Below are 115,343 nucleotides of genomic sequence, written 5' to 3' on the forward strand. Positions count from 1 at the left end.
CGATATTGCCCTCGTACATGGCAAGCCAAACGAATGGGAACAATATTACAGCGAAAAGCTCGGCGACGATGACCTGGTCTTGGTGTGCAGCCCTGCTCTATTGAAAAACCAGACCGGATTAAACGTCCAGCAACTCGTCAAACAAAACCCGACCATTGGCGTTTTTAACCTCAGGCGACAACACGACTGGCAAGTCTGGTGCGACAATTACCAAATCCCAATGCCCACATTCCATAGCAATCTAACGTTTGATGTCTCTATTCAAGCGGTTCAAGCTGCAATTCGTTCGTTAGGCGTATTGGTTACGCATCGCTTGTTTGTGAAAGATGACATCAGCCATGGGATGCTAGTGGAGTTGGGCGAACCCGTCGCGAATCCACACCAAGATTTCTATTTTGTTTGCCCAAAAAACAAATTAAAACAAGAAAGTGTGCTAAAACTGAGAACATGGTTGAGGCATGAATTCACACGCTCAGAGACAACACTGAGCGATGTTATTCAAGAGTAAGACCAAACTATCAATCCATACAGCGAGTAACAGCTCATCAAGCTTACAAGAGGCCATTATGATTATTACCACCACTCAATCTGTTGAAGGCAAACGCATTGTCGATTACAAAGGGGTTATCGCCGGAGAAGCCATTCTAGGGGTGAATGTTTTCAAAGATATGTTTTCAGGAATTCGTGACTTTGTGGGTGGACGTTCTGGCACCTACGAGAAAGAATTAGAAAAAGCACGCAACTACGCCTTCAAAGAGCTAGAACAAAAAGCCATTGAAGCAGGCGCGAACGCGGTTGTGGGCGTAGATATCGATTACGAGGTACTAGGAACGGGTAATGGCATGCTAATGGTATCGGCGAGCGGTACAGCGGTTGTCGTCGCTTAATCGCCTAGCCGCTCAATCGCTTAGTCACTTAGTCACTTAGTCACTTAAGATCTCAACACATGAGCACTTGAGCACTTAATCTATTAGGATACTGAGCAATCAGGCAGCCTAATGAAAACTCGTTCCAACCCTTTGATGATTAGCCGCCAGAGGGTTAGAACGGTTTTAAGCTGACACTTAGCTTGATGTTACTGGTGCAACCTTTTGCCCTGAGAGCATGTCATCAAACGAGGCAACTCTCGACAAGAAGGCACCTTTATTTTCAGGTAAGATAGAACTCGCTAAAGGTAAGTTCGCTTTCATCGAATCCACAGCTCTTCCTCGCACCAGTACTTCAAAATGCAAATGCGGCCCGGTTACGCGACCAGTCGTGCCTGACAACGCAATTTTCTGCCCACGCTTAACCTGTTGCCCCTTCTTAACCAAGAATCGGCTCAAATGCAGATAGCGAGTTTTGTAAACACTGTTATGTTCAATCACTATGTATTTCCCCGCATACGGGTGGTTACGAATAGCAATAACTCGACCGTCACCGGTTGAATAAACTGGCGAACCTACAGGTGTTGCGAAGTCAGTACCATTATGTGGAGATATACGTCCGGTCACTGGGTGCTTACGGTACGGGTTAAATGGCGAAGTAATTCTTCGGAATTGTTTGTCTATTGGGTAGCGATTGAACGCTTGCTCAAGGCTGTTACCCTCTCTGTCGTAGAAGCGTCCATCTGGAGCAAGAAACGCGGCCACTTCCTTACCTCGTAACGTAATCGATATGCCTTGGACCTCTGTTTTTCCTGTTAGATGGTCGCCTGTGTATTGCTCATTGACCAACACATTAAACTCATCGCCCGCTCTTAACTGCTTTGAGAAGTTAATCTTGTCTTTTAACGTTCGAGTAATATTGGCTATCTGGGCGGTTGTTAATCCCGCTTTGTATGCTGACGTTGAAAAACTGCCATGAACGGTGCCCTTATAGAGCTTTTCTTTCCATTTGCCAGGCATTTCATGGAATTGGTAATTAAAGCTTCCATCATCATTTTTAGTGAAGACAGCTTGCTCTACGAGACTTTCATGGAAAATCAGCTCTACGAGTTGTTTAGAGTCACTATCCAAAAGCAACTCTAGATGATCGCCAGGCTTTATTGTATCGAGCTTCAAAGACTCAAGATCCGCTTCCATCACTTTTTGAACTGTCTCATAAGGCAGTTTCCATGACGAAAATATGTTGCTGAGCGTATCTCCAACCTTCACGAAATAATGAACTTTTATCAACGTTCTTGAGCTTGCCTCTGAATCTGTATATGAGTTTGATGCCCCCTCTTGATGAGTTAATAAATCTTTATAAGGGGTGACTTGAATTGAGATTTCTTCTGGTGCTTCGGATTGAAAATGGAGCAAAACGGAAAGCGAGAATGCACTGATAGCGATCACGATCAGGCCAATAGGGAGGAACTTCATAAAATACTTAGCGGTTATAACAAGGAACTTGGTAAGTGTTATAACATAACAATTAATTCAAAAAAATAAACGAAATGTAAGAAACCGTTCCACAAAAGTTGCCAAAATATGGTGGGCGTGTGAAGCCCACCACCTTAAGTGACATTACTCTTCACAAAGCGCTTCAAAACGATCTAAGCCGCGCAGCATCTCAAAGTCTGGCTCTTCAGCTAGCAACTCTCTCATTGAACCACTCGCTTCAATAGAACGCTCTAAGTCATCGATAGCCTGACCTTCTGCTCCTAACCTTGCATACGAACAAGCACGTTGATACAAGGCGTGGGCATTTTGGTCATCCACTTCTAACACGCGGTTACATAGGCTCATTGCCCAGTGGTATTCCTGCATATCCATCGCAGCATCCGCTTTATAGGTCAACGCTTCTAAATCACCCGGACGAACCTTCAATATCTCATCGTAAATTTCAATCTTCTGCTCGGCGGTTTGAGCGTTTTGCGCTCTGAGCCATAAATTGTGAATCTCATTGATGATTTCGATTTCTCGGTTGTTCTCTGAGATAATTCTGGTCTTACGCTTAAGATCCCTTTCAAGAACATTGAATTTCTTCTCGTAGTCTTGGGCTATCGAATTAAGTCGCTGGTCAGCCATTTCTTTGGTGGTGTGTTTGAGGTCTTTCAGTGATTGCCAACCAACCAATGCAATAAGAGAAGCAACACCCGCAATAATGTAGAAGAAATACGTGACCGTGACATTGGCATAATTCAATGACTTATCGGCGACTGTAAGCTCACGATCGGTCATCTGAATGGTCAAGCGCCTTTCCAGATCTTGCTGTTCCATTCGCAACTGCTTCAACTCATCTAAGATGTAGCGTTCCATCAATGGTCGGTCTACATACTCTTTCTCTGAGTATTTAACCTCCTCGCTTGCAAAGCTCATGGTCGCGACCAGTGATAACACTGCAATCAATAGGGTTCGAAGCATTTATACATTCCTTATATATTTAATCTTTGTTAACTGTATCTCTTAATCGCAAGACAAGCTAGAAAGTTGGCAATTCTGCCTTCTCCTTATTGGAATTAACACTCTAAAACATCATTGATTATTATAAAACACCTGAAGCAACATCATTAATTTCTAAATTATAAAAATACCGCGTAATACTGTTCTATATAATTAATTCGCGATGCGAATATACCAAGAGTTGATTTATTGCATCGAGATGAATCTTATATTAATAACGATCAGAGCGAGGTTAATTTGAACAATCCACGATACGATTTAATGAGCCGGGTACTGCACTGGGTCATGGCATCTGTCATCATCTATGCAACAGTCGCAGGGTATGTGATGCACTATGTTACCAGCCATCCAGAGCTATTTTCTTTTCTGTCAGTGCTCAACATGTCATTGGCGACCATTGCGACGCCATTATTCGTGGTTCGTTATGTCTGGAGCCACTTCCGGTCATCACCAACCATGCCACTGTCTGTACCTGAAGGGCAAAAATGCGTTGCTAAACTTGCTCACTCCCTGATGTATCTAGTGATGTTTATGGTTTTCAGCACCGGTTATTTGATGCTGAAAGAACCTTATTCGTTATTCTGGTTAGTGATCGTGAATAACCCAATTACCGATCCTGCAATCAACGGCTTCTTTTTCTATTTACATCGTGCCAGTTGTATTGCACTAGCCTGTTTAGTTGTTCTTCATGTTTGTGCTGCACTTAAACACCACTTTGTCTCTAGGAACTATGTATTGAAGATGATGATTTAAATTTTGGAGGGATATTTAAGTAATATAAGTGATGTTCTCAGTATTCGAGGTAATCATCTGCTTTAAAAAATTCAGCATGGTTTACACAAACAAAAAAGCCATAGCATGTTTCGCTATGGCTTTCTTATTTCAATTTGATTACTTGGTTTGGGTATCAAGCATCACTTGCCAGTATTCACATTTGGCCAAGAACTCTTTTAAATATAGCTCTGGGTTCGCAAGCTTCTCACCGCCTTTAACATCAGCCCCAGTCACTAGCCAAAAGCCACGAGTTACCAAGTTTCGGTGGTAAATAAAATCGTTGAGTTCATTGGCTTTCAAAGGAAGTTGCTCACCAAACGTCTGTTCGTATAGGCTCAGCATAGAGGCTTGCTCACTTGGCTTTTCCCTTAAAAAGGTATCCAAATCCAAGCCTAGTGGCTGCTGTTGTTCCTTTGGCAGTGCTTTAGCTAATCTAGAGATAACACTGAACAGAGCCAACTCAACTTTTTGAGACGCTAATAACGATGCCCCTAAAAGCGCATGTTCATTGGAAATGTGTTGCTCTGTTGATGAAACGGTTGCTGTTGTCACTGTGTTAACCTCAAATAATCATAACGGGTGTTACTGAACTGGATAGAATCTTTTCACTAAGCTGAATCTTATTCTTGTCATTAAGAAGAATCTTACAGTTAAGCTGAGTCTTGTAGCTAAGCAAAGTCTTACAGCTAAGCAGAGTCTTTTAGCAGAACGCGGTCAGCATCAATAATGGTGAAGCCCGATGCATCTTCATTCTTTTCGACTTGCACTAAACCTTTAAAACCAACCTGCGACAACTTCTTCGCAAGGTGATCCGGTGCTGTTTCAAAAACAACATTCATAAAAGGTAAATACTCAGCATCAACAAAACCATGCTCGTTAAACAGTTCCATTGCTTGAGATAAATGGTCTGAGTCGGTTAATTCGATAATTTCTACAACTTCTTCCAACAACATTTTCGATTCCATATTCGCCAGAAAGTGACTGACACAAGCACTTACGTTTTGCTCGCATACATCCCGATGCACGAAGACACCCCTTTAGTAGTAGGGAGATCATAACATATTAATAATCGAAAAATATGTTTAATTTCCCTAACCTCTTGGGAGTATTAGAAAACAATAGAAACTGGTGAAGCATAGACAAAGCCAATTTATCTTATCGAAAGCAACAGCCTAAATTTGAGGCAATCAGGCTACCGTAACTTGGGAATCGCCCGTTTCGACAATCGATTCATTCAACAACCCTGCGTAAATTCCATTGTATGCCACCAGCTGTTGATGATTACCTTGCTCAACAATTTCACCCTTTTCCAATACCAGAATCGTATCCGAGTGACGAACGGTACTCAAACGGTGCGCAATCGCAATCACGGTTTTTTCCTTAAACAGACGCTGCATCGCTTTTTGGATGAGGTCTTCGGTGATTGAATCTACCGAACTGGTCGCCTCATCAAGCATCATCAATTGACCACCCTGTGCAACCGCTCGTGCGAACGAAATAAGCTGCGTTTGCCCCACAGACAAATTGGAGCCGTTCTTTTCCAAGTGGAAGTCATAACCTTGTGGCAATTGTTCAATAAACTTATCGGCATAAACATAGCGCGCTGCCTGCTCAACCTCAGTTCTAGATAAATGCGTTTTACCCAGCGCGATATTGAATTGGATTGTCTCTTCAAATAAGTGCACGTCTTGCATCATCATTGAGAACAAATGAGCAGAGTCTTCGCTTGAGATCTGCGATAGCTCTATTCCATTCAGTAGAATGCTGCCTTCATAGTCTTGGTAGGTTTTAGAGATTAGACGCAGAATTGTCGACTTGCCCGATCCCGTAGAACCCACAAGCGCGATTTGATGCCCTTTCTCCAATACAAACGAAACATTCTTTAGAACGTAGGGAGAGTCGTCTTTGTAACGGAAGCTCACGTTCTTAAACTCCAGGCTCACAAACTGTTCGAGCTGTTTTTCAACCTTGCTCGATGGCAGCAGGTTACGCCCTTCCTCTTCAGTCGACTCAACAAACAGCTCTTCAATATGGTCAAACGCTGCAAATGAACTCTGAATCGAAGCAATCTGCGACGTAAAGTCACGGATCGGAACAAACACTTTTTCTAAGGTGTTGATGAACGCAATTAGCACACCCAAGGTGAGTGCCCCTTCTATCACTTGCTCAGAGCCATACCAGATCATAATTGCGATCGTGATTGAGGTAATGCCCGAGATAAACGAGAACAAAATCGCATCGTATTTATTGATTTTCTTCTGTGCTCTCAGAAACTCATCAGTATAGCCTTGGTAGCGTTGTTCGACTTGCTCTTCAGCTCGATACATCTGAACCGTTTTCATACCAAATAAGACTTCTTGTAAAAAGCCAATACCACGAGCGAGCGAAGAACGAGTCACCTTATATAAAGCGCGAAGTCGGTTTCTCACATACACCGTCAAATACATCACTGGCGGCATAATGATCAATACAATCATCGTTAACTGCCAATCAATGAAGAACATCATCACCAACAGAGCAATGGTATTGATGCTGTCTTTAACTAGACCTACAACCGACTGAACAAATGTCTCGCCGATGGTTTCCAAGTCACTGGTTAATCGTGAAAGTGTTACGCCAATCGGTGTGTTATCAAAATAGCTGCGTGGCAATTTAAGCACGCGAGCAAACAACACTGAACGCATGTCGGTTATCGTATATTGACCTGTTTTACGCAGGTTGTATGAATAGATAGTATCCACCACATAACTCGCCACCAGAACTGCGACTAGATAGAAAACGTACTCGAGCAATCCATCCATATCCCCATGGCTCAGGTGTACATCAATCACTTGAATGATCAGCCAAGGAAACAATAAGCTTGTAATGACAGAGAGCGGAAGCATAGCGATGCCCAGAATCGCAGAACCTTTGTATTTCTTAGCAAACTTAAAAAAGTGCTTGAGGTACTTGAGATCAACGCCTTTTAACATGCTGCTGCCTCCGTTTCATTCTGCTGTAGTTGCCATGTATCGTAATAGTAATCACAGGTTTTCAATAACGTGGCGTGGTCGCCCTTCGCGATCACTTTACCTTCGTTCAACACGATGATTTCATCCATATATTCAAGGGCATTAACGCGGTGTGAAACCACAAGTACTGACTGATTTTCCAAGCGCTTAAACAGGCCTTCCAAGATCTTTCGTTCTGTTTCATAGTCGACGGCCGATAGAACGTTATCCATGATGATCAGATCGATGGGTTGTAATAAAGCGCGAGCAATACTTAAACGCTGCTTCTGACCGCCTGACAACATGATCCCTTTCTCACCGACTAAGGTTTGGTCACCATGCTCAAAACGAGTAACGTCACTCGCCAACTGGCTGAGCTCAAGCACTTCATCAACCTGACTCTTTGCCAAGTCAGTATCTAAGCTACCAAAGCGGATATTATCTTCGACGGTTGCTGAAAACAGGAAAGGGTCTTGAGTCACGGTTTTCACGTAACGGCGCAAGTCACTGCGTGAGAAGCTAGTGATATCCCTTTCGCCAAGGAAAACTGAACTTTCTGGTACATCCAAGTGATGGTTCAAGCAGTTCACTAATGTCGTTTTACCCGCTCCGATTCCACCAAGCACTCCGACTTTCTTACCAGCAGGAATATCAAAGCTGATGTCATCAAGAATCACACGCTCTTCACCCGAATAGCTGAAGCTGAGATTGCGAACGGAAAACGTTTTTCCCTTTAGCGATTCAACATCTAACTCCGTGAGCTTATCTTCATCAAGCTCGGGAACTTTGGCGTTAAGAATAGTCTGTGCACTCTGAATACCTACCATGCCACGCTGATAAATGGTCGCGATTCTGCCAAGCTGCATCAATGGCATAGCCAGTAAAACCGAGTAAGTTAGGAAAGCAGTAATCTCACCGAGGGTTAGCTCTTGTCTCATTAACATGTAGCCACCAAGCCCAAGAATGATGATTTTCATCAGGTCATTGGCGTAGTCGAGTACCGGCATAAAGAAGACTTGAATACGTGTGATTTTAAGGCGGCACTCAAGCAATAACTGGTTAAGCTTTTCAGTTTCGGTTTTCACCCAAGGTGACATCTGCTGGCTCTTAATCAAATCAATCCCAGACAGGTAACTCATTAGCTGAGCAGACAAGTTTTGTAGACGTTTCATGTGCTCTAAATGCAGTGTTTTCATACGCTTGAAGCCCACACGGAAAATCACAAAAGCGATTGAGATAGGAATGATCGAATACAGTGTGAGTTCTGGCGATATGCGCCACATGTAAAGAGGCGTCAACGACAACGCAAGCAACGCATTAAAGAACTGCAAGAAGCCGACACCAAACAGCAGTCGGATACCACTAAGGTCGTTGTTGATAATCGAGATGAGTCGACCCGAAGCAAAACGTTCATGAAAGCTGCTCGGTAAGCGATTCAGCTTTTGTAGAAGTGTACTTTTGAGCGCTGCTTCTGTAATTCGCCCCGGATTAAGCGCATAGATACGAGACAGAATTCTCACCACCACCATGGCGACAGACATGCCGACTACAATCCAAACATAGCTTTGCAGCTGCTGATGGCCAGTTGAAGAAGCGTCATCAATCAAATCTATCGCCAATTGGATATAACGAGGGATCTCTACTTGTAACCAGTTGACGAGAAAAATGAAAACTATTGCCAACAAATAAGAATTGCGATTCATACGCAAATAGTGGGCAATAAACTGTCTTTTATTCATGGAATTCTTTGTTTAGGGCAGGCTCACAGGGAGAACTAGCGATATGACCGGGCAGCTAGCTAGATAGGGTCATCACTGAGCTAAAGATACATTAAAGTTACTTAGTTGACAATATCAACCATATTCAATAATTAATTACCGCTATTACATTTTAGCATCGCTAGAAACAACTTTGCCGCCAAAAGTGGCGGCAAATAAATAACTTAACAGGCTTGTACTGATAAAGGCTAAAGCATCTCTTTGGCAATTAAATGCAGCAAAAAGGTTTCACGTTCAATGCTCATGCCCTTCTTAGAGCTCTCAGCCATGGTTTTTTCGTTGTGAGCGATCGCTTCATGGATATTCATCCACACCGGTTTCATCCCGTTTTTCACTTCATAATCTTCGTAAGCCGTTTCACCAAGCTCACGATCAATCTTGCATGAGTAGCAGTAAGAAATCATGTGCATCATATCTGCATCGTCTTTATACCAAGGACGGAACTCTTCAAAAATGCCAAACGGCTTAATGCTATGGATATTCTTCGCGCCTGTCTCTTCTTCGAGTTCACGCACCATACCAGCAATCACATCTTCACCTTCATCCAAACCACCACCAGGAATGGTGTAGTCGTGATAACGCTCTGTATAGAGCATCAGAATGTCTTCACCATCTAATACAATGGCGCGGGCAGCATTACGCTTGTATACCGTTTTATTGTCTAGATGATCGATATCAGGGTGGATGGTGGTTTTTAGGTGTCTCATGATTCTGACTGCTCTACTGAATTTGGCGGCATCATATCATAATCATCAATAGATTCGAGGTTCTCCGTCCCCCACAAGAACACATACCCTCTGCTTTTGATCGCTGTTCGCCCACGGCTATCGAGTCAAAACAACCATCAAGTAGCGCCTTATTGACGGAGGCTGTTCCTTTTATAACATCAGCTATGCCAGCCTGATCAAACACTCAAAAAGCACTTAAAAATAGCGAAATATCAACCTATTTCAATATCTTGACCAAATTAGGACAACCTTTTCTGAAATCTAAAATATACTAATTTCATAGAGCTTCTCATTTGGTTCTGTAGAACTTAACGCATTCGATTATAGAGTTATCACGTAGGAGATAGACATGAAGAAAATTGGTTTGATGGCTGTATGTGCCGTTGTATTAGGCGGTTGTGCAAACGACTATGCAGAATATAGCGAAGGCCAACGTGTTTCAGTCGCTAACCCAGCAGCGGTTTATTGTGTTCAACAGGACGGTGAATTAGACACGGTTACTGAAAACAATCAGCGTACAACTTACTGTGTATTCGATGACGGTGAACGTATCGAGCAATGGGAGTACTACCGCAATAACCATGAGCAAGAAACTGAAAAGTAATAACTTCTATTACAAGTTTCCAATATCAAAGCTTTAAAACCCTCCCCCTAAAAATTCAATTATGTTACGTAAACTGCCTGCCATAAGGCAGCGGTTTACCGTACACACACCAATTGAACACTGTTTTATTCCTGACATAACTCTGACATAGCGCTAACCGAGGCCGATAGAATGCCTGCCCGTTACAAATATTTACACATCGAATTACTATGAAAAGCCAATCTAAAACCAATGAACAAACTCCAATGTCGTTTGAACTGCCAGAGTTCACCCTTTCCCAATCGACATCTCAAGTGATTTACAAACGATGCCAAACAGCTCTCGTTGTTTTAGCGATAGGCATTGTCGCAAACCTTGCACTTCGAATTGATTTTGTATTGCTAAATGGCAATGTTGGTGAGGTCTCGGCGACCGAGATGCTGCAACAGTTACTGCTTATCGTGACATCTGGCTCTTTTGCTTATTTAGCAAGAGAGAGGCGCGAAGTTAAGCACGCAGCTCTTCTTATCAGCGCATTCTTCGCAGTGTTGTTCATTCGTGAAATGGATTTTTGGTTCGACAAGATCGTACATGGTGCATGGGTTGTCCCTGCCCTATTGGTTGCTGGCAGTGCAATTTTCTATGCGATTAAGAATGGTAAAAGAACCATTGATCAGCTTGCGCTTATTCTTGCCTCCCCACACATGAACTTACTCGTTACTGGCGTAATGCTACTGTTGGTGTTCTCTCGTCTATTTGGCATGGGCAGCTTTTGGCACAATGTTATGGGCGATGATTATGTGCGCGTGGTTAAAAACATCGCAGAAGAAGGCACTGAACTTTTGGCTTACTGCCTGATTGCGTTTGCGAGCTTAAAGACCGTTATTGGCATCACGAGAAAGAAATAAACATCTATCGCCACCAGCGATGTGTGTGATCCGATTCTGGGTCTAAATAACGATTCAATAAAGTCAGGTTAGTATCGAGTAATGCTAGGTACTCCCTGACTTTTTTTATGTCGGTACCCACTGAAGTCTGCTGGATACAGCGCTCCAATACTGGGAGTAAGCTGTCGACGATGTCAAAATGAGGCACCCCCTCTACTAACGCCTTTACCGCTATCAATGCCTCCAACGACAGTCTTTTAGGCTCCCTCCTAACTAACTCCAAATCTCGCTTGAATGTGCCCGCAGAAACACCTTCAAGATAAACTCGATAGGTTGTCAGCACATCCATCAACAGAAACAATTGCCCTTGAGTATTTTGATGAGGATATGGCACCGCAACATGAGCTTCTAGCTGAGGATCGACTTGTAGTTCCACCCCAAGTGCAGAGCACTTCTCAACCAAAACCTTAAGCAAGCCTTGTTCGTCCATGAGCGATTGGATCTCGAAAATACGTTGTAAATGGTAGTCATTCGAAACAAACGTCACCTTCACACTCTGCCCACGGGTAAACAGTCCACTTTCAATCATCTCTGAAGCTAAGTTCTGAATGTTCTCAACCGTATTTGTCGAGTTCTGCTCAAGCAAAATCGCCCCCAAGGAAAACGGATATTCTCGCTGGCTTTCCAGAATTCGAAAATACTGGTGCATTGCATCCGCTTCAGAGGTGGTTTGACCTTTTGTCACCCCGCCACAAAATGCAACACCCGTTTTCTGAATAGGCTCTTCTGCCAAAGGCCCCGCCAGATACTCCACCAAAGCATCAACTCGACTGATGCCTTCATCAGTCAATTTATTCCCATTAAGTCGCTTACCTAGCACAATAAGGAGGTGATTAATGCTCATTTTATGTTCAAGTCTCGTTTTAGTGATTAGATGGAGTGAATTATGTATACAATAGTTCTTAACAAAAGTATTTTTAAATTCCTAAATGTAGCTCGCAATAATGCTCACTATTGATAGCAACATCTTATGGTACACAAGAATCAACGTGCAGCTATATAAAGCAAAAATAGCACGGTCTTGTATTTCATCGAACTACACGCTTGTTAACATTAATCTCATTGAAAGAATACGCTCACTCAAAGAAGTGAGGTTAACAAAAGATATACTTTAACCAGAGTTCGTTCATCGAACCGTCTTCACAGGAAGTTACTATGCTGTCTATTTTTGATATCTACAAAATTGGGGTTGGCCCGTCCAGCTCCCACACAAATGGACCAATGATCGCTGGGTTTAACTTTACCCAAAAAATTGATGCTCAGCTTAAGCAAGTGAAGCGTATTCAAATCGACTTATACGGCTCGTTATCATTGACGGGTATTGGTCACCACACAGACAGAGCAACTTTGTTAGGTTTGCTCGGTAACCGCCCCGACACTATTAAGATTACTAGTGCTAACCAAGCAATGCGTAAAGCGATTGAAGATAAATCTTTAATGGTTAGCGGTAACCACGAAATTCATTTCGATGTAGAAAGCGACCTACTCTTCCACAAAACCAATCTTCCACTTCATGAAAACGGCATGACCATCTCTGCCTTTGACGCAAGCGGTAGTCTTCTAGATATGGAAACGTACTACTCCATTGGTGGTGGCTTTATCGCGACCGCTGATGAACTGCAAAACGGCAAGTCAGAGTCAGAAACACAAGTTGAATTCCCTTTTACTTCTGCCGATCAATTACTTGAATTATCTGAACAACAAGGGCTTAGCCTTGGTGGCTTAATCCTGCGCAATGAAGTGTCTTTTCAAGGCATGGACGTGATTGACCAAAAAGCTGACCAAATTTGGAAGGTGATGTCTCTGTGCATGCAGCGTGGCTTTGACACCGAAGGTATTCTTGATGGCGGTTTAGAAGTGACGCGTCGAGCGCCTGCTCTTTTGAAAAAGCTTGAGGCGAATGCTTCGATTGAAAACGATCCAATGGAGATCATGGATTGGATTAACCTGTTTGCCTTTGCTGTAAGCGAAGAAAACGCAGCGGGTGGCCAAGTGGTAACATCTCCAACCAATGGTGCGGCTGGCGTTATTCCTGCGGTATTAATGTACTACCATCGTTTCATCAAAGAGCTAGACACCAAGCAGTTGAAAGACTTTTTAGCAGTCTCTGGCGCTATTGGCATCTTGTACAAAACCAACGCTTCGATTTCTGGTGCAGAAGTGGGTTGTCAGGGCGAAGTTGGCGTGTCTTCATCAATGGCTGCAGCAGGCTTAACCGCTTTGCGCGGTGGCAGCAACGAGCAAATCTGTATCGCAGCTGAAATCGCAATGGAACACTCACTAGGCATGACATGTGATCCGATCGGCGGGCTTGTTCAAGTGCCATGTATCGAGCGCAATGCAATGGGCGCAATGAAAGCCATCAACGCATCACGTATGGCGCTGAAACGTACTAGCAAGTGTCTTATCTCGTTAGACAAGGTTATCGCAACCATGTACCAAACAGGTAAAGACATGAACAAAAAGTACCGTGAGACTTCTCTAGGTGGCCTAGCCGTGATCCACATGGCACCACCTTGTGAATAACAGACTGGAACACGAGTGGAGAAAGCCTCTATAGAGACGGCATTCTTGTAAACTTAGTTTTCAATATCTCAACAAAGCCAGCCACCAAGCTGGCTTTTTTATTGGCTAAAATCCAACAGCCAATAAAAAGTGACACTCACTTGAACATTTTACAATATGACCAATGTTAACTTTTCCTTTATCCGTTCATTACTTAGCCACAAATGAAGGTAGTTAAATTTCTCACAGTTATGTATCCATTATCAAAATCTAACATTGCAAATTTCATTCATGAGAAATATCAATGTACTCATAAGAAAAGGTATATCGAGTAAAGTTCGGTTTGGGATGCATGTTTCATTTTATGTATTGCTAGTGATGGTATTATAATTAGGTTATTACACTACATCTTAATACTAATGTGAGAATAAAATAATGTGGAATAGATTAAACAAATCAATGATGTTCTGCCAAATGATGTTTGGACTTTCGTTCTATGGCGTCATGGTGATCTTGACTCGTTTCTTCCTTGAAGATCTTAACTACAATGAAGCCGACACAATGATGGTTGTTGGTGCTTTCTCTGCAATCGGACCGCTATTTGCTATTGCAGGTGGCTTCATCGCCGACAAATTTTTAGGCGCATACCGATCGTTGACCATTGCCTTTCTAGGGTTCGCAAGTGGTTATGCTCTACTGGTACTTGGTGCCGCGGCGACCAATGTTCCAATGGCATTATGTGGTATTGCTTTAGCGAGTTATGCGCGTGGTTTGATGTCCCCTTCTTACCCAAGTCTTTACAAACGCACGTTCAAAACTCAGGAAGATTTCGAAAACTGCTACCCTATCAACTACTCAGTCAACAATATTGGTGCGCTTTTAGGCCAGTACTTGTTCCCGATGCTAGTGCTGGTTGTTGGTTTCCACGGTGGTTTCCTTCTTTCGGCTGCTCTAGCAGGTGCCGCACTTCTGATGATGCTCTTTGTTCGCAAAGGCCTTGTTGAAGCAAGTGCTGAAATCGACCAAAAACCAGTAAGCACTAAACACTGGGCTGCATTCCTTGGCCTTTCTGCTGCAATGATTGGTTTGGTATTCTTCATGTTTTCTAACATGGATATCGGCCAGAACATCGTGTACGCAATTGGTGGTGCAGCGATCATCTACTTTGTCTCTTTGATGATGAAATCGAAGAAGTCAGATATGCTGAAAATGGGCACGATCTTAATCATCACATTCCTCACGACATGTTTCTTCGTGTACTACGGTCAAATGATGACATCGATGACAATGGTTGCAATCAATACAATGCGTGGCGATCTATTCGGTTTCATCCCTGTAGCCCCTGAAGCGTCGATGGCAATGAACCCACTTTGGTGTATGGTTGCAGGCCCTATCATTACGGGCATCTTCTCTAAACTAGAAAAGAAAAACATTCATTTCTCTACCGCAACCAAAGTAGGTTTCTCTTTCATTCTGACGGCGATCGCTTTCGGTATCTTAACGATGGCAGTAACAACCGTTGGTGAAGATATTCTGATTCGCCCTGAAGTGTTCTTAGCAATCCACTTCTTCCTAGCATTTGGTGAGGTTATTGTTGGTTCTATGGTTGTAGCATTCATCCTGTCTGTTGCACCTAAGCACATCGAGAACTTCTCAGTAAGCTTATTCTCTGTCGCAATCGCACTATCAGGCATTGTTGGTGCTGTATTCTCAACGTCTATTGCACTTGAGAAAGGCCAAGAGATCACACAAGAAATCGTTCAAACGGTTTACGGTGATTACTTCCAACTATTAACTATCCTAGCGGTTGTAATGGTGGGTATCGCAATGGCTGCATCGTTCATTATTCGTAAGATGCTAGAAGCAGCGAAAGCCGCTGAAGAAACTATCGAACTAGAGCAAGCAAACAGCTAATTCTGCTCACGTTAAACAGTTCCAATACACCAAGCCCTTTAGTTTTCTAAAGGGCTTTTTTTGTCGATATTTTTGTTTCTATTGATATCGGGTTCAAGTTACGTTGCGCTTGTGTAAATAAAAGTAAATGATAATTATTAGTATTGAGTGTTTTCTTGTTCAGGATTATGATGTGGAAATCAAAATCTAAGAGAGCCTTATATGAGCAAGCCTAGCCCTATCACATTAACCGTTACTCAAACCTCAACCATTACACCGAATATGCAGCGTATAACGCTTAGCGGTGAAGGATTAAGTAAGTACCCAACCGAATGTGCCGGCGGCTACATCAAGCTTTTGTTCTCGCCACTCGGCACCACAGATTTAAGTCACCTGAACGAAGGTGAGCGCCCAACCATGCGCACTTACACCATTCGTCAGTACAACCCTGTCGAAAAGTGGATTGAGGTTGATTTCGTACGCCACATCACCACAGATCTGCAATGTGGCTTTGCTGCAAGATGGGCAATGAACGCAGAAGTAGGTGACACGGTTTCAGTGGCAGGCCCTGGATTAATTCAAGGGCTGAATCTAGAATCGGATTGGTTCTTCTTGGTGGCAGATATGACTTCGCTACCTGCGCTCTCTGCAAAAGTAAAAACGCTTCCGGAACACGCAGCAGGCCACGCTGTCATTCAGATCAATTCAGCAGCAGACAAGCAAACACTTGAAGTACCTCAAGGTATAAAAGTCACTTGGTTAATTGAAGATGCAACTGAAGAAACACTTTCACAAACAGTTCGCAACACAGAATGGTTAGAGGGGCAGGTTTCGATTTGGACGGCGTGTGAATTTGAAAGCATGCGCGAACTAAGACAGTACTTCCGCAACGAAAAAGAAGTCGCGAAAGAGAACATCTACATCAGTAGTTATTGGAAACGTGGCGTCACTGAAGATGGCCACAAAGTGTTGAAGCAACAAGATGCTCAAGCTTTAGCTGGTTAAGTCTTTTACTACCTACAGCTTCTTACTAGATAAATAGAAAACGCCCTTAGCAAAGTTCATCTCGTTAAGGGCGTTTTAGTTTGAATCCGATGAAGATCAAAGCCGAAGTGTAAGATTAGATACTCTCACCTACTTCAATCTCATAACCAAGATCCAGCTTTGCCACCCATTCATTGTTACCTTGCAAACGCGCTACAACTTGCTCTGCAGCGACTTTACCGATCTGCTCCCTAGGTGTTACGACAGTCGCTAAACGCGGCGTCATCGCCACTGTGATGTCGTGTCCGTGGAAACCTGCAATCGCCATCTGCTCTGGTACCTGAATACCACGTCGTACACACTCGTAAAAAGCACCAATGGCCAAATCATCATTAGTACAGAAAATGCCATTCACTTCAGGGTGTTTCTCAAGTAACTCACCAATCAGTTTTGCACCAAGAGTAAACGAGGAAGCGTCTTCCGTTTGCAGCGTTACTGGCGTTTTGTCGACTTCTTGCATCGCATGTTCATAACCGGCCATTTTTAAGCGCGTACGTTCATCCATACGAGCCGCTAAGTAAGCAATATTGGTTCGCCCCCGGTCGAGCATGGTTTTGGTCATAGCTCTTGCCGCTTCGAAGTTATCAAAGCCAACCGCTTGTTCAATACGGGGAGACACCGAATCCATAATTTCAATCACTGGGATAGAAACAGTCTGCAGCATTTTACGCGCTCTATCAGTGTGAACGTTTTCTGAAAGGATAATCGCGTCAACGTTGTAAGAAAGCAGCGAAGCGATGCTCTGCTCTTCCAGTTCTGCGCTATAGCCATAGTGAGCAATCATGGTTTGGTAACCCGCAGGCGCGGTGACTTGCTCAATACCACGAATAACTTCAGCAAAAACTTGGTTAGTTAACGAGGGGACCAAAACACCAATCGCATTGCTTTTTGCGTTGGAAAGAATGTCTGGTGCGCGGTTAGGGATATAACCTAGCTCGTCTACTGCAGCGCTGATCTTATCTCGCAGTGCTTCTGATACTTGAGAAGAGTCTCTCAGGCAGCGACTGACGGTCATTTTTGTGACACCAACTAAGTTGGCAACATCTTGTAATGTTGGACGTTTTTTCTTATTCGACATAATTAGTAATTATTATTTTTGAGTTATGTTACTGGTAACAGTGTATCCGACTGACGTGGAATTTGAAGCCTAATTTAGTAAAATGTTGATACAGCATCATAATTAAAAACGCCCTCTTGTTGAGGGCGTTATTGATTGTTTAAGCGTTCACTTTTACTTCAGTTCTTGGGGACTGACTCCAAGTGACATGGAATTTTTCGGCTTCCTCTCTATCGACTCGCGAATAGGTATGAGAACCAAAATAGTCACGTTGCGCTTGCAATAGATTCGCTGGTAACACTTCACAGCGCAGAGAATCAAAGTAGCTTAATGCAGAACTGATCCCCGGCATCGGCACACCATACAAAGCGGAGTTAGCAACGGCGATACGCCAAGCAAGCTCACGCTCTTCCACTTGTTTGATGAAAACCTCGTCAAACAACAGATTCGCCAGCTCACCATTTTGTTGATAAGCCGATGTGATACCTTGTAAGAATGCTGCACGAATAATACAACCTGCTCGCCAGATCTTAGCTATCTGAGTGAAATCGAGATTCCAACCCTCTTTGTCTGACGCTGTCTTTAATAAATCAAAGCCTTGTGCATAAACAGACAACTTGGCGCAATATAGGGCATCGTGAAGTTCAGAAATAACCTCTTTTTTATCCAACTGACTCGCATCGGCAACATTGCCTTTTAGCAGTTTGCTCCCTTGAATACGTTGTGATTTTTGACCGCTCATCGCACGTGCATAAACCGCCTGTGCAATGGTTGGAGTTGGGCAGCCTTCCTGAAGGCTGTTAACTGCTGTCCATAAGCCTGTGCCTTTTTGGCCAGCCTTATCAAGCACAACATCAACAAATGGTTTACCCGTAGCCAAATCTTCTTGTTGAAGAATGTCGGCACTGATTTCCATTAAGTAGCTATTAAGTACACCGTTGTTCCACTGTTCGAAAACTTGGCCAATCTCTTGAGCTGGCATTTCAAGTACATCACGCATGAACTGATACACTTCGCAGATGAGCTGCATGTCGGCATATTCAATACCGTTGTGTACCATTTTCACATAGTGCCCTGTACCAGAAGGACCAACATAGGCAGCGCATGCTTCACCCGCTTCAAACTGAGCAACCGGTAGCCCATTAGCATCCACTTTTGCAGCAATCGCTTCCCACATCGGTTTCACATATTGCCAAGCCGATTGGTCACCACTCGCCATAAGCGCCGGGCCAACACGAGCGCCTTCTTCACCACCAGATACAGCAGTGCTGAAGAAACGAAGCTTGCCTTTATAGTTAGCTTCGCGGGCTTCTGTGTCAGTCCATAAACTGTTGCCTGTATCGATAACAATATCGTCGCTCTCTAAACCGGCTTCTAGCAAATTACTCACTACGATATCGACAGGCTTTCCTGCAGGAACCGACAAAGCGATTACACGCGGCTTCGCGAGCCCTTGCAGCACATGCTCAAGGCTAGCCCCTTGTGTGAACTTACCTTTACCAGTAAACGATTCATTAAGCAGCTTTGCTTCTGAACTGGCGCGATCAATGTTGTCTGTATTCAAGTCAAAGCCAGCAACGTTAAAGCCGTTATCCAGTAGGTTGAGTGCTAGGCTTTTGCCCATCACTCCTAAACCAATCATCGCGATGTCGTTTTTTAACTGAGTCATGGTTTAGCCTATCTGCTTAATTTGTTTGAGTGCACTTTCTACTACCTGTTCGACATCTTGTGAGATATCAACAAACAACGCATCGGCTTCATTCGGTTCAACCAAGGTTGCGAACTGGCTTTTCAACATTTCTTGACCATTGAAGTAATGGTTCTCGCGCGCTTTGTGGCGGTTCCAAATGGTGTCGAAGCTACCCTGTAGGTACACGATAACTAAACCTTCATTATTCTTTCGTAGAATGTCGCGATATTGAGGTTTCAATGCAGAACAAGCAATCACAGCACTTGGCTGTTCGATATATTGCTTATTCAGTGTTTCTAGCCATCCTTGACGATCTTCGTCAGTCAGCGGAATACCTTGACGCATTTTTTCTACGTTGCTTTGCGGATGGAAGTCATCGCCATCAAAGAATTGAAGCTCTAAAGCCTGTGCGATACGGCTACCAATTAGGCTTTTCCCGCATCCAGATACGCCCATCACGAGTATTTTTTTGCTTTTCATAAGGCAAGTCTTCCCTAAGCCCCAACCAAAACAGGGGCTGACAATCGAATCTAATAGTTAAACTTGTGTTGCTGTTGATAGGTTCCTGAACGTTAAACTCGCTCTGGAACCTTTGCTGTTATTGCCACCAAAGCGCGAGCTGAGGAAAGATAATAACCAGTGCCAGCACCAATACTTGAAGTGCAATGAACGGCAGTAGTGAAGAGAAAATCTCACCTAAGCTGATGTCTTTTGGTGCTACCGATTTCAGGTAGAAAGCCGCTGGACCAAATGGTGGTGACAAGAACGACACCTGCATGTTTAGACAGAACACAACGCCGAACCAAACTGGGTCGAACCCAAGGCCAGTAATGATTGGAACGAAGATTGGCATTGTTAGAAGTGCCACACCTACCCAGTCAAGGAACATGCCTAGTACCAACAAGATAGCCATCATGATTAATAGCGTTACTGTCGCGTTACCGCCACTGAGCGCAAGGATGGTTTCTTCAACAAAATCAATACCGCCCATCAGGTTGTAGATACCAACCAATGCGCTTGCACCGATACCAATCCACATGATCATGCCGCAAGTACGCATGGTTGCGATGGCACTCTCTTTCAACATGTTGAAGTTCAGTTCACCACGGATTAGCGCACTGATCATGATACCAACCACGCCTAAAGCAGACGCTTCTGTTACTGAAGCGATACCTGTGTAGATACTGCCCAAAACCGTTGCAACAGAAAGCAATGGGAAGAACAGAGCTTTGAAGTAACTAGGCTGATTTGCGATGTCTTCTTCTGTCTCATCATCACTTGGAATTGGCGCAAGAGAAGGGTTCAGCTTACAGCGAATCAATACGTAGCCGATGTAACAACCTGCAAGGATAAACGCTGGCAAGAAAGAAGCTTTAAACAGGTCGCCAATCGATACGCTGGCTGTCATACCGTAGATGATCAGTACGATACTTGGTGGAAGCATGGTACCAAGTGCGCCACCCGCACAGGTTGTACCGATAGCAAGCTTACGGTCGTAACCTAAACGAAGCATTTGTGGCAGTGCAAGAATACCTAGTAGTACCGTTTCACCACCGATAACACCGGACATGGAAGCCAATAGAACCGCAACTAATAGCGTTTGAACTGCAACACCACCACGAACTTTACGGCCGACAGATTTCATTGCATCAAACAGGTCACGCGCAATCCCCGAACGGTCTAATAAAGCCGCCATCAAAACGAACATCGGTACTGCTAAGAACACATAACCAGAAGCAAAACTGTAGGTACGGCTTGCGATCAAAGGCAAGGCATCAGGGCCAAACCAGCATAAAGTGAAGAAAATCGCGACAAAGCCTGTTACGAACGCTAGCTGCATACCGGTCAGTAGCAAGCCAATCATCATAACCAGCATGAGCAAGCTGCCCCATGCGATACCAATAGAAGATAAATCAAACATCGTCATTCTTCCTTAGACCCATCAACTCTTGGATTAGGTGCAATACAAACTGGACAACAAGAACACACAAAACGACAAAAATCAGGCCTTTCAGCAGCGCAGGATAAGGCGCGTTTAATACTGAGCCTGATGTTTCAAGACGGAATTCACCCCATGGCGCAAACCATGCTTCCTCTGCGGTGAAGTAAGCCGCATAAGCGAGCATGCCGGCAAAGGCCAAACCCACAATATGGTGAACGAGATTAAGATATTTACGTGCTTGGTTAGACACTGAATCGTAGATAAGAACTACACGTACATGCTTATTCGCGGCAAACGCGTAGATACCACCAATAATGAATAAAGAACCACCGATGAAAGAAGCTGTTTCATGTACCCATGTGGTCGGGGCATCGAATGCGTAACGCATCACAACTTCATAAAATGAAATCAATACAGTAAAAATAAACAACCAGCTAACGAGATTACTGAACTTTATAACAAAACGATCAAGCGCATTTCTTGGTTGCTCGTCGTTTTCAGCTGGGGCATGGGGAGTTTTGTCTGTCATGGGCCAAATATCCTGGGAGAATACGGGAGAGCAATGCCCTCCCCCGTCAGTAAACTAAGTTTAAATTACAGTAAGCCGTTTTCTTCTAGGAACACAGTCACTGAGGTGTAAACTTTCCCTGCATTATCAGAACGCTCTGCAAATACTTTCCATTGGCCTTTCGCGATTTCACGGAACTTCTTACGCTCTTCTTGAGACCAGTCGTGGATAGTGATTTCTGGGTTCGCTTGAGCTTCTTTCAATGCCGCTTGGTCAGCCATTTTCAGCTGAGTCGTCATGTCGTAAGAGAAGTCACGCACTGATGTTTGCAGCATTGTTTGTAGATCAGCTGGCATCTTGTCCCATTTCTTCTGAGAAATAGATATATCGATAAGCGGCAATGAGTGGAAGCCCGGTTGAACTGGGTGGGTAGCAATGTCGTTCATGCCCGCTTTTTGGTTTGTTGAAAATACTGTGTAGTCCGCGGCATCAATTACGCCTTTGCTCAGGCCAGTAAATACTTCAGAACCCGGCAGGTTTACTGGAGTCGCACCCGCGGCTGCAAATACTTGTTGAACTAGGCCTTCAGGCGCACGTAATTTCAATCCTTTAAGATCCGCAACACCATCGATTGGCTTTTTAGAAATGAAAGATTCAACACCCGTCGTAGAAGCACCAACAAACTGAACACCGTAAGGCTTATACAGTTCAGTCATTAGCTCGTTACCGCCGCCGTAGTTCATGTACTGAAGCAGTTGCGTTGTGTCTGACCATGCACCAACCATGTTACCAATTAGGCCGAATGCTGGATCTTTACCAGAGAAGTAACCTGTTGCTGTGATGTGGCCATCTAAGATACCCATTTTGATCGCGCCTAGCGTTTCTGTGTGCTTAACCACAGCGCCTACAGGCAGAAGATCGATATCAATACGTCCGTTAGACATCGTCTCTACGCGCTCAGCCCACTTCTGCTGAACTTTGAAGTTCAAGTCACCAGAAGGATCTGAAGATTGAATTTTAAGTTTAAAGTCAGCAGCCATTGCTGAAGTAGCAAATAGACCAGTGAGGGAGGCAGCAATCAGCGTTTTAGTCAGAGCTTTCATTTGGGTATCCTTATGAGTTTCACAGAGTCCGGTTTGTAATTATATGTTACCGGTAACGTTGAGATGGATGTTACCGGTAACTTTACAGCCTTGTCTATGAGAAGGATCACATCTTTAACATTAGTAAAACGTTTACTATCAATAATAAAAATGCGACTGAAAAGTCACGTTATAGGTTGGAGGTAGGATTTAATTTCTTTTTAAGTCAGTGAGATAACTAAGCCAGCAATGATAAACATGACGCCTACACCACGTGTAACGTGCCACTTTTCCTTTAAAAAGTAGATCCCCATCACTACGCCGAAGATGATGCTAACTTGTCTAAGTGCAACAACTAAGCTGACGTTTTCTGTCATGGTCATCGCAAACAATACTAGGCCATAGGTCGAAGCCATCATGATGCCAGCAAGTGTTGCTCTTTTACGCAGTATCCAAGCGTTATGGAATTCGATTCTTTGATTCGACACAAGCAACCAAACACTCAGCGGAATCACAATCGCCCAAAACTGAATACCTAGGTAGAAAATCGCGGTGTGCTTGTTAGTGATACTAGGCGTGCTTAGAGGCTCCAATAATAGAAGTGCCTCTTTATCAATAATCGAGTAACCCGTGGTACCGATTGCGGCGATGAGCGCCCACAACACGCCAAGGTTTAGGTAGGCCTTAAGCCTCAACTCAGAGAATTGCTTCAACGGGACAAACAAACAGCCCAAGGTAATCAAGGTGAACCCAATCCATTGATTAGACGACAGTTCATAACCAATCAACACTGTACCCAAGCCGACCATTAGAACCGGAAGAGCTCGGGCCATTGGGTAAATCACGCCGATGTCTGCTTGTTTATAGGCAGTCCCTAGCCCAATCAAATAGACGATTTGGCAGATCCCGCTCAAGAAAACCAGTTGCCAAAATGGAAGTGAGATATTTAACAGGCCAACACTGTAAACATACCAAATCAAATATGGCGTCAAAATCGCTGCGGCGGCAAAGCCAGAAGCCAGAAAGAAAGACGAGCCCGATCCTTGATTAGACTTGCCTAGAACATTCCAACCCGCGTGAAGTAAAGCCGAAATGATCACGATTACAATCGCAGAGAATTCCATTTCATTCCTAAATTATTGATGAATTAGCACAACGGCTGACAACAGGTGATAAAAAAGGCCTCCGAATAAGAGACCTTTGAGCGTTTCAATTGGGCAATCCTGCATAATTGCAGGTATGCCAACGTTATAACGTATGACTAGCGCTCTAGCTGTGCGATCGACTCAATGCTGATCGCGTCATGACGCCAATATTCAATATCGCAATCAATCAAATCACCATCTTGATTATAGTTAACACGCTCGACCACCATAGCCGGAGACCCTGAGGTCGCACGCAGTGCTTGTGCTGTTTCGCCAAGCAAAGACGTTGTACTCACGCGGTAACGGATCTTCTGATACACAACACCAAAGTGCTCTCGGTAGATGTCAGTCAACGATTTAGACAAGTCGTAGTCAAGCAAGTTAGGGAACAGCTCAGGTCGAATGTAGTTCGTCACATACACAACTGGTCTGTCTTCAAGGTAGCGAACTCTGTCCACTCGATAAACATCTGAGAACGGTTGAAGATTAAGAAGCTTTGTCGCTTCCTTGGTTGCTAACATCCCTTTCGCCGACACCAACTCTGTTTTCGGCTTACGGTTCTGAGACAAAGCCATGTTAGTGAAGTTCAACGTTTGCGTAGGATCGTAACGAAGCGGATCAGGAGAGATAAACCAACCACGTCGGTCTTCTCGATAAATACGCCCTTCCGCTTCAAGTGAAGACAAGGCTTCGCGTAACGTAACACGTGTGGTATCGAACGATTCAGCCAGTTTACGCTCAGCAGGCAGTTTCTGTCGCGGCGTTAACATCCCCGACTCTATCTGCTCTACGATGACATCTTTGATTTTTACGTACTGCACTTCATTTCCTTTTATTCTTGTTCTTGTCGTCAGCCACTCCTTGGCCAACTGCAATATAAAATGATTTGCTAGCGCTTACGCCAAGCTTGGGTGCGCTTCTCGAATAACTTATTGATTAACATATGAATCAACTTCGCGCTCGCTGCCGATATCATGATCATCACCGCCATGGCAGCTGCTGCACCCGTTTGCCCTGCATCGTCCATATTCAGTACTGAAACTGACGCAGGTATCGTATCGGTAGAATACAAGAATACTACCGCAGATGTCGTGGTAAGTGCATTAATAAACAGGTATGTCGCAATATCTAAAATCGCAGGCAGACAAACTGGCACCGTCACCTTAAAGAACAGCTTGTATTGCGGTAAGTTCACCGAGGCTGCGGTCGCTTCAATTTCATCAGGTAGTTGTTTTAATGCAGTCAACGCCGTCATGTGACCGACTGTGTAGTAGTGAACTACGGTGTTAATAACCAAGAACGCCATTGTTCCGTATAGGAAATTTAAAGGGTTACTTAAATCGTTGAAATAAAAAATATACCCTAAACCAAGTACCATGCCTGGAACCGCCATCGGTACCACACTGAGCATTTGCATTGCTTGACGAATAGGGCCGAATGCGCGGCCTTTCTCAATGCAGTATGCCCCTAGGAAAATCAGAACCGTACCGATGATAGCAGTCCATGCACCCAGCGTTAGAGAGTTGAAGAACGGCGTCCAACCGTAGGTACTCATTTCTGCGAAATTGTAGTTGTTCAAAGTGAGTGCTTTGTTCCAAGGCCAGAACGTGACCATAGATCCGTATATCGCCATGCCCAGCACGATAACCACGGCAGCAGAGATGATGGTGCAATAAAGGAAACATAAGCCATCACGTAGAGAGCTAGGTTCAGGTTGGTACGCAACAGATCGAGTATCAAACAAGCTCTTCTGTTTCTTTTGAACCCAACGGTCAACGGTAAACGCAAGCAACGCAGGTAATAGCAGCAAGATACTGGTTACCGCTCCCATAGAGAAGTTCTGTTGACCAACCACCTGCTTAAAGATGTCAGTCGATAGAACGTTATAACTGCCACCAATCACCTTTGGCACACCAAAGTCACAAACCACCAGCGTAAATACAACGATCAGAGTGCTGATCAAACCATACTTTGCCGCAGGTAGCGTCACCATGAAAAAGGTTTTTAATGATGAAGTATTGAGTGCTCGTGCCGCCTCATACAGACGAGCATCAGAGGTCCTTAACGAGGTGGTCAAAATCATCAAGGCGTGTGGAAAAGTCCAGAATATTAAGCCGAGTGATATACCAATCAAACCGTATACCGAATTTCCCTCTAATACTTCTTTGGCGATACCTTGGTTACCAAATAAGAAGATCAAACTGATCGCAGGAAGCAAAGAAGGAGCTAGAATCGGCGCTGAACCCAACACCTGAAAAAGCCCCTTGAAAGGCATGCATGAACGAGTCAAAGCATAGGCATAACCAAACGCTAGTACCCCCACGACAACCGTTACCAACAACCCGAGCGTGAACGTATTGCCTACCGACTGCCAAAGGCTTTGAGAAGCAAAATACGTTGCGAAATTCTGTAATCCTACAAATTCTCCGTCTGCGTTCTGAACACTCTTTTTCAACATTGCCCACAGTGGCATCAGAATGAATAGCGTCATGACCACAGACAAAAAGGCCAGCAGACCAAATAGAATTACGTTGTCTTTGCTTAACCGAGCCAGAAAAGGCTGTACTCGTCGTTGAACTAGCAGCTTAGATTGCATCATTTGAGTCGATTCCATGATTATTTACGCCGCCTCGTCTTTCATCACTTGCAGGCTTTTCGATGAGTAAGCTCTTAGGCCTTCTTGATCAAATGCTACGTAACGAATATCGCTGCGACGCAGTTTCAGTCGGTTGAACTCTTTGACTGACACATCAACGATGATCTCTTTCGCCGTTGAGTCATGTTGCAATTGACACTCAACACGATAAAACGCCCCCAAGAATTCGCTTGATACGATTCTCACGGGTAAGGACTCACTAAAACGATCAACAAATTGGATTTGCTCTGGACGAACGGCAATATCAAAAACCTCACCTAGATTTGGCGTGAGATTATCTAAGCGAGGTAACGGTAGCATTGACTCAGCAATACGCATCTTGCCTTGCGCAGCGACAGAAGCTTGAATGAAGTTCATGCTGCCAACAAACTCAGCGACAAAACGACTGACTGGTTTTTGGTAGATCTCTTGTGGGGCACCTACTTGCTCAATGACACCATGGTTCATCACCACAATTCGGTCTGCCATCGTCAAGGCTTCATCTTGATCGTGCGTCACCATAATAGTGGTGATCCCCAGCTTGCGTTGCAGTTGGCAAATCTCGTCACGCAGGTGTGTTCTTACCTTCGCATCCAACGCAGAAAGCGGCTCATCCAGTAACAACAAACCTGGAGAAAGAGCCAATGCGCGAGCCAAAGCAACACGCTGCTGTTGTCCGCCAGACAGTTGATTCGGATACTTTTGGCCAGATGTTGGTAAACCAATAGTTTCTAACCAAGATTCAACCGTCTCAAGAGCTTCTTTGGTCGACATCCCTTGGTTCTTCAACCCAATCGCGATGTTTTCTTCAACGGTGAGATTTGGAAACAAAGCATAAGACTGGAACACGATGCCAAAGTCACGCTTTTCTGGTGGCAAGAAGGTCGTATCCGCTCCATTCTGCTCAATTGAGCCTGAGGTCGGTAAATCCAGTCCTGCAATCGCACGTAATAAGGTGGTTTTTCCACAGCCAGAGGGGCCAAGGAAGCAGACGAACTCGCCTTTGTCTATCGATAGGGAGATGTCTTTTAACGCTGTAAATTGGCCAAATTGCTTTACAACGTTTTCAATATTCAAATAAGTTTGGTTGCTCATACTACAGCACTCTTTAAATGGTATATACCAAATTTAAACTTTGAACATTGCAGTTGAGTGACAAATTTATAGAAGCTAAATGACAGTTATATTGCAGAAATAATAAGCATTAAAGATTGCTACTCGTTCAGCTTTGAAAGTTAATTCAGAAAGCCCTCAATGACCAACCAAAAAGTCACTGAGAGCCTTCGTGTATACCTCAAACTTGAACGCTAGATTAGTTTACGATTCAACCTTGTCGGCTTTGCCCGCCGCACCTGCGAGTTTGGATAACTGTTTATCTAGCCACAATGGCGTGTTACCAGAATCTTCCGCGTTCTCTTTTCTTCGAACAGCATCTCTAACCATCATGGCACCGACCCAACGGAATGGCTCTGGAGGGAAGTAGCCTCGTGGACCGCTAGTTAAACCACTACGTGTCCATTCGTTATCATCACCTAACACCATTGAAGACAAAATTTTCCCTCCCATGCGAGTTTGAGCCACACCATTACCTGAGTAACCGAGCCCATAATAGATGTTGTTTTGGCCTTTGAGATTACCGAAAAATGGCAATCCGGTGACGGATCGGTCTGAACCGCCCGACCAGTTGTAATCGAATTCACTTTGTTCCAGTTTAGGGAACAACTTCTGGAAAGATTGATTGAGAATCGGTAGGTAATTAGTCGTTTGGTTGAACATACTTTCAACTTGATTGGCAAACGAGAATTTATTGCCGCCTTTACCCAACATGAGTCGTCCATCTTCAGTGTCACGGTAGTAGTGAACAAAGATACGTGAGTCCACCACTGCGGCTCCTTTTTCGGGGCCAAATTGTTTGAGCTTTTCTGGAATTGGCTTAGTCACCACCATATCGGAAGAGACAACCACAATACTGCGTTTGAACTCTTTGAAGTGATCGAGCATCCACGCGTTGAGCGCTAAGATCACTTTATCCGCAAATACGGAACCGCCTTTGGTTTGAATTCGAGCGGGGGAACCATATTCAAGTGACATCATCTCTGTGTTTTCGTGAATTTCGACACCCAGTTCGAGCGCGACTCGGCGTAAACCTCTAGCCAATAACGCAGGCTGAATACTGCCCGCAGCTTCTGAGTAGTAACCCTCAATATGGCGATCAGATCCCGCTTTATCAGCCAAAGACTTATCACACTTCTTCCAGCTATTGATACCCTGCTTGACCAACTCATTAACAACAGGCTTCATTCCGCCCTTTTGAGCTTCATTAGTCGCCGTGTAGTAAGTACCACTTCGATATAGATGCGCGTCAATATTGTACTCATTACAGAACGCTTCGATCTCGTAAATGACCTTTTCAGATTCCTTAACCAGCCATTTGGCTTGCTCTTTTCCATAGAGCTTTTTCAAGGTCGGATACTTTGTCGACCAAGTCAGCATACAACCGCCGTTGGCGCCAGAAGCACCGCTGCCACATAAGTCTTTTTCAATCACCACAACGTGCTTTTGAGGCTGTTGTTGTTTAATTAAAATCGCCGTCCATAAACCCGTATAGCCGCCGCCGACAATGGCGATATCACAGTTAACGTCTTTTTGAAGCGGTTTAGTGGATTCTAGCCCCGCCTTGATGCTACCAAATTCCTGTTCCAACGCTTGCTTGAACCAATATGAGTAGTGCTTTTTCATTTGTTGTACCTTACTTAAAACCTAAAGGCGTAAAACTAAAAAAGGAAGACCGAAGCCTTCCTTTACTGATTTCTAACTTCTAACGAGCTGCATATCTATTGGACTACGTGTCTAATAAACCATGTGTCGAATAAACTTTGTAATCTAATAAGCTCAGTAGATAATTAACTAAGTAGCCAATAAACTAACTAACGCTCAGTCGATTAAGATTTTGGCTCTGATTTAGCGTCGAACTTCTCAGACCATGTTTTCAATACGTCTGCACGTTCGCTGCCCATGCGAGCGAAGTCCATTTTTGCCATGTTCTTTTCTACGTTCGGGAAGTTTTCTGCTTTACCTGTTACATCTTGGTGACCAACAACTGGGTACATTTCGATGTAAAGTTCATTCGCTGCTTTAGAGATAGACCAATCGATAACACGTTGTGCCGCATCTGAAGGCTTAACAAGACCTACCGCTTCAGATTCCCAACCGATACCTTCAGGCGTAATCACAGAAAGTGGTGCACCTTGAGTTTTTAGCTTCGCACCACGGCTCGCCATAGAAATACCGATAGCCACTTCACCCATACCCGCTTGAACACATGGCTTCGAACCTGAGTGCGTGTAGTGAGCAATGTTTTGGTCTAGCTTCTGCATGTAGTTCCAACCTTGGTCTTCACCCATGTTTTGTAGCCAAGCCGACACCTGCATGTAGCCTGTACCAGAAGACGCTGGGTTTGGCATTGCAATGTGACCTTTGTAGATAGGCTTAGTTAGGTCATCCCAAGATTTAGGTGCCGGTAGGTTCAATTGCTTAGCAACTATTTCGTTAAAGCAAACGGCATTGAAGAATGCGTCATTGCCATACCAAGCTTGAGTAGATTGCGGGTCGTTAAGATTTGCACGCAGCGCTTCTACACCTTGAGGCGTATAAGGCTTGAGAATGCCCTCTTCTTTAAGTAGAGCCATTGAAGAACCCGCAAGGCCCCAGACAACTTCTGCACGAGGGTTGTTTTTCTCAGCAAGTAATTTTGCCGTCATAATCCCGGTAGAATCACGCACCCATTTAATGTTGATGTCTGGGTTTTCACTTTCAAATGCGTTTTTGTACTTCGCCAAAATGTCAGTTTCAAAAGCGGTGTAAACCGTCACTTCCTGTGCTGCATAAGCATTACCAGCGAGTAGAGTTACCAACGCTGCAAGTGATCCTTTCATAAAACGGTTTTTCATCATTTTCTCCAGTCAGGCCTAATGCCAAGGTTAGGAATTGCCAAGGTTAAAGTTGTTAAAGCTAGAAGCCTTATCAAAGGCACCTATATCCATAAATTCATTTAGGTTGTTGGCACACACCCTTAACTTGGTATGTACCAGATTTCGAGTATTAAGCTAACTGGCTTTTATGACGATTAAATGAATAAAAAATGGCAGTTTAAAGATCGGAGGATATCTCAAGACAAGTGGCCAGTTTTAAATATGAAGCTTTTGTGAAATGACGTTTGGGCTATTTACGACCGTTTAAATTGGTTGTTAAAGTAACTGCAAATATTGGTATAGTCCAAAATTAAAATCGCGAGAATTAAACATGAGAAACGAATACTTACTGCTGACGCCGGGTCCTCTATCTACTTCTGAAACCGTTCGCCAAGCGATGCTAAAAGACTGGTGTACTTGGGATGATGAATACAACAAAGACGTTGTTGAAGTGATCCGCAGCAAGCTAGTGACTTTGGCAACTAAACAGGCGGGATATACAAGCGTACTAATGCAAGGTAGCGGCACCGCTTCAGTTGAAGCAACAATTGGTAGTGTTATCTCTAACAGCGGTAAGCTTCTTGTGATTGATAACGGTGCGTATGGTGCTCGTATTGCTCAAATCGCAGAATATTTAAACATTCCATGCAATGTCGTTTCCCCAGGTGAAACATCACAGCCTGACTTGAACGAAATGGAAACGGCATTGGCCATGGATTCAGACATTACTCACGTGGCGATTGTCCACTGTGAAACCACCACTGGCATGCTGAATCCAATTGAAGAGATTGCCAAATTGGCAAAGCAGCACAACAAAACCGTCATTCTTGATGCAATGTCGAGCTTTGGTGGCATCCCTATGGATATTGCTGACTTAGGTATCGATTACATGATCAGCTCGGCAAACAAGTGTATTCAAGGTGTACCTGGATTCGGCTTTGTTATTGCTAAGCAATCAGAACTCGAAAAGTGTAAAGGGCAAGCTCGCTCTTTAAGCCTTGATCTGTTTGACCAATGGCACTGCATGGAAAGCAACCACGGTAAATGGCGCTTCACCTCCCCGACTCATACAGTGCGCGCTTTCTATCAAGCTCTACTTGAATTGGAGCAAGAAGGCGGCATCAAAGCTCGTCATAGTCGCTACCAAACCAATCAAACCACATTGGTTGCAGGCATGCGAACTCTTGGCTTTGAACCACTGCTTAATGATGATCTTCATTCACCTATCATCACCTCTTTCTACTCTCCAACTCATAGCGATTACCAGTTCAAGGAATTCTATGACCGTTTGAAAGAGCAAGGGTTTGTGATTTACCCGGGAAAGGTTTCAAACGCAGACTGCTTCCGAATCGGTAACATTGGTGAAGTGTATCCGTCAGACATTGAAGCTCTCATTGGCGCAGTGAAAAACGCTATGTACTGGGACATCAAATAATGACGACGACCAATCAAGAGCCGATTCTAAAGGCCACACACTTTCGAAGCGAAGGCGATGTGAACACCACGCCAGCACGCGAAAAATGGAACGAATCGCTAAACGATGATGCGACTCAAGCGATGTTAAAACGTGACTCTGACGTGTTTCTTCATCAAGCCATGTCAACGCCTTGCCTAGACACACTTGAAGCAGCCGAAGGCATCTACATTCAAGATGCGACGGGCAAGAAGTACATGGACTTTCACGGCAACAATGTTCATCAACTAGGCTATGGTCATCCCCACATCATCAATAAAGTGACTCAGCAAATGGCGTCATTGCCGTTTTCACCGCGTCGCTTCACCAATGAAACTGCGGTTCAGTGTGCTGAGAAACTCACACAGATCTGCGGTGGTGATTTGAATCGCGTGTTGTTTGCTCCCGGTGGCACATCAGTGATCGGCATGGCGCTAAAACTTGCTCGACATGTCACCAATAATTTCAAAGTAGTGTCATTGTGGGACTCATTTCATGGCGCGTCACTGGATGCAATTTCAGTCGGTGGCGAAGCTTGTTTCCGCGAGGGTATGGGGCCGTTAATGGCTGGTGTAGAACGTATTCCACCAGCGGTTTCCTATCGTGGTGCTTTCCCGATTAGAGACTCTTTTTCGCCTCGCGATAGTTTTCCGTTAAGTGGGAGTAGCACAGGCGATAACAATGAGACTGCATGTGATGTGCACTATGCTGATTACCTTGAGTACGTCATTGAAAAAGAAGGCGGTATTGGCGCTTTCATTGCCGAAGCTGTTCGTAATACCGATGTTCAAGTGCCAAGTAAGGCTTACTGGAAGCGCATCCGTGAGATCTGTGACAAACACAACGTCATGTTGATCATTGATGATATCCCAAATGGCATGGGTCGTAGCGGTGAATGGTTCACACACCAAGCGTTTGATATCGAACCTGACATCCTATGTATCGGTAAAGGTTTTGGCGGCGGCTTGGTTCCAATTGCAGCCATGGTCACCAAAGACAAATACAACACGGCAGCGCAGGTATCGCTTGGACACTACACCCATGAGAAAAGCCCAATTGGCTGCGCGGCAGCACTGGCGACCATGGAAGTGATTGAGCAAGAAAACCTACTTGAAAAAGTGCAAGCAGACAGCGTATTCGTACGTGAACAACTGCTTCAAATGAAAGAGAAATACCCAGTCATTGGTGACGTTCGCGGCATCGGTCTGCTTTGGGGCGTGGAATTGGTCACCGACCATATCACCAAAACCCGGGCTTTCGATGAAGCAGAAGCGGTACTTTATCAATGTCTGAACGATGGCCTGAGCTTTAAGGTGTCACAAGGTAACGTGATTCAGTTGAGCCCACCATTGATCATCAATCGTAGCGAACTAGAAGTCGCTCTGTCTGTATTCGAAAAAGCGATAGCAAAAGTCTGCAGAGACTTTGAGTACCTTTGAACCACCGTTGAAAACATGCCTTGAAGCAATAATTTCAAGCAACCAATAACCTAAAGCAATCAGTAACCTCCCGACTGAACCTTTGAGTTTTAAACAAGCGGGAAGTGACACACAATAGGACACTATTATGAACACGACATCACCTATCCAAGCGGTTATCTTTGACTGGGCTGGCACTATCGTTGATTTCGGCTCGTTTGCTCCAACAAGCATCTTCGTTGAAGCATTCAGACAAGGTTTCGACTTTAACATCGACCTAGCAGAAGCACGCGAACCCATGGGTATCGGCAAATGGGATCACATCCAAGCGGTCGGTCGAATCCCAGCGGTTGACGCTCGTTGGAATGCTCAATTCGGACGCTCAATGACCAGCGAAGACGTTGATGCGATCTACGCTGCATTCATGCCTCTTCAAAAAGCGAAAGTAGCCGACCACGCAGCGCCTATTTTAAACGCAATTGAAGTGGTAAATGACCTAAAAGAGAAGAATGTAAAAATAGGTTCTTGCTCTGGTTACCCACGAGAAGTGATGGACGTACTGATTCCAGCTGCAGCAGATTACGGTTATCTTCCTGACAACGTAGTCGCAACGGATGACTTACCGCAAGGCGGTCGCCCGGCTCCATTCATGGCACTTAAAAACGTCATTGACCTAGGCGTAACCAGCGTTTCAGCATGTGTGAAAGTAGATGATGCAGCACCTGGCATTGATGAAGGTCACAACGCAGGCATGTGGACAGTTGGACTTGTATTATCGGGGAACGAAGCAGGCTTAACATACCAAGAATATCTAGATGCAGACGAGACAACACTTGCAGCTGCACGTGAAAAAGCAAGCGTTAAGCTAAACAAATCAAACCCGCACTACCTGATCGATACCATTGCAGACTTACCTAGAGTGATTGCAGATATTGAAAAACGTTTACTGGCAGGAGAACGCCCATAAGCAAAAGCGAGATGTTCACGTGATGTAAAGTACGTGAAAAATATCTCTAATCGCTTTAATTCAAATCCCTACCCAATCATGTATTCATTCGAGTTATACATATTGGGTGGGGATTTTTGCTTTATAAGCATGATAAAGCGCAAGTTTTTTACTTATTACCCGTAGGGTCACTGGTAAATAGACGAGGTTAGGCTATAGCTTAGATATAAGCATTCCAACAAATGATAAAATCAACAATAAAAACATCTTAAATATATAATATTTAACAATTTCATTGACTCCAATAGGCAATCAGCTTAACAATATAAGTAGCGAGAAAGTAATAGGTTCACCTGAACCAACACCTTGATTTACTTATTATAAACAGTGTCGTAACCCAATAAGTGATCGTTTTACTGGTAAGTTCAGATAACAATAATAGCTAATCCAAGGATAAGATTATGAAAAGACTGTCAAAAATCATGTGTGCTGTTGTTGCCGCTTCAGGCCTAGCAGCAGCGCCTTCTATTGCTGCAACCACTTATGTAGGTGCAAAAGTGGGGGTGGGCTGGCTAGACAGCGCATGTGTAGCCGGTACTAAATGTGATGATGATGCAATTGGTGCAGGCATTTACACTGGTTATAACTTCACTGACAGGCTTGGTATCGAGTTAAGTTCTGACTTTCTCGGTGATTACAAGACTAGCTTCCCAGCAGGTCCTGGCTTAAATGCGAACTTCAGCGACCCACTAATCGCAATCTCGCTAACTCCAATGTACCGTCTACCAGTACAGCAAGAGTTTGATGTATTCTTCAAAGCGGGTCCTGCATACATTTCACACGGAGGCGAAGATGACGTCGTTATTACTGCTGGCATCGGTGTTGAAAAGCAGCTTTCTTCTGACTGGGCATTGCGTGTTGAATACCAATATTTTGACGATTTCGACGACAACTACGTTCAAGACCTGAACTCGAACCTACTATCAGTTGGTGTTAGCTACAACTTCGGTACTGGCAACACAACAGCATCAGCGGCGGCTGCAACAACTTCTGCAGTAGCAGTAACTCAAGCGCCATCGGAGCCAATCACAGAGCCTGCAGTTGTCGTTGAAGAGAAAACGACTGTCGTTGTGACTAAAGCGCAAACAGAAAGCTACTCTCAAGAAATGTTCGCAACTAACAGCACTGAACTGTCTACAGATGGTAAAATTGCATTAATGCCATTAGTTGAAGTACTTAAAGCTCACCCTCAATCATCAGTTGATGTTGTTGGTCACACAGACTCAACAGGCGCAGCTGAATACAACATGATGATCTCTAAGAAGCGTGCAGCAGCTGTAGCAGCATACATCGAAGAGCAAGGCATTGAAGCAGACCGAATTACAGCGTCAGGTGAAGGCGAAGAGAATCCAATCGCATCAAACGATACAGCTGAAGGCCGTGCTCAAAACCGTCGTGTTGACGCAACGATCCCTGGCTTCGAATACCAAGAAGAAGTCAAAGTTGAAGAAGTTATCGTAGAAGCTGCTGAATAATAGCACTCTACCTTAGTTAAAATAATAAGGGCGGAGCACTTTAAAGTGCTCCGCCCTTTTCTTTATCTGGCTATGCCTATAAGCCGTAAGCCGTAAGCCGTAAAGATTAGCCTAACGCCAAGCTGTACAATCAGAGACTAGGCGATTTCCCAACTGTAGGTCATCTCTACGCCAGCACCCAACATTAGACATACAGAACAGTATTTTTCTAATGAATCCGCACACACCTTAGCAACCTGCTCAGGATCAAGGTTGTCACCAGACACTTCAAAGTGAATATTAATCACAGTAAAGATTTTCGGCGCTGTTTCACGACGTGTTGTTTCTAGTTTTGCATTACAACCAGTGATGCTTTGACCCGCAGATTTCAAACCGTCCACTACATCAACAGAACTACAACCACCTGCAGCCATTAACACCATCTCCATAGGGCTTGGCGCTGTAGCACCGCCGCTTCCATCCATAACAATAGAATGGCCTGATTGAGAGTGACCTAGGAATTTAAAGCCTTCGACCCATTTAACTTCTGCTTGCATGCTGTTCCTTAGATGTACGTAAACGTCATCATTATTTGGTATACCAATCGTAGTAAATAACTGGTCATCCTAGCTTGTTAAAAATCTCGATAACTTCGTTAGAATTTTTGATTGTAGAATAACTACTTATCGGAAAATTCCGCCTTGTTCTCGAGTTTTTTTCCTGCGCTATTTATGATCACTTACTTACTGTGATTGGTATTATTTTATATCAATGCCTACACCCTACTACTGGCAGCATTTATGAGCAAGATTTTCTATTTGAGATGTTTTTTCATGAATAGTGTAATTTTTTCCATCTAAAACCTGTCTCTATTCGTACATTCAAAATCGAATGAGAAAAACGTCAAGATGAGGTATCTATGAATAAATTATCTAAAATATTGGTATCACTCGTGGTTGCACTACCACTGATTTCGCTGTTTGTAAGCCAGACTGGCACTGCCAATACAATGGATAAAACGGCTAAATCAGGTAAAACTGAAATCGCGACACTGGCTGGTGGTTGTTTTTGGTGTACAGAATCCGATCTAGAAAAACTGACAGGTGTGACAGACGTTATCTCTGGGTATTCTGGTGGTGAATTAGAAAACCCAACCTACAAACAAGTTTCATCGGGTAAATCTGGCCACATCGAAGTGATCAATGTGACCTATAACCCTGATGTGGTCAGCTATGAACAGGTGCTTGACCAATTCTTCCAACACATCGACCCAACTGACGACAAAGGCTCTTTCGTAGATAGAGGTCCACAATATCGACCTGCTATTTTCTATCATAACCAAGAACAGAAAGACGTCGCTCAAAACTTCATGATGGAGATCGACAAAGCTCAGATCTTTGGTGAACCACTAAAAACAGAACTGATTAAGTTTGAGAAATTCTGGCCAGCAGAAGATTACCATCAAGATTATTACAAGAAGAGTAAGGTTCGTTATAACTACTACCGCTACGCTTCTGGTCGTGATCAGTACCTTGATAAAGTCTTCGGCGATGATAGAAAAGAAAATCCGAAAACGATCCGCCAAATCATCGATGGCAAAAATGCGACAGCCAATACTAAGACATACAGCAAGCCGTCTGATGCAGAGATCAAAGCTTCTCTAACTTCACTGCAATACGATGTCACACAAGACGACGCGACAGAGCGCCCGTTTGACAACAAATACTGGGATAACAAGCAAGAAGGTATTTACGTTGATATCGTGACGGGTGAGCCTCTATTCTCTTCAAAAGACAAATACAAATCAGGTACAGGTTGGCCTAGCTTTACACAGCCAATCAGCGAGGCTTATGTCGTAACGACTACTGACTACAAGCTGCTTTACCCAAGAACAGAGGTTCGCAGTAAATTTGGTGACTCTCACCTAGGGCATGTATTTAAAGATGGTCCAAAGCCAACAGGTTTACGCTACTGCATGAACTCAGCCGCTATGCGCTTTATCCCAGCAGATAAATTGGCCGAAGAAGGCTACGAAGAATATATGGAAATGTTCGAAGGCTAAAGCTTAAGTACTAAGAAATTAGTGCTACACCTATACCAACAAAGCCAGCATAACGCTGGCTTTGTTTTTCTAACGCACTAACAAGAAGGGTTAATCTTAGCCTGTTAACCTTATTAACCCGTTAACACCGTATCTTCTGGGTATTTCAACAACGAAGGCTCAGGGCGAGCTAACATGTAAGCCAAAGTCAAAGGTCCAATTCGTCCAATCACCATCACCACAATCATGATGTATTTCCCAGGTTCAGTTAGGTTTGCGGTTAACCCTGCAGTCAGTCCGACCGTCGCAAAGGCCGAAATCACCTCAAACATCACTCGATCAAACGCCGCCTTTTCAGTAAGCATTAACAAAAACATTGCGGTGGTTAACAGTGCTCCACTTACCACAATAATGGCCAATGACTTTGTTACCGCTTGCCAGGTCACAGTACGTTTAAACATCACGACATGCTTTTTCTGACGTAAGAAGGTCCACGTTGCTACAAAAGCGACCGCAAAGGTCGAAACCTTAATCCCACCACCAGTGGAAGTTGAACCAGCACCAATCAACATCAGTACTATCATCACCAATAATGCAGGTTGTGTATATTGAGACAAATCCACACTATTAAAACCAGCAGTACGAGCACTCGCTGACTGGAAAAAAGCCGCCAACCATTGCCCTTGTGTCGACAAGCCCTCCATCGTCGCTGAGTTATTTCTCTCCAATAACCAAAACATCACCGTGCCCACCGCCAATAACGTCGGTGTCGCCGTTAGCATAATCTTGGTGTGTAAATGCAGATGTTGGAAGCCTTTCCGCCAGTTAGTCGACAGGTCGCCCACGACCGTAAAACCTAATCCGCCGAAAATGAACAAGCCTGCTAAGGTAAAGATCACCAGTGGATCGTCAACAAAGCTCGCCATACTGTCTGAGAACAACGCAAATCCTGCGTTATTGAATGCAGAAATCGCGTGAAATAACGCGTAAAAGCTCCCTGTTGCCCATCCCATTTCAGGAACCCAACGAAAACAGAGCAATACGAAACCTATAAATTCCGCCACCAATGCAAAAATGATGATCTTCTTGACTAATTTTCGGAGGTTAATCTTACGATCTTGCCCCAATGCTTCTTTCGCTAATGCTTGCTGTTTCAAACTTAGCCGAACACCAAACATATAGAGCAGCACCGCAGAAAGGGTCATCTGCCCTAACCCGCCGACTTGCATCAAGAACATCAGTAAGATTTTACCTGCCAAGGTGAAATGCTGACCGGTATCAACAACACCTAAGCCTGTCACACTGATCGCCGACGTGGCAGTAAACAGTGCATCCGTAAAGCTTAGACCTGTCACAGAAAACACGGGTAGCGTCAACAATATTGCAGAAGGGATAAGTACGCCTAAGAAGCTCGTAAGGATAATCTTAGGTTCAGATCCTTTACGTGGCTTTTGATCACTCTTAAGCGTGTAGAAAGTACCTTTTCGTTTTAACGAATTCATACTGTTACCTTATTTCCGATTGCCAGTTACCAATTGCGTAGCTTTCTAGATAAGGTCTCTTTCGGCCCAGCGATGATCACCACATCCCCAATTTCTAAACTCACATCCAGTTCAGGTGCTTTAGTTAGGTTCGGGCCTCGCTTGAAACCAAGTACCTCAACACCATTTTCTTTGCACAGCTTAAGGTCACCAAGTTTCTTACCCAAAAAATTGGAACCAATAACAATTTCCGTCATCGCTAAGCCGCTGCCAAGGTCGATAAACTCAAGAACGCGTCTATCCAACATTTTACGCGCAACACGAATACCCATGTCTCGCTCCGGCATGATGATATGATCGGCACCAATCTTAGAAAGGATCTTCCCGTGAAACTTATCGTTCGCCTTCACCCAAACGGCTTTTGCGCCTGATTCTTTTACCACTAGCGTCGTTAGAATACTGGAGTTAACATCAGAGCCAATCGACACCATCACCATATCGTAATCGTCCAGCCTTAATTCTTTAACTGTCTCTTCGCTCGTACAGTTCGCAACAATCGCTTGTGAAACAAAATTGGCCGCTTCTTTCACTCGCTCTTCATCAATATCGACAGCGAGCACCTGCGCCCCTGAACTTTGTAGCTCTTTGCATACAGATAACCCAAAACGCCCTAAGCCGATAACTGCATATTGTTTGTCACTCATTTATTGCTCCACTTACAAAGCTACGTAGCATCGAAAACAAATAACAAAATTGTCTTCATACAAAAAAACGACTATATATCCATATAGAGATACAATTGTCAGCTAATCGATTGATTTATAAAGGTAGAGAACAAAAGTGATTTCTGCTAATTTCTAACCCATAATTTCTGCGGCAGTACACACAATGAATGAATTCATAACCCAAGTACAAACCTACAGCAACCAGAGCCATAGCGATTGGGCAAATAGCGTCCTATTCATCACTATTGCGAGCTTTTTCGCTTGGGTCGCTTGGCGAATTGTCCATAATCGCCTAGAAATCTTGGTCAAAAAGACCCAATTTCATTGGGATGACCTACTGCTAGAGGCCTTAAAAACACCTGTCAGTACGTTGCTTTGGTGTTGGCCTGCTACCGTGTCTGTTGGCTTGATCCTTCAAGACCAGTTTGGTAATGAAATCAACTGGCTAAGAACACTCAAACACATACTGATCATATCTACGTTTGTTTGGTTTACGCTGCGAATGATCAGTAACTCTGAAGAGTATGTCTTAGAGCAGAAAACCAGAGACGAAACCACAGTACAAGCTATCGCGAAAGTGGCTCGACTGTTCTTTATGGTGATGGGCGGCTTAACCATCATGCAGGCGTTTGGGCTGAGCCTATCGGGCTTGCTTACCTTTGGTGGTGTCGGTGGTTTAATCGTCGGTTTAGCCGCTAAAGATCTACTGTCGAATTTCTTTGGCGGTATGATGATTTACTTCGACCGCCCTTTTAAAGTCGGAGATTGGATACGCTCTCCCGATCGTCAAATCGAAGGTACGGTCGAACGCATTGGATGGCGCATGACGATTATCCGCACTTTTGATAAGCGTCCTTTGTACGTTCCAAATTCGGTGTTCAGTAGTATTGTGGTAGAGAACCCATCGAGAATGTTAAATCGTAGAATCAATGAAACCTTTGGTCTTCGTTATCAAGATGCAGACAAATTGGCGCTCATTGTTGATGATGTAAGAACCATGCTCGAGGCCCACCCAGATATTGATGCCAAACAGACGTTAATCGTTAACTTTGACAAATTTGGACCATCAACACTGAACTTCTTTATCTACACCTTCACAAAAACGGTCAACTGGATCAGGTACCACAAAGTGAAGCAAGACGTTCTGTTACAGGTTCTGGCGATTATTCATAAACACAATGCAGACATCGCGTTCCCAACACAGACACTCAAGATTGACCCTCAAGACTTTTCTAATGTTCAAGGTCATAACAGCGTTCAGAGCCTAGGTGATAATCAGAATGTTAGCGATCCCAAAGATATGTTGAACTCTCCTACGGAAGGTCATCGATAGTCAGCATCCTTCTTGGTTATCGATAAGTAATAAGCGTGAAGCGTGGTAATATGATGGCAGTATTCTAATGCACACAATTACCACTCTATGATTTTACCTGTCATCCTAGCTGGCGGCTCTGGAAGCCGCCTCTGGCCACTGTCTCGAGAGCTCTATCCTAAGCAATTCCTGAATATTGCTGGCGAACAGTCGATGCTTCAGCAGACACTTCAACGCCTGCAAGGTATCGACGCACACCTAACGGATAGCAGCTGCGATGCGCCATTCATCATCTGTAATGAAGAGCATCGTTTTATCGCTGCTGAACAAATTCGCTCAGCTAACGTCCTGCACAGTGGCATTCTGTTAGAACCTGTCGGTAGAAATACTGCGCCAGCCATCGCACTTGCAGCCTTGCAAGCTTTGACCAAATCTCATGAGACTAAAAGAGAAGCGGCTGACCCAATCTTATTAGTGCTTGCTGCCGACCATCACATCGCTAAAACCTCTGAATTTCAACAATCGATTAACCGTGGTGTTGATTACGCAAAACAAGGCAAACTGGTGACATTCGGTATAACCCCAAATGCTCCAGAGACTGGCTATGGCTACATCAAACAAGGGCAACCTCTTATCTCTAGCCTACAACTAGAAACCAACATTACAGACCAACCAACCCATTATGCTTACGACATTGAGTGCTTTGTAGAAAAGCCCGATAAAGCAACCGCAGAAGCATACATCCGCTCAGAACAGTACCTATGGAACAGTGGCATGTTCATGTTTAAGGCATCACGCTATCTTGAAGAACTCGCCGAACACCACCCCGATATATTAGCGGCTTGTAAACTCGCTCTTGCAAAGCAAAATACCGACCTCGACTTTATCCGTATCGACGCTGAAGCATTCAAAAGTAGCCCAAGCGATTCCATCGATTATGCCGTGATGGAGAAAACCTCGCACGCAGCTGTGATCCCGATGGATGTCGGTTGGAATGATATTGGCTCATGGTCTGCTATCTGGGATGTAAGCGACAAAGATGAGCATAACAACGTCATTGAAGGTGACGTGTTAACCGTCGACTCTCAACACAACTACATCCATGCTGAAAACAAGCTAGTTGCTACTGTAGGTGTCGATAACCTGATTATTGTCGAGACCAAAGACGCCATATTAGTCGCAGATAAAGACAAGGTTCAGGGTGTAAAATCGATTGTTAGTCAACTAAGTCAAGCAGGTCGAACGGAGCATATTCATCATCGTGAGGTATTGAGGCCTTGGGGTAAATACGATGTGATTGATTTAGGAAAGCGAGACAAAGTTAAGCGTATCACTGTAAAAGCGGGTCATCAGCTTTCACTACAGATGCATTATCATAGAGCGGAACATTGGGTAGTAGTAGCTGGCACTGCGAAGGTGACCAACGATGAGAAAACCTATCTCGTCGAAGAAGATCAATCGACTTACATCCCTTTAGGTCACATCCACAGCTTAGAGAACCCTGGCGAGACACCTCTTGAAATGATTGAAGTTCAAACCGGCAGCCATTTAAGTGAAGACGATATCATTCGATATCAAGACAGCTATGGGCGAGACGTTCGAAGCGAACAAGCTTCTTCGTCTCGGAACAAAAAATCGAAATAGAAGCGGCGACAATCAAATGAAACCAACATTAGATCTTAGCTGCTTTAAGAACAACGATATTCGCGGCATTATTGGCACTCAAATTACCGAGCAGTTCGCCTACCTGCTCGGTAAGGCATTTAGCGAATACGCCCTATCCACGACACCTGAAACTTCATTAGATGGCTTGGCTCAAGTGGTGATTGGTCGAGATAACCGAGAAACGTCCCTTTCATTACAACAAGCCATGACCAAAGGCTTAATCGAGTCTGGGATAGCCGTCATAGACCTAGGTATGACTGGCACTGAAGAAGTCTACTTTGCGACTCGTCACCTAAAAGCGATTGGCGGAATACAAATCACAGCCAGCCATAACCCAATCAATTACAACGGAATGAAACTGGTCGGCGCTGACGCTAGTCCCATCAGTAAAAACAGTGGTTTAGATAAAATAAAACGACGCATTAAAGTACTGACTCAAGAGCTGAACGCCGATTTGCCGATCGTTCATGTTCAATCAAATAACTCCTGCATATCGACCAGTATTCTCGCCCCTTATGTAGACCACCTACTCTCCTACATAACACCTTCTAAACTTTCACCCATGAAGATTGTGGTTAACTCAGGAAACGGCGCTGCAGGACATGTCATTGATGCTTTAGAGAAGAAATTTAACGAACTCAGTGTCGCGATCACTTTCATCAAGGTTCACCATACCCCTGACGGGAAATTCCCTAATGGCATTCCCAACCCATTGATCAAAAACAACCAAATAGCGACTCGAGATGCAGTCTTAGAGCATTCTGCCGACCTTGGCATTGCGTGGGATGGTGATTTTGACCGTTGTTTTTTCTTTGACGAAAATGGCAATTACATTGAGGGTTACTATATTGTCGGGTTGCTCGCTGAAGCATTTTTGTTAAAAGAGCCTAACGCCACAGTGTTGCACGATATGCGTATGACATGGAACACGATTGAAGTCGCCAATAAGCTTGATGGGAAGGCTGTTGCAGTCAAAGCTGGGCATGCGCTCATCAAAGAGAAGATGCGAGAATTAAACGCTGTGTACGGTGGTGAAATGAGTGCGCACCATTATTTTCGTGATTTTGGTTATTGCGATTCAGGAATGATTCCTTGGCTCTTAGTGATAGAACTGATGTCGAAAACTCAACAATCTCTTCACCAATTGACCAATTCGAGTATGGATAGATTTCCCTCTTCAGGAGAGATCAATCGTAGGGTTTCAGACCCAGAACAAGTCATGGCTTATGTGTTGTCGCACTATCAAGTTGATGCCGTTGAGATCGATCACACAGACGGGCTCAGCATGAATATGGGGACATGGCGCTTCAACTTACGAAAGTCCAATACAGAGCCGTTGATACGCCTCAACGTGGAAACCAAGCAAGATAGAACTTTACTGTCACTTAAAGTCGACGAGCTACTGTCTTTTTTCATTTAAGAATACAAAGCACTTCCAGTTTTTAACTAATTTTCAACTAAGAGTCACAAAAAAGCCCTTACTAGCGATTGCTAATAAGGGCTTTGAATTTTCAGTCGCTTAGTCGCTGACTGTAATTAGTTTACTTGTTGCGACGAGCTTCAACAGCATCTGCCAGTTGGCGAAGTACTGTTTCAGTATCTTCCCAACCAATACAAGCATCGGTAATAGACTGACCGTATGTCGCTGCTTTGCCGTCAACCAAGTCTTGGCGACCTTCAACAAGGTGAGATTCAATCATCACACCAAAAATAGCTTTATCACCACCTGAAATCTGTGCACTTACGTCATCAGATACGTTAATTTGGCGTTTAAACTGCTTAGAGCTATTCGCATGGCTGAAATCAATCATCACCTTCTCTGGAAGACCTGAAGCTTTTAGTTCTTCCTTAATCTTGCTTACATGCTCTTCACTGTAGTTTGGCTCTTTACCACCACGTAGGATGATATGGCAATCAGGGTTACCTGCAGTTTCAATGATAGCGGAGTGACCGTACTTAGTTACAGACAAAAAGTGGTGAGAAGCACTCGCTGAACGAATCGCGTCGGTTGCGATCTTAATGTTGCCATCAGTACCATTCTTAAAGCCTACAGGGCAAGAAATACCTGAAGCAAGTTCACGGTGAACCTGAGATTCAGTCGTACGTGCGCCAATTGCGCCCCAGCTGATTAGGTCAGCCACGTATTGAGGCGTGATCATATCTAGGAATTCACTTGCCGTCGGCATTCCCATATCAGTTAGGTCAAGTAGTAGCTTACGTCCTAGACGAAGACCATCGTTTAGCTTGAACGTATCATCCATGTATGGGTCGTTAATCAGACCTTTCCAACCAACAGTTGTACGTGGTTTTTCAAAATAAACACGCATTACGATTTCAAGTTTGTCGCCTAGTTCATCACGTAACACTTTCAAGCGTTTGCCATATTCAAGTGCAGCTTCTGTGTCATGAATAGAACATGGGCCTACGATAACAAGTAAGCGGTCGTCGCTATCTTCTAAAATATTATGAATCGCTTTACGGCTTTCAAAGGTTGTAGAAGAAGCAATTTCTGTCGCTGGAAACTTTTCTAAAACAGCAACAGGTGGTAATAACTCTTTTACTTTGTTAATTCTTACATCATCAGTCTGGAACATCGCTTACTTCTTCCTATTTTCTATCCTTGAGCTGAATGTAGGTTATCTCACGTAACTTTCCATCAGCACTTATCTTCTTGTTCCCTGTAACTTAACTAGTAAAAACTCTAGTTTCAATCACTAATTCAAAAAAAACGCAATTTTTTTTGTGTTTTATATTTAAAACACCCCGTATAATATTATTTACACGCTATCGATTGCGCAATTTATCTCGGGATAAGGTCCATTGTTTTTCAAATCCCACTATACACGTAATATCTAGTGATAATCTAAAATAAAAAAGCTCACGTTATTAGCGTGAGCTTCAATTAAATCACATTCTTTTCAAAGGTTTGACGACACTATCAAGCCCTTCGATTTTCAACGCAAGGCACAGTTTTAATAAGTCGCCTAGCTCACCGCTAGGGAATCCCTTTTTATCAAACCACAGCAAATATTCTTCAGGCAAGTCGATCAATGTGCGACCAGCGTATTTGCCAAATGGCATCTGCATTCTAGCAAGTTTAATCAGGTTCTCTTTCTCTAGCATTACGTGCTCTTTCTATGCATCGTCGATGCTCTGTAGAGTATCACCTAAACGTTCAACCCAATAGTTGATCGCGTCTTTGGCATCACCAAGCGAGTCAATCATGGTTGAAAATCTTCATAACTGGTGAATTTAGTTGCGGTTTTAATTGGGCCGCCTGCACAACCAAACAAAAAGATGCTGGTTGCAACAAGCAAGAGAAGTTTTAAAGGTGTCATAGCGCACTTCGGTTAAATTTATGAATCTAAACAAGTATGCCGTACCCTATGTGGAAAAGTTGTAGGAAAAGGGGTTAAAACTCAGAGCTATCTCTAAAATTAGTCATGCTGAACGGTGTGTGCATACTCTACGATTACCTGATTTCCTTCGATATAAGCATTTTGGATCTCACCATCAACGCTCATTCTACTTTTCAGGTAGACCACTTTCGGCCCTAACTCATTACCTTCTTTAAGCGAAGGAAACACATTCCTAGGCTCTAAATGAAGTAAACGACAAAAGTGGCTAATGAAAGACATAGTCAATGCTGTCTCCCCTCTTAGCACTCTTGAGAAATCAAGCTGGTTCATGCCTAGCTTCTTCGAAAACTCCATCTGCGTAATTCGCATTCGCGACTTTTGTGACATCCACGTTTGATACAACGCATCTCTGTCTTGCTCTGTAAATTCCATACCGACTCCTTTATATAATTCGTACCAATCAATTGTCCGGCTTTTCATACACAGCATGTCAGCGTTCGGTTAGTGGAAACCAAAGGTTTGGTTTTGATATGCGCTCAATCGGTGTACGGAACAAAGAATAATAACCATTAATCATTCACAAAAACAATTAGAGCAATTACTTTCTTTATTTATATCAATTGTTTATATGTTACCTAGGAACACATATGGCAAGTTAATTTGTATTAAGAATTATAAGTTCGAGATTAGCATTCCACATTTAAATCTATTGTGTCGCATTTATAAAAGCTGTTGGCTACATTTCGTTTGCTTAAACTCACTTCTGGCAAACTATTTGAAAGAATAGGACGCAAAGCCACCGGTCTGTCGACATATATTCTGTCTATGATAGCGGGGCCGCCACTTAATAGAATTTAAGTGTCAATGCATGCCCGAGTGTTCTCTTTTTTGTCGGCCAAATACAGTAAGGACAAATAATGAAACAACTCCCAAAAAAATCGCTCATCGCGCTATCGCTACTTAGCGTCAGTGGAGCAAGCTTCGGTCACGGTTATGTCTCGGCATACGATAATGGCGTAGCAGAAAGCCGTGTCGCGTTGTGTAAATTCCCAGCGAGTGATACACAACAAAAAAACACAGGCTGTGGTGGTATTCAATATGAACCACAAAGTGTAGAAGGCCCTGAGGGCTTTCCTGAAAGCGGCCCTGCCGATGGAAAAATCGCTAGTGCACAATCTTCTTTAGCGGCAGCGCTAGATGAGCAAACCGCAGACCGCTGGGTTAAGCGCCCTATCAAATCTGGATCTCAGTACTTTGAGTGGACGTTCACAGCGAACCACAAAACCCGTGATTGGAAATATTACATTACGCAACCCGACTGGAACCCGAACCAACCTTTGGCGCGCAGCTCTTTCGACTTAACGCCATTCTGTGTTATTGAAGGCAACATGGAACAACCACCGATGCAAGTCAGCCACTTGTGTAATGTGCCAGAACGCGAAGGTTATCAAGTGATCCTTGCGGTATGGGATGTAGGTGACACTGCTGCGGCTTTCTACAATGTTATCGATGTGAAATTTAACGGAGATGGCCCTGTTATCCCGGATTGGGATCAAGGCGGTCAAATCAACCCAACTCAAGACCTCAACATTGGTGACGCTGTTTACACTCGCGTATTCGACCAATCTGGTGAGAACGCTTCATACAGTACAGAGCTAGTGATTGAGAACAACGAGCAAGGTAAAGCAAACAACTGGTCTTACGCGCTTGCTTCTAAGATCAATCAAGAGCAAACGCAAATCAAAGCGGGCCAGTTAAACGATCAAAACGATTTCGCGCCAGTGTACGGCACGAACCCTGTTTATCTAAAATCAGGTTCAGGCTTTAAGAGCGTAGAAATCGGTTACAAGATTGATACTCCAGAGCCAGATCATGAGTTAGAAGTCACAGGCCTAGAGTCTGAGTATGTTATTGATGAGAACCAACCTACACAGCTTGATCTTACATTAGCGGCAACTGGCGATATTCAAGCAGAACTGACCGTTTACAACCATCACCGTGAAGCACTTGCATCTCAGAAATCTGAGTTATCAGACGGACAAGTTGAAGATGTTCAACTCACTCTATCTAAGTCGGAAGCAGGCCACCACATGCTTGTAGTCGTGACGAAAGATGACCAAGGTAACCTAGTAGATCAAAATACGCTTGATTTCCATCTAATGGACGAGCAAACGCCTCCACCAGCCGGCGATTATGACTTCATATTCCCTGAAAGCATTGAGTCTTACACAGCAGGAACTAAGGTTCTGAGCAGCGACGGCGGCGTTTATCAGTGTAAAGAGTTCCCATACTCTGGTTACTGTGCTCAATGGGCTCCAACAGCAACTCAGTACGAACCAGGTGTCGGTTCACACTGGCAAAGTGCTTGGAACAAAGTGGACTAAGTACTCGCTAGATACTTACTTTGTATTAAGTGAGTTTTAGTCATCAACCAAACAAAAACGGATGCCCAAAGCATCCGTTTTCTTGTTCAGTAAAAGTAGAAACGCCAGTTGTTAAAGTAGATAGTGGTCTGCCAATAGAGCAACAAACAAGATCATGAGATGATAGATGGAGAACTTAAAGGTCTTCATCGCCATATTAGGCTCATCACGATACTTAAGTACCCAAGCGTGGTAAACAAACCCACCGTTGAGCACCAATGAAGCGCTCAGATATATCCAGCTGCTCATGCCGACCAACACTGGCAATATACATACGATGCTTAGCAGCAAGGTATAGAGCAAAATCGATGTTTTGGTGTAAGCAATACCATGGGTCACAGGCAGCATGGGGATATTCACTTTGGCATACTCATCACGACGATGAATTGCCAACGCCCAGAAGTGCGGAGGCGTCCAAATAAAGATGATCATCACCAACAGCCAAGCATTTGAATGCAGTTCATTGGTTACGGCCGTCCAGCCTAATAAGGGTGGCATAGCGCCAGCAATTCCGGCTATCACGATGTTTTGCGGGGTCGCTCGTTTCAAATACATGGTATAAATCACCGCGTAACCTAATAAGCTCGCAAAAGTTAACCAAGCGGTGAGTTGATTGACCCACACCACTAGCACGACAAAACCAAGTAAGCCAATACCAGACGCAAAACTGAACACACGCACACTACTCAGTTCACCCGACGGTAAAGGTCGTCGATTAGTGCGAGTCATTTGCCCATCGATCTTTTTGTCGATCAAATGATTAAAAGCAGCTGCCGAACCGGCCATCAGCCCTATCCCAATCATTCCGAACAAAGTTTGTTGTAAGGGCAGTCCATTGGGTACCGCTAAACACATACCAACCAATGCAGTCAGCAGCATCAAAGCCACTACCTTGGGTTTAGTCAGTGTTAAATAGACCTTCCAAGTTGCTTTATTTTTCGAGACCAAATCACTTGTTGAAACCACTTCGTTTCCTGAGGAAATTCTATGATTGGTCGCACTTTCATTGCTTGATGCTCCACCTTGAACCATCACTCTATTTTGTGTCGACGTTCTACTGACCATGATTACCTCCTTGTAATACATTGTTCTTAGCCAAACACTCACTTGGTTTGTACTGCCACACCACAAAGTTAGTCACAACCATACTCACAAGCAACATTGCCGCCATTAGGTTATGCAAAACCGCAACGGATATCGGCAGGTGGAACAAGACATTGCTAATCCCCAAACTGACTTGAGCAAACAACACCATCACAACAATGATACTCAGCTTCTGTTGAGGTGCTTTACCCAACTTCCAAAGTTGATACACAATCATCAACACAGTTAATGTGGCAACAATAGCGCCAAAACGATGCATGACATGTATGGTAAGTCTTGCTGGATACGCCAACACACCAAACTCATAATTTTCATGTCCGTGTTGAGCAAAATCGAAAGCATTTTTGAAATCGAGATAAGTTACCCAGTTTCCCTCACAGATGGGTAATTGGGTGCACACCAGAGCGGCATAGTTTGACGATGTCCAGCCACCGAGCAGTATCTGCCCGACCACAATGAGTAATCCGAATAGTGCCGAGACTTTAAGTGGTGAAGAATAGGAAGCCTCGCCGAAACGGTTTTGGAATTGAGACAAACGACAGTAGAGCAGACACAACAGTGACAGCAACGTGAAGCCCCCCATCAAATGCGCCATAACCACAACGGGCATCAACTTGAGAGTCACCGTCCACATTCCAAGCAAAGCCTGAAATATCACGGTTGCAGAGATAAGTAACGGAAGACCAGCAGCTGTTATATTCTTTTTAATACACCAAGCAACAACGACAAAGATAAGCAGCCCTAATGTTCCTGCAAAGTAGCGATGGATCATCTCTATCCAAGCTTTGTCTGCTTCGAGAGCTCGTTCTGGAAATTGTAGATTGGCTTGATTAACGGCTTGGGTATTCGAGGGAACGGTGATCTTTCCATAGCACCCAGGCCAGTCAGGACAGCCAAGGCCAGCATCAGACAAACGGGTATAAGCGCCGAGCACAATCACGGTAAGGGTTAACAAGATAGTTAATCTCATCATGTGTATGAGCAAATCAGGGGCTTTATTCTGCATCGTTTATCTCCCTATACTTATTCCCTTTTCACTAACAACACTCAGCATTAACGCAATCTGCTAAAGCTCATCAACTCAAGCTTATCAACTTAAGCTGATTAACTACCCAACTCGTGACAGCTTAAGCAGCTTTCTTAGATCATGAATCATGCCTTTAGATTGGCTGACTAGCTGCGAAGGATCAGAAACACTTTTGTATTCCATAACCAATTGCCCGAGTGGGTCAATTATGACAATAGAAGCGGGTGCAAACTCAGTACTTAATTGATCACCACCAGCTAAAAACGACAAATCAGGCTTGTTGAGCGAACCCAACAACGAGTTACCTTCTGAGACGAAAACAACGGCGGTCACTCGCTCTTTGTTTTTCCCTAACGCTAAGTAGCTTTGATTCAAATAATGGAGTTGTTGTTCACACAAGCTTTCGCACTCCATCGGTGCGATATAACCCACAACCCAACCCTCTCCTGCCATGGGTACCATTACGCCGAAATCCGCTAGTGTAATTCTTGGTTCTACCAATTCGCCTGAGTTAGTGACACCCGAGGTATACCAATTCTGGTCCAATACAGTTTTGGCGATAATGGCTGGCAAAGCGAAAATTAAAACAAGTCCAATTAATACCAAGCGCCCTTTAGTACGACGGCTTCTGAGCTCAGCCATGTTTGCCTCGGTACTTTCCCTGTTCACTTGTGCTTGAGACTTATCCATCGTTGTTCTCCGTGATAGGTGTCGCTTTTAGGTACCGATAGCCAATTAACAACATCAAAAACAAAAGTACCGCTGCCATTACAAACCATTGAAATGAGTAACCGAAGTGCTTCTCAGATTTCATTGCCGTCGGCCGCCATAACAACTCATAAGGCCACGATTCTAAGCTTTGCGGTTGGAAGACAAAGGGTAAAACGGCTTGTCCTGTGTACTCTGATAACGCTGTGATGTTGATGTTTTGAATTCTTTTAGGCGTTGTGTTTTCTAAACCCAGCTCATGACTTAGAGGATTCACTGAACGAGTGTACAAACGCCCTGACATATTGGTTAGTAGTGTTATGTTTCCTAGTTGTGGAAGCTCTTTTCTGTCATTACTTGCCGCAACGAACCCCAGATCGATCAATAACTGCTTTTCGGCCACTAAAGACTCGTTTTCATCTTTAAAGCGAACCTCACCCAACATGTAAATCACATACCCCACCGCTCCTTGGTTAACCTGATTGTCTAACAAGACCACTAAACCACTTGGTGTTTCCAATTCCACATCAACCTTCAAACCATTTAAAGACAGCTGTTCAGATGCACCTTGCGCTTGTATACGCGAGTCCTTCCATTCAGAGATAACCGCATCCAATGACCTCGGCGATTGCTGCGCTCTTTCTGATAGCTGTTGTTCATAGCGCAATTTCTCGTTACCTCGATCTAACTGCCACAAACCCAACTTGATTAAAATGCCGACTGAAACCACAGTTAAAACAACCGCTATCCAAAAACCTTTACTGCGGAACTTGTGTTCATCATCAATCAATCGATTTGGAGTTATCACTATGGCGTCATCTACCTTTGTGTTGTTGTTTAAAATTGTATTGGTCGCTTTGCTGTTTTTTATCGCTTTCAATTTGATGAAAGGTCTAATCCAAATCGCATCAGGTAAACACAATGGCAAAAGACTGAGTCACTTCTTGGGTCGTCGAGTCATGTGGTCAGCCGTTGTTGTGCTACTGTTATTACTGGCGTTAGGTTCAGGAATGATAACTCCCAACCCTCGCCCTTATTAAGCCCATACAAACCTAACAGCTAGACCGATATACTTCGTTAGAGCACATAAACAAACACAAACAAACCTAACCAAACCACATCAACAAAGTGCCAATACCAACTGCCCGCTTGGAACGCAAAGTGGTCTTGAGGAGTGAAGTGGTCCTTCGCAACTCTCGCCAGTAACACAATCAAAAAAATCGTTCCTAAACACACATGTAAACCATGGAATCCGGTCAGTAAGAAGAAGGTGTTGCCATAGATACCGGATTGAAGCGTCAGCCCCATCTCTTGATAAGCGTGAAGGTACTCTTCAACTTGGAAGAATAGGAAGAAGCCAGCCAGAACAATGGTTATCTCCAACCACACGATCAAAGCCATACGCTTATTTTGTTCAAGGCTGATATGTGCCATGTGCAGCGTCACAGAGGAAAGCAGCAGGATAATGGTGTTCTTAAGCGGAATACCTTGCCAAGGCATTGCTTGCGTCGTCACACCATCTGGAGTGGTGGTCAGCGGCCATATCGACTGAAACATCGGCCACAACACTTCATGGGTCATTGCATTGTTGCCCGCACCACCAATCCAAGGGACAGAAATCATACGAGCGTAAAAAAGCGCACCAAAGAAAGCACCAAAGAACATGATCTCAGAGAAGATGAACCAACTCATGCCTTGCCTAAAGGAGCGGGATATTTGCTCAGAATAAACGCCACTTAATGATTCCGTGATCACATTACTAAACCAACCTGCGAGCATGTAAAGCAACACACAAAATCCGACTAACAGAACTGCTTTTCCAAAGACGCCGCCAGCAGCGTCGGTGCCCATATTTTGCACCGTCAAGCCAGCGCCAACCGCGACCAAAAACAGCGCTACGGCACCCACCAATGGCCAGTGGCTTTGATGTGGAACGAAATAAACTTCCTTTTTAGAACTCATCGCTCAACTCCTTATGTTGATACTGGTTCTGTAAATCCCTAGTTACTTGCGAGTGTGCTCGCTTTTGGTGAGCCAGATTGTAGTGTGCTCAATGTTGATGTGCTCACTCCAGGCTTACTTGCCTCTCCACTCACCTGACTCGTGATGTTAAACAGCGTATAAGAGAGCGTAAGCGTATGTATCGATTCTGGAATATCGGGCTCGATGTAAAATATCAACCCCATTTCTGCGCTCTTGTGCCCGTCCAATGGCTGCTGATTAAAACAAAAGCATTCCATCTTATTGAAGTAAGTTGCCCCCATACCTGGAGAAACCGATGGCACAGCTTGGCCAACCACTGAGGTTCCAGAAAGGTTTTTGGCAATGTAGTTAGTTTGAACCACCTCACCAGGATGAACCTCTAACACTCGAACTTCAGGCGAAAACTGCCACGGCATATCTGGCTTAATGTGCGACATGAATTCAACGCGGACCGTACGAGAGTAATCAGGCTGCATTCCCTGAGGTTGAACGGCAGAGACCGTGTTGGTTTTCCCGTTGATCCCCAAGGCTTCACACATTACGTCATACAGAGGAACCAAAGCGAAACCGAAGCCAAACATCGCAACCACACTCAACACCAAGTAGCCCGTCAGCTTTTTAGTCGACCGCTTATTAGACAGGCGCTTTGGTTGTTTTTTATCTTGATTGGGATCGCTTTGCTTATCACTCATGGTTCTGTCCTCTAATCCACTTTAGGTGGATGAGTAAAAGTGTGGTGAGGCGCAGGGCTTGGTACGGTCCACTCAAGCCCTTCAGCTCTATCCCAAGGCTTGCTTGGTGCAGGCTCTCCGCCTCTTACGCACTTGATAGCCAGCCATAAGAAAATCAGCTGAGACAACCCAAAGGCAAAACCACCAATCGACACGACTTGGTTAACGTCGGCGAACTGAATTGCGTAATCTGGAATACGACGCGGCATACCCGCTAACCCTAAAAAGTGCATCGGGAAGAACAACACATTAACTGAAATCACCGACGTCCAGAAATGCCACAGACTGAGCTTGTGGTCGTACATATGCCCAGTCCATTTTGGCAGCCAGTAATAGGCGGCGGCCATAATTGAGAACACAGCACCTGTCACCAGAACATAATGGAAATGAGCTACAACAAAGTAGGTATCGTGGTATTGAAAATCAGCTGGCACGATGGCGAGCATCAATCCAGATAAACCACCAATCGTAAACAGAACAATGAAGGCAATCGCAAACAGCATTGGCGTCTCAAAGGTCAAAGCACCCCGCCACATGGTTGCCACCCAGTTGAAGACTTTCACACCGGTCGGCACAGCGATCAACATGGTGCAATACATGAAGAACAGTTCGGCAAATACTGGCATACCGGTAGTGAACATGTGGTGCGCCCAAACCAAGAATGACAACAGTGCGATACTACAGGTCGCGTATACCATAGAGTGATAACCAAACAGACGCTTACCACTGAATGCAGGGATGATCGCCGAGACAATACCAAAAGACGGCAAGATCATGATGTACACTTCGGGGTGCCCAAAGAACCAGAATATGTGCTGGAACATCACCGGGTCCCCACCACCTGCGGCATCAAAGAAGCTAGTCCCAAAGTATTTGTCAGTCAGTACCATGGTCACCGCACCCGCAAGCACGGGCATCACGGCTATCAGCAAGAAAGCGGTAATTAGCCAAGTCCATACAAACATCGGTAACTTGAACCAAGTCATACCCGGTGCGCGCATGTTCACTATGGTTACGATGACGTTAATCGCCCCCATGATCGAACTGATCCCCATAATATGAACTGAGAATACGAATAGCGCGGTACTGTCTGGGCCATAAGTTGTCGAGAGTGGCGCGTAGAAGGTCCAACCAAAACTAGGGCCGCCCCCCTCTGTAAATAAAGATCCGATTAAGATTAGAAACGCAAAAGGCAAGATCCAGAAACTGAGGTTGTTCATTCTCGGCAGCGCCATGTCTGGAGCGCCTATCATCATTGGGATCATCCAGTTAGCCAAACCTGTGAATGCAGGCATCACGGCACCAAACACCATTATTAAACCGTGAACGGTAGTCATCTGATTAAAGAAGTCTGGCTCAACGAGCTGTAACCCCGGTTGGAATAACTCCGCACGGATCACCATCGCCATGGCACCGCCTGTTAAGAACATGGCAAAGCTAAACCAAAGGTAAAGTGTACCTATGTCTTTGTGATTGGTTGAGTAAAGCCAACGCGCCCAACCTTTGGGAGCAGCATGTGAGTCGTGATCATCATGAGGTAAATCATGGCTGTCCAATGAATCTTCAGCTGAATGACTCAGTGCTTGATCTTCTGCGGGAGCCGATTTCACCGGCTTATTGATTGGCGAACTCATAACTGCTCCTTAGCATCGTTTTGTGCCTCATCCGTTGAGCCTTGTTCACTGTTCGTTTCACTTTGTTCGTTGTCAGACCCACCTTCTTGCTTCGCCTTATAAGCGTTCACATCTGAAGCCTGAACCACATCGCCAGTGTCATTACCCCAAGCATTTCTTTGATAAGTCACTACTGCAGCAATCTCTTTCTCGGTTAATTGATTATCAAATGCCTGCATTGCGGTGCCTCCGCGACCATAAACAATGGTATCGATATGAACACCCACATCACCAAGTGCTATAGGGCTTCCTTTAATGGCAGGAAATGCGCCGGGAATACCCTCTCCGTTGACTTGATGACAAACGGCGCAACGGGTTTTGTAAACTTCTTCACCGATGGCATTCAATTCTTCTAAGGAAAGTGACGCATCTAGTGCATCTTGCGCCGCTTGTTGTGCGGCTATCGCCAATTCTTTCTGCCCCGCTAACCATGCGTCAAAATCGTCTTCTTCCATGGCACGTACCACTATCGGCATGAAGCCATGAGCACGACCACACAATTCAGCACACTGACCTCGGTAAACGCCAGGCTCATCGATCTTTGTCCACGCCTCATTGATGAAACCGGGAATGGTATCTTTCTTAACCGCGAAAGCAGGCACCCACCATGAGTGAATAACATCATCGGAAGTCATCAAAAAGCGGACTTTACGATTGATAGGCAGTACTAATGGCTTATCAACCTCTAACAGGTAATGCGCGCCTTTCACTTCAATGCCTTCAATCTCTTTATCGCTGGTCGCTAAAAGGCTGAAAAACTCAACATCTTCGCCAAAGTAGCTGTAGTGCCACTTCCATTGCGAGCCAGTGATTTTGATTGTGAGTTCTGATTGAGAGGTGTCTTCCATCGCAATCAAGGTCTTGGTCGCGGGTATGGCCATAGCGATGAGGATAATAATAGGAATGATGGTCCAAAGGATTTCGACTTTCGTACTTTCGTGAAAATGAGCAGCAACCGCCCCCTTCGACTTTCGGTGTCTCAGAATTGAATAAAACATCACACCAAAAACAACAAAAGCAATCGCACAGCAGATGTAGAAGATCAGCATATGAAGTTCGTATACCTTACCGCTGATCTCAGTGACACCTTGAGTCATGTTGTATTCAGTGCTGGCATGCACCAAAGGCGATACCAAAACCACAACAAAACTTTTCAAAAGCCACCCTAGCCTAACCAGTAATCTTTTCAAAAGATCTCTCCTTATCCTTCCTAATTGGATACTTGCGACCTAAATGTCGTTGCGAGCTGAACAACATTCATTGTTATCCCGGCTGCACATGAAAGGCTGAATCTCAATCTACAACTCACATGGAACTAGCCTGTAAACGGGCTGCTGGCCTCATCTCAACCTAAGAGTGAATACGGCTCATAAGCGTTGGAAGTTTCCATGAAAGATTCAAAAACGGCGAATTTGTTAAATTTTGTTATATTTATGTAAAAGGCTAGTTAGTGATATCCAATTGTTCAAGGTAAGTTTACTTATTAAACAGTCAATTATTTGAAGTTGCTTTATCCATATGCCCTTCCCTTGCTGTTGGAATTTATTTTAAATCGAGTTTTACGATTGCTTTCATGGAAATGATAATCAATATCACTTAAATTAAATCAACAGAAAGACATCCCGATATGAAAAGGTTTAGTAATTATGCAAGATGCTATGAACTGGTTAGCGAGAGACCCAGATCCAAGAACTCGTGAAGAGCTTCAACACCTCATTGATGAGGGAATGCACGACGAATTAGAAGACCGCTTTACTCAACGATTGGAATTCGGAACGGCGGGCTTACGAGGTAAAGTCGGATGCGGTCCAAATAGAATGAACCGCTTGGTGATACAAGAAACGGCAACAGGCCTTGGCCATTACTTGATTGAACATGTCGCCAATGCCTCGATTCGTGGCGTCGTTGTCGGTTATGACGGGCGTTTAGATTCAAAACAATTCGCCATTGATACAGCTTCTGTGCTCACCGCATTGGGCATTAAGGTGTACCTAACCTCCGATGTCGCAGCAACCCCTATTGTTGCTTTTGGTATTGAGCATTTCAACGCAGCTGGCGCTGTTGTTGTTACGGCGAGCCACAACCCGCCGGAATACAATGGCTTCAAAGTATACTGGGAGAATGGCGCTCAAATCATTCCCCCTCACGATGCAGGCATTGCCGGCGAAATCGATGTCGCTTCAACCAAGCCAATCCCATTAATGAGCCTAAGTGATGCCGAAACGCAAGGTAAACTGGTGTGGTTAACTGAGGGTTATTATCAAACATACCGTGCTGCTATTAATCAAAGTCCGTACGTTAATAACACTCTTGAATCGGCGAATACCACCATCACCTACACGGCAATGCATGGGGTGGGGGCAAAAATGGCGGAAGATCTTCTTCACGATGCTGGATTCCACAAAGTATTCAGTGTGGCTGAACAAAGAGAGCCTGATGGTAACTTCCCAACCGTGAACTTCCCGAACCCCGAAGAAAAAGGGGCAATGGATCTCGTTATTAACCTCGCAAAAAGTGTCGATGCCGACATAGCTTGTGCCAACGATCCAGATGCAGATCGATTCGCCGTTGCGGTCAGAACTGACGATACAGCTAGAACTGATGATGCTTCCTATAAAATGCTAACGGGCGATCAAGTCGGCGTGCTATTCGCGCATTACTTGTTGTCGAAGCCGCATACCAAAAACCAGTTAGTTGGTAACAGCATCGTGTCTTCAACTCTGCTTGAAAAAGTGGCTCAATCCCACGGTGCGACTTACTTCCAAACGCTAACGGGCTTTAAATGGTTAGCGAATATTGGCATGCAATTAGAAGATGATCAGAACGAGTTTTTGTTCGCCTATGAAGAAGCGTTAGGCTATACAATTGGTACTCAGGTACGAGACAAAGATGGGCTGTCTGCTATCGTTGTTTTCGCTCAACTGGTTGAAGAGCTCAAATCTCAAGGTCGAACCGTTTGGGATCTTCTTGCTCAAATTTCATTTGAACATGGTGTTCATACCAACGCGCAACGAAGTATTGCCCTAGACCCAGATTCGCCATCGATTGGTTCTAAACTCAGAGCGGCACAACCTAAAGCAATAAACGGTGTTGCTATCTCTGTGATTGAAGATCTGCAGTCTTCTTTACGCTTCGTCATTGGTGGCAATACTGAAGCGATTAACCTGCCTTCAAGTGATGTTCTCATCTATCACCTAGAAGATGGCACTCGCATTATCGTCCGACCTTCAGGCACAGAACCAAAAGTTAAAGTCTATTATGAGACGGTAACAAAGTTCGAAGGGACAGAAACATACGAAGACACTCGCCTACGCGGTGAAGAAGACATGAATAAACTGATTGAACAACACCAGCAAGAGTTGAACGCTTAGTGAATCATCGTTTTCAAAACATCAGTTCTATAAAGTGCAATATGTAACTGCTAGGAATAAAAAATGGACGCTCAAAGCGTCCATTTTTGTCTCAGCGGCTAACCGCGAGAAGATGTTTGGGTTGATTCGTCTACGAAGTAAAGAAAGAAGACAACATCCAGATAGCCAACACGATGAAGACTCCGCCCATGACTTTCTGTTGATAGGTACGAAACTTAGCATTCTCTACGAGAGACTTACCAATCGTACCCACTAAAGCCACCAGCAAAAAGTTGAACGTTAAGCCGAGAACATTCAACAATAAACCCAGAACGAGCATCTGTTCACCAGAAGTCGCTTCAATATTCGTCGACACAAACTGTGGTAAGAACATCACAAAGAAAACCAACGCTTTAGGGTTAAGCAGGTTACTAATCAATGCTCGTTGATAGTAGGCTTTTGCAGCAAAGTTGTCGCTTAGCTCAGGCGCATTACCCTGCTTTGTTCGAAGACAATCCCACCCCATTTTTAATAAGTAGGTACCGCCTAACAGATGAAGGGCTTTTAACGCCACTGGACTCATCGCAATCAATGCTGAAACACCCATTGCTGCCAATACTGTCAGGATAACTCCAGAAGTCGCGTTACCCAAACTTGCAAACACACCAACCTTGCGGCCATAGCTCATACTTGAGCTCGCGATGAGTAACATATCAGGGCCAGGCAAAAGGAGAAGTGCAACAACGGCTGTCAGGTAAACAGGTAAAATGGCTAAGTCGATCATGGGTTTCAGTATTGATAAAAACGGAGGCGGATTTTATATCAATTACCAACACCCTTCCAGATGCAATTAGTTGTAGGATAGTAAAAGATTCGAATTAAATACCATCAACGAACAATAAAACAAATTTATTAACCAAATAGAAAATACTACTTAACTTGCTACCCACTCAATCTCAATTAATGTGGTTTCGCCACACTTTAGGCGACCAAGGAAAATATCACCTCGATGCACTTCACCAACACCTTTGGGGGTGCCTGTCATTACAACATCGCCATCAAGCACAGTCGTGTAAGAAGAGAGCTCTTCTAGGATAGTTTGTGGAGAATACAGCATCTGCTCAACGTGACCCTTTTGAACGCGGACACAGTTAATAAATAATTCTAGGTTTAAGTCAGAGAGATCAAAATTATCAACGGGAACAAAGCGACTAAAGACAGCAGAACCATCAAAGGCTTTGGCACGCTCCCAAGGTAAACCTTTGGCTTTTAAACTGCTTTGCAATTCACGCTTAGTAAGGTCTAAGCCGAATCCCACAGCAGAGTATTCACCGTTTTCAACAATAAAACAGATTTCTGCTTCGTAGTGCAGCGCTTCTTGATGAAAAGAAGACAGGGAGGAAGTAACGCTGGTGCTTGGCTTATTGAAAACCACCATAGAGTCAGGAATCGCATTGTTAAGTTCTTCAATGTGATCGACATAGTTACGCCCAACACACAGTACTTTTGTTGGGGTTGCTGTTCGTTTCGAATTCATCAATTGTTTCTGATCTACAACGCTGCTCATAGTTTATCCCTGAACTATTTTTAGAGAGCAGAGTTTAGCGCATCATAAAATGAGAGTCTTCGACAAGATGATTACCGATCTCTAAATTCTGATCTTGAGCTCAATTCATTGATTTGAATACTTTTAGGTCAATATCGGTGTATATCTCGACCGACCAACTAGAAATAGAGTCATCGGCTTACATAAATTAGAGAAAATGAAACTAAAGGAGGGCGTTAAATTTGAAGAGCATTCATACGAAAGAAGCCCTCTCAGACCAACAGGCTTGAGAGGGCTTAGCATGGTGTCTAGGACAGTATCCTAAAAGGTAAACTTAAGGAGTAAACACTATGCTAAATAAGTCTGCGACTTATAAGTAGTAACGAGCACCAAGTAGCCACTGGTCGTCAGCTTTCTCTTTGTACACGCCAGAACCTTGTAGATCGAACTGGTAACCAGCAAAGCCTACGAACTGAGATGTGAAGTTGTATTCAGCTTGTAGAGCAGTTGTAGCAAATACTGTTTCGCTCATCTTGTCGTCTTCTACAGCTTCGTAGTTAACACTTAGGTTAAGGCTGTTAGCTAATGCGTAAGATGCTAAAAATTCGTAACCTGTAGACTCTGAAATAACGCCAAACTTACCATTATTCATGTAGTTGTTCGCTGCGTATACAGCTGCAACGTAAAGACCTTCAGAACCGTATGAACCGTAAGTTGCACTTAGTACATTAGAGTCAGCAGTCTTTGAATCAGTACCAACATTAGCACCAGTACCGAAAGTAACGTCACCAGTATTGTAAGCGTAGTTCACAGAGAAGTTAGCGATATCGTAGTTCAAAGCGATTTGACCGCGGTTACCGTACTTATTCTCTGAAGCAACTTTGTTGTATTCTTCGTCAGAAACCTTGCGGCCTTGCCATGCAACGCCAATTGCTAGAGAGCCAGCGTTACCAAAATCCATAGCGTTAGCGTAGCTCACCATCTCTTCACCACGACCAGTACCGAGGTTACCGTGATCTTCGTAGATGAAGTCATTCGCGAATGCGATTGGCATATCTGCTACGCCAGCAACGTTGTAGTAAGGTGCCCATTGAGTACCTACTGCAGCACGACCGTAATCGTCGTGAGAAACACCAACGTAACCAAGACGAGTTGTGAATGACTGATCACCACCGTCTAGCATGTTTAGCGCCCATTCACCTTTAGCGTCAGCGGTAAAGCCGTTACCAAGTTCATGAGTTGCACCGAAGTTGATACGTGGAGATACAGTTTCTACACCGATGTCATCGCTGCTTTGACGGTCAGAGCTATTTACGTCACCAACTGCAACTGAAACGTGGCCGCCAACAGAGAATGTTGTGCCGTCTTCGTTGTAAAGTTCTACAGCAACTGCCTGTGTACCAAATACTGCACCAGAAATTGCTAGCGCTAAAAGTTTCTTATTCATTGTCATATCCATTATGTAACTGGGTGAGTTATTCACTAACAACCTCGTGCTTACGGAGAAGTTGTTACCTGCATTTAACAAGTAGGCAAACACTAATATACGAATGACAAAAAAGTTGCATTAAAATATATAAAATAAAAAAAATCACACTATAAAAATCAAAAAAAACTTTATAAACAATACTATACAAATAAAACCACAAGCGTAACTTGGTATTTATTGAGATAAATCTATCAATGCTTTTGATTTTCTAGTCATCAAATAAACATTAAAAATCAAAATTAAAATTTACTCGTCAGACCATCACATGACAAAACCTTAACCTTGAAACATTTTGTAACACTGAGAATCTGATTGAAATATTTAATCGTGTGAAACAATTCCCACTTTAGAGAAGATAAAAGTACCTTAGCGAAAATTCATTAAAGCCAAACACAAAAAAAGGGCAACCAATCAGCGACCGGTTACCCTAATAACTCATCATTGGACTTTTATTTGAAGCAAACCTCAGCCCAACGAGCTAAACCTGAAGTTACTGAACCGAAGTAATTACCACTCACGATAGGTACGTTCGGCACTGCTTGTTGTACGGCTTCACGAAGTATAGGTGAACGAGCTGAACCACCCGTCATGTAAATTACGTCTGGCTTTTTCTGGCCTTGTAGCATGGCTTCTTTAACCAACTCAATCATCTTAGACTTTGGCGATTCAATAGCTTCAACCATCTGATCAACGGAAATGTCCACTTCGACCAATTCAGAAGCAACATTAATCGCGGCTCGATATTGAGAAGATTCTGCTAGTGCAATTTTGGCTTCTTCCGCTCTGCGTACAAGGCTATAGCCTAGAGTGTCATGATAAACCCTCATCAAACGCTCCAGCTTTTGAGGGTTTGAAGCTTCTTTACGAAGTAGTTTTAGTGCTGCTAGGTTTTCTCTTGAATAGAAGTTCTTTTGAGCTTCAACATTATTGATCGCAATTGGATTCCAGAATTGAGTCAGCGGCATATCGATACCCGAAATGCCTTTGCTGCCCATACCGAAAGGTGACATCAGTTGTTTGAAGGCAAGGTAGATATCAAGGTCGTTACCCCCTACCCTTTGCCCGCTGTGAGCTAACAAGCTCTGGGTTCGGTCCGCTTTACCCGACCAAGTTGGCCCCATTTCTAACAATGAGCAATCGGTGGTACCACCGCCAATATCCACAACCAATACCGTTTGGTTTTCAGTCAGGGTACTTTCGTAATCAAGGCCTGCGGCTACTGGTTCAAATTGAAAAGCAATATCAAGGAAGCCTGCACGCTTAGCTGCGCGTGAGAGTATGTCTTCAGCTTGTCGGTTTGCTTCTTCACCACCTCGACCGTGGAAGTTAATTGGTCGACCGATAACAGCTTGTTTGATCTGCTCTTGAGTCGTGAGTTCTGCTTGGTGTTTAATATTTGCCATCATGGCGCACACTAAATCTTCGAAGAAACTCACCTGAACATCATGCAACCCGCTTGCGCCAAGAAAAGACTTAGGGGATTTTACGTAATAAACATCGCGAGGGTCTTCTAAGTAAAGATCCAACGCCGCCTGACCAAACGCCATATCTTCTGGCACCAAATCAATACTCTCTTCTCGATTCAAAGCAATAGCACGTCGTAACACTTGCTCACCAACCGCATCACTCGGTTTGATATTCAAATGGCGAAATAGATGCTCAGAAACACTTTCACGAGTAGGCGCAAACACGGTTGAGGGAATATAGTGGTTGTTACCTTCTAGCGGTAACAGGCTTGGTTTTCCATCAACCATTGCCGCGACAGAACAGTTCGCTGTTCCATAATCAAATCCAATAAACATAATATCCCCCACTCAACAAAAGGGGCGAGATGCTACATGAAAAGCCTAAAAATTACGAGGTCATTTCTAAATTTAACTGAGTAATTTCTTAGCCTAACGGCTCTTAATAGGCAAACAAATATGCTACATTTCAGCCCAAATGAATCACAGGTTAGATAAATGAAAACACCTTGCCGAGCGGCTTGTAAAAATAATGGCGGAATGTGCAGTGGCTGCTTTCGAACAATGGATGAAATTATAGGCTGGAAAGGCTTATCTGAAGAAGAGCAAACGTCGGTTATGGATAATCTTACTGGTGTTAGTTCGACTCACCAATGTCCGCAGTGTAATGAGCCAGCTCAATGCGATATCAGTGCGGGTAAAGAGACGTGTTGGTGTTTTGAACTAGAAAAGCGTGATACTAGCGATATTCCAAAAGCTGGAGTATGTCTGTGCCGCACATGCTTGTCTGAACTGCCTATTCAGTAGATTACCTGTACAGTAGGTTCGAACCTGTTAAGTAGTTTAGAACCTATTCCGCAGGTTACGTACCGGTTCAACATAGACAAAAAAGCGAGAGGTTGCTTCTCGCTTCAAAATACTGAGATTTATTTGGTTAGTGCCTACTTCGTTTTTGCAACCAGCGCAGGCTGAGAAAACTGTATACCGTTCCAACCATGAACCATGAAGTTACGAATATTTTGATGGTCTGTGTTCTCTGGAAAACCTAGCACGTCGTTACGATAAAATTGACCAAAACAAGCAAGTGTTTGCTCCGCAGATAAACCTTGCTCTAAACCAAAAGCAAAAATCTTACACGAACCATTATTCTGCCCTGCAGTATTCACCACTTCACCATTGCGAAATTCACTCTCCGCAAAAACATAGTGAGCTTCGATTACTTGCATTGTATCTTCAAATTGCACGCTTTCTGGGGTTTCAGCCAGAGTATTTAATAAGGTTTCCAGTTCCATTTACTATTTCTCCATCAAGTATATATCTGTCAGCAGTGTATCTTGTTTTACGACAAGAGTAAGCCGTTGTTTACTTGGGACAGCGATTCACTTTTTGAACAAACAATGCAAATTACCTCAATGAAACTAATGACATAGTTTTATCAGGACGTTATATTATTTTATCAGACGATTAACATTGTTCAGTAACGAATATGCATAAAGATAAAAACTTAGAACTGTTTAGATACCTCAAACCCGGTACAAAAACAGCAGGTGTATTAGAATTTGGCCCAGACGACTCGATCCAGATCACTACACTCTATATCGGACACAAAGAAGAACAATACCTTATCCTTGAGCTGTCACAAAAAGCGACAGAAGCACTGACGCTAAGAAAACTCATCAACGTGGATATTATTGTTCGTGCCATCACCGACACCGAACTTGGGCACATTGTCGCGTTTAAAACCAACGTACTGGCTCATATCACCTCGCCTGCACATCTTATTTTCCTTCGTCCGCCTTCAAGCTTTGCGACCAAGCCTATCCGTGAACACGAAAGATATAAGGTACGACTCAGCTGTGAAGTTACTTTTGATACTTTGTCATTAGATGCCACCCTGGTCGATTTTTCAGTCTCAGGCTGCGGCGTCTATATTACCCAGCAATCCGATATCGATGTCGGTTGGAAGATACAAGTAAACTCTGTCTTAAGTGAGTACTTAGATAGCGAACTGATCTACAACGTAGTGAGCAAAAAAAGACAAGGCCAAGGTTGGCTATTAGGCATTCAGTTCCCTGAACACCTAGATATGAGTGACGAGTTAAAAACGCTGCTGTTGGAGCAAGCATTTGTTGCCGGCTTTGTATAAATGCGTGTTCAAGTAAAGTTTATTCACAGCACTTGTTCTATCGCACTTTCAAAGGTTTAGATCAGTCGTTCGTTACATCCCAATGTGAGTTTTTAAAATGAACAAATGCTTGGTGTAGCGACTCTTCTTTAATGGGTTTTACAATCACGTAATTAGCCCCAGCAGCCATAAAGCTGTCTCTTGTCGACGCTTGAGCATCAGCGGTACACGCATAAATCGGGGCTGCAACGCCAATATCATCCCTAAGTTGCTGAGTAGTTTCAACGCCACCAAGATTGGGAAGTTGGTTATCCATCAAAATAAGATCATAGGTTGTCGCCTTAGCCATTTCTAGCGCTTCTAAACCGTCTTTTGCCCATGTCACCACCATGCCATATTTTTTACAGAAAGCCTGCGCAATAAAGGCATTGGTGTGATTGTCTTCCACCAGCAATACGCTCAAAGATCGACTAAACAACGCCTCTGGTTCGATATCAGCTTGTTGCTTCACGCCCAATAGCGGCTTAGAGTGCACTTCCACTGGAATTTCTATAATGAACTCCGAACCTTGGTTTATCTCACTGCGGACTTGAATGTCCCCTTCCAGCATATCGACCAGATTTTTTACAATCGTTAAGCCCAGCCCTGTCCCACCATATTCACGAGTCGTGGTCTCTTCGGCTTGAACAAAGGGTTCAAATACAGCGTCAATCTTGTTTTCATCAATACCAATACCGGTATCTTTCACTCGAACGATCAAACTCGCATGATCTGAGTTAAAGATACTTTCGAGTTCAAAACTAACGGAAATACCGCCTTGGTGAGTGAACTTAAGAGCGTTACTCACCAAGTTAAACATGATTTGATTCAGGCGCACTTGGTCGGTGTTTATTTCAATGTCATCAGCCAAATGATTCACAATAGTAAATGCGATCGATTTATCGCCACAAAGCGGACGATAGATACTGTCTAATGTATTAACCAGTTCCCCCAAACGGAAGTCTTTCTTTTGAATATTGAACTGCCCCTGCTCTATCTTTGAGAAGTCCAAGATATCGTTAAGTACCGCCAGCAAATGTTCCGCACTATTGCAAAGTACATCCACCTGTTCACGGTTATCTTCACTGTGTATAGAGCGCTTCAGCAACTGAGAAACACCAAGAATACCATTAAGCGGTGTACGGATTTCATGGCTCATCTTAGCTAGAAAATCTGCACGTACATTCGCAAGGTGCTCAGCTTCTTCTCTTGCTCGATCGGCCTGCCTCTCGGCTTCAATGAGCTTAGTAATGTCTTGGCCTTGTACCACGACACCTGTGATGCCGTGTTCAACGCGAATTGCAGACATGTTCCAACGAAATACCTTCCCACCAATTGGCACGTTAATGCCCGTCAGCTTTGAACCTTGAACCACCATATGGATATTGGGTAGCATGCGATGCTCAAACTCTTGAGCCACTGCTCCGTAGTTATCATCGGCGTCAAATAGCGCCATACGAGCAGCGGGGTTCATCTGAATTAAGTCACCTTTATCAGACCAAACCAAGATAGGTGAATGAGCAAAGTTAAAGAGATCTTGGAACTTTTGGTTCTGTTCGGATAAACGTTCAAAAGTGTCCTCAAGTGTACAACCAATATGATGAAACTCGAAAATATTGGAGCCATCGAACTTGTTGTACTCTTCGCCGTCACTTGCTGAGCGAGTAAAGTCCATCAACTTATCGAGTTCAGCCGCCACCTTTCTTTGAATCCAAGTTCGCGCAAAGAAAGACATCAATATGATCACCACAATCACAACAATGATCGCACGCTCATAGTTCTCTTCTAACGCAATGAAGTTCGTGTTCTTTTGGACAGCTCGAATGATGAGAGGCGTTTCAACAGCATTGATTTTAATAGTTGCGATGGTGACGAAATGGCGAGGCAATTGCTCGTACATTTTGTAGTTGAGAATATCCGTTATTGTGTAACTTTCATCGCCACTGAATGTTGACGTAACCGGTGTACCGTGCGCTTCAATAACGATGTTCTCGCAATTGCTTCCCTGTTGGATCGATTCTGCAAGCGAGAAGTTATTATCGAGTACGATCGCGATATAGAGCTGGCCAAGAACCTCCCCTGTTTTGTTATCCACAATAGGGGTTCGGCGAGCCAACAAATGACGCTTACCAATATCGGTTATCACTTTAATGAAATGCCAGTTACTACTAAATGAAACCTCATCAGAGATATGTTTTAAGTTGGACTCGTCCAATCCATAAAACTGGCCATTACCATCGTCCCAAGCCAAACCATCATGAGTAGACACAAAACGCAAATCCGGTGCATGATCAGGTTCACTTTGGTCAACACCAAAAAAGAAGTAACTCAGAGCCTCTTTATTGCCAGTAGCAAAATACGCTCTGAGTGTTTCACTGTGTGAGCTACTGTCTTGATGAATTTGTAGCACCGACAAACGATAATCAAACATATTTTGGATGAGGCTTGAGGTTTGTTTAACCGTTCGATTCGTCTCTTGCTTTACGATGGTACTACTGGTCTCATAAGTATGAATAAGCACGCCAAGTGCCATCACACCTATCACTAAAATAATGATACGCGTAATGAGCCTAGCTAAAGTGTTTCTAGGTGTACTGGCGTAACTTTTCTTCATTATTGGCCTGAGTACCTAAATGCTCGCTGCTTAAGTTCTGAAATACGTTCTGGAGAATCTTCCTTGGTTACTACTTCAAATTCGCCAGAGTAAACGGTAGGAACTTTCAATCCGGCTAGATCCCACTTTATTGCCTCTGCCATAGCGATACCGGTATCGTCATTCATGCGCATAACAGTGACATCTAGGTCGCCCCTTGCAATGGCTTCAAGTTCAGCGGATCCGCCTCCCCAGCCATTAACTAAGATATCTCGACCAGATTCACGAATGGCTTCTACTGCGCCCAAAGCGACATCGGTTGAACACGCATAGATAAAGTCTAGATCCTTATCGTTCGCTATGCTGATTTTAGCCGCTTGATAACCACTTTCTTTATCAGATCTTGTGTAGAACGAAGACTTAAGATCAAAATGAGTACCGGTATTCACTTCATGGATAAAGGTATCTCCACGCGCATCACTGATGTAACCTTGCGAATAGTATAAAACAGAATACTTACTGGCTGGTTGGCTAACTTCTTTAAAATAATTTGCCAATTTCAAACTACCGGTCGCATGATCAAAACCCACATACATGAATGGCTGTCTATCGGCCCACGCTCGGACTGGGGTCGTAATATTTTGAAGAATCAGTTTGGTGTCAGTAGAATTCAACACGTGCTCAATAAACTTGCGATGACGCGTCGTATCTAACGTAAAAATCAGATAGTCCGTCTTGTTTTCAATCGCCTCTTGCAAAGAAATGCTCTGTTGAGAGACATCTGCATTTACACGTGTAAACACTTGGTTAATTTGATAGCGAATTCTCAGCTTATCGAGACGTTTCTCAAAAGCTTGGATATTACGAACCCAATAATCAGAGATCTGTTGACCCGGATACACGACTGAAATCGTAATAGGCCTGTCTTGAACTCGTCTCAATGGCACAGGATGATTTTGCACAGCTTCGACCATTTTATCGGTCAGTGCTTTTTGTTCTGGAAAGTTGGAAAGATAATCTTGGTATTCCCAATACCCATTGAGGACATGAGTTCCGTGAGAGAGAGCGGACGCAGAAAATACGGCAAGTCCAAACAACATCAATAAACGTTTCATATTTTTCTCGTTCTATATGAGCTACTTTGGCTCATTTTTTAACCTAGCATGACACCATCTCTTTGTATGGCTAAAAGATATTATGTAGGACAACGGTGATAAATGATAGCGCCTCATAATAATTAGAACGACATTCTAAATGAGCGATATGTTAATTTGGAATGGAGATTAGTAATAACAAGCTAGATGATGAAATAAGGCTCTCAAGACGAAAGTGAATTAATACATATAATCAATAACTTAAAATAATCCAGCGTAAGGTTTACATTATTAAGATTTAATCAATAACAAACATTTTGGCTATGAATTATGAGACTTCGATATATTGAATTCTGCCTTGTTGCCACTCAATAATCAGTTTAAGTGATACCAGTTTTTCTTTGCGAGATTTTGGTAGTTGTTTGATCGCGTATTCGGTTTTCAACGCCTCACTTTTTGACCCAACACCAAAACTCCAAACTAGCTTAAGCGGGCCTTTACCTTTTAAAGCTTTGGCGCCTTTACCGGTTTGATGTTGTTCAAATCGACGTTCTAAATTATTCGTCACGCCACAATAAAGGGCATTGTGACGATTGCGGATTAAGTACACGACCCAATCCGCATTTTTATCAGACTCAGACATCTAAAGCAGTGATTCAACCAAAGCCTTAAGCTCTGCCACTTCTTCACGTAGGCTTGCGACTTCTGATTCAAGTTCTTCAAACTTTTCGCTTGTCGCAGAAGGTGCCGCCGCACTTACCGATGCCGTCGCAAACGCTTCAACATCTACTTCACCACTCAATAAGTGCTGGTAGCGTGATTCGCGTTTACCCGCTTCACGTGGTAACTTCACGACTAAAGCGCCCGCTTCTCTTACGGCTAATTTATCGAGTGTCGCTTCAACCTCTTTCACATCACTAAAATTAGCAAGACGACCAGTACGAGTGCGCAGTTCGCCAGGCGTTTGCGCCCCACGAAGCAGCATACAGCAGATGATTGCACGCTCTTGCTCTGTAAATTGCAAGTCCCCAAATTCAGTATTACAGAAACGATGCTGATACTTATTAACACGGCTATTGAAGCTGCTCTCATCACTCACCATGCGGCGAGCTATCAAACCATCAACCGCATCTAAAACGTCCGACTCAGACAGAGAGAGAACTGGCTCACGGTTACTCTTTTGGTTACATGCAGTCGTTAAGCTGTTTAACGTTAACGGGTAATGATCCGGGGTAGTGACTTCTTTCTCGATCAAGCAACCGATAATTCTCGCTTCAATTGGGGAAAGTACTGTGTTCATCGTTTTTCCTTTTTATTATTTTGATAATTCCATCTCAACATTTAACAATGCAGCCAGTAATGGCTAATGCTCAGACAAAATCGGTACTCGTTTCTTTCTGCCTTGTTCATCAATCATTATGATCTTAGAACGATTTAGCTCTATTTCCACGACTTCCAAATAAGTACGTTCTTGTACATACGCATCACGAAGCTTGTTTTGCTCTGCCGAAGGTTCAGTGACATCGTCGCCCAAATCTTCTGTTTCCAGTTGTTGTTGATTCATTTCACATTTCGTATCAATGCAGTGTCTATACTGGATACTAACTTGAACAGTTAGATAAAAACAATCGCACTTTAGCGAGAGTGCCGAATAATTATACAACCTTACTTTTGCTTTGATCTAAAGACTGTTACAACACTAACTGATGTGCTTTAATCAGAACCAGACAACGTATTTGACGATTAGGAAAAGGAATCTATGAGCAGCGTATTTGAAATTGTTAACCAAGCACGACGTAAGAACAAACTTAAGCGTGAACTTTTAGACAACGAAAAGAAAGTTCGCGACAACCGCAAGCGTGTCGACCTTCTTGATAACCTACTTGATTACATCAAGCCAGAGATGACTCACGACGAGATCTTAGGCATTATCAAAAACATGAAAGCTGACTACGAAGACCGCGTTGATGATCACATCATCAAGAGTGCAGAGATCTCTAAAGCTCGTCGCGACATCAGCCGCCGCATTCGTGAACTAACAGAAGAAGACAAACAAACTCAAGGTAAGAAGTAATCTAACCTCGCGAATTTACTTGCAACAATGTTAGTAACCCACTCTTAGTAGTGGGTTTTTTTATGCCCAAATTCTAACGTCTATACTTAAGCGAACGTAAAACTGAGCAACTGTAAAACTAACTAGGTGAACGTAAGCAACGGAGTGACCTATGTACGCAAGTATTCTAATTACCTTAGCGTTATCAACGACACAACCTTACCCTGAAAAATTTGAGAAACTTTATACCGAAGAAACCGAAATCACTTATGACGATCTCGTGGTCGATGTTCATGGCTACAAGGTTCCGACCCGATCAGCATTTCGAGGTTGGATGCTCCTTAACCACGCCCAAGATCAAGTCAAAGCGATCGGTCAACAACTCAAAGACAACGGCATCACTCAGAGCATGCCTCTGCATTTAGTCTTGTTGCAAGGCACGGATTGGGCAATGAGTAATACGACCCTGTTCACCCTTCCCAATAAGAAACATGTGCCAAACATGATCAATACCCTTAAGTACATACAACAATATATTGAGCCTGAAATTGGCGTTGTTATCCCTGTATCCGGAGAGCGAACCAATATCTACAATCAACAAGCTGGCGGCGCACTGCGAAGTAAACACTTGGAATTCTGCGCCTTAGACTTAGTTCCTGCGAATGATATTACTCGCGAAGATCTACACGTGAAACTTAAAAAGATTCATGCTGAATTTGGGCAAAAAAATAACGTTGGGCTGGGTTTGTATTCTGGTGTTCGATTCCACATCGATACTTGCGGATTTAGACAGTGGTAACCACACAATGGAGTCATAATGACTTGATTATTATCAGGGTCATTATGACTCAAATAATTGACAGGACACTTTAACCAATTGATTTAATGATTAAAATAAAACTGGAACGTTAATTGCTATTGATAATGAGTATCATAATTATTAATAGCAATTAGGAATTCAATATGAAGACGATGACTCAACGCTTTCAAACGCTACTTTCTGTTTCAAACTTCAGTCTAGCAACCACCGCCTTGCTTATGCTACTCAGTATTATTGTTGCTTATCCGATGGCCGATCACTTCTCACTGCCAATTCAAATTGTCGCACACATCAGCACGATCTTAGTGGCTGCATTACTAAAGATTAGTTATGTCGGTCGCTGCCTTGCGCAATACAACCTTGGGTTAGAAGTTCGCTAAATCGTACAGTGCTAGCCTTGATAATGAGCCAGTTAGACAATATCAAGGCTACTGAAAAGGTCATACAGTTGGTGGGATTTATAAGGTTTCGGCAAGTAGGCATTCATGCCCGCTTCAAAGCAATCTTTGATGTCTTCTTCCAACACACTAGCGGTTAAAGCAATGATGGGTAATGGTGCGGCTCGTTGGTCACTCTCCCATTGTCGAATCGCACGGGTCGCCGTTATACCATCCATAACAGGCATCATGCAGTCCATTAAGATGGCATCAAACTGAGCGCCTTGAGTGATGACATCCACCGCTTCTTGGCCATTACTGGCAATCAAATATTCATAGCCCGCTTGCTCAAGGAAGAAGCTCGCTATCTTCTGATTCATTAGGTTGTCTTCAACAATCAGAATACGTCGGTTCAGAGAACGAACCTCTTCATCTTTTACTTCCACCGTCGGCGCTTGTTCTTCACCGATATCGAGCGATTGTAAGCTGTTTAAGAATCGTCGACCCAAGAATGGCAATGTATGAGTTGAGTGAACCGTTTCTGTGATTAGATTGGTTTTAAAGAGATGATGCTGACACACGATAACGCGAGCCAAAGGGTATAACGCCTTCAGCGTCGCAAGATCTTTATCCATAGAGTGATGCAGCGTATGACAATAAAGTATGAAGTCACTTTCTTTCAGGTTTTCATCAAGATCCGAAATGGATGACACGACATTAGGTCGAACATTTAAGCGTTCACACTCTTTGACCAGTTGATCGAGGTAATTGAAAGAATTCGAAATAATAGTCGCACGGTTTAGGTTGTCGAAGGTTTGAAGATGAGTTTCGACAGTGTCGACATACAAACAAAAAGTGAACGTTGAGCCCTCTCCTTTCACTGAACGTGCGGTAATGTAACCACCCATTAAATCAACAAGCTGTCGACAAATCGCAAGCCCTAACCCTGTCCCACCGAATTGGCGAGTAATACTGCCATCTTCTTGAGTGAAAGGTTCAAATATGGACTCTAACTTCTCAGGCTCAATCCCAATCCCGGTATCAGACACACTGCATTCAAGCTTGCCTCTACCCAAAGACATAGGTGTGTATGCGATATCCGTCGTAATCGTGCCCTTTGACGTAAATTTGATGGCGTTAGACAGCAAATTGGTCAGCACCTGCCTTACACGGTACTCATCGAAAAACAGCTGCGATGGAGTTTGGGAATCGATATTGATGTCGAGTTCGATATCTTTACTTATCGCTTTGGATAAAATCACACTTACTGAGTCGTAAACCGCCTCTCTCAGATCAGCATTGTGTGGCGATAGCATTAAGTTGCCCGATTCGATTTTGGACAGGTCAAGAATGTCATTAAGCAGAACCAGTAATGAGTGAGAAGACGATTCGATATCTCCTAACACTTCTTGTTGATTCGCGCTCAGTTGGCTTTGAGATAAAATTTCAGCCATCCCAATAATCCCGTTGAGTGGTGTACGTATCTCATGGGACATATTGGCTAAAAATGCGCTCTTCGCCTTATTAGCCGAAATTGCATCTTCTTTTGCTTCTACTAACTCTTTGTTATGTTGATAGTTACGCTCCATCACTCGATTCAAAGTTTCAGTGAACTCGGAAAGTTCATCGTTGCCTTGAATATGAATGACCTTGGGCTTGCCGTAGCTATCCGCGCATTCAGACACCCCTTTCAAAATAATCGATAGGTTTCGATTTAAGCGAAAAGATGTCGCTACACCAAGCCACAACAACACACCTGAAACGACAAGAATAAGCAATGTCATAACCAAGGTTTGCCTTTTTTGCAGCGCTATATTTTTGGTCAGATCAAACTGTAATTGCTTCGTGTAAGCACCCACTGCCTTTGAAATCGCTAACTTCTTTCGTTCTAAACCTTCCACATGTTCATATATTTCAGGCGACGAGAAGTCACCTTTGAGGATTCGAGCTGTAAAACGGTTTTGAAATTCATCTTTAGAAAACGTACTTAATAGCTTTCTAATTTCAGGCGAACGGCTCCCTGATCGGAAAAACGTATCTAATAACTGCTGCTGCCTTTCTAAAGCACCAACATAACTCAATAAATATTGATCTATCAGCTCTGGAGAACGATACAAGCGGTAGCTCAACCACGCTTCTCGCTGAGTCCAGAACACGTAGTGAGTAAGATTGATAAACATCGCGTCAGCTTGACTGATCTTTTCGTCCACGATGATAATGCGATATTCAGATAGCTCCATTAACACACCTTTTAGCAAGTCAAAGGCATGTTCTGTCAGTTGCGTGTTGTTGTCCGTAATTTGTGATGCGTCGTTGTTCATACTGGAGGTTACGCGAGCGAGTTTCGCTAACACACTCTTAAGCTCAACCAACTGCGGTTCAACAGTCCAATTGCTATCGAACTGTCGAAGCTGTTTTTCGTTCTGAGCGAGTCTAGCTAAATCAGCTTGCAGCTTTAACAGCAGCAGCTCTTTCTCTGGAGAGTCATTAGACAGAACCAACCATCGATAAGCATCGCTTGAAACGGTATTAAAAGATTGAAGCGCTTCAACCTTAATACGAGTTGTTTCAAGGTGATTCATCTTCTTATCGTTCTTGAGCACTTCATTGACTGTAAAACCAAACATGATGAATACAGAAACCGTGGAAAGAAATATAAGACGCCATCTAATTGACATGTTTATCATTTTTATAACGACTCCCTTCCCGAAAGTAATTTTACCTAGCCCAAGTTAAGAATAGGACATTAACAGGACTTATTGATCAAATTGGATATGAACAAACGATACTCTGAGCCCAGAACGGTAAATTATGATCAACTTACCTCCATGTTTAGGCTTTAAAGGGGGGCTTTAACTAAACAGATAGACTCAAAACAAATATGCTTTAAGCAGTTGTGCTGTAAACAAGTGTGCTTTAAACACGCGAGATCTAAACACAAGATGTTTAAACAGGAGGAGTATAGATGAGAGAGCTGTTTACAAACGAGGTATGAACAAGTGAAGTTTAACGAAGCAAGCTTTATCCAGTTATTATCACTCGCATAATAAGCAAACGGCCACGCTTCTCGGCTCCACAAGGTTGGGAGTAATGACTCTATAAACCAACAAACACCGAAGTTAAGTGAAATTTGTGAGATCCAATCGTTTGCGTCATGCACTTTTCGCACTCGAATTCGGCGTATTCAAAGATCGAAGAAGAAAACGCATTGATCACCTTATTTGTCGCTTACTGTTTACGTGTAATTTGAGATCACGGTCACACCTTTAATGAACACTATGACTTTTATTACATATAATATTTTGATTTGAGTATTTTTTGGCGAAAAATAAGTGCTACAGATTGTTAAAGTCAATAGCCTTTATCGACACTTAAAACTTGATTTATGGCTAATATAAAGCCAACTTACAGATAATTTGTCTGCATTTATTTTTCCTAGCAGAATAACCCGTCGTACCTTACAATCCTGCCACATAAAAATTACAAGTTGCACACAAGGCATATCAAGCACATTTAAGTGGCAATAAAGACCACAGCCTGATACCTCAAATCCCCTATGCTGATTGGCTTCCCTACAACCGCCATGAATGCAGAAACTTAACGTGAAAGGTCCCGAGTAAAGATGAGCCCCGAAAAGCACCTCCTAGACTGGCAAACTAGTCAAACTATTGCTGAATCCATCGCTCCAACTTTAGGTCAGTTATACCGTCAAAAAGGCGTAGAAGTTATCCTCTTCGGCAAGACCCTGGTTAACGCGACAACTATCGACATCATCAAAGCTCACCGCATCGCAAAACGTTACACTGGTTCTCCTCTTACAGCAGAACAGACTCAACCAATCATTCAACACCTTCTCTCTATGGACTTGTCTCCATGTCGTATTGATGTTGGTCGCCTTGCCCATGCATTCTGGCAAGATCGCGAAGACACTCACGGGTTGGATGATTTTCTACAAACTGCACTTGTAGAATCGCTTCAAGGCGATGCAATGACCGAACCTCGTGACGTTGTATTGTACGGTTTTGGTCGTATTGGCCGACTGCTAACTCGTCTATTGATCGAGAAAAGTGGCCCAGGTTACCCACTTCGTTTACGTGCAATCGTTGTACGTGGTGGCAAAGACGGCGACCTAGAAAAACGTGCTAGCCTACTTCGTCGTGACTCTGTTCACGGCCAGTTCAACGGCAGTATCGTAGTTGACCAAGAACGTAAAGCAATCATCGTAAACGGCAACTTCATTCAAGTTATCTACGCAAACAAGCCAGAAGAAGTGGATTACACGACTTACGGTATTGAAAATGCACTTGTGGTTGATAACACAGGCGTATGGCGTGACGCGGAAGGCCTAAGCCAACACGTTGCATGTAACGGTGCGAAGAAAGTACTACTGACTGCGCCAGGCAAAGGCGACATCAAGAACGTAGTATTTGGTGTGAACGAGAATGTCATTCAACCAGAAGACACGATCATCTCTGCTGCAAGCTGTACGACAAACGCAATCACGCCAGTATTGAAAGCGGTTCACGATAAATTCGGCGTACTGTCTGGTCACATTGAAACGGTTCACTCATTTACCAATGACCAAAACCTAATCGATAACTTCCACTCAGGCGATCGTCGTGGTCGTGCTGCATCATTGAACATGGTTCTGACATCGACTGGTGCTGCTAAAGCGGTATCAAAAGCGATGCCAGAAATGGAAGGTAAGCTAACAGGTAATGCGATTCGCGTACCTACGCCAAATGTTTCAATGGCAGTAGCAAACCTAAACCTTGAGAAAGGCACAAACAAAGAAGAGTTAAACGAATACTTGCGTGAAATGGCGCTGTCTTCTTCTCTGTCTGCACAAATTGATTACACAGATTCGACTGAGATTGTATCGACGGACTTGGTTGGCTCTCGCCACCCTGGTGTGGTTGACGGTGTTGCGACTATCGCACAAGACAACCGTGCTGTTCTGTACATTTGGTATGACAACGAGTTTGGCTACAGCTGTCAGGTTGTTCACTGTATGGAACAGATGATGGGTGTGCGCTACAAGACTTACCCTGAAGTATAAACTGCTTAGAGCCTGTAAATTGCTTAGATTCTATTACTTCCTTAGATTCTATTACTTCCTTAGATTCTATAAACAGTTTTAGGTAACCAGCTCCACAACATAATAATTATATCTGCGAGGTCTGTAATGGGCTTTGCAACCCTTCTTGTTTTACTCCCCCGTATAAACAGGAAGGTTGCCACTTAGATCTGCTCTCTCTATCTGATCTAAGTGGCCTTTTTACATCTGGCAAGCTAACTTTTATCGCTATGACAAGAACTTTATCCTCGTCACTCTTGGAAAGCTTCCCTTCACGTCTGTTACAACTCAATCTCAACATCTGACTGAATCGCACTCGAACACGCGAGTACATAACCTTGCTCAATCTGTTCTGGCGTCAGAGTCTCTTGGCTGCTTGACTCCACCGAACCTTTGGTTACTTTACACTTACACGAACCACAAATCCCACTACGACAAGCGATGATAATTGGAACGCCTGCTTTTTCTAATGAATCAGCCAATGGTGTGCCCGCTTCAGCTTCTACTTCTGCGCCAAATGCAGGAACAAACACCTTAACGGCACCATTTGAATCTGCAGATGCTTCTGCTTGTAGTTCTTCTGAAGCAGTATTGCCATTGGCTAGTGAATTATTACTTTGAGTCGCTGGAGTAAAACTTTCTTGGTAGAAGTTATCCATGTTGAACTCAAGTTCTTTCAGGTAGTTCTCTATGTCTTGCATAAAGCTAACCGGCCCACACAAGTAAACGGTTCTGTCTAAAATGTCTGGGCTGAGTGTTACCAACCAGCTCTTGTCTAGACGACCTTGGGGAGCAGTTGTTCCTTCACTGTCTTTCAGAAGCAACTTAAGGTTAAAGTTAGCGTGTGTCTCATCAAGTTGGTTAAGCTCTTCAAAGTAGATGGTCTCGCGTCGATTACGTGCCATGTGAACAAAATCGATGTCAATATCACTGCCTTGAGCCAACCAATACTTTGCCATCGCCATCACAGGAGTGATACCGCAACCCGCACTCACTAGCGTCACTTTTTTTGTCGTCGTTGGCATGCAATCAATACAGTTAAACGCACCAGCAGGCTTCAATACAGAGACCTCATCACCTTCATCAAGTTCATCAACAATAAAGTTCGAAACCAAGCCACCTTCCACACGCTTTACCGTCAATTTCAGGCGGTTATCTTCAGGACAAGACGCTACAGAATAAGCACGGTAATCGGTTTTCGTCGGCATATCCAAACCCAGAGTAATAAATTGTCCTGGCTTAAAGTTGAAATGTAAGTCTTGTGGAACGCAGCCAAGCTCAAAGCTGACCGTATCTGGCGTCTCATGCCATTTCTTTAAACACACTAAATTGATTGAATCGCTATCCGACCATGCATACATAGTTCGTGTACCTTGCTAATGACTAGATGATTAAATGACTAAAGATTTAAATCGAAAAAGCCCCGCCGTTGTCTGTTTTAGAAAAACGTCACAACAACGGGGCTTAGAGTTGGCTTAAATTAAGCCGCTAAGATTGTTTTAAGATCTTGCTCTGGCGTTGAGATAGAACGCATATCGAACTCGTCTTGCATAATCTTTAATAGGTTTTCTGTTAGGAAGGCAGGTGCTGTTGGGCCCGTGTAAATACCTTTCACACCAAGAGCGAACAGGGTAAGCAGGATAACGATCGCTTTTTGCTCGAACCAAGATAGAACCAGCGTTAACGGAAGTTCGTTGATACCACAATCAAACTCTTGAGACAGTGCGATAGCAAGCTGAATCGCTGAGTAAGCATCGTTGCATTGGCCAACATCTAACAGACGTGGGATACCGTTAATGTCACCAAATTGGTTCTTGTTGAAACGGAATTTACCACATGCAAGTGTCAGGATTACTGAATCTTCTGGCGCTTGAGCTGTGAAGTCTGTGTAGTAGCTACGCTCAGACTTGTCACCGTCACAACCACCGACTAGGAAGAAGTGCTTGATGTTGCCTTCTTTCACTTGCTCAATAACCGCAGGTGCCGCTTCCATCAGTGCGTTACGACCAAAACCGACAGTGATCATCTGCTCGATCTCGTCGTGTTTGAAACCTTCTTGCGCAAGAGCACAGTCGATTACTGCGCTGAAATCGTCGCCTTCAAGGTGATCAACACCCGGCCAGCCTACAATGCTACGTGTAAATAGACGGTCTGCGTATGAACCTACATCTGGGTTAAGTAGGCAGTTAGATGTCATTACGATGGCACCAGGGAAGTTAGCGAATTCTTTTTGCTGGTTCTGCCAAGCGCTGCCGTAGTTACCCGCAAGGTGTGGGTACTTGTTCAGTTCAGGGTAACCGTGTGCAGGTAGCATCTCACCATTGGTGTAAACGTTGATGCCCTTGCCTTCAGTTTGTTGAAGGATCTTTTCTAGATCATGTAAGTCGTGACCAGAAACAAGAATACAGTGGCCTTTCTTAGTCTTAACATTCACGGTTGTTGGTTGAGGGTGACCAAAGGTATCTGTCTCACCTTTATCCAGCATTTCCATTACTTTGTAGTTCATCAAGCCAATTTGCATAGACGTATCTAGCAGTTGTTTTAGGTCAGATGGGTCAGTACCTAAGAAAGCCATGATTTCGTGGTATTCAGCAAAAATAGCATTGTCAGTTTGACCAAGAACACGCGCGTGCTCCATGTACGCTGCCGCACCTTTTAGACCGTATAGGCAAAGAAGGCGAAGACCAATCACGTCTTCATGTTGAGAGTCGTGACCACGGTTTACCGCAGCTTGAGGGGCAAGTGCCAATAGCTCTGAAGAATCGGTTGGAAGATCGAATTGCGCAGCAGCCGAAAGTGCTGGAATTTCAAAACCAATCAATGTTGCTGCTGCACGAACTTTTTGCTCTAAACGCTGCTTGAATTCATGAGACTGTTGTGCGAATTCGATAATACGAGCAGGGTCGAAGTTAACGTTAGTCAGTGTTGCGAAGAACGCTTTTGGTGCCCACTCATCAACTTCTGTATCAATAACATCGCAAGCGCGACCTAGGCTTGCCCAAAAAGAAACACCTTGAAGAGAATGCACCAACACGTCTTGAAGGTCGGATACTTCCGAGGTTTTTCCACACATGCCTTGTGCGAAAGAACAGCCTTTTACGGTTGGGGTTTGAATCGTTTGTTCACATTGAATACAGAACATAAAGGGGCTCCAGTAATTTTTTATTAGCTGTAAGTGCTTTGCTTACAGTGACTTATTCCAACCCCTATAGAGCATCAACCGTGCCAACTTTTAACTCATTGATTTTATTGACCTTGCGTTTATTCCCTTATTTTAGTGCGTGATTATGACTACATATAAACTCTCAATCCACACACACCTGTGTCATAGTGACTCTCTAGAATTATTTGGTGGTGTTCATGTTTCGTTCAGAATAGAAGCGATATAGTAACAACATAGAAAAAGAGGAATGAATATGAAAAATATATTAGTTACGATTGTTGCGTTGTTTACTGGCCTTTTGGCGTTATTCACTAGCTTGATCCTTGCTATTCCTTTAGCTATCGCAGCTTTAATTACTGGCAAGCGCATTCAGAATCAAATGAAGAAACAAGGTTTCGCAGCTCATATGAACACTCGTCAGTCATCAACCAATGATGCCGGTGTTATTGAAGGTGAATACGAAGACCTTTCAAGCAGAAAGTAATCTAAACTTTAGTTTCAAACATAGTGAAAGCACAATAGAGACAACATTAAAAAATGCATAGAAATACCATTCTAACGCTGCTCGCCTTAACGACTTTAAGTCTCGTTGGTTGTTCCAACGAGACATCTATACCCGCTTACGAAACATCTCCAAGCTTGCCGGCCTATCAGCAAGATAGCTTTGATGCCTACGTCAATGACACCCAAGATTGGCTGCTGAAAAACCGCGTGTTCATGACAAAAGACAAGCAGCTTGAGATTCAACTGAACTCCCCGACTGAATACAAACCTACCAAACCTAACGGCAAGGCAGTGTTATTGGTCCATGGATTAGGCGATTCACCCTATTCGTTTAAAGACATCGCTACCCATTTGGCTGAGCAAGGTTACTTAGTGAGAACCGTATTGCTTCCGGGTCACGGCAGTCGTGTGGGTGACCTAATGCAACCGAGCTTAAAAGATTGGCAAGGTGTGGTAGCTCACCATACTAAGTTGCTTGAGCAAGAGTATGATTCTGTGTGGCTTGGTGGCTACTCAACAGGTGCAAATCTCGTCACGTCACAGGCGATGAACGATCCAAAGATCTCCGGGTTGCTGCTGTTTTCTCCTGCGTTTCAACCAAGCTCGTCTGCCGTTCAATACGCTGGGCTAGCAAGCTACTTCGTCACTTGGGCGGATCAAGATCCTGAAGACAATGTATTGCGTTACAACTCATTGCCAATGAACGGTGCCTCGGTTTACTACGAGACATCAGAGGTCGTTCGTGATGACTTACAAGATAAGCACTTCGATAAACCGGTGTTTATTATGATGAGTGAAGGCGACAGCGTGATTGACACCAGTTTCGTTCAACAAGCGTTTACTGAATCCATGCCCAACCCAAACAATGTGTTGATTTGGCAAGGAGAGACGACACTCGATGATCCGCGAGCGGTTCAGTACAGCATGAAGCTCCCGGAGCAACGCATCTCGAACGGTTCTCACATGGGTTTACTGTTCTCGCCAAGCAATCCGTATTACGGAATCAATGGTAGCGAGAAGATCTGCTCCAATGGTCAAGAGGCAGGTTTTGAAGAACAGTGCAACGCGACAAGTGAAGTTTGGTACTCAGCATGGGGGTATCGTGAAGAAGGGAAGAACCATGCTCGTTTGACCTATAACCCTTACTTTGCTGACTCAATGAAAGAATTAGATACGGTTCTAAACTCAGCAGGCTAACTTCTTTTAGCTGTTAACTGTTAGCGTTTAGATAAGTAGAAACAAAAACGGCTCACAAGATAATCTCTTGTGAGCCGTTTTAGATCTTAAGGTCTAGTGATGACTAAATCATCCACACCACACGCACAGCAAGTAGAATCAACACCACGCCAGATAGTCGATCAATCAACTGAGCTTTCGAGCGAATACGTTCAACAATCAAAGGGCTAGACAACACCAAGGTGATAAATGTGTACCATAAACCGTCTACAAGTAGCGGTGTTGATACGATAATCACTTGATTAGTCAGCTCATTACCTAGTGCAACAAATTGGCTAAACAGAGCGATGAAGAACAGTGCGATCTTTGGGCTCAAAATAGAGATCAAGAAAGCCTCACGCGCAGACTGCATGTAACTCATCTGCTCACCCGCTTCCAATTTCGCGGCAACACCACCTTTCGAACGCAACGCATTCACGCCGAGATAAAGCAGATACGCTGCACCCGCTAAACTAATGGCTTTGAACAACATGGGGGATTGCTCAAGTACAACGGCTAAACCAACAATGGTTGCGAACGCATAAATACCGATGCCTACGGCGTGAGACCAAGCCGCGATAAGCCCGTTCATGCGGCCACCAGCCAGACTGTGTTTTGCAATCATAGCCAAGCTTGGGCCCGGAGACATTGCACCCAACAAGCAAATCGCTAATAAAGAAAACCAAATTGTTACTGTCATTATTCCATTCCTAGTAAAACAAAGCGTCCTAGCTGAACCCTCTTTGCTTAATATTCAATACTTAGCACTTACCATAATTCGCAGAAGGTATTATTTGAAATCAAAGATTATCATTACACCTATGATTTCAAGTCATACTGATGTTATAACTCGACTTCTGCATAGCTTGGAATGCCTTTTCTCTCGCCCATTTGTGGGCAGAATCGTTGTCATACTTGGGGTGCCACATTAACCAATAAGTGTGCATTTCCGTATCAAATGGCAAAGAAAAATAGGCAGTATCGAGGTGCCGACCTAGGTTATAGGCGATATGTTCAGGCACGATCATCAGATAGTCGTCTTGCATTAATACGGTTCCAGCGGATGAAAAGAACGGAACCTGCAGAGCCACTCTTCGTTTAAGCCCTTTTTTCTTCAATGCTATGTCCGCGTAGCTGTCTTTATCTCCGCCACCTGTCACTTTGATGTGAGAGTAGCTGACGATATCTTCTGCACTCAAAGCCGATTGGTGGGCTAATGGATGCGACTTGCGCATCAAACACACCGATTTATCTTCACCAAGCTTAATGCTTGATACATGTTCTGGCTTTGTGGGAAACATACTGGAAGCCAAATGAATACCCGACTCGTTCAGAGCTTCAAGGTAGTTTGGCTGCCACAAACGGAAGGCCAAATTAATGTTTGGGGCTTCGGCGGACACCTCTGCAACAATAACAGGAAGAATATACTGAGCCACATAGTCACTCGAAGACAATACCAGTTCACCCTGCCAGTCTTGCGGTTCAAAGGGTTTATCGTCTAAAAGGTGGTCGAACTCTCCAAGCAAGTCATCGAGTTTGCCTTTGAGCAACAAAGCACGATTAGTCGGAACCAGTTTGTTGCCATCACGAACCAGCAAAGGATCGCCACATAGGTCTCTAAGCTGAGCCAGTTGACGGCTCACCGCCGATTGCGTGATGTGCAAACGCTGAGCTGTTCGACTGACATGACACTCTTCAAGAAGCACATGCAGAGAGCGCAGTAGATTTAAGTTGATATTGCCTAACATGAATGCACCGTCGCATTCTGTTTGTTAAAAAACTCCGTCAAGACAGTATGAGTCATAAGGTGTCGAAGCTCTGGATAGCTTTGCAGCCGATCGCGGATTTGATTCAAACGTTCCATGCTTTCAACTTCAACATAAAGCATCATGTCAGTCTCACCGCTAATAGAGTGGCACCATTGCACCTCATCAATACTCTGGATACGTTTCGCGTAAGACTCACAACTATGGTCGCTGCTCGACATGTCGAACTTCAACAAGATGTAAGCGCACACATTCTTAGTTTGGTTGGGCTCTGCCACTTGAGCACAATAACCCGTAATCACTTTGTCGCTTTCCAGTTTCTTGATTCTGGCATTCACCGCCGAACGCGAAAGACTGACATCTCGGGCGATATCGCTCACTGAGCATCGTGCATTGGTTTTGAGAATATCCAAAATTTGGCGATCAAATTTATCCATGCTTCTGATTCTTTCCATTTATTGTTCTATTTATAACGCCTAATTTGACACAACTTTCCTACTTATAACAGCCATTATGACAGCCGACACTTTCACGCTTAATCAAGTTAAAACCGTTAAATTGACGGTGTCTTAAGACGTTTCGCTAGCTGTATTATTGATGTCGACAATGTATGCTCTCATTCATAGCATCACCCATACATCAGAAGACAGGCACAATAAGGCCGATATGATAAGCCAATAGCTAGGAGAGCGAATGACACAACTCAAACAAGAAATCACGCTTATTTCAGGAATCGGACAACTCTCGACTACCTTGCTAGGCACTGGATTATTTATGATCCCTGCGATCGCAGCAGGCATTGCAGGACAGTTGTCACTGCTCGCGTGGTTAATCCTGTTTATCGCTATTTGCCCGATTGCACTAACCTTTGCCGCATTAGGAAAACGCTACCCCAACGCAGGCGGCACGGCCTATTTTGTGCGCCAAGCGTTCAGTGAGAGATTAGAAACAAGCGTGGCATGGTTGTTTGTGAGTGTTATCCCTGTCGGCATTCCAGCAGCGATTGCATTGGCAGGTGGCTTTGCTCAACAACTGTTACCAGCACCACTCGACACACCTCTGAGTGCTCAGTCATTTACCGTGGCTTTGCTTATCGCCGTCAATTTGATGGGCAGTAAGTCTTCTGGCCGCTTACAAACGGTGATCGCCTTGTCGATTTTTGCCTTGGTTAGCGCCTTTGTTTGGAAAGCCGACATCACTGCAGCGGACATCTCAGTTCCGACCATGACGTCTGATTCGATGTGGTCGATTGGCGCAGCCTTAGCGGTGATGTTTTGGTGCTTTGTCGGGATAGAAGCCTTTGCTCACATGGGAGAAGAATTTAAAAATCCACAGCGTGACTTTCCCATCGCAATCATTGCAGGGTGTTTCGTTGCGGGCATAGTGTACTGGGCTTGCTCGGTGGTTATTATCAAGCTAGGCGCTTATGGTTCACCTGAATTTGATGCTGCATCCATCCCGTGGGTAACAGAACAACTGTTTGGTAATGGCTTCAAAACCGTCATCAGTGTGCTTGGTTTCTTTGCTTGTTTTGCTAGCCTAAACCTTTACACACAAAGCTTGTCTCGTATGATTTGGGCTCAGGCTCGCCAACACACTCCTACGAGTAGAATGGCTCAACTCAATAGCCGTGGCGTACCACTTTACCCAACCTTAGCAATTGGCTTTGTCGCGCTTATCTCTTGTGTGATTGGTGAGTTGTCTAATCTCGATCTCGAATTCTTTCTTAAACTCGCCAACGGTATTTTCGTTCTGGTTTATCTGCTTGCAATGTTAGCGGCTTGCCGATTACTGACTGGCGCATCTAGATACACCGCCATGCTCTCATTGGTCATCTGTACTTTAGTGTTTATCTGTTTAAGCTGGTCGATGCTCTATGCCGTGACTATTTTTGTGACATTGTCACTCCCTTGGCGTAAGTGGCTAGGTAAAGGTAAAACCGTTTCTGTCGACAAGTTATAACTCGATTAATGATGAATCGACAAACTGTAAGCATGCCCTACCAATATTACTGATAAAAAAGCCGAGCGATCTGTGTGATCTTCGGCTTTATGTCAGCCAAACGGATATTCCCAAACCCCAACACCGCCCCATTCCAATCACGAGCATCACTTGATCCATATTCATAAAAATCAAAAGGACGAATGATGATATTTTCAAGCTCTGCTCTACGGCTCCACTCATGTTCAGATATGCCTTGATACCACTTCACGGTCACATGTAGCCCTGCCGCTTGGCTAATCACTTCAAGATCGCCATGAAACTCACTTTTAATCGCTTCTATCATCGCTTCATGCTTGAGTTTGTATGAACGACGCATCTTTCTAATATGACGCAATAAATCGCCTTCGCGAACAAAATCCGCCAAAGCTTCTTGTGTATGAGACGCCGTGTCTCCGGTGAGCGCATCTTTAATCTCAAGACACTTCGCCACCAAATTTTCAGGCACCACTAAGTAACCTAGTCGCAGGCCATTGAACATCACCTTGCTCATGGAACCGACATAGATGATGCGATCATCGAATCCTAATTTTCCCGCTAAGCCTTGCATGCAGGTATAAGGGCGATGAGCAAACTGGAACTCACTGTCGTAGTCATCTTCAATGATCCATGACTGATGTTTGTTAGCCCAATCGATCAACTTGAGGCGTTGCTCAGTATTGAGGGTCGTGCCCATTGGGTATTGGTTACTCGGCGTGACATAGAGAGCCTTAGCATTACTGGACAACACTTTTTCAATATCTAATCCAACCTTTTCACGCACACTCACACCGTCTAGCTCTAGCCTTAACAGATCGATAATTTTATGCACTTGTCGATAGCCCGGCTCTTCCACAAGGATTTTGTCGCCCATCGCTAACGTCGCCATTAATCCGAGTGAGATGGCTTGCTGCGCACCTGCGGTGATGATAATTCTGTCAGCGCTACAATTAACCGAGCGACTACTCGCAAGATACCCACTCAACGCATCCCTCAAGGCCAAGCTTCCCTGAACCTCTTGATTACCCGCAATGTTCTGACGCGTAGAGTGACGTTGCAGCAGCCTCTGCCATTTCGCAAAAGGAAATGCATCTAAGTCAGGAACTCCAGGGGCAAAGCTGCGGTTAATGTCGTTAGGTGTCGCTATGTTTGCCATCGGTTGACTTATTACGTGCTTAACCAGTGCATCCTGAACACTGTTTGGCTGAGACAAACTTAGGAAGTGCTCTGGCTGTTCAACCGAGACATAAAACCCTGAACCTTGCTTGCTCTCGATATAGCCTTCAGTAACCAGTTGTTCATACGCGTAAATCACCGTATTTCGACTTACTGACAATTCCACAGCCAACTTACGTGTTGAAGGTAACTTACTGCCCTTGCTCCATAAATCGTGAACGATCTTCTCTCTGATCGCGTGAAACAAGGCGGTTTGACGCGTGTCATGTTGCTCGTCTAACTGTAGGTCACCGACATCAATAGGCTGCATAACTGGATCCAAATAGTGTTTAAAAGTGGCTCTATTTAATAGACCAGTTAATCGCTACATTAATCAAAAGGCAATGATTAAGGAGCGATTATGTTATCTAACACGAAAAGAACCACGATTAAAAAAGGGGCTCACAAAGCCGTATTTGAACAAGAGAAGCTGCACCAAATTATTGATGAGAGCTTAATCGCACACATTGCATTGCAGGGGGAACAAGGGCCAATGGTTATCCCGATGCTCGCGTGGCGAGTGGATGACATGGTTTACATTCATGGAGCCAAAAACAGTCGCTTATTGAGAGATCTGAAAAAGGGAGAGCCTACCTGTTTAACGTTCACTTTGTTCGATGGTTGGGTGTTGGCTCGCTCTGCATTTCATCACAGTGCACATTATCGTTCTGCTTTGGTATTAGGGTCATTCTCAGTCATCGATGACAACCAAGAAAAGGATCAATTATTAAACATCTTCATTGAGCAAATCGCGCCGGGAAGAACCAATGAAGTCAGGCTCAGTAATGAGAAAGAGCTCACCGCGACCGAGTTATTGGCAATACCGTTAACGGAAGCCTCCGTCAAAATTGGAAAGCATGGTGTGAATGATGATAAGGCTGACATGGATATTCCTGTCTGGGCGGGTGTGTTGCCTTATCGCACCGTTGTAGGACCATTAGAAACCGTTCCAGAGCAAGAAGGCATCATTGAAACGCCAGATTACCAACAAGCTTATGGTGAACGTTGGTATCAAAATTAACACACTTAGGTAGTCAAAAGGATGGAGTTATATACAATCTGAATTACAAAAAATCAACATGACTCATGATGTAATCAGACGATGAAAACGAATAAGGATATCCTACCATTTCAAGGCTTGCTCAATGGCATTGGGCAAGTCTATTTCACACCGTCTGCCATGACGTCGCTTTTGCTGTTGCTTGCCATTTCGATTGAATCACTTTCACTTGCTTTCCTTACCCTGCTTGGCGCAAGTTGCAGTTATGCATTGGCTCGTTATTCCATCAAACAAAGCAAAGACCTTGATAATGGGATGTTCGCGCTAAATGGGGCTTTAATTGGTTTATTTATCGGTAACTTTTTTGGTGTCACACCATTATTGGCTTTGGTGACTGTGTTAGGCGCGTTGCTCACAGTTCCCATTGCCAATATTGTATTCCGCTTTAAGAAATATCGCGGTTACACTAGCGCCTTTATCCTCACCTCTTGGCTGATTTATCTTATCCAATCAAGCTTAGGACTTTCGGTATTTTCTCCATCGAGCTCAGCATTGATACCAATAATCAGTTTTGAGGAAAACTCGTGGTTTAACCTGCCGCCAGTAGTGATCCCGCTCTTAAAAGGGATTAGCCAAGTCAGCTTTATCGAAAATGCATTGTCGGGGCTCGTTATCTTGCTCGCCATCGCGCTTAACAACCTAAAGCATGCCACTTGGGTTGTGCTAGCAGTAATAATAAGCATCATTTTTAGTAAGATGATTGGTGCTTCTAACGAACTGGTAGCCCAAGGTCTTTATGGGTACAACGCCATTCTTGCCACTCTAGCGCTTGTGCTCTATCCGCGAATCCCTTGGCCGCTAATACTATTAGGCATTCTTTTGAGCTGCCTTGTTACACTTGGCTTTCATGAACTGTCACTACAGCCACTCACCGCCCCTTTTATTTTAAGTACTTGGGGGATTGTCTATTTGTCTGGAGTGATGAAAAAAAATCGCGTTACCCGTTAACGGTTTAATCTACCCGATTTAACAAACAAGAGAAAAGCTATCAGTACTTTAAATAAGACTAATCGAGAACATTCATTCTTTCGTAGTTTTTCATGCTCAGAGCTTTTCTTATATCTTTGCCATATCATCTCAATACCTTCGACCATTTCTATTCTTGGAGTCAGCACTCTAGATTGAAAATGCTCAAGTAGAACCTGATAAATCGAATTCTCGAACAAAGGTATATCTTTCTTATGGATAGCTTGAGCTAAACAAAGCCATTTGCTTTTAGGCCTTGTTTTAACATAGCGGTACAACAGTGCTGTACTCAAAGTCACAAGAACAACGATGACAGCGAGTCCGACCATTAGCATCTTGTACTGCTCCACAAAAGAAGCGAAGGTGTGCGACACTTGCCAACTTCGCTCAGGTAAGACAAGAGTTCTTTGCTGTTGATACTCTGAATCCCACCAAAAAACGCTAACCGCAGGAAGCGTAACCCGGCCAGCGTTGTTCACTATATAAGTCATCCTTTCTAACCTTTGAGCCTGACGCACACCCCTTTGCTCATCATCTCTATACTGAGTTGATTCAGGATATACCAAAAATTGACTCGTGAAGGTCTCTGGGAGTGTCGTGATTTCCGGCAAAAGTGCGCTGATGGTGTCGTGTGCAGATAATGTAATTTCACGGGTAATTGCGTCGCCCACACTGAGCTGTTCTTCCAAGCCCTGTGAGCTTTCATTTTGAGAGACAAGCGTCCACTTTTCTTTCAGGTTAGCTTCAGTACCTGTTAACCATTTCTGATCAGAAGTCATATTGGCAGAAGGCTTATGAGCATTGAAAGACAAAGCCTTCGTCATCACCACCCCATCAACATTATTGCTGCCCTGCTTTACGCCAATCTCAAGCGCGACAGGAGGGATTTGATACTCTCCACTATGTAATGGGTAAAGCACAATTTCCCAGAGTTGTTTGGAGTACACTTTCCCATCAATACGTTCTGTGGAGTTCACAGCAAAAGAACTCATAGGCAACACGACCGCATTATCAACCTCGATACGGTTCACCTTGGTGCCTTTGGTAAACCATGTGTCTGTCATCACTTCAATATTTAGAGTAACCTGCTCATGCACTGCAATATCCGAACTGACGTGGCTCAACCACACGTTAAGCCTCACATTGCCTTGATCGTAGAGCGAAGCTAGCTGCTGGCTATAAGCCAAATGACTCATTAAGCTAATGACCAAACACAAAAGCTGAAATAACCTACTTAGCTTCATCTTTCCACTCCGTTTGGTTAGCCACCCCTTGCTGATACTGCAATGCAAACTTGGTTGAGATAAAGCTCGATAGATCACTCTGAACTCGCTTCATCCATTTTTCGTTGGCGCCTGGATCACTCAAGATTTGTTCAGCGGATAAGACTTCTTGAATCACTTGATCTTGTGCTACTTGCTGCTTTACGCCATCCGAGCGTTCTGGCTTATCACCATTTTCTCGGCTCACCTGACGTTCATTGCTTTTCGATTGTTCCTTCGTAAAATTATCAATATAAGCAATAACATCTTCAACAATCTTTAAGTTATGAAGAGCTTCTTGATTGTCAGGGTATTGCTCCAAGATCTCTCGATACAAAGACCTTGCCGCAACAAACTCTTTTTGATTCACCAATGAAGCCGCCGCACCTAATTGCCCCTGTAAGGTATCACTGCGCATGTAGAATTGTTGTGCCACTTCATATTCGCCAGCTTGGTAATAGGCCGTTGCTTTCCAGTACTCATTTTCAAAGATTTGCGCGGCTTGTTGGTATTCTTGATCTTGATAATACAGAGCGCCCTGCTGATCTTTAGTCAGCCAAATATCGACCAACGAAAACTCTGCTGCGTATAAATTAGGGCTGTAAGTCGCGCTATAAAATAGAGAAACTACAACGCACCATTGAACTAGCCAACCTTTTCTAAACCACAATAAATACGGTACCAGCACCACCCACACCAAAGGGTAACTTGCATCAAACCAAGGTTCAGCTTGATCTGCTGAGAGCTCAGCAAAAGACGTTATTTCCCCACTAAGATTTTCTATATCTTGGTTATCTTGAGTAAAAGCAACGAAGTCACCATGCACCGATCTAGCTAATTTCGACAGAGTTTCAATTTCCATAGGTAACGGAGATGGAACATCTTGATTACCAACACCATAAATCAGCAGTTGATAACCTTTTCCCTTGAAATAACCTTGATACTCACGGTAAGCCAGTTGATTAACGGCATCGGTCACCAGCACTACCGTTGCATTGTCAGTTTCAGATACCAATTTGTTGGTGATAGGTAGGGTATATTCCGCAAATTTACCCTCTCTTGGCATTACTTCGGGTTGAATAGCCTCTAATAAAGGCTTAAACACCGCAACGTCTTGCGTTAAAGGCATCGCTAAATGAGCAGTACCCGAGTAGACAACTAACGCTGTTTTCCCTTTACCTTGCAGCTCAATAAGCTCCGCTATTTTTTGCTTTGCTCTAAACAGACGACTTGGCGCAACATCCTTTTGTAACATTGACTCAGAGACATCGAGCACAATCACCAAAGGCGTAGTGTCTTCTGCAAAAGGCGAAGACTGACGATACCAACTGGGCCCGGAAGCAATCACTATCGCGACCAAACAGATGACACTGAGTAGAATGATCGGAAGGTGCTTAACACGAGACGACTCACCAACACGCAAAGCATCAGACAAGTGCTTGGGCAAATGGGTTACCCACGAATTCTGCTTTTGGCTGCGGCGCCAGTTCATGATCAACACCACAATGAGTGGCACGATTAGTAGCAGCCATTCAGGGCGAATAAAATGAAAGTTTCCCATCATAAAGCCCTCCTATTTAGAGTCTCAGGCTTGATACGAAGTCGCAAAACAGACCGAACCACCATAAACACTAAGTGATAGATGAAGGCGATAAGCAAAGGCACATAATGAAGGCTTTGTTTTGGCTGATAACGGTAACTTTCAAACACACTAGGTTCGAGTTCATTGATAGTGTCGTATACGTTATCCAGCTCAGTAGGTGACATCGCTAGAAAGCTCTGTCCCCCCGTCAACTTGGCAACGGTATCAATGATTTCCATATTAATCGCTTGCTCACCTGAAGTGTTCGGGCTCCCCATCGCCACAAGATGAATTTTAATGTTGTGCGCAGCAGCCACTTTCGCGGCATCAATCGGCGGCACTAAGCTGTCGGTATCATTGCCATCGGTAAGCACAATCATCAAATGTTCTCGACTAAGATGTTCGTGAGTAAGGCGTTCGTGCTCATGTTTTTCAGGAGCAAGGTTTTGAGGGTCTAGGTTTTCAGGAACAAGGTCTTCAGGAAAAAGCTGATCAGGTTGAGTACTATTTAAGTCGGGTGACGGCTCTTGCTTGTCTTTCTGATTCTCGGAAAGAAATGTCTTAATACCGAGTCCAATTGCATCGCCTAAATGAGTACTTTGCCCTGCCATTGCAGGCTCGGTTTCATTCAACAGCGCTAACCACGCAGTGTGATCAGCCGTAAAGGGCGATTGTAAAAAAGCAGAATCACCGAATACTATCAGGCCGAGTCGGTCGCCACTTCGCTTTTGACTGAACGTGTCCAACACCTCTTTTGAGGCCGCCAAACGAGTCACTTGGTTACCAGCACGATTAGAGAAATCGTCCGTCGCCATAGAGCCCGACAGATCCAAAACAATCATTACATCACGCCCAGCTAGCTCTCTCGTCTCTTCAGGCCCTAGCCAAACAGGTTTTGCAGCTGCCAATACGACTAAAAGCCAACCTAGAATCAGAGAAGAACGTTGCCAAATACCCGCCTTAATCTGGTTTGAGCCTTTCTCAGCACTCAGACCTAAACTTGATGCCAACGCATCAAAAAAAGGTACTTTCAAGGCAATTTGAGGAGTTTGATGACTCGGCACAAAAGAGTAGATAAGAATCGGCAAGGGCAATAAGGTAAAGACCCAAAGGTATTCAAACTCGATCATCTGTCCCTCTCACATGGCTTTTTACCCACGTAATGGCGCTTAAACGAATCTGACTTAATTCACTTTCGGTCCAGCTATAATCTGATGCGGGCTTGTAGATATCTTGCTGCCATTGCAACAAAAGCGCTCGGTCAAAAATGGGTTGCGGTGAAGAAACAGTGAGGAACTCCCCCCATTCATTGCCACTGAGCATCGCGACCTTACTTCCAGGGAACGAACAACAAGCTACTTGCTTCAACAGACTGTTTATTCTGCGTAACTCTTGTTGCTGGCGCTGATTATCAATGGGGTCTTGTTTACTTCTACTGATCGCTTTTACCGCCAGACGACGATATTTGTTCGCTTTGTAGGAGCGAAAAAGGTGGAACGACTTCCAAGCCCCCCACACCAAAATCAGAACAAAGGTGACTTTCCAACCAATTGTTGTTGGCAACCAACTGACATCCACAGTAGAGGCAGGATCGATAAAACCTTTGAGTAAAACTCGATTATCGGACACGGTAGCCCCCACTCATTTTTTGAATAAAATCAGCTATGTGGTTCCCAGACGTGTCTAATCTAACCACATCAACTCCACCAGCACTCAATAACTGATGGATATCTTGGTAGCCCTGTTGGATTGCTTGGTTGTATCGATGAAGCCTCTCGTTCAATGCAGTATCCGCCAATAGCTGCCACTCACCATCACTAATATGAATCGGTTGAGAAAATTGAAGTTCCAGTTCCATAGGGTCGTTGACAGCGATACCCATCAAATCATTGTGCTGCTTTAACCATTTGATTCGTTGAACATCTTGTTCTGTAGCATCATTGAAGTCGCTGATCATCACGATCAAACAACCCTTTAGCTTTTGCTGCGTTAGCTTAGTCAAAGCATCGGATAACCCTGAACCTGCGACTTCTTTACTTTTATGTTCTGCACGAGACAAATCTTGATTAGCGAGTGCCAGAGACTGAAGAATTCGTGCGACATGTGCTGAATGACGTTGTGGTTTATGCCAGTACAACTGCTCATTTGAAAAGATTAACGCTCCAATGCGATCACTGTCTTTTAATACTTTCCAAGCACAGCAAGCAGCAACTTGAGCTGCCGCCACAGATTTCATGGTATCGACCGATGAAAAGAACATGCTACTGCGTTGATCGACGAGTAACACCACCGGCAGATCTTTTTCTTCACTTTGAACCCTTACATGAGGTTCAAGCATTCTCTGTGTGACATTCCAGTCAATACTGCGAATATCATCACCCATTTGATAGTGTCGAAACTCTTCAAAGTTAAGCCCTCGACCACGGTAACGAGATAAATGGTTACCCGCTTGTCGAGAACGGCTTTTAGCTATGGGTGGCAACGAGAAACCTGTCGACTTCAATTTTGTCGCCATCAGAGATTCAAAAGAACTAACAACCCTTACGTCATCGGACACATTCATAACAACGTTCCCTAAGAAAGAGGCACATTGAGCAGTAGCTCATCAACAATCTGCTCTGCTGTCACCGAACTCGACAAAGCATCAAAACTTGGAGTAATACGATGACCCAATACCGAGACCACGACCGTTCTCACGTCGTCTGGTGTCACATAATCACGCCCAGCTAGCCATGCGTGTGCACGGCTACATTTATCCAAGGCAATTGATGCACGAGGACTTACGCCAACATCGATCCATTTGTCTAAATTAGAATCTGGATACAGATGAGGAAAACGAGTAGCCATCACAAGATCCACAATATATTGCTTGATCGGTTGTGAGGTATGGATTCGCTTTACCGCCTCTTTGCCAGCTGCAATGTGCTCAACACCGCCTTCAAATGCCGCAGCTAGCAATTCATTTTGTTCTTGTTGTAGGGTTCCTGTATCCATACTCTTGTTCACTTCCTCATCCATTACTGCGAGTTCTTCACTACGCACTAGATCAATAATAAACATTTCAGAGTCTCGGTCTGGATAGTCAACATTCACTTTCATCATGAAGCGATCCATCTGCGCTTCTGGTAACGGATAGGTGCCCTCTTGCTCAACAGGGTTCTGTGTTGCTATCACTAAGAAAGGTTCTGGCAATGACATTGTTTCACCCGCAACCGTCACTGTGCCTTCAGCCATCGCTTCTAACAGTGCGGCTTGAACTTTGGCTGGGGCTCGATTAATTTCATCGGCCAACACCATAGAACTGAAAATAGGGCCAGGTTGGAACGCCAGCTTCGACTGCTCTTGATGATAAATCTGCGTGCCAGTTACATCAGAAGGAAGTAGATCGGGCGTGAATTGCACACGGCTAAAGGCCATATTTAATTGTTCTGCCAATATTTTCGCGGCGCGAGTTTTTGCCGTTCCAGGAAGCCCTTCCAATAAAATATGACCGCCCGACAACAACGCAATCATCATAGATTGTGTAACATGAGCTTGGCCGATAATAGATAGGTTTGTCTGTTCAATTAAATGACAAACTGCTGCACGAGTATCTGTGGACATAACGTTACCTTGTAAGGCTACCTAAATAAGCTGTAGTACCTGAATTGGGATATCAGCATTGATTTAATTTGGCAGATAGAGTTGTTTTAGTTTTGAGACAACATTTTGAGGAGCGATAGATTCAAGCTCAGCAAGGCACGTATTCGCATCTTGTCCAGCATTCAACAATGCGTCGCACAAAGCATATAGATAAGCGGGTTGAGCATGATTTTGATAGATAGCTCGGTAGACAGTAATCGCGGTCTCAGCGTCATTTTCTCGGACCAAGGTCGCGTAGGTGTATCCGTAGGACCCGCTATTAGGTTCCAGATCATACGCATTTCTCAGGCGACGTAGCGCCTTCACTCTTTCCCCTGTTCGCAAGTAAGACAAGCCAAGGCTATAGTGCAATGCCGCTGATTCAGGGAACTCAATCAACGTTTGCTGTAGAACATGCTGAGCTTGTTCATCGTCATCAATACCTTTTAAATACTCTGCGTAAGCAATGGCAACCCTAGGCTCTTTACGATTCTCAAATCGATCTAAGTAGATCAGTTCAGCCTGTTGAAATTTGCTTTGTAAGGTGTAGATCCAAGCTCGCTCTAAATCACCATCAAGATCGTTGGAGAGTAAGGTTAGGTGCCTATCGATTGCTGGAGCCAAGCGGTCGAGATACTCACCGGATAACTGCGGCCAAAGAATAATCAAAGTTCGAACAGCCTGCGCTTCAACATCGCGGTCAACATCATCAAGTAATGGGGAGACAACATCCCACTTTGCTTTACCCTGCCACTGTTCTGCGGCTTGTATTGCCGCCAGGCGCATTTGTGGATGTTCAGAACGTGAAGCTCTAGCAACGGCAATAACCGAATTCGGGCCATAATATATCCCTAAGTTAACAGTCGCAGCTGCACGTTGATCTATGGCAAGAGCTTCATTTTGAGAGTACTCCGCGAGTAACTGCTCACGTTGCTCAGCAACAGTTACCACTTGGTTGACACTTGCATTATCTAAAGGTTGAACACTATTCGCCAGAGTGGCACAAGAATAAAAGCTAAGTAGCGTTCCAACAATAATAAGCAACACTGCTGACCAATTGATTAGCTTATGTTTCATACTGGATGACGCTCTATATACAGTTTCTGGGATAACTCTTCAGCTCTCACCATTAGAGCGTGCATGAAATAAATCTCATCTGTTTCCGCAAAATTATGGAATTCAAGCCATTGGTTTAACGCTTCAAGTGTTTGCGCTGGATCTACCTTTACTTGCTTATCACTCATGTAACCCAATGTTTTGAGAGCCGAAACTAACTCTTCATAATTAACCGGAGGCATCATCAATGTGATAAATTGCGGCTCATTAGTCATTAATAGTACATTGTAATTCGCATTCGCCACCTCGTAATTAGTACGTTTGGTCTTGTATTTTTCACCACATTGAGGGTTATTAGGGCGCTTTTGGCAAAGATTAAAAAGCGAAGCAAACTCTGTATATCGTTCACTCTTGGTATTAAAAGCCATATCAATCACAGCTTTTACCGATCCTTGATTAAATAGAGTGTCTGTAGGTGATACCGCGTTAGTCTGAGCGGTAACCGTTTGGCTAATCAGTGCAACAAGCAGCACAATAGTTTTTAGTTTCATCGGATAACGCCTCTATTTAAAATTAATCTTCATTGCATCGCCATTGATGCCTTTATTCACTGGGTAGCCAATAGTCGCAACAACCATTGAAATATAAGGGTCAATATGTGAGAAAAACTGCTTCCAGCCTGCACACAAATAGTTCAAGCCTGTTTCACCATCGAGGGTTTTAATGAAGCGATTTTTCGGACACTCACCAAAACAGGCAAACTGATAATTACACTCGCGGCACTGTTTAGGTAACGTTGACTCTTTTGCTCGGCCAAATTCTTCTTGGCCTTTTGAAAATTGCAGATCTTCAAGCTTAGCATTCTTGATATTGCCAAGTTTGTAGTCGGGATAAACGTAATGGTCACACGCAAAAACGTCACCATTATGTTCGATAGCCAAGCCTTTTCCACACATAGGAGCCAGTGTACAAAGAGGGTTTACTCGTCCCATCCAAGTCTCTACGCAAGATTCAAAATACGGAACATTCACTTTGCCGATGTCGTTTTCCAACCACTCATCAAAAATGGTGCACAGGAAATCTCCCCATTGATGAGCAGAAACGCACCAAGACTCTACAATTGAATTCGGATGACTAGGCTCGGTTTCAGGCATACCTTGAAAAAGAATCTCTTCTTCTGACCACTTCTGTGGTGCTGTCTCTCGGAATGATTTTGGTTCTACGATCGGGATGAACTGCATCTGTGGAGAGCAAATTTCATCGCGCAGAAAGCGGTATACTTCGAGTGGGTTTGAACCAGTGAGGTTATTTACACAGGTCAGCGTCGCAAAGTTAACCTTGTGTTTATGCAGAATGCCTACACCTTTCATGGTTTGTTTAAATGTACCTCGCCCCGAACGGTTGGTACGGTATGCATTGTGAATCATCTCCGGCCCATCAATGCTCAAGCCGACCATGAAATTGTTTTTACTTAAGAACTTGCCCCAATCATCATTAAGTAACGTCCCGTTAGTCTGCAGGTTGTTCTCAATTTTCACGCCTTTTGGGCAGTATTTCTTTTGCAGGCGAACTACGTCACGAAAGAAGTTCACCCCTAGTAACGTTGGTTCTCCGCCTTGCCAATGGAAAACAATCTCTGGAAAATTTTGTTGTTCGATATAGGTTTTGATGTAGGTGTCGAGCATTTCTTCGCTCATTTGAGTCGCACAGCCACGCTCATGGCCTAACAACTCCTCTTTACTTAGGTAGTAACAGTACGTGCAATCAATATTACATGCGGAGCCAATGGGCTTAGTCATGATATTCATACGTTTCGCTGGGGCTGCTTTTGGCAACATAATGGTATTGTGTTGAGCTGATTGGGTCATTGTTATTCCTCTTCTCGTTCACTCACATTCACTGTGCGATTACTTCCCTAAGATAGAAACCTGTAACGGTTATCTGTGACTATTATTCAACAGCACTTAGCAGCCGTAATCAGTAGTATTACGGATTCTGTTCATTGTTCATGAGAACCAAAGGGCGCCTAAAAACAAAAGAGCGTTAGAAAACAAAAAGAGCGATCACAAGGATCGCTCTTTTAAGTGGCTCATCAGTTTTTCAGCGAGGGCTGGCTTGACTCACCTATAAGCTCAATAATATGAGTTTATTACTCAATATTATTCGCTTGTTACTCAATACTATTGGTATTGAGCACGCTGCCAGATATTCATATTCTCAACGATCTTGTCGATAGAGAAAGAACCCGGGACTTGGCGAGGTGGGAATTCTTGGAATGTTTTCAAGAATTGGAATGTGTAAGCTGCACCTAAGTACATGTATGGAACATGCTCAACACGCCATTGAGAGTAACCAATGCCATCTTTATGCGCATTTTCATACGGGTCTTGACGCAGGTTAAAGATATACGGGAAACGCAGTTCTTCGAACTGACATTGCCAAGTTTCAATACCGTGACATTCGTTTGCAGTAAACATCACTTTAAAGTCGCCCATACGAACAGCTGAAATATGACCATCATCAGCTGCATAAACGAAGCCCTTACGAGGCCAATCAACAGAGTTGTCTGCCGTTGTGTTGTTGCCTTTCTTAAGCGCTGGCATTAAGTCAAATCCATCTAAATGAACTTTGTACTCTTTACCATTAAGCTTTTTACCTTTCTTCAGGTCAGCAACAATATTTTTCTCGCCAGCCGCACCCAAGAATGTAGGAGCCCAGTCATTGTGCGCCGCAATTTCGTTTGCAACAGAGCCTGCTGGGATCTTGTTCGGCCAGCGCATCATTGCTGGTACACGGAAACCGCCTTCCCACGTCGAGTTCTTCTCACCGTAGTAACGAGATGTCGCACCATCTGGCCAAGACCATTTCTCTGCACCATTATCGGTGGTGTACGAAACGATAGTGTTATCAGCGATCTTCAGATCGTCCAGCTTATCAAGTAGTTGACCGACCATGTTGTCGTGCTCAACTAGACCATCACCGTATAGACCACCACGTTTTGATAGACCTTTTGATTCTTCTTTCAGGTGAGTCCAAACGTGCATACGCGTTGAGTTAAACCAAACGAAGAATGGTTTTTTCTCTTTATGAGCACGGTCGATAAAGTCTAAAGCAGCTTCTAGGAACTCTTCATCAACGGTTTCCATACGTTTAATCGTTAGAGCACCTGTATCTTCGATACGGCCATCAGCGTATGAATGGATAACGCCACGCGGGCCAAATTTTTTCTTAAAGCCTGGCGCTTGCGGGTAATCCGGATGCTCTGGTTCTTCTTCAGCATTTAGGTGGTAAAGGCTACCCATAAACTCATCAAAACCGTTAGCGGTTGGTAGATGTTCATCGCGGTCACCAAGGTGGTTCTTACCGAACTGACCTGTCATGTAACCTTTAGCTTTGAGCATGGTTGCGATTGTAGGATCTTCTTGGCGCATACCTTCAGCAGCGCCAGGCATGCCTACTTTTGTCAAACCAGTACGCATTGGGTGTTGACCCGTAATAAATGCACTACGACCAGCTGTACAAGAGTTTTCACCATAGAAGTCAGTAAACAGCACGCCTTCATTCGCGATACGATCGATGTTCGGAGTCCAGTGACCTGCTTGGCCTCGTGTATACGCCGAAATATTATCGATACCGATATCATCACCCCAGATAGCTAGGATGTTGGGGTGGCTTGTATCCGTTGTCGCATAACTTGCCATTGCAGTCGATGCAAGTGCCGCGCCCATCGCAAGTTGTAGGAAGGTTTTCTTTTTGAACATAGCTCAAGACCTTTTGTAATTTTAAAAGTAATTTCTTTCCGTGAGCTATTATTTAAGAAACTGAGGAATTGGTAATCAGTAGTATTACTGATTCAAAGAATACTGATATATCGAACATAGATAATATTATTCGATTATATGGTTTAACATTTGACTTGCAGTCCGATAAAAAGCTAGCTTATACATAGTAATATTACTGTTGAGGTTGATTATTTACGATGAAAAATGCTGCTGATATGTCTTTTGAGGATTTGGTGACCGAGCAATCCGATGCGCTAATTGGTTCGCCACCTAAAGACTTTGATGTGACTTGGCGAAAAATAGCGCAGTCAGTCTTAGATTGGTTTGAAATAGACAGAGTCACACTTTTCCCAAACTCAATGATCATACTCAATGATGGTAAGGTATCGACAGTATCGAGAGATGGTATCCCGGAACTTAAGAAAACAATCTTCATTAATGGTAATTATTTAGATTATTTTAAGCAGCTTCGAACAAAGAAAAGTTGGCTTACTTTCGATGATCAAGAAATGAGCAACCATAAAATATCCGTGATACAGACTTTACATGCAGAAGGCGGTCGTTGGCACGGTATCATTCCTCTAAAGCTATTTGGCCAAGACTGGGGGGCACTTTCTTTCTCTAGGTTCACCAGTGATTTAGAACCTTTAACAGAACAAGACATGAAACGCCTAAAACTAATTTGTGACATTTGGCTTTGCTACTGGCAGCATTCAACGATGGTACGTAATTTAAAACAAGACCAACCCACGAATGCGAATGAAAGTGAAAAACTTCTCTTATTATCGCCTAAACAATGCTCAGTTCTCACTCTGCTTGCTCAAGGTTTTACGGCAAAACAATGTGCAGAAAAATTGTTTTTAAGCCCTCGAACCATCGAGTCACATAAGTACCGAATGATCGATATACTGGAGCTTGAAAACAATACCGAGCTTGTCCAGTTTGCACTGCGCAACGGTCTTGGAATCGCCCAATAGTCCTTTCCCCCCTCATAAGTCTCACTCCTAATTGCTGAAAATCATGCATACCATTTTTGCATGATTTTCGTAATACTACTGCTTATAAAGCCAACGACAGGATTTAATTTAGAACATCAGCAAACCTACCCCTTAAATATATGTCTACCGCTATTGGTTCTATAATTTATAAAAGCCATCACAAATCCATATATATATTCTCGTTCGCCTTCGCTTCTTGATTATTTACCTAGGGCTTGTCTATGTTTGTCAAAAATATACGGCCCACTGGTACTTCCTGTGGCATTAATAAAAAGTTGGCTCTTAGCAAAACCAACACGCGCTTATACCGTAATTCTACGGTTTAGCTTCACGTTCTCGCCCCTTACACTGCGCGGTGGTTTGAAGCAGTGCAGCGTTCATAACAACTGCACATTGCTCTCATAACTATAAAAACGTAATCAAATTCAATCATTTTATTTAGAACGCTTTCGGAGATGTTGTGGCAAGTAACCTTTCACAATCAAGAGATACATGGGGATCAAAGCTTGGCTTTGTAATGGCAGCAGCAGGGTCTGCTGTTGGCCTTGGGAATATTTGGAAATTCCCCTATACCGCAGGTGAGAGTGGTGGTGGCGCCTTCGTTCTTATCTACTTAGCCTTTGTTATTTTCATTGGCTTTAGTGTCATGCTAACGGAATTTGCTATCGGTCGACATACACAAAAATCAGCAGTCGGTGCATTTAAAGCAACCGACCGACGCTGGACATTTACCGGCGTTATCAGCGTGGTAAGTGGCTTGTTAATTATGGGCTTTTACCCCGTTGTCGGTGGCTGGTCTATCGCTTACATCTACAAAGTGGCGACAGGCCTACTCAGCACTCCTGAGCTAATTGGAGATAGCTTTAGTGGTTTTATCTCAACCCCTGTAGAGCCATTAATGTGGATGAGTGTATACCTAACTCTAAACGTACTTATTGTGATGAAAGGTATTTCAGGCGGTATTGAAAAAGCAGGTAAAATCCTGATGCCAATGCTGTTCATGATCTTGGTTATCGTGTCTGTTAAAGGGTTATCTCTACCCGGTTCAAGCGCAGGTCTAACATTCTTGTTTAGTCCAGACTTTTCTAAAGTAGACAGCAACGTAGTACTTGCTGCACTCGGACAAGCCTTCTTCTCTTTGAGCCTAGCAACAGGTTGTATGATCACATACGGTAGCTACCTAAAGAAAAAAGAGAACCTAGTACAAACCACAGCAATGGTCGTTGCCATGGACAGCGGTGTTGCACTACTGGCTGGCATCGCAATGTTCCCTGCAATGTTTGCATTTGGTATAGAGCCAGCGGCAGGCCCAGGCTTGGTGTTTGTTGTTGTACCACAGCTCTTCGCCGAAATGGGTGGCGTGATCGGCTTACTATTCGCACTGCTTTTCTTCGTTGGTCTCAGCGTGGCTGCGCTTACTTCTTCAGTATCTCTATTAGAAGTTGCTGTTTCATACTTAATCGATGAAAAACAGATGACACGCTTTAAAGCGGTGTTGATATCAAGCATTACGATGATCAGTATGTGTACCCTTTCGTCGCTATCACTTGGTGGTATTGGCCCTAAGTTGTTCGATACTGGTGTATTCGATATCTTCGATCTGTTGACTGACAAGATCTTCTTAGCCGTTTGTGGCATGTTCATCTGTATCTTTGCGGGTTGGAGGTTGAACAAGAAAGATCTAGAAAATGAAATCACTAACAACGGTGAAATATCATTTCCTCTGTTTAACCTTTGGTACGGCTTGGTTAAATACGTCATTCCTTTTGCAATCGCAATCGTTGCTTTTATGGGCGTGAAGGCTGGTTTTGACAGTGGCAAAGGCGAAGTCATGTTAATGGGTATCGCATTTATCGCGTTCACCGCGGTGATATCTAAACGATTCTAATACCCGTTCCTGTTCGAACGATAACTTACTTAAGCCTGTCATCAGAGACAGGCTTTATTTTTGGCCTTCCATTCAATCCACCTCCCCTTTTAGATTCGTTCCAGATCATGTTTTCCTCTACTAAAAGTTATGACCCGTATTTTTACTGATTCGATCTCTTAACCAGGTACGTACTATCACGATAATCGTTCACCACTACTGTCGGTGAAACAACTCTGGCTCAAATTTTAACTACACACTTTAGGAAGCTTTATGAGTTTAATAACTATGCCTTTTGTCGACACTGGTTTCGACATTGGCCTACATGTTGTAGCAGCAGTAGTACTCATCGGTACTATTGTTGGAGCGCTCTATGCATTTTGGAAATTTCACGAATTGCCAATCCACCACGCAGACAAGAAAAAGCACGGTCAGATGGGGTTAGTTACCATACTCACCTGGATAGGATTCATCTGGCACTGGGTTTGGGTGCTTGCTGTAATCATTGCGTTTATCGATACAGAACAAAGCATACGTCGTATTCGTCATATTTGGCATGACACTACACCGACTCAAATGACAAAGGCAGGAGAATAACAATGTTAGAAGGTTTAGCTGTTTGGGCTTTGTTTATTTATTTGCTTCGCCTTGTAGGCATGCCTTGGACCAAACCATTTAAGATTTTTGCTTATGGTGGTGGTTCGTTCTGGCTTGTATTTGTTTGGGTTGGCCTAATTACTTGGGCACCAATGGATCTATCTGGCGGTTCTGTCGTGCAATCTCCGCATATTCAATTAAGACCAGGATCAACACGAATCACGGGGAATATTGAATCTCTTCACATCTCGCCGAATAGTGAGATCAAAAAGGGTCAATTAATTTACGAGCTTGACGATGACTCATACGTTAATGCCGTTGACAAAGCAAAAGCACAACTAGCGATTGCTAAGATGGGCCACAAAGCTGCTGTACAAGATATCAATATCGCAAAGACAAACTACCAAGCTTCGCTTGAAGACATTGAGATAATCAAGAACCAGATATCAGCAGCAAAACAAGACCTGACGCTAAAGCAACGTACGCTAAAGCGCTATGTTGACCAGAATGCAAAAGTAAAAAGTACGATTACCGAAAGCGTTCTTGACCAACAACGAACAGCCGTTGAAGTTGCGAAGAACCAGTTAACAATCATCGAATCTCAGTATCAAAAGTCTGAAATTACGGCAAATAAGAACCTAAATTTAATTGAAAAGTCACAAATTTCTATGACGAGCAAAGAGGCTGACCTTAAAAATAAGAGAGCAGCACTAGCCCAGTCAGAATGGGACTTGGCCCAAACAAAAATCTACGCACCAACGGATGGTTATGTAACCAACTTTATGGCACGTGAAGGTCAGTTTGTTGGCGCAATACCTCGCTTAAAAATGTACAGCGACGAAAAATTCGTCTTGATGCGAATTAACCATCAAGCGTTTAGAAACATCAAAGTAGGCCAAGAAGCTGAGTTTGCTACCGCGATTTATCCAGGGAAAGTATTTAACGCTCACGTAGAGGGTATTGTTGAAGCGACAGGTGAGTCTCAAGGTTCTTTGCTTGCTCGTGAAACAAACGTCCGTGCCACAACAGGAAAGAACGTCATGAACAAGCACCACTTTGTGCGTCTGCGTATCAACGAATCTGAAGGCTATGACATACCAGTGGGCGCCGTTGGACTCGCTTGGGTTAATGCAGAAAAGCCTATTCCATTCTTGAATTTCTTGAACGTCATTCGCGGCATCATTATCCGAATGAAAGCTCAGATTTACTTCATATATAGCATGTAAGACTATGAATAAATGCCATAAGATTTGTGATTTCATAGATGTTACGCATAGGAAAAAGAGTCAATTGATTCTATTCTCAGCATTCATTTATCTTGTTTTACGCTGCACTTATTAGTTAATTCACGATAACAAAACACATCAGAAACCCAGCAACCTTCCCCCTATAGGCTGCTGGGTTTCTTAACTTAATGAAAACTACACCTTCAGCGAACAAGGCTTTTGGCTAGGGCGTGTTGACCTTTCGTGGTTAAATTTTGTTCGAGATAAAAGCGTTTTAATCGCGGCGAGGGGGAAGTAGCCTAGTCACTCTAAGAAAATCCCCCTTAACAAAGAGTAAAACGCTTTTAGCCGAACCCTTCGGGCAGCGTTTGCTGGCCATTTCTACTACGTTATCGGCTTCTCATGTAGGCTAGCTACACATCGACGCCTCTGCCTTGTATAAATACCCAGCAACTCGCTGCAAAAATCAGCTCGAAAGATCAACACGCCCTAGTACTCTTCTCGAAATCACATTGTTTTCGGAACTTTCAATACTTGGAATTGATTCAATACAGAAAAAATACTGAATATCTCCAACCAGTCCTTCCTTACACTATCTGCAGTTTATTAATCCATGCCCTCAAAGCTAACCTGCAGGAAACCACCATGAGAAAAACGGCTCTCGCTTTACTTATCTTTTCAAATCTAGCCAATGCTAGTGGCACACTCATGCAAGAAGCGACCTATGCAAATGCAGGTGCCGCTGGCGCTGGCGACGGCGTTTATACCGAGACCGCTACTGCTGCGTATACGAACCCTGCAACCATGTCCCACATGGGTCAAAGCAAAACGACAGTTAATGCCATGGTTCTAGATCTGCATATGGATTACACCGATACGCCAGACCAAAACAATGGTAACTTTGGCAAAGCCCAAGGAGATGCAAGTGCACATACCGTTATGCCATCTATCGGTGTTTTCCATGTCACTCAATTAAACGAAGATGTCCACTTAGGCCTGATGTTTGGTTCTATTGGTGGCACAGCTGTTGAGTATGGGACAGACTGGGAAGGAGCTATTGGTTTAGACGAGGCCTTGGTGACAGCAGTTCAATTCAACCCTGCGTTGAGCTTTAAAGTGACAGATAAAGTGTCTATCGGCATCGGTGCTCAGCTTAACTACGGTATCCTAGAAGCAAAAACCTCTACGTTAGAAACGGATCTAGACGGCGACTTTGCATGGGGCTTTAACGCCGGTGCAATGTACCAAGAAGACGATTGGGCAGTAGGTCTAAGTTACCGCTCGAAACTAGAACACGAATTTGATGTGGATGTTACTTCAAATGTTGATAGATTAAACACTTTAAGTACTGATCTAATATTCCCGACTATCGTCGACCTAAGTGGTAGCTACAACCTCAATCCACAATTAGCTCTTTTGGGCTCGGTACAGTGGCACAAATGGAGTGACTACCCAGAAACGCCACTTTATGACAATGGCAGTGATAGCGCGCCAGTAGCTGTAGACCGCGACTGGGACGACGTTTGGAAGTTCGCCATCGGTACCGATTACCAACTGAACGCAAAATGGGCTCTAAAAGCAGGCTTCTCTTACGAGACGTCGCCACAAGATGACCCAACCAAGCAATGGGTTGACTTACCTGTTGGCGAACAATACCGCTATTCTGTGGGCGCTAGCACGCACTGGGACGACGTACGTATCGACATGTTCTATGAATTTGCTGACCTAGGTACTGTTGACATTGAAAGAACCAACGTTGATGTAACGGGTTCATTCGACGGCCATATTCACTTCATTGGTGCTAACATCACTTTCTAATGTTGCTCGCAGTAACTTCAAACGCTGAACTCTCGAGTTCAGCGTTTTACTCTCGGTGTTAGAAGCGGTAATCAATACCAATAGAGGCCGTCACTTCTTCGGAAGTTTCATCAATGCCGCGCTCATTTTGGATAGAAATCACATCGTATTTAAATTCAAACATGATGTTGAAGTCTTTGTCTTGAACCTTAGTTTTAATGCCTTGCAACCACATTAGATTAGCCACCTGCATTTCAGCACCACCGTATGATGAGCCAAGATTTATATTAAACACAGAGAAGTGGGTATCGTTCCAAGGGTGTAGCGCGTACATGTTAACTGAGCCTAAGTGAGCTTCTTCATTACCCTGTAGAGGCACACCTAGTCCATTCAATGTTGAGTATGCATCACCACCGTCGACATAGGTATAGTTCAGCGAAGGGAAGAACAAGGTGCCATCTTCACTGCCTAGAGGCAGCATATAGCCTGTGGTGTACATGTTAGCGGCGTCTTTTAGTTGGTAAACGTCAACATAGACACCACCAAAAGAATCAAAATGAGCAGCTCTCAATCGAGCATTCTCTGACTGAGTGTAATATTCAGCAAAACCAACGGTCTGGGATATATCACTCGTTAGCCCTGAAGCACCACCACCAGCAAGGAGCTTGAGCTCTCCTTCATCGTCTGAAAATACCGCCGCTCTCATGCTGCTGTTTCGAGGGTCCGCATCATGATACTCATGACTGCTTTTTTCAGAGTTTTGCTCTGCAAATACCGAAGTTGAAGCTAAAACTAATGCTGTGCTTATTAAAGAAAGAGAAGCTATTTTAATATTTTTCATTGTATACACCAAAACTGACACTTAAGAAGATGGTGCCACTATATGTAGATGACTATTTCCACGCTACTTATACGAAAAATAAGCATCACTTATTCTATCGATTAATAATGTTAAGCAGAGGCTAGGAATATTATGTACAAAAAATATAATGAACAGGTGAACCTAAATTATCTACGCGTGTTTGATGCTATTTATATTCATAGAAGCACCAAGTTAGCTGCATCGGCATTGGGTATTAGCCAGTCGGCGGTTAGCCAAACATTAGCGAAATTACGTGACTATACTGGCGACAAGTTATTTTATTCAGCCAATGGTCAATTACAGTCAACCCATAGAGCAGATGCTATTGGTTTGGGCTTAAATGAGCAACTCGATGCGTTAGACAATCGGATCTTTTCAGAGCTTTTTGAAGATCCAAGTGAATTCGATGGTGAGCTCACTATCGCAGTATCAAGTGTATTCCTTGAAGCTATGGCTACAGAATTAACTAGCTCGGTTGTGTTTAACTCATTTCCAAAAGCAAAACTGAATGTTACCACCTGGACAGATCGAACACTCACCGACATACAAAATGGCGATGTCCATATTGGGTTGAATTTCGGCCCAATTGACACTCCGAAATCGATCCGTTCCGTTGAGCTAACTTCCAGTGAACCCATTGTTATCATGAGAAAAGGCCACCCATGGTCTCATGGTAATTTCAAATTGGAACACTTTAACCATTATCCTACAGGAGGGATTCTTGTTCCTGGACTGACTAACTTTAACGCGATACTTGAACGTCGACATCCTGAGATTTTTGATTTCAAATACCGGTCTGCCAGTATGTCTGTTTTAACATGCCTCGCTGAGCACTCAGACATTCTAGCGATAACAGAGACGCTCTCAGCATCGATGTGTCCGAGCTCTATTGATTGCGTACAACCTGCATGGCTAACTGATTTAGCTCCTGAAAAAACGTATCATGCAATTTATTACCTAGAACGAAATCACAACCACCCTTTATATCGATTCTGTATCAATATTGTCCGTAACTCTCTTCAAGAGAAATTAGATATATTAAAAACAAAAACCGAAATTAACATATAGCCATTACGTATATTTACTGCTTACATGTGACTAAAAAAATGATAATGAAGTGGTGATTTTTAATATTTAAATAGATCATAGCAAATTATGACTCACTTTCTTAAACGCCACTTTATTTGCAGTATTTTTCTGCACAGTGTTTATTTTAGTTCCATTAAGGTCGTAATTCTTGATATAAATAAAATTGGACACCCACCATTGGTGATTAAATACTCTATGAAACGTGTACTCGTCACCACCTGTACCTATATCCGGGCTACTGGTACAAAAATTACAAGATCAGAAGACAGTAAGTGCCTAGGGTAATCAAGTCGAGTCATTCAAAGACCGTTTTTTAAGCGCTCAATATATTGCTTGGGCGTCAAACCTCGATGTTTCTTAAACATCCGATTAAAGCTCGCAACGTTGGTATAACCTAACCTCGTCGCGACTTCTTCCACTGGCACTGAATACACCAAGAGCTCTACAGCCACGTTGCTTAACGCATAACCCATAATTGTTGAGAAATTAACGCCAGCTTTATGCAATTTTCGCTGGAACTGCTGTTCAGATAAGCCGAGTAGACTGGAAACTTTATGCAGCGTTGGCAGGCCGAAATGGCGGCTGTAATTGATCATCTCGTAGGTCACCTTGTGCTCGTCCTCTGCGTCGGGCATGTTGAGATAGTTATCCAAGTCATGAAAATTCATCGCCAGATTTGTTTTACTATTCGATGGTGATTGATTGATGGATAACCTCGACTCACTAGGGATCCAAACTTCAGTGCGCGGCTGCCCCCACTGAATCGTGCAACCGAAATACTCTTGGTAAAGATCGACGTTATCTCGGTGGCCCGCAATTGATACCGCAACGGGTTTAAAATCATCACCCAAATATCGACGTAAAATCTTCATAATGAAAATTGCGACTCTTATCGAGTCATGCACTTTACCCGTTTCCGAGTACGCAGGGTTGTCGTAGCACCATTTAATCATTGTCCCTACCTGTGCACCATATAAGAAAGCACCCGACTGCAAACAATGAAGTCCGATGTTGACTCTACGGATCGTCGAAGCAAGATCATGCCCAGAAAAGAACCAATTAGTTAACGGGCCTAACCTTTCAATATCAACTCGATCAGCCAATTTCAAAATGATATCCGGATCATTGGTTTGTAATTCCAACAAGCCAAACCATTTGTCGACTTCACTAACTGGAATAAGGTTCATTGAATTATTAAATACAGACTTCGGAATACCCAAACTGTCCGCATTAACCATAGGATTCGTCACGGCGTGCCGATAGATTCCCAAAATCCCTAACGCTCTTAAGAAGTTACAATTACTCACTAATGGCAGTCCTTTATAAATCCAATGACAGATCAAATCATATAAATAGCATTATCGAAGTAATTAGTAAATTTACAACTTGTAAATCCTACACCCATCACACTCGGTGCATCATTTAACTTAGGGTTTATCAATGAGTTTAGTAAGTGTCCCATTTGTCGGAACCGGCGCCGATACCGCTCTACACGTAGTAGCAGGCGTTGTATTGATCGCAACTATCGCTGCTGCATGTTACGGATTCTGGCGTGTGCATGAATTACCAATCAATAAAGCTCACAGCAAAGAGCACCAACAACTCGGCTTAATCACCGCATTAACTTGGATTGGTTTTATCTGGCACTGGGTATGGGTACTCGCCGTCATCTTGGCCTTTGTTGATATGGAAAAAGCGATCATCAATCTGAGAGACACCTGGAAAGCGCCGACAAAGTCTGACGTTCAACCAGAACACAGTGATAAAAATGAGGAGAACCCAGCATGTTAGAAGGCTTAGCTATTTGGGCACTGTTCATTTACTTACTGAGATTGGTAGGTATGCCTTGGAACAAAGGCACCAAAGCGTTTGCTTACTTAGGTGGTACATCTTGGTTAATGTTCGTATGGGTTGGGTTAATCAACTTCACGCCGATGGATCTCTCGGGCGGTTCAGTTGTTCAATCTCCGCATATTCAATTACGTCCGGACTCAACAGCGGTCACAGGAAAAACCACCAAGGTTCACATCAGCCCAAACCAAGATGTGGTTGAAGGGCAACTTCTTTACGAAATTGATGACACCAAATATGTGATTGCGAGAGACAAAGCAAGCGTTCAGCTGGAGTCAACAAAAGTCGCTTTAGACACAGCTCGCCAAGAAGTCAGCATTGCTAAAATTAGCTACCAGTCGGCGCTAGAAGACATCAAAACATCTATTGCACAGATAGAGTCAGCAAAAACAGATCTAGTGCTGCAATCTAAGACCCTTGACCGGTACCAGAAACAAAACAGCGTCGTAGAACATACGATTACAGAAACTGACATCGACCAACAAACAGCAAAGGTTGACCTAGCAACTCACAATGTCACCACGCTGGAGTCACAACTCAGTAAAAAAGAAGTCGATGCCGAGAATGCGAAATTAAATATCCACAAAGCTGAAACCAATGTGAGCAAGAAGCAAACTGAGGTTGATTCTTCTAAGGCAACACTGGCGCAAGCACAATGGGATCTAAACAGCACCAAAGTCACTGCACCGACTGACGGCTTTGTAACGAACTTTATCCTTCGTGAGGGTCAGCGCGTTTCGATGATGCCTCGTATCCAGATGTATACCGAAGAGAAGTACGTATTGATGCGAGTCAATCACCAAGCGATTCGCAATGTTAAGGTGGGTCAGCCAGCAGAATTTTCGACCGCGGTATACCCGGGGAAAATATTCTCTGCAACCGTAGAAGGCATTGTTGAAGCGACGGGTGAGGCACAAGCTAGCTTATTAGGTATTGATGAACAGGTTCGCGTTACCACAGGCAGAAACCTCCAGAACAAACACCACTTTGTTCGCTTAAAAATTGACGAAGCGGAAGGTTACGATATTCCTGTCGGCTCCGTTGGGCTAGCTTGGGTAAGCGGTGAGAAGCCAATTGGCTTTATGGGCTTCCTAGACGTAATACGCGGGATTATCATTCGAATGAAATCTCAGTTGTACTTCTTTTACTCAATCTAACTTCAGTAACAAGTAAATCAATACAAAGCCAGTATGCCCTTAAAGCATGCTGGCTTTTTTAGGGAAGAACAAAGACGAGCTAGTACTAACTGTCGGCATAAAATACAAAATAGTTCTTATTACATAGCTTAGACAACCCATCCACATTTGCATAATGCATTTTCATTTTGCGAACTAATAATTTTAAAACGCGATAAATTAGCTTAAATACGCACCAAATTGCTATAAAACACCCCTTTTACGTCGTTTTAAAAGTTGGCACACTAACTGCAATGTATACAGTGACCCTTCTTAAGCCGAGGGTCACCTAGCCAACTGACGTTGTTAGTGAACCTTTGTTGTTCACGATATATATAGGCCAATTGCGAATATTGCGATTGGCCATTTTTTTGCCTGTCATTTAAGAAACATCGCCCGCCCAATATACAGACACCCATTCATAAATATAATAATCAATATTCATAGCCAACCATGAACAACAGATACCTGATGCGTTATAGAAAACGTTTTCTATTTATTTTAATTAAAACAACATAAAACATAACCTCATGTTTTATATTACTTTTAGTTCAACAACTGATACCACGCCGCCTTTATTGACAAAATTAGCATTGACTACGTAATTTATATCACCATAATGCGCACGTTTGCCTGCAATACGGCGACCGTTAAATTTAATTTTGATCATTTGCGGAGGTAAAAAATGGCTGCTGATAATAACTACAGTCTTGGGCCGGTTCCTACATCGGCTAGGAAAGGAGTCGCTTCACTCACCATGGTAATGCTTGGACTCACTTTCTTCTCTGCAAGTATGTGGACAGGTGGTTCACTCGGGACAGGTCTTTCATTCAACGATTTCTTTCTCGCGGTACTCATCGGTAACCTAATTCTCGGTATTTACACTTCTTTTCTTGGCTACATCGGCTCTTCTACTGGCCTCTCTACTCACCTCCTTGCTCGTTTCTCTTTCGGTACTAAAGGCTCATGGCTTCCTTCTGCTTTACTTGGTGGTACACAAGTCGGTTGGTTTGGTGTGGGCGTGGCAATGTTTGCCATTCCAGTTCAGAAAGCCACGGGCATTGATACCAACACCTTGATTATCGTATCTGGCTTGTTGATGACGGGTACAGTGTACTTCGGTATTAAAGCACTCATGGTGCTTTCAGCGATTGCGGTTCCTGCGATTGCGATTCTGGGTGGTTACTCAGTACTGACTGCGGTAGACAGTGTTGGCGGGCTAGAACAGCTACAACTGATTGAACCAGAAACACCAATGGACTTCTCTATGGCGCTAGCAATGGTTGTGGGTTCATTCGTCAGTGCGGGTACGTTAACTGCCGATTTCGTTCGTTTTGGTAAAAAACCAGCGAGCGCCGTGTTAATCACAATGGTCGCGTTCTTTATTGGTAACTCACTGATGTTTATCTTTGGTGCTGCAGGTGCAGCGGCAACTGGTCATGCTGACATTTCAGATGTCATGATCGCACAAGGTCTTCTGCTTCCAGCCATCATCGTTCTAGGCTTGAACATCTGGACAACCAATGAAAACGCACTTTATGCGTCAGGTCTTGGTTTATCCAACATCACTGGCCGCTCAAGTACTACAATGTCTATCATCAACGGCATCGTGGGTACGATTTTCGCGCTTTGGCTGTACAACAACTTCGTCGGTTGGTTAACCTTCCTTTCGCTGGCAATTCCACCCATTGGTGGGGTAATCATCGCCGACTTCTTTGCGAACCGTAAACGTTACAAAGATTTTGCAAAAGCAGAGTTCCAAACCGTTAACTGGGCTGGCATTATCGCGGTAGCGACAGGCGTTGCCGCTGGTCACTTCCTTCCTGGCATCGTTCCTTTGAATGCCGTGTTTGGTGGTGCGATCAGTTACCTCGTGCTTAACCCTCTATTGAATAAAAACGCTCTGAAATCTCAGGCCGCTTAAGGACACACTATGACAACCTTATTAATCAAGAACGCGAAGCTTCAAGACCAAGATGGCTTGAAACAAATCCTGATTGAAAATGGTCAATTTTCTCGCATTCTCGATAATGACGCGCCAATCAATCATCAAGGCGAGATCCTTGATGCTGAAGGTGGCATTGCAGTTTCTCCTTTCTGTGAACCGCATATTCACCTAGATACTACGCAAACGGCGGGAGAACCTAATTGGAACATCTCTGGTACTTTGTTTGAAGGTATTGAGCGTTGGGCTGAGCGTAAAGAACTGCTAACGATTGAAGACGTAAAATCTCGTGCGAAACAAACACTGAAATGGCAGATTGCCAACGGCGTTCAACACGTACGTACTCACGTCGACGTGTCTGACCCAACATTAGTCGCTTTAAAAGCGATGGTTGAAGTTCGCGAAGAGATGAAAGAGTGGGTCGATATCCAGATCGTTGCATTCCCTCAGGAAGGTATTCTTTCATACCCTAACGGCAAAGAGTTGCTTGAAGAAGCCGTGAAAATTGGTGCTGACGTTATTGGTGCTATCCCTCACT

At 43.8% G+C, this 115,343-nt stretch carries 103 protein-coding genes, 1 pseudogene and 1 riboswitch (2 of these 105 running past the window's edge); of the genes and pseudogenes, 40 read left to right on the forward strand and 64 right to left on the reverse strand.

Annotated elements, in window-relative coordinates; genetic code table 11:
* A protein-coding gene (locus tag AC3CID_RS21160; RefSeq protein WP_146456112.1) for a LysR substrate-binding domain-containing protein crosses the window boundary here: on the forward strand, window positions 1-508 show its 3' portion. 419 nt of this gene lie to the left of the window's left edge; the window shows 508 of its 927 coding nt (coding positions 420-927); its start codon lies beyond the left edge, outside the window; its stop codon occupies window positions 506-508.
* Between the two features lie 58 nt (window positions 509-566).
* Complete coding sequence (locus tag AC3CID_RS21165) at window positions 567-887, forward strand: heavy metal-binding domain-containing protein (protein WP_004730185.1); 321 nt, start codon at window positions 567-569, stop codon at window positions 885-887.
* A 177-nt stretch (window positions 888-1,064) separates the two neighbouring features.
* On the opposite strand, the gene AC3CID_RS21170 is transcribed toward AC3CID_RS21165, so the two are convergent.
* Together AC3CID_RS21170 and AC3CID_RS21175 are read right to left on the reverse strand one after the other, a co-directional pair.
* A complete protein-coding gene (locus AC3CID_RS21170) occupies window positions 1,065-2,342 on the reverse strand; it encodes a peptidoglycan DD-metalloendopeptidase family protein (RefSeq protein ID WP_488527397.1) in 1,278 nt (425 codons plus the stop codon).
* Between the two features lie 144 nt (window positions 2,343-2,486).
* Window positions 2,487-3,326 carry a tetratricopeptide repeat protein gene (locus AC3CID_RS21175; RefSeq protein ID WP_054547066.1) on the reverse strand — a complete coding sequence of 280 codons (840 nt, stop codon included), beginning with the start codon at window positions 3,324-3,326 and terminating at the stop codon, window positions 2,487-2,489.
* Between the two features lie 300 nt (window positions 3,327-3,626).
* Here AC3CID_RS21175 and AC3CID_RS21180 point away from each other — a divergent pair, with 300 nt between their 5' ends.
* A complete protein-coding gene (locus tag AC3CID_RS21180) occupies window positions 3,627-4,118 on the forward strand; it encodes a cytochrome b (protein WP_081279975.1) in 492 nt (163 codons plus the stop codon).
* A gap of 138 nt (window positions 4,119-4,256) precedes the next feature.
* On the opposite strand, the gene AC3CID_RS21185 is transcribed toward AC3CID_RS21180, so the two are convergent.
* From AC3CID_RS21185 to AC3CID_RS21205, 5 genes are all read right to left on the reverse strand, one after another.
* The gene (locus tag AC3CID_RS21185) at window positions 4,257-4,691 is read right to left on the reverse strand and encodes a hypothetical protein (protein ID WP_488527398.1); all 435 of its coding nucleotides are present in this window, start codon (window positions 4,689-4,691) and stop codon (window positions 4,257-4,259) included.
* A gap of 134 nt (window positions 4,692-4,825) precedes the next feature.
* Entirely contained in the window at window positions 4,826-5,092 is a 267-nt protein-coding gene (locus AC3CID_RS21190) for a hypothetical protein (RefSeq protein ID WP_171328242.1), read from the reverse strand.
* 234 nt (window positions 5,093-5,326) lie between these two features.
* Window positions 5,327-7,111 carry an ABC transporter ATP-binding protein gene (locus AC3CID_RS21195; RefSeq protein WP_171307954.1) on the reverse strand — a complete coding sequence of 595 codons (1,785 nt, stop codon included), beginning with the start codon at window positions 7,109-7,111 and terminating at the stop codon, window positions 5,327-5,329.
* A complete protein-coding gene (locus AC3CID_RS21200) occupies window positions 7,105-8,868 on the reverse strand; it encodes an ABC transporter ATP-binding protein (protein ID WP_171307955.1) in 1,764 nt (587 codons plus the stop codon). The genes AC3CID_RS21195 and AC3CID_RS21200 overlap by 7 nt, the downstream gene beginning before the upstream one ends.
* A gap of 227 nt (window positions 8,869-9,095) precedes the next feature.
* Complete coding sequence (locus AC3CID_RS21205) at window positions 9,096-9,614, reverse strand: NUDIX hydrolase (RefSeq protein ID WP_065607757.1); 519 nt, start codon at window positions 9,612-9,614, stop codon at window positions 9,096-9,098.
* Window positions 9,615-9,984: 370 nt separating this feature from the next.
* On the opposite strand from AC3CID_RS21205, the gene AC3CID_RS21210 reads away from it, so the two are divergent.
* The gene (locus tag AC3CID_RS21210; RefSeq protein WP_017079683.1) at window positions 9,985-10,239 is read left to right on the forward strand and encodes a putative hemolysin; all 255 of its coding nucleotides are present in this window, start codon (window positions 9,985-9,987) and stop codon (window positions 10,237-10,239) included.
* Between the two features lie 209 nt (window positions 10,240-10,448).
* Window positions 10,449-11,126, forward strand: a complete 678-nt coding sequence (locus AC3CID_RS21215; protein WP_171315733.1) for a hypothetical protein — start codon at window positions 10,449-10,451, stop codon at window positions 11,124-11,126.
* Window positions 11,127-11,130: 4 nt separating this feature from the next.
* On the opposite strand, the gene AC3CID_RS21220 is transcribed toward AC3CID_RS21215, so the two are convergent.
* Window positions 11,131-12,009 carry a YdcF family protein gene (locus AC3CID_RS21220; RefSeq protein ID WP_488527399.1) on the reverse strand — a complete coding sequence of 293 codons (879 nt, stop codon included), beginning with the start codon at window positions 12,007-12,009 and terminating at the stop codon, window positions 11,131-11,133.
* A gap of 311 nt (window positions 12,010-12,320) precedes the next feature.
* Here AC3CID_RS21220 and AC3CID_RS21225 point away from each other — a divergent pair, with 311 nt between their 5' ends.
* From AC3CID_RS21225 to AC3CID_RS21235, 3 genes are all read left to right on the forward strand, one after another.
* On the forward strand, window positions 12,321-13,691 hold the full coding sequence (locus AC3CID_RS21225) for an L-serine ammonia-lyase (protein WP_054547076.1): 1,371 nt from the start codon (window positions 12,321-12,323) through the stop codon (window positions 13,689-13,691).
* 414 nt (window positions 13,692-14,105) lie between these two features.
* A complete protein-coding gene (locus tag AC3CID_RS21230; RefSeq protein ID WP_017094988.1) occupies window positions 14,106-15,584 on the forward strand; it encodes a peptide MFS transporter in 1,479 nt (492 codons plus the stop codon).
* Between the two features lie 201 nt (window positions 15,585-15,785).
* Window positions 15,786-16,568: a siderophore-interacting protein gene (locus AC3CID_RS21235; protein ID WP_017094989.1), complete on the forward strand. Its 783-nt coding sequence runs from the start codon at window positions 15,786-15,788 to the stop codon at window positions 16,566-16,568.
* A 115-nt stretch (window positions 16,569-16,683) separates the two neighbouring features.
* Here the strand turns inward: AC3CID_RS21235 and gntR are convergent, their stop codons facing one another.
* The 12 genes from gntR to AC3CID_RS21295 all read right to left on the reverse strand — a co-directional run bounded on the left by gntR (window position 16,684) and on the right by AC3CID_RS21295 (window position 30,619).
* Complete coding sequence (gene gntR, locus AC3CID_RS21240) at window positions 16,684-17,685, reverse strand: gluconate operon transcriptional repressor GntR (RefSeq protein ID WP_488527400.1); 1,002 nt, start codon at window positions 17,683-17,685, stop codon at window positions 16,684-16,686.
* 139 nt (window positions 17,686-17,824) lie between these two features.
* On the reverse strand, window positions 17,825-19,333 hold the full coding sequence (gene gndA / locus AC3CID_RS21245) for an NADP-dependent phosphogluconate dehydrogenase (RefSeq protein ID WP_488527401.1): 1,509 nt from the start codon (window positions 19,331-19,333) through the stop codon (window positions 17,825-17,827).
* Window positions 19,334-19,336: 3 nt separating this feature from the next.
* Entirely contained in the window at window positions 19,337-19,834 is a 498-nt protein-coding gene (locus AC3CID_RS21250; protein ID WP_017059513.1) for a gluconokinase, read from the reverse strand.
* 118 nt (window positions 19,835-19,952) lie between these two features.
* Entirely contained in the window at window positions 19,953-21,275 is a 1,323-nt protein-coding gene (locus tag AC3CID_RS21255) for a TRAP transporter large permease (protein WP_009845624.1), read from the reverse strand.
* The gene (locus AC3CID_RS21260) at window positions 21,268-21,825 is read right to left on the reverse strand and encodes a TRAP transporter small permease subunit (RefSeq protein ID WP_017082453.1); all 558 of its coding nucleotides are present in this window, start codon (window positions 21,823-21,825) and stop codon (window positions 21,268-21,270) included. The genes AC3CID_RS21255 and AC3CID_RS21260 overlap by 8 nt, the downstream gene beginning before the upstream one ends.
* Before the next feature lie 65 nt (window positions 21,826-21,890).
* Window positions 21,891-22,907 (reverse strand): TRAP transporter substrate-binding protein, encoded by a 1,017-nt coding sequence (locus tag AC3CID_RS21265; protein ID WP_009845626.1) that lies wholly within the window; start codon window positions 22,905-22,907, stop codon window positions 21,891-21,893.
* A 200-nt stretch (window positions 22,908-23,107) separates the two neighbouring features.
* The gene (locus AC3CID_RS21270) at window positions 23,108-24,010 is read right to left on the reverse strand and encodes an EamA family transporter (RefSeq protein ID WP_488527402.1); all 903 of its coding nucleotides are present in this window, start codon (window positions 24,008-24,010) and stop codon (window positions 23,108-23,110) included.
* 137 nt (window positions 24,011-24,147) lie between these two features.
* Window positions 24,148-24,852 (reverse strand): phosphonate utilization transcriptional regulator PhnR, encoded by a 705-nt coding sequence (phnR, locus tag AC3CID_RS21275; protein WP_017075809.1) that lies wholly within the window; start codon window positions 24,850-24,852, stop codon window positions 24,148-24,150.
* Window positions 24,853-24,920: 68 nt separating this feature from the next.
* Window positions 24,921-26,630 (reverse strand): putative 2-aminoethylphosphonate ABC transporter permease subunit, encoded by a 1,710-nt coding sequence (locus AC3CID_RS21280; RefSeq protein WP_488527403.1) that lies wholly within the window; start codon window positions 26,628-26,630, stop codon window positions 24,921-24,923.
* A gap of 21 nt (window positions 26,631-26,651) precedes the next feature.
* A complete protein-coding gene (locus tag AC3CID_RS21285; RefSeq protein ID WP_488527404.1) occupies window positions 26,652-27,761 on the reverse strand; it encodes a putative 2-aminoethylphosphonate ABC transporter ATP-binding protein in 1,110 nt (369 codons plus the stop codon).
* 222 nt (window positions 27,762-27,983) lie between these two features.
* Window positions 27,984-29,405, reverse strand: a complete 1,422-nt coding sequence (locus AC3CID_RS21290) for an FAD-dependent oxidoreductase (protein ID WP_488527405.1) — start codon at window positions 29,403-29,405, stop codon at window positions 27,984-27,986.
* Window positions 29,406-29,608: 203 nt separating this feature from the next.
* Window positions 29,609-30,619 (reverse strand): putative 2-aminoethylphosphonate ABC transporter substrate-binding protein, encoded by a 1,011-nt coding sequence (locus tag AC3CID_RS21295; protein ID WP_017075813.1) that lies wholly within the window; start codon window positions 30,617-30,619, stop codon window positions 29,609-29,611.
* Between the two features lie 349 nt (window positions 30,620-30,968).
* Between AC3CID_RS21295 and phnW the strand changes: the two genes are divergently transcribed.
* The 4 genes from phnW to AC3CID_RS21315 all read left to right on the forward strand — a co-directional run bounded on the left by phnW (window position 30,969) and on the right by AC3CID_RS21315 (window position 35,989).
* Window positions 30,969-32,072, forward strand: coding sequence for a 2-aminoethylphosphonate--pyruvate transaminase (phnW, locus tag AC3CID_RS21300; RefSeq protein ID WP_488527406.1), 1,104 nt, complete (start codon window positions 30,969-30,971; stop codon window positions 32,070-32,072).
* On the forward strand, window positions 32,072-33,529 hold the full coding sequence (locus tag AC3CID_RS21305) for an aspartate aminotransferase family protein (protein WP_488527407.1): 1,458 nt from the start codon (window positions 32,072-32,074) through the stop codon (window positions 33,527-33,529). The genes phnW and AC3CID_RS21305 overlap by 1 nt, the downstream gene beginning before the upstream one ends.
* A gap of 127 nt (window positions 33,530-33,656) precedes the next feature.
* The gene (phnX, locus tag AC3CID_RS21310; protein ID WP_488527408.1) at window positions 33,657-34,475 is read left to right on the forward strand and encodes a phosphonoacetaldehyde hydrolase; all 819 of its coding nucleotides are present in this window, start codon (window positions 33,657-33,659) and stop codon (window positions 34,473-34,475) included.
* 440 nt (window positions 34,476-34,915) lie between these two features.
* Window positions 34,916-35,989 carry an OmpA family protein gene (locus tag AC3CID_RS21315; RefSeq protein ID WP_488527409.1) on the forward strand — a complete coding sequence of 358 codons (1,074 nt, stop codon included), beginning with the start codon at window positions 34,916-34,918 and terminating at the stop codon, window positions 35,987-35,989.
* 137 nt (window positions 35,990-36,126) lie between these two features.
* On the opposite strand, the gene AC3CID_RS21320 is transcribed toward AC3CID_RS21315, so the two are convergent.
* Window positions 36,127-36,525: an OsmC family protein gene (locus AC3CID_RS21320; protein ID WP_488527410.1), complete on the reverse strand. Its 399-nt coding sequence runs from the start codon at window positions 36,523-36,525 to the stop codon at window positions 36,127-36,129.
* 362 nt (window positions 36,526-36,887) lie between these two features.
* Here AC3CID_RS21320 and msrB point away from each other — a divergent pair, with 362 nt between their 5' ends.
* The gene (msrB, locus tag AC3CID_RS21325; protein ID WP_488527411.1) at window positions 36,888-38,030 is read left to right on the forward strand and encodes a peptide-methionine (R)-S-oxide reductase MsrB; all 1,143 of its coding nucleotides are present in this window, start codon (window positions 36,888-36,890) and stop codon (window positions 38,028-38,030) included.
* Window positions 38,031-38,143: 113 nt separating this feature from the next.
* Here msrB and AC3CID_RS21330 read toward each other — a convergent pair whose 3' ends face one another.
* Both AC3CID_RS21330 and AC3CID_RS21335 read right to left on the reverse strand, forming a co-directional pair.
* A complete protein-coding gene (locus AC3CID_RS21330; protein WP_237300409.1) occupies window positions 38,144-39,511 on the reverse strand; it encodes a TrkH family potassium uptake protein in 1,368 nt (455 codons plus the stop codon).
* Window positions 39,512-39,537: 26 nt separating this feature from the next.
* Complete coding sequence (locus AC3CID_RS21335; RefSeq protein ID WP_017079662.1) at window positions 39,538-40,194, reverse strand: potassium channel family protein; 657 nt, start codon at window positions 40,192-40,194, stop codon at window positions 39,538-39,540.
* A gap of 184 nt (window positions 40,195-40,378) precedes the next feature.
* On the opposite strand from AC3CID_RS21335, the gene AC3CID_RS21340 reads away from it, so the two are divergent.
* From AC3CID_RS21340 to AC3CID_RS21350, 3 genes are all read left to right on the forward strand, one after another.
* Window positions 40,379-41,548: a mechanosensitive ion channel family protein gene (locus AC3CID_RS21340; RefSeq protein ID WP_488527412.1), complete on the forward strand. Its 1,170-nt coding sequence runs from the start codon at window positions 40,379-40,381 to the stop codon at window positions 41,546-41,548.
* A gap of 87 nt (window positions 41,549-41,635) precedes the next feature.
* Complete coding sequence (locus AC3CID_RS21345) at window positions 41,636-43,171, forward strand: mannose-1-phosphate guanylyltransferase/mannose-6-phosphate isomerase (protein WP_488519288.1); 1,536 nt, start codon at window positions 41,636-41,638, stop codon at window positions 43,169-43,171.
* 16 nt (window positions 43,172-43,187) lie between these two features.
* Entirely contained in the window at window positions 43,188-44,612 is a 1,425-nt protein-coding gene (locus AC3CID_RS21350) for a phosphohexomutase domain-containing protein (RefSeq protein WP_488527413.1), read from the forward strand.
* Between the two features lie 121 nt (window positions 44,613-44,733).
* On the opposite strand, the gene aroG is transcribed toward AC3CID_RS21350, so the two are convergent.
* From aroG to AC3CID_RS21370, 4 genes and pseudogenes are all read right to left on the reverse strand, one after another.
* Window positions 44,734-45,786 carry a 3-deoxy-7-phosphoheptulonate synthase AroG gene (gene aroG, locus AC3CID_RS21355; RefSeq protein ID WP_488519289.1) on the reverse strand — a complete coding sequence of 351 codons (1,053 nt, stop codon included), beginning with the start codon at window positions 45,784-45,786 and terminating at the stop codon, window positions 44,734-44,736.
* Between the two features lie 313 nt (window positions 45,787-46,099).
* Window positions 46,100-46,315, reverse strand: a complete 216-nt coding sequence (locus AC3CID_RS21360; protein WP_004730103.1) for a DUF3820 family protein — start codon at window positions 46,313-46,315, stop codon at window positions 46,100-46,102.
* Between the two features lie 104 nt (window positions 46,316-46,419).
* Window positions 46,420-46,530, reverse strand: a pseudogene (locus AC3CID_RS21365) (DUF3313 domain-containing protein); the annotation flags it as partial.
* Between the two features lie 99 nt (window positions 46,531-46,629).
* Window positions 46,630-46,983 (reverse strand): XRE family transcriptional regulator, encoded by a 354-nt coding sequence (locus AC3CID_RS21370; protein WP_171328031.1) that lies wholly within the window; start codon window positions 46,981-46,983, stop codon window positions 46,630-46,632.
* Between the two features lie 323 nt (window positions 46,984-47,306).
* Window positions 47,307-47,396, forward strand: a riboswitch (cyclic di-GMP riboswitch).
* A 72-nt stretch (window positions 47,397-47,468) separates the two neighbouring features.
* Here AC3CID_RS21370 and gbpA point away from each other — a divergent pair.
* Window positions 47,469-48,935 carry an N-acetylglucosamine-binding protein GbpA gene (gene gbpA / locus AC3CID_RS21375; RefSeq protein ID WP_488527414.1) on the forward strand — a complete coding sequence of 489 codons (1,467 nt, stop codon included), beginning with the start codon at window positions 47,469-47,471 and terminating at the stop codon, window positions 48,933-48,935.
* A gap of 111 nt (window positions 48,936-49,046) precedes the next feature.
* Here the strand turns inward: gbpA and cyoE are convergent, their stop codons facing one another.
* The 4 genes from cyoE to AC3CID_RS21395 form a co-directional block, all read right to left on the reverse strand.
* Window positions 49,047-50,039, reverse strand: a complete 993-nt coding sequence (gene cyoE / locus AC3CID_RS21380; protein WP_488519300.1) for a heme o synthase — start codon at window positions 50,037-50,039, stop codon at window positions 49,047-49,049.
* Entirely contained in the window at window positions 50,029-51,084 is a 1,056-nt protein-coding gene (locus tag AC3CID_RS21385) for a COX15/CtaA family protein (protein WP_488527415.1), read from the reverse strand. Before AC3CID_RS21385 ends, cyoE begins: the two co-directional genes overlap by 11 nt.
* A gap of 102 nt (window positions 51,085-51,186) precedes the next feature.
* Window positions 51,187-51,795 carry a hypothetical protein gene (locus tag AC3CID_RS21390; RefSeq protein ID WP_488527416.1) on the reverse strand — a complete coding sequence of 203 codons (609 nt, stop codon included), beginning with the start codon at window positions 51,793-51,795 and terminating at the stop codon, window positions 51,187-51,189.
* A complete protein-coding gene (locus AC3CID_RS21395) occupies window positions 51,788-52,621 on the reverse strand; it encodes an SURF1 family protein (RefSeq protein ID WP_488527417.1) in 834 nt (277 codons plus the stop codon). Before AC3CID_RS21395 ends, AC3CID_RS21390 begins: the two co-directional genes overlap by 8 nt.
* Before the next feature lies 1 nt (window position 52,622).
* On the opposite strand from AC3CID_RS21395, the gene AC3CID_RS21400 reads away from it, so the two are divergent.
* The gene (locus tag AC3CID_RS21400; RefSeq protein ID WP_029225153.1) at window positions 52,623-52,853 is read left to right on the forward strand and encodes a DUF2909 family protein; all 231 of its coding nucleotides are present in this window, start codon (window positions 52,623-52,625) and stop codon (window positions 52,851-52,853) included.
* Window positions 52,854-52,890: 37 nt separating this feature from the next.
* Here the strand turns inward: AC3CID_RS21400 and AC3CID_RS21405 are convergent, their stop codons facing one another.
* Genes AC3CID_RS21405 through coxB form a run of 4 tightly spaced genes read right to left on the reverse strand, consistent with a single transcriptional unit; the run spans window position 52,891 to window position 57,390 of the window.
* Window positions 52,891-53,775, reverse strand: coding sequence for a cytochrome c oxidase subunit 3 (locus AC3CID_RS21405; RefSeq protein ID WP_488527418.1), 885 nt, complete (start codon window positions 53,773-53,775; stop codon window positions 52,891-52,893).
* 38 nt (window positions 53,776-53,813) lie between these two features.
* Window positions 53,814-54,488, reverse strand: a complete 675-nt coding sequence (locus AC3CID_RS21410) for a cytochrome c oxidase assembly protein (RefSeq protein WP_488527419.1) — start codon at window positions 54,486-54,488, stop codon at window positions 53,814-53,816.
* 11 nt (window positions 54,489-54,499) lie between these two features.
* Complete coding sequence (ctaD, locus tag AC3CID_RS21415) at window positions 54,500-56,161, reverse strand: cytochrome c oxidase subunit I (protein WP_102450107.1); 1,662 nt, start codon at window positions 56,159-56,161, stop codon at window positions 54,500-54,502.
* Window positions 56,158-57,390 (reverse strand): cytochrome c oxidase subunit II, encoded by a 1,233-nt coding sequence (coxB, locus tag AC3CID_RS21420; RefSeq protein WP_102450108.1) that lies wholly within the window; start codon window positions 57,388-57,390, stop codon window positions 56,158-56,160. Before coxB ends, ctaD begins: the two co-directional genes overlap by 4 nt.
* A 456-nt stretch (window positions 57,391-57,846) precedes the next feature.
* Between coxB and AC3CID_RS21425 the strand changes: the two genes are divergently transcribed.
* Entirely contained in the window at window positions 57,847-59,571 is a 1,725-nt protein-coding gene (locus AC3CID_RS21425) for a phospho-sugar mutase (protein WP_102450109.1), read from the forward strand.
* A 130-nt stretch (window positions 59,572-59,701) separates the two neighbouring features.
* Here AC3CID_RS21425 and AC3CID_RS21430 read toward each other — a convergent pair whose 3' ends face one another.
* The 4 genes from AC3CID_RS21430 to yegD form a co-directional block, all read right to left on the reverse strand.
* Window positions 59,702-60,334, reverse strand: a complete 633-nt coding sequence (locus AC3CID_RS21430; RefSeq protein WP_488527420.1) for a LysE family translocator — start codon at window positions 60,332-60,334, stop codon at window positions 59,702-59,704.
* A 150-nt stretch (window positions 60,335-60,484) separates the two neighbouring features.
* Window positions 60,485-61,117: a fumarylacetoacetate hydrolase family protein gene (locus AC3CID_RS21435; RefSeq protein WP_102450111.1), complete on the reverse strand. Its 633-nt coding sequence runs from the start codon at window positions 61,115-61,117 to the stop codon at window positions 60,485-60,487.
* A gap of 349 nt (window positions 61,118-61,466) precedes the next feature.
* Complete coding sequence (locus AC3CID_RS21440; protein WP_488527421.1) at window positions 61,467-62,543, reverse strand: porin; 1,077 nt, start codon at window positions 62,541-62,543, stop codon at window positions 61,467-61,469.
* Window positions 62,544-63,034: 491 nt separating this feature from the next.
* Entirely contained in the window at window positions 63,035-64,387 is a 1,353-nt protein-coding gene (gene yegD, locus AC3CID_RS21445; protein WP_488527422.1) for a molecular chaperone, read from the reverse strand.
* A 159-nt stretch (window positions 64,388-64,546) separates the two neighbouring features.
* On the opposite strand from yegD, the gene AC3CID_RS21450 reads away from it, so the two are divergent.
* On the forward strand, window positions 64,547-64,855 hold the full coding sequence (locus tag AC3CID_RS21450) for a DUF1289 domain-containing protein (RefSeq protein ID WP_146456178.1): 309 nt from the start codon (window positions 64,547-64,549) through the stop codon (window positions 64,853-64,855).
* A gap of 134 nt (window positions 64,856-64,989) precedes the next feature.
* Here the strand turns inward: AC3CID_RS21450 and AC3CID_RS21455 are convergent, their stop codons facing one another.
* Window positions 64,990-65,340: a HopJ type III effector protein gene (locus AC3CID_RS21455; RefSeq protein WP_017082477.1), complete on the reverse strand. Its 351-nt coding sequence runs from the start codon at window positions 65,338-65,340 to the stop codon at window positions 64,990-64,992.
* 194 nt (window positions 65,341-65,534) lie between these two features.
* Between AC3CID_RS21455 and AC3CID_RS21460 the strand changes: the two genes are divergently transcribed.
* Window positions 65,535-66,194 (forward strand): PilZ domain-containing protein, encoded by a 660-nt coding sequence (locus AC3CID_RS21460; protein WP_054547115.1) that lies wholly within the window; start codon window positions 65,535-65,537, stop codon window positions 66,192-66,194.
* 61 nt (window positions 66,195-66,255) lie between these two features.
* On the opposite strand, the gene luxQ is transcribed toward AC3CID_RS21460, so the two are convergent.
* From luxQ to AC3CID_RS21485, 5 genes are all read right to left on the reverse strand, one after another.
* A complete protein-coding gene (gene luxQ, locus AC3CID_RS21465; RefSeq protein WP_488527423.1) occupies window positions 66,256-68,826 on the reverse strand; it encodes a quorum-sensing autoinducer 2 sensor kinase/phosphatase LuxQ in 2,571 nt (856 codons plus the stop codon).
* Window positions 68,826-69,920: an autoinducer 2-binding periplasmic protein LuxP gene (locus tag AC3CID_RS21470; RefSeq protein WP_054547117.1), complete on the reverse strand. Its 1,095-nt coding sequence runs from the start codon at window positions 69,918-69,920 to the stop codon at window positions 68,826-68,828. The genes luxQ and AC3CID_RS21470 overlap by 1 nt, the downstream gene beginning before the upstream one ends.
* 307 nt (window positions 69,921-70,227) lie before the next feature.
* Window positions 70,228-70,542, reverse strand: coding sequence for a GIY-YIG nuclease family protein (locus AC3CID_RS21475; RefSeq protein WP_065205876.1), 315 nt, complete (start codon window positions 70,540-70,542; stop codon window positions 70,228-70,230).
* Window positions 70,543-71,199, reverse strand: coding sequence for a YceH family protein (locus AC3CID_RS21480; RefSeq protein ID WP_054547119.1), 657 nt, complete (start codon window positions 71,197-71,199; stop codon window positions 70,543-70,545).
* A 63-nt stretch (window positions 71,200-71,262) separates the two neighbouring features.
* Window positions 71,263-71,463 (reverse strand): hypothetical protein, encoded by a 201-nt coding sequence (locus AC3CID_RS21485; protein WP_004730052.1) that lies wholly within the window; start codon window positions 71,461-71,463, stop codon window positions 71,263-71,265.
* Between the two features lie 195 nt (window positions 71,464-71,658).
* Here AC3CID_RS21485 and AC3CID_RS21490 point away from each other — a divergent pair, with 195 nt between their 5' ends.
* The 3 genes from AC3CID_RS21490 (at window position 71,659) to AC3CID_RS21500 (ending at window position 73,152) form a co-directional block, all read left to right on the forward strand.
* The gene (locus AC3CID_RS21490) at window positions 71,659-71,973 is read left to right on the forward strand and encodes a DUF496 family protein (RefSeq protein ID WP_004730049.1); all 315 of its coding nucleotides are present in this window, start codon (window positions 71,659-71,661) and stop codon (window positions 71,971-71,973) included.
* Window positions 71,974-72,124: 151 nt separating this feature from the next.
* The gene (locus AC3CID_RS21495) at window positions 72,125-72,751 is read left to right on the forward strand and encodes a D-Ala-D-Ala carboxypeptidase family metallohydrolase (protein WP_065205875.1); all 627 of its coding nucleotides are present in this window, start codon (window positions 72,125-72,127) and stop codon (window positions 72,749-72,751) included.
* A gap of 164 nt (window positions 72,752-72,915) precedes the next feature.
* Complete coding sequence (locus AC3CID_RS21500) at window positions 72,916-73,152, forward strand: hypothetical protein (RefSeq protein WP_004730045.1); 237 nt, start codon at window positions 72,916-72,918, stop codon at window positions 73,150-73,152.
* 32 nt (window positions 73,153-73,184) lie between these two features.
* On the opposite strand, the gene AC3CID_RS21505 is transcribed toward AC3CID_RS21500, so the two are convergent.
* The gene (locus AC3CID_RS21505) at window positions 73,185-75,776 is read right to left on the reverse strand and encodes an ATP-binding protein (protein ID WP_488528002.1); all 2,592 of its coding nucleotides are present in this window, start codon (window positions 75,774-75,776) and stop codon (window positions 73,185-73,187) included.
* Window positions 75,777-76,771: 995 nt separating this feature from the next.
* Between AC3CID_RS21505 and AC3CID_RS21510 the strand changes: the two genes are divergently transcribed.
* Window positions 76,772-78,208, forward strand: coding sequence for a glyceraldehyde-3-phosphate dehydrogenase (locus AC3CID_RS21510; protein WP_004730041.1), 1,437 nt, complete (start codon window positions 76,772-76,774; stop codon window positions 78,206-78,208).
* A gap of 299 nt (window positions 78,209-78,507) precedes the next feature.
* Here AC3CID_RS21510 and AC3CID_RS21515 read toward each other — a convergent pair whose 3' ends face one another.
* Together AC3CID_RS21515 and hcp are read right to left on the reverse strand one after the other, a co-directional pair.
* Window positions 78,508-79,587 (reverse strand): FAD-binding oxidoreductase, encoded by a 1,080-nt coding sequence (locus tag AC3CID_RS21515; RefSeq protein ID WP_488527424.1) that lies wholly within the window; start codon window positions 79,585-79,587, stop codon window positions 78,508-78,510.
* A gap of 119 nt (window positions 79,588-79,706) precedes the next feature.
* Complete coding sequence (gene hcp, locus AC3CID_RS21520; RefSeq protein WP_488527425.1) at window positions 79,707-81,368, reverse strand: hydroxylamine reductase; 1,662 nt, start codon at window positions 81,366-81,368, stop codon at window positions 79,707-79,709.
* A gap of 274 nt (window positions 81,369-81,642) precedes the next feature.
* On the opposite strand from hcp, the gene AC3CID_RS21525 reads away from it, so the two are divergent.
* Window positions 81,643-81,873, forward strand: a complete 231-nt coding sequence (locus AC3CID_RS21525) for a hypothetical protein (RefSeq protein WP_029221973.1) — start codon at window positions 81,643-81,645, stop codon at window positions 81,871-81,873.
* A gap of 53 nt (window positions 81,874-81,926) precedes the next feature.
* Complete coding sequence (locus AC3CID_RS21530) at window positions 81,927-83,090, forward strand: alpha/beta hydrolase (RefSeq protein ID WP_488527426.1); 1,164 nt, start codon at window positions 81,927-81,929, stop codon at window positions 83,088-83,090.
* 103 nt (window positions 83,091-83,193) lie between these two features.
* On the opposite strand, the gene AC3CID_RS21535 is transcribed toward AC3CID_RS21530, so the two are convergent.
* From AC3CID_RS21535 to AC3CID_RS21545, 3 genes are all read right to left on the reverse strand, one after another.
* Entirely contained in the window at window positions 83,194-83,808 is a 615-nt protein-coding gene (locus AC3CID_RS21535) for a LysE family translocator (RefSeq protein ID WP_029221972.1), read from the reverse strand.
* A 127-nt stretch (window positions 83,809-83,935) separates the two neighbouring features.
* On the reverse strand, window positions 83,936-84,856 hold the full coding sequence (locus AC3CID_RS21540; protein WP_004730031.1) for a LysR family transcriptional regulator: 921 nt from the start codon (window positions 84,854-84,856) through the stop codon (window positions 83,936-83,938).
* Complete coding sequence (locus AC3CID_RS21545; RefSeq protein ID WP_488527427.1) at window positions 84,850-85,311, reverse strand: Lrp/AsnC family transcriptional regulator; 462 nt, start codon at window positions 85,309-85,311, stop codon at window positions 84,850-84,852. Before AC3CID_RS21545 ends, AC3CID_RS21540 begins: the two co-directional genes overlap by 7 nt.
* Window positions 85,312-85,567: 256 nt before the next feature.
* Here AC3CID_RS21545 and yjeH point away from each other — a divergent pair, with 256 nt between their 5' ends.
* Complete coding sequence (yjeH, locus tag AC3CID_RS21550; RefSeq protein ID WP_488527428.1) at window positions 85,568-86,836, forward strand: L-methionine/branched-chain amino acid transporter; 1,269 nt, start codon at window positions 85,568-85,570, stop codon at window positions 86,834-86,836.
* 46 nt (window positions 86,837-86,882) lie between these two features.
* Here the strand turns inward: yjeH and pdxR are convergent, their stop codons facing one another.
* Complete coding sequence (gene pdxR, locus AC3CID_RS21555) at window positions 86,883-88,340, reverse strand: MocR-like pyridoxine biosynthesis transcription factor PdxR (RefSeq protein ID WP_488527429.1); 1,458 nt, start codon at window positions 88,338-88,340, stop codon at window positions 86,883-86,885.
* A gap of 90 nt (window positions 88,341-88,430) precedes the next feature.
* Here pdxR and AC3CID_RS21560 point away from each other — a divergent pair, with 90 nt between their 5' ends.
* Window positions 88,431-89,090: a pyridoxamine 5'-phosphate oxidase family protein gene (locus AC3CID_RS21560; protein WP_488527430.1), complete on the forward strand. Its 660-nt coding sequence runs from the start codon at window positions 88,431-88,433 to the stop codon at window positions 89,088-89,090.
* Window positions 89,091-89,171: 81 nt separating this feature from the next.
* On the forward strand, window positions 89,172-90,077 hold the full coding sequence (locus tag AC3CID_RS21565) for an urea transporter (RefSeq protein WP_114635567.1): 906 nt from the start codon (window positions 89,172-89,174) through the stop codon (window positions 90,075-90,077).
* Here the strand turns inward: AC3CID_RS21565 and AC3CID_RS21570 are convergent.
* The 10 genes from AC3CID_RS21570 to AC3CID_RS21615 all read right to left on the reverse strand — a co-directional run bounded on the left by AC3CID_RS21570 (window position 90,074) and on the right by AC3CID_RS21615 (window position 101,377).
* Window positions 90,074-91,291: a BatD family protein gene (locus tag AC3CID_RS21570; RefSeq protein WP_488527431.1), complete on the reverse strand. Its 1,218-nt coding sequence runs from the start codon at window positions 91,289-91,291 to the stop codon at window positions 90,074-90,076. The two genes, AC3CID_RS21565 and AC3CID_RS21570, sit on opposite strands and share 4 nt — an antisense overlap.
* A 34-nt stretch (window positions 91,292-91,325) precedes the next feature.
* Window positions 91,326-92,921 (reverse strand): vWA domain-containing protein, encoded by a 1,596-nt coding sequence (locus AC3CID_RS21575; RefSeq protein WP_488527432.1) that lies wholly within the window; start codon window positions 92,919-92,921, stop codon window positions 91,326-91,328.
* Window positions 92,918-94,069 (reverse strand): VWA domain-containing protein, encoded by a 1,152-nt coding sequence (locus tag AC3CID_RS21580; protein WP_474356728.1) that lies wholly within the window; start codon window positions 94,067-94,069, stop codon window positions 92,918-92,920. The genes AC3CID_RS21575 and AC3CID_RS21580 overlap by 4 nt, the downstream gene beginning before the upstream one ends.
* Window positions 94,056-94,568 carry a DUF4381 domain-containing protein gene (locus AC3CID_RS21585; RefSeq protein WP_488527433.1) on the reverse strand — a complete coding sequence of 171 codons (513 nt, stop codon included), beginning with the start codon at window positions 94,566-94,568 and terminating at the stop codon, window positions 94,056-94,058. The genes AC3CID_RS21580 and AC3CID_RS21585 overlap by 14 nt, the downstream gene beginning before the upstream one ends.
* Complete coding sequence (locus AC3CID_RS21590) at window positions 94,558-95,502, reverse strand: DUF58 domain-containing protein (RefSeq protein WP_065205861.1); 945 nt, start codon at window positions 95,500-95,502, stop codon at window positions 94,558-94,560. Before AC3CID_RS21590 ends, AC3CID_RS21585 begins: the two co-directional genes overlap by 11 nt.
* An 11-nt stretch (window positions 95,503-95,513) precedes the next feature.
* Window positions 95,514-96,542, reverse strand: coding sequence for an AAA family ATPase (locus tag AC3CID_RS21595; RefSeq protein ID WP_488527434.1), 1,029 nt, complete (start codon window positions 96,540-96,542; stop codon window positions 95,514-95,516).
* A 63-nt stretch (window positions 96,543-96,605) separates the two neighbouring features.
* Window positions 96,606-97,637: a tetratricopeptide repeat protein gene (locus AC3CID_RS21600; RefSeq protein WP_488527435.1), complete on the reverse strand. Its 1,032-nt coding sequence runs from the start codon at window positions 97,635-97,637 to the stop codon at window positions 96,606-96,608.
* Window positions 97,634-98,167, reverse strand: coding sequence for a hypothetical protein (locus AC3CID_RS21605; RefSeq protein WP_171316545.1), 534 nt, complete (start codon window positions 98,165-98,167; stop codon window positions 97,634-97,636). The genes AC3CID_RS21600 and AC3CID_RS21605 overlap by 4 nt, the downstream gene beginning before the upstream one ends.
* Window positions 98,168-98,179: 12 nt before the next feature.
* Complete coding sequence (locus AC3CID_RS21610; RefSeq protein ID WP_488528003.1) at window positions 98,180-99,490, reverse strand: anaerobic sulfatase maturase; 1,311 nt, start codon at window positions 99,488-99,490, stop codon at window positions 98,180-98,182.
* Between the two features lie 306 nt (window positions 99,491-99,796).
* Window positions 99,797-101,377 (reverse strand): arylsulfatase, encoded by a 1,581-nt coding sequence (locus AC3CID_RS21615; protein WP_488527436.1) that lies wholly within the window; start codon window positions 101,375-101,377, stop codon window positions 99,797-99,799.
* Window positions 101,378-101,595: 218 nt separating this feature from the next.
* Between AC3CID_RS21615 and AC3CID_RS21620 the strand changes: the two genes are divergently transcribed.
* From AC3CID_RS21620 to AC3CID_RS21640, 5 genes are all read left to right on the forward strand, one after another.
* On the forward strand, window positions 101,596-102,375 hold the full coding sequence (locus AC3CID_RS21620) for a response regulator transcription factor (protein WP_488527437.1): 780 nt from the start codon (window positions 101,596-101,598) through the stop codon (window positions 102,373-102,375).
* Between the two features lie 481 nt (window positions 102,376-102,856).
* On the forward strand, window positions 102,857-104,284 hold the full coding sequence (locus tag AC3CID_RS21625) for a sodium-dependent transporter (RefSeq protein ID WP_488527438.1): 1,428 nt from the start codon (window positions 102,857-102,859) through the stop codon (window positions 104,282-104,284).
* Between the two features lie 252 nt (window positions 104,285-104,536).
* Window positions 104,537-104,860 (forward strand): MFS transporter, encoded by a 324-nt coding sequence (locus AC3CID_RS21630; RefSeq protein ID WP_065205853.1) that lies wholly within the window; start codon window positions 104,537-104,539, stop codon window positions 104,858-104,860.
* Between the two features lie 2 nt (window positions 104,861-104,862).
* Window positions 104,863-106,086 (forward strand): HlyD family secretion protein, encoded by a 1,224-nt coding sequence (locus tag AC3CID_RS21635; protein ID WP_237289306.1) that lies wholly within the window; start codon window positions 104,863-104,865, stop codon window positions 106,084-106,086.
* 645 nt (window positions 106,087-106,731) lie between these two features.
* Window positions 106,732-107,904, forward strand: a complete 1,173-nt coding sequence (locus AC3CID_RS21640; protein WP_372243478.1) for an OmpP1/FadL family transporter — start codon at window positions 106,732-106,734, stop codon at window positions 107,902-107,904.
* Between the two features lie 58 nt (window positions 107,905-107,962).
* On the opposite strand, the gene AC3CID_RS21645 is transcribed toward AC3CID_RS21640, so the two are convergent.
* Window positions 107,963-108,724 carry a hypothetical protein gene (locus AC3CID_RS21645; protein WP_171327983.1) on the reverse strand — a complete coding sequence of 254 codons (762 nt, stop codon included), beginning with the start codon at window positions 108,722-108,724 and terminating at the stop codon, window positions 107,963-107,965.
* Window positions 108,725-108,856: 132 nt separating this feature from the next.
* Here AC3CID_RS21645 and AC3CID_RS21650 point away from each other — a divergent pair, with 132 nt between their 5' ends.
* Window positions 108,857-109,813, forward strand: a complete 957-nt coding sequence (locus tag AC3CID_RS21650) for a LysR family transcriptional regulator (RefSeq protein WP_341633955.1) — start codon at window positions 108,857-108,859, stop codon at window positions 109,811-109,813.
* Between the two features lie 320 nt (window positions 109,814-110,133).
* On the opposite strand, the gene AC3CID_RS21655 is transcribed toward AC3CID_RS21650, so the two are convergent.
* A complete protein-coding gene (locus tag AC3CID_RS21655) occupies window positions 110,134-111,141 on the reverse strand; it encodes an AraC family transcriptional regulator (RefSeq protein ID WP_114635580.1) in 1,008 nt (335 codons plus the stop codon).
* Window positions 111,142-111,274: 133 nt separating this feature from the next.
* Here AC3CID_RS21655 and AC3CID_RS21660 point away from each other — a divergent pair, with 133 nt between their 5' ends.
* The 4 genes from AC3CID_RS21660 to AC3CID_RS21675 all read left to right on the forward strand — a co-directional run.
* A complete protein-coding gene (locus AC3CID_RS21660; RefSeq protein WP_108208668.1) occupies window positions 111,275-111,625 on the forward strand; it encodes an MFS transporter in 351 nt (116 codons plus the stop codon).
* Window positions 111,619-112,842, forward strand: coding sequence for an HlyD family secretion protein (locus AC3CID_RS21665; RefSeq protein WP_114635582.1), 1,224 nt, complete (start codon window positions 111,619-111,621; stop codon window positions 112,840-112,842). Before AC3CID_RS21660 ends, AC3CID_RS21665 begins: the two co-directional genes overlap by 7 nt.
* Before the next feature lie 703 nt (window positions 112,843-113,545).
* Entirely contained in the window at window positions 113,546-114,784 is a 1,239-nt protein-coding gene (codB, locus tag AC3CID_RS21670; protein ID WP_488527439.1) for a cytosine permease, read from the forward strand.
* 9 nt (window positions 114,785-114,793) lie between these two features.
* Window positions 114,794-115,343, forward strand: the 5' portion of a protein-coding gene (locus tag AC3CID_RS21675) for a cytosine deaminase (RefSeq protein WP_488527440.1). It continues 728 nt past the right edge of the window; the window shows 550 of its 1,278 coding nt (coding positions 1-550); its start codon is at window positions 114,794-114,796; the stop codon falls past the right edge of the window.

This window comes from Vibrio sp. QJM3NY_21, assembly GCF_057785975.1.

Excerpts from the sequence above, each read along its gene's own strand:
- AC3CID_RS21165 (WP_004730185.1), top strand. The coding sequence starts at position 567 with ATGATTATTACCACCACTCAATCTGTTGAAGGCAAACGCATTGTCGAT.
- AC3CID_RS21170 (WP_488527397.1), bottom strand. The coding sequence starts at position 2,342 with ATGAAGTTCCTCCCTATTGGCCTGATCGTGATCGCTATCAGTGCATTC.
- AC3CID_RS21175 (WP_054547066.1), bottom strand. The coding sequence starts at position 3,326 with ATGCTTCGAACCCTATTGATTGCAGTGTTATCACTGGTCGCGACCATG.
- AC3CID_RS21180 (WP_081279975.1), top strand. The coding sequence starts at position 3,627 with ATGAGCCGGGTACTGCACTGGGTCATGGCATCTGTCATCATCTATGCA.
- AC3CID_RS21190 (WP_171328242.1), bottom strand. The coding sequence starts at position 5,092 with ATGTTGTTGGAAGAAGTTGTAGAAATTATCGAATTAACCGACTCAGAC.
- AC3CID_RS21195 (WP_171307954.1), bottom strand. The coding sequence starts at position 7,111 with ATGTTAAAAGGCGTTGATCTCAAGTACCTCAAGCACTTTTTTAAGTTT.
- AC3CID_RS21200 (WP_171307955.1), bottom strand. The coding sequence starts at position 8,868 with ATGAATAAAAGACAGTTTATTGCCCACTATTTGCGTATGAATCGCAAT.
- AC3CID_RS21205 (WP_065607757.1), bottom strand. The coding sequence starts at position 9,614 with ATGAGACACCTAAAAACCACCATCCACCCTGATATCGATCATCTAGAC.
- AC3CID_RS21210 (WP_017079683.1), top strand. The coding sequence starts at position 9,985 with ATGAAGAAAATTGGTTTGATGGCTGTATGTGCCGTTGTATTAGGCGGT.
- AC3CID_RS21215 (WP_171315733.1), top strand. The coding sequence starts at position 10,449 with ATGAAAAGCCAATCTAAAACCAATGAACAAACTCCAATGTCGTTTGAA.
- AC3CID_RS21220 (WP_488527399.1), bottom strand. The coding sequence starts at position 12,009 with ATGAGCATTAATCACCTCCTTATTGTGCTAGGTAAGCGACTTAATGGG.
- AC3CID_RS21225 (WP_054547076.1), top strand. The coding sequence starts at position 12,321 with ATGCTGTCTATTTTTGATATCTACAAAATTGGGGTTGGCCCGTCCAGC.
- AC3CID_RS21230 (WP_017094988.1), top strand. The coding sequence starts at position 14,106 with ATGTGGAATAGATTAAACAAATCAATGATGTTCTGCCAAATGATGTTT.
- AC3CID_RS21235 (WP_017094989.1), top strand. The coding sequence starts at position 15,786 with ATGAGCAAGCCTAGCCCTATCACATTAACCGTTACTCAAACCTCAACC.
- gntR (WP_488527400.1), bottom strand. The coding sequence starts at position 17,685 with ATGTCGAATAAGAAAAAACGTCCAACATTACAAGATGTTGCCAACTTA.
- gndA (WP_488527401.1), bottom strand. The coding sequence starts at position 19,333 with ATGACTCAGTTAAAAAACGACATCGCGATGATTGGTTTAGGAGTGATG.
- AC3CID_RS21250 (WP_017059513.1), bottom strand. The coding sequence starts at position 19,834 with ATGAAAAGCAAAAAAATACTCGTGATGGGCGTATCTGGATGCGGGAAA.
- AC3CID_RS21255 (WP_009845624.1), bottom strand. The coding sequence starts at position 21,275 with ATGTTTGATTTATCTTCTATTGGTATCGCATGGGGCAGCTTGCTCATG.
- AC3CID_RS21260 (WP_017082453.1), bottom strand. The coding sequence starts at position 21,825 with ATGACAGACAAAACTCCCCATGCCCCAGCTGAAAACGACGAGCAACCA.
- AC3CID_RS21265 (WP_009845626.1), bottom strand. The coding sequence starts at position 22,907 with ATGAAAGCTCTGACTAAAACGCTGATTGCTGCCTCCCTCACTGGTCTA.
- AC3CID_RS21270 (WP_488527402.1), bottom strand. The coding sequence starts at position 24,010 with ATGGAATTCTCTGCGATTGTAATCGTGATCATTTCGGCTTTACTTCAC.
- AC3CID_RS21280 (WP_488527403.1), bottom strand. The coding sequence starts at position 26,630 with ATGATGCAATCTAAGCTGCTAGTTCAACGACGAGTACAGCCTTTTCTG.
- AC3CID_RS21285 (WP_488527404.1), bottom strand. The coding sequence starts at position 27,761 with ATGAGCAACCAAACTTATTTGAATATTGAAAACGTTGTAAAGCAATTT.
- AC3CID_RS21290 (WP_488527405.1), bottom strand. The coding sequence starts at position 29,405 with ATGAAAAAGCACTACTCATATTGGTTCAAGCAAGCGTTGGAACAGGAA.
- AC3CID_RS21295 (WP_017075813.1), bottom strand. The coding sequence starts at position 30,619 with ATGATGAAAAACCGTTTTATGAAAGGATCACTTGCAGCGTTGGTAACT.
- phnW (WP_488527406.1), top strand. The coding sequence starts at position 30,969 with ATGAGAAACGAATACTTACTGCTGACGCCGGGTCCTCTATCTACTTCT.
- AC3CID_RS21305 (WP_488527407.1), top strand. The coding sequence starts at position 32,072 with ATGACGACGACCAATCAAGAGCCGATTCTAAAGGCCACACACTTTCGA.
- phnX (WP_488527408.1), top strand. The coding sequence starts at position 33,657 with ATGAACACGACATCACCTATCCAAGCGGTTATCTTTGACTGGGCTGGC.
- AC3CID_RS21315 (WP_488527409.1), top strand. The coding sequence starts at position 34,916 with ATGAAAAGACTGTCAAAAATCATGTGTGCTGTTGTTGCCGCTTCAGGC.
- AC3CID_RS21320 (WP_488527410.1), bottom strand. The coding sequence starts at position 36,525 with ATGCAAGCAGAAGTTAAATGGGTCGAAGGCTTTAAATTCCTAGGTCAC.
- msrB (WP_488527411.1), top strand. The coding sequence starts at position 36,888 with ATGAATAAATTATCTAAAATATTGGTATCACTCGTGGTTGCACTACCA.
- AC3CID_RS21330 (WP_237300409.1), bottom strand. The coding sequence starts at position 39,511 with ATGAATTCGTTAAAACGAAAAGGTACTTTCTACACGCTTAAGAGTGAT.
- AC3CID_RS21335 (WP_017079662.1), bottom strand. The coding sequence starts at position 40,194 with ATGAGTGACAAACAATATGCAGTTATCGGCTTAGGGCGTTTTGGGTTA.
- AC3CID_RS21340 (WP_488527412.1), top strand. The coding sequence starts at position 40,379 with ATGAATGAATTCATAACCCAAGTACAAACCTACAGCAACCAGAGCCAT.
- AC3CID_RS21345 (WP_488519288.1), top strand. The coding sequence starts at position 41,636 with ATGATTTTACCTGTCATCCTAGCTGGCGGCTCTGGAAGCCGCCTCTGG.
- AC3CID_RS21350 (WP_488527413.1), top strand. The coding sequence starts at position 43,188 with ATGAAACCAACATTAGATCTTAGCTGCTTTAAGAACAACGATATTCGC.
- aroG (WP_488519289.1), bottom strand. The coding sequence starts at position 45,786 with ATGTTCCAGACTGATGATGTAAGAATTAACAAAGTAAAAGAGTTATTA.
- AC3CID_RS21360 (WP_004730103.1), bottom strand. The coding sequence starts at position 46,315 with ATGCTAGAGAAAGAGAACCTGATTAAACTTGCTAGAATGCAGATGCCA.
- AC3CID_RS21370 (WP_171328031.1), bottom strand. The coding sequence starts at position 46,983 with ATGGAATTTACAGAGCAAGACAGAGATGCGTTGTATCAAACGTGGATG.
- gbpA (WP_488527414.1), top strand. The coding sequence starts at position 47,469 with ATGAAACAACTCCCAAAAAAATCGCTCATCGCGCTATCGCTACTTAGC.
- cyoE (WP_488519300.1), bottom strand. The coding sequence starts at position 50,039 with ATGGTCAGTAGAACGTCGACACAAAATAGAGTGATGGTTCAAGGTGGA.
- AC3CID_RS21385 (WP_488527415.1), bottom strand. The coding sequence starts at position 51,084 with ATGCAGAATAAAGCCCCTGATTTGCTCATACACATGATGAGATTAACT.
- AC3CID_RS21390 (WP_488527416.1), bottom strand. The coding sequence starts at position 51,795 with ATGGATAAGTCTCAAGCACAAGTGAACAGGGAAAGTACCGAGGCAAAC.
- AC3CID_RS21400 (WP_029225153.1), top strand. The coding sequence starts at position 52,623 with ATGGCGTCATCTACCTTTGTGTTGTTGTTTAAAATTGTATTGGTCGCT.
- AC3CID_RS21405 (WP_488527418.1), bottom strand. The coding sequence starts at position 53,775 with ATGAGTTCTAAAAAGGAAGTTTATTTCGTTCCACATCAAAGCCACTGG.
- AC3CID_RS21410 (WP_488527419.1), bottom strand. The coding sequence starts at position 54,488 with ATGAGTGATAAGCAAAGCGATCCCAATCAAGATAAAAAACAACCAAAG.
- ctaD (WP_102450107.1), bottom strand. The coding sequence starts at position 56,161 with ATGAGTTCGCCAATCAATAAGCCGGTGAAATCGGCTCCCGCAGAAGAT.
- AC3CID_RS21425 (WP_102450109.1), top strand. The coding sequence starts at position 57,847 with ATGCAAGATGCTATGAACTGGTTAGCGAGAGACCCAGATCCAAGAACT.
- AC3CID_RS21430 (WP_488527420.1), bottom strand. The coding sequence starts at position 60,334 with ATGATCGACTTAGCCATTTTACCTGTTTACCTGACAGCCGTTGTTGCA.
- AC3CID_RS21435 (WP_102450111.1), bottom strand. The coding sequence starts at position 61,117 with ATGAGCAGCGTTGTAGATCAGAAACAATTGATGAATTCGAAACGAACA.
- AC3CID_RS21440 (WP_488527421.1), bottom strand. The coding sequence starts at position 62,543 with ATGAATAAGAAACTTTTAGCGCTAGCAATTTCTGGTGCAGTATTTGGT.
- yegD (WP_488527422.1), bottom strand. The coding sequence starts at position 64,387 with ATGTTTATTGGATTTGATTATGGAACAGCGAACTGTTCTGTCGCGGCA.
- AC3CID_RS21450 (WP_146456178.1), top strand. The coding sequence starts at position 64,547 with ATGAAAACACCTTGCCGAGCGGCTTGTAAAAATAATGGCGGAATGTGC.
- AC3CID_RS21455 (WP_017082477.1), bottom strand. The coding sequence starts at position 65,340 with ATGGAACTGGAAACCTTATTAAATACTCTGGCTGAAACCCCAGAAAGC.
- AC3CID_RS21460 (WP_054547115.1), top strand. The coding sequence starts at position 65,535 with ATGCATAAAGATAAAAACTTAGAACTGTTTAGATACCTCAAACCCGGT.
- luxQ (WP_488527423.1), bottom strand. The coding sequence starts at position 68,826 with ATGAAGAAAAGTTACGCCAGTACACCTAGAAACACTTTAGCTAGGCTC.
- AC3CID_RS21470 (WP_054547117.1), bottom strand. The coding sequence starts at position 69,920 with ATGAAACGTTTATTGATGTTGTTTGGACTTGCCGTATTTTCTGCGTCC.
- AC3CID_RS21475 (WP_065205876.1), bottom strand. The coding sequence starts at position 70,542 with ATGTCTGAGTCTGATAAAAATGCGGATTGGGTCGTGTACTTAATCCGC.
- AC3CID_RS21480 (WP_054547119.1), bottom strand. The coding sequence starts at position 71,199 with ATGAACACAGTACTTTCCCCAATTGAAGCGAGAATTATCGGTTGCTTG.
- AC3CID_RS21485 (WP_004730052.1), bottom strand. The coding sequence starts at position 71,463 with ATGAATCAACAACAACTGGAAACAGAAGATTTGGGCGACGATGTCACT.
- AC3CID_RS21490 (WP_004730049.1), top strand. The coding sequence starts at position 71,659 with ATGAGCAGCGTATTTGAAATTGTTAACCAAGCACGACGTAAGAACAAA.
- AC3CID_RS21495 (WP_065205875.1), top strand. The coding sequence starts at position 72,125 with ATGTACGCAAGTATTCTAATTACCTTAGCGTTATCAACGACACAACCT.
- AC3CID_RS21500 (WP_004730045.1), top strand. The coding sequence starts at position 72,916 with ATGAAGACGATGACTCAACGCTTTCAAACGCTACTTTCTGTTTCAAAC.
- AC3CID_RS21505 (WP_488528002.1), bottom strand. The coding sequence starts at position 75,776 with ATGTTTGGTTTTACAGTCAATGAAGTGCTCAAGAACGATAAGAAGATG.
- AC3CID_RS21510 (WP_004730041.1), top strand. The coding sequence starts at position 76,772 with ATGAGCCCCGAAAAGCACCTCCTAGACTGGCAAACTAGTCAAACTATT.
- AC3CID_RS21515 (WP_488527424.1), bottom strand. The coding sequence starts at position 79,587 with ATGTATGCATGGTCGGATAGCGATTCAATCAATTTAGTGTGTTTAAAG.
- hcp (WP_488527425.1), bottom strand. The coding sequence starts at position 81,368 with ATGTTCTGTATTCAATGTGAACAAACGATTCAAACCCCAACCGTAAAA.
- AC3CID_RS21525 (WP_029221973.1), top strand. The coding sequence starts at position 81,643 with ATGAAAAATATATTAGTTACGATTGTTGCGTTGTTTACTGGCCTTTTG.
- AC3CID_RS21530 (WP_488527426.1), top strand. The coding sequence starts at position 81,927 with ATGCATAGAAATACCATTCTAACGCTGCTCGCCTTAACGACTTTAAGT.
- AC3CID_RS21535 (WP_029221972.1), bottom strand. The coding sequence starts at position 83,808 with ATGACAGTAACAATTTGGTTTTCTTTATTAGCGATTTGCTTGTTGGGT.
- AC3CID_RS21540 (WP_004730031.1), bottom strand. The coding sequence starts at position 84,856 with ATGTTAGGCAATATCAACTTAAATCTACTGCGCTCTCTGCATGTGCTT.
- AC3CID_RS21545 (WP_488527427.1), bottom strand. The coding sequence starts at position 85,311 with ATGGATAAATTTGATCGCCAAATTTTGGATATTCTCAAAACCAATGCA.
- yjeH (WP_488527428.1), top strand. The coding sequence starts at position 85,568 with ATGACACAACTCAAACAAGAAATCACGCTTATTTCAGGAATCGGACAA.
- pdxR (WP_488527429.1), bottom strand. The coding sequence starts at position 88,340 with ATGCAGCCTATTGATGTCGGTGACCTACAGTTAGACGAGCAACATGAC.
- AC3CID_RS21560 (WP_488527430.1), top strand. The coding sequence starts at position 88,431 with ATGTTATCTAACACGAAAAGAACCACGATTAAAAAAGGGGCTCACAAA.
- AC3CID_RS21565 (WP_114635567.1), top strand. The coding sequence starts at position 89,172 with ATGAAAACGAATAAGGATATCCTACCATTTCAAGGCTTGCTCAATGGC.
- AC3CID_RS21570 (WP_488527431.1), bottom strand. The coding sequence starts at position 91,291 with ATGAGTCATTTGGCTTATAGCCAGCAGCTAGCTTCGCTCTACGATCAA.
- AC3CID_RS21575 (WP_488527432.1), bottom strand. The coding sequence starts at position 92,921 with ATGATGGGAAACTTTCATTTTATTCGCCCTGAATGGCTGCTACTAATC.
- AC3CID_RS21580 (WP_474356728.1), bottom strand. The coding sequence starts at position 94,069 with ATGATCGAGTTTGAATACCTTTGGGTCTTTACCTTATTGCCCTTGCCG.
- AC3CID_RS21590 (WP_065205861.1), bottom strand. The coding sequence starts at position 95,502 with ATGAATGTGTCCGATGACGTAAGGGTTGTTAGTTCTTTTGAATCTCTG.
- AC3CID_RS21595 (WP_488527434.1), bottom strand. The coding sequence starts at position 96,542 with ATGTCCACAGATACTCGTGCAGCAGTTTGTCATTTAATTGAACAGACA.
- AC3CID_RS21600 (WP_488527435.1), bottom strand. The coding sequence starts at position 97,637 with ATGAAACATAAGCTAATCAATTGGTCAGCAGTGTTGCTTATTATTGTT.
- AC3CID_RS21605 (WP_171316545.1), bottom strand. The coding sequence starts at position 98,167 with ATGAAACTAAAAACTATTGTGCTGCTTGTTGCACTGATTAGCCAAACG.
- AC3CID_RS21615 (WP_488527436.1), bottom strand. The coding sequence starts at position 101,377 with ATGTTCAAAAAGAAAACCTTCCTACAACTTGCGATGGGCGCGGCACTT.
- AC3CID_RS21620 (WP_488527437.1), top strand. The coding sequence starts at position 101,596 with ATGAAAAATGCTGCTGATATGTCTTTTGAGGATTTGGTGACCGAGCAA.
- AC3CID_RS21630 (WP_065205853.1), top strand. The coding sequence starts at position 104,537 with ATGAGTTTAATAACTATGCCTTTTGTCGACACTGGTTTCGACATTGGC.
- AC3CID_RS21635 (WP_237289306.1), top strand. The coding sequence starts at position 104,863 with ATGTTAGAAGGTTTAGCTGTTTGGGCTTTGTTTATTTATTTGCTTCGC.
- AC3CID_RS21640 (WP_372243478.1), top strand. The coding sequence starts at position 106,732 with ATGAGAAAAACGGCTCTCGCTTTACTTATCTTTTCAAATCTAGCCAAT.
- AC3CID_RS21645 (WP_171327983.1), bottom strand. The coding sequence starts at position 108,724 with ATGAAAAATATTAAAATAGCTTCTCTTTCTTTAATAAGCACAGCATTA.
- AC3CID_RS21650 (WP_341633955.1), top strand. The coding sequence starts at position 108,857 with ATGTACAAAAAATATAATGAACAGGTGAACCTAAATTATCTACGCGTG.
- AC3CID_RS21660 (WP_108208668.1), top strand. The coding sequence starts at position 111,275 with ATGAGTTTAGTAAGTGTCCCATTTGTCGGAACCGGCGCCGATACCGCT.
- AC3CID_RS21665 (WP_114635582.1), top strand. The coding sequence starts at position 111,619 with ATGTTAGAAGGCTTAGCTATTTGGGCACTGTTCATTTACTTACTGAGA.
- codB (WP_488527439.1), top strand. The coding sequence starts at position 113,546 with ATGGCTGCTGATAATAACTACAGTCTTGGGCCGGTTCCTACATCGGCT.